General features: G+C 34.7%; 82 protein-coding genes and 7 pseudogenes (1 of these 89 cut by a window edge). 51 read left to right on the top strand and 38 right to left on the bottom strand.

What is annotated here, in order from left to right; translation table 11 throughout:
• Positions 1-450: 450 nt before the first annotated feature.
• Positions 451-642, bottom strand: coding sequence for a hypothetical protein (locus ACN6NE_RS02475; RefSeq protein ID WP_129703496.1), 192 nt, complete (start codon positions 640-642; stop codon positions 451-453).
• A gap of 533 nt (positions 643-1175) precedes the next feature.
• On the opposite strand from ACN6NE_RS02475, the gene ACN6NE_RS02470 reads away from it, so the two are divergent.
• Together ACN6NE_RS02470 and ACN6NE_RS02465 are read left to right on the top strand one after the other, a co-directional pair.
• The gene (locus ACN6NE_RS02470; RefSeq protein ID WP_129703494.1) at positions 1176-2066 is read left to right on the top strand and encodes a LysR family transcriptional regulator; all 891 of its coding nucleotides are present in this window, start codon (positions 1176-1178) and stop codon (positions 2064-2066) included.
• A 344-nt stretch (positions 2067-2410) separates the two neighbouring features.
• Positions 2411-3580, top strand: coding sequence for an iron-containing alcohol dehydrogenase (locus ACN6NE_RS02465; RefSeq protein WP_474324315.1), 1170 nt, complete (start codon positions 2411-2413; stop codon positions 3578-3580).
• Between the two features lie 445 nt (positions 3581-4025).
• Here ACN6NE_RS02465 and ACN6NE_RS02460 read toward each other — a convergent pair whose 3' ends face one another.
• The 4 genes from ACN6NE_RS02460 to bioF form a co-directional block, all read right to left on the bottom strand.
• Positions 4026-4286: a YnfE family protein gene (locus tag ACN6NE_RS02460; protein WP_240702307.1), complete on the bottom strand. Its 261-nt coding sequence runs from the start codon at positions 4284-4286 to the stop codon at positions 4026-4028.
• 671 nt (positions 4287-4957) lie between these two features.
• Positions 4958-5527: a methyltransferase domain-containing protein gene (locus ACN6NE_RS02455; RefSeq protein WP_474324313.1), complete on the bottom strand. Its 570-nt coding sequence runs from the start codon at positions 5525-5527 to the stop codon at positions 4958-4960.
• Positions 5520-6272, bottom strand: coding sequence for an alpha/beta fold hydrolase (locus tag ACN6NE_RS02450; protein ID WP_129703486.1), 753 nt, complete (start codon positions 6270-6272; stop codon positions 5520-5522). Before ACN6NE_RS02450 ends, ACN6NE_RS02455 begins: the two co-directional genes overlap by 8 nt.
• A complete protein-coding gene (gene bioF / locus ACN6NE_RS02445; RefSeq protein WP_129703485.1) occupies positions 6272-7447 on the bottom strand; it encodes an 8-amino-7-oxononanoate synthase in 1176 nt (391 codons plus the stop codon). Before bioF ends, ACN6NE_RS02450 begins: the two co-directional genes overlap by 1 nt.
• 307 nt (positions 7448-7754) lie before the next feature.
• Here bioF and ACN6NE_RS02440 point away from each other — a divergent pair, with 307 nt between their 5' ends.
• Positions 7755-8273 carry a DinB family protein gene (locus ACN6NE_RS02440; protein ID WP_129703483.1) on the top strand — a complete coding sequence of 173 codons (519 nt, stop codon included), beginning with the start codon at positions 7755-7757 and terminating at the stop codon, positions 8271-8273.
• 37 nt (positions 8274-8310) lie between these two features.
• A complete protein-coding gene (locus ACN6NE_RS02435; protein WP_474324331.1) occupies positions 8311-8409 on the top strand; it encodes a DUF8096 family protein in 99 nt (32 codons plus the stop codon).
• Between the two features lie 185 nt (positions 8410-8594).
• On the opposite strand, the gene ACN6NE_RS02430 is transcribed toward ACN6NE_RS02435, so the two are convergent.
• Positions 8595-8732 carry a hypothetical protein gene (locus ACN6NE_RS02430; RefSeq protein ID WP_165351633.1) on the bottom strand — a complete coding sequence of 46 codons (138 nt, stop codon included), beginning with the start codon at positions 8730-8732 and terminating at the stop codon, positions 8595-8597.
• Between the two features lie 298 nt (positions 8733-9030).
• On the opposite strand from ACN6NE_RS02430, the gene ACN6NE_RS02425 reads away from it, so the two are divergent.
• The gene (locus ACN6NE_RS02425) at positions 9031-9264 is read left to right on the top strand and encodes a hypothetical protein (RefSeq protein ID WP_013058399.1); all 234 of its coding nucleotides are present in this window, start codon (positions 9031-9033) and stop codon (positions 9262-9264) included.
• A 266-nt stretch (positions 9265-9530) separates the two neighbouring features.
• Here ACN6NE_RS02425 and ACN6NE_RS02420 read toward each other — a convergent pair whose 3' ends face one another.
• Positions 9531-10010, bottom strand: a complete 480-nt coding sequence (locus ACN6NE_RS02420; RefSeq protein ID WP_129703481.1) for a hypothetical protein — start codon at positions 10008-10010, stop codon at positions 9531-9533.
• 164 nt (positions 10011-10174) lie between these two features.
• On the opposite strand from ACN6NE_RS02420, the gene ACN6NE_RS02415 reads away from it, so the two are divergent.
• The 3 genes from ACN6NE_RS02415 (at position 10175) to ACN6NE_RS02405 (ending at position 14144) form a co-directional block, all read left to right on the top strand.
• Complete coding sequence (locus ACN6NE_RS02415) at positions 10175-10990, top strand: DUF2935 domain-containing protein (RefSeq protein ID WP_474324310.1); 816 nt, start codon at positions 10175-10177, stop codon at positions 10988-10990.
• 688 nt (positions 10991-11678) lie between these two features.
• Positions 11679-12311, top strand: a complete 633-nt coding sequence (locus tag ACN6NE_RS02410; protein WP_474324308.1) for a TetR/AcrR family transcriptional regulator — start codon at positions 11679-11681, stop codon at positions 12309-12311.
• Between the two features lie 135 nt (positions 12312-12446).
• Entirely contained in the window at positions 12447-14144 is a 1698-nt protein-coding gene (locus ACN6NE_RS02405; protein WP_129703475.1) for an MFS transporter, read from the top strand.
• Positions 14145-14548: 404 nt separating this feature from the next.
• Here ACN6NE_RS02405 and ACN6NE_RS02400 read toward each other — a convergent pair whose 3' ends face one another.
• Positions 14549-14743 (bottom strand): hypothetical protein, encoded by a 195-nt coding sequence (locus ACN6NE_RS02400; protein WP_013058394.1) that lies wholly within the window; start codon positions 14741-14743, stop codon positions 14549-14551.
• A 563-nt stretch (positions 14744-15306) separates the two neighbouring features.
• Here ACN6NE_RS02400 and ACN6NE_RS02395 point away from each other — a divergent pair.
• Both ACN6NE_RS02395 and ACN6NE_RS02390 read left to right on the top strand, forming a co-directional pair.
• A complete protein-coding gene (locus ACN6NE_RS02395; protein ID WP_474324306.1) occupies positions 15307-16752 on the top strand; it encodes a DHA2 family efflux MFS transporter permease subunit in 1446 nt (481 codons plus the stop codon).
• A gap of 98 nt (positions 16753-16850) precedes the next feature.
• Positions 16851-17318, top strand: coding sequence for a hypothetical protein (locus ACN6NE_RS02390; protein ID WP_129703471.1), 468 nt, complete (start codon positions 16851-16853; stop codon positions 17316-17318).
• A 2-nt stretch (positions 17319-17320) separates the two neighbouring features.
• On the opposite strand, the gene ACN6NE_RS02385 is transcribed toward ACN6NE_RS02390, so the two are convergent.
• The 4 genes from ACN6NE_RS02385 to ACN6NE_RS02370 all read right to left on the bottom strand — a co-directional run bounded on the left by ACN6NE_RS02385 (position 17321) and on the right by ACN6NE_RS02370 (position 18982).
• Positions 17321-17563, bottom strand: coding sequence for a hypothetical protein (locus tag ACN6NE_RS02385; RefSeq protein ID WP_474324304.1), 243 nt, complete (start codon positions 17561-17563; stop codon positions 17321-17323).
• A 69-nt stretch (positions 17564-17632) separates the two neighbouring features.
• A complete protein-coding gene (locus ACN6NE_RS02380) occupies positions 17633-18043 on the bottom strand; it encodes a YvaD family protein (RefSeq protein ID WP_129703467.1) in 411 nt (136 codons plus the stop codon).
• 4 nt (positions 18044-18047) lie between these two features.
• Complete coding sequence (locus ACN6NE_RS02375) at positions 18048-18410, bottom strand: DMT family transporter (RefSeq protein ID WP_129703465.1); 363 nt, start codon at positions 18408-18410, stop codon at positions 18048-18050.
• A 14-nt stretch (positions 18411-18424) separates the two neighbouring features.
• Positions 18425-18982 (bottom strand): TetR/AcrR family transcriptional regulator, encoded by a 558-nt coding sequence (locus ACN6NE_RS02370; RefSeq protein ID WP_129703463.1) that lies wholly within the window; start codon positions 18980-18982, stop codon positions 18425-18427.
• Between the two features lie 555 nt (positions 18983-19537).
• On the opposite strand from ACN6NE_RS02370, the gene ACN6NE_RS02365 reads away from it, so the two are divergent.
• Genes ACN6NE_RS02365 through ACN6NE_RS02355 form a run of 3 tightly spaced genes read left to right on the top strand, consistent with a single transcriptional unit; the run spans position 19538 to position 20596 of the window.
• Positions 19538-19903 carry a DUF2089 domain-containing protein gene (locus ACN6NE_RS02365; protein WP_129703461.1) on the top strand — a complete coding sequence of 122 codons (366 nt, stop codon included), beginning with the start codon at positions 19538-19540 and terminating at the stop codon, positions 19901-19903.
• A gap of 11 nt (positions 19904-19914) precedes the next feature.
• The gene (locus ACN6NE_RS02360) at positions 19915-20304 is read left to right on the top strand and encodes an SHOCT-like domain-containing protein (RefSeq protein ID WP_129703459.1); all 390 of its coding nucleotides are present in this window, start codon (positions 19915-19917) and stop codon (positions 20302-20304) included.
• A 10-nt stretch (positions 20305-20314) separates the two neighbouring features.
• On the top strand, positions 20315-20596 hold the full coding sequence (locus ACN6NE_RS02355; protein WP_474324300.1) for a hypothetical protein: 282 nt from the start codon (positions 20315-20317) through the stop codon (positions 20594-20596).
• Positions 20597-21127: 531 nt separating this feature from the next.
• Here the strand turns inward: ACN6NE_RS02355 and ACN6NE_RS02350 are convergent.
• The 3 genes and pseudogenes from ACN6NE_RS02350 to ACN6NE_RS02340 all read right to left on the bottom strand — a co-directional run.
• The gene (locus tag ACN6NE_RS02350) at positions 21128-21337 is read right to left on the bottom strand and encodes a hypothetical protein (RefSeq protein WP_474324299.1); all 210 of its coding nucleotides are present in this window, start codon (positions 21335-21337) and stop codon (positions 21128-21130) included.
• A 138-nt stretch (positions 21338-21475) separates the two neighbouring features.
• Positions 21476-22657, bottom strand: a complete 1182-nt coding sequence (locus ACN6NE_RS02345; protein WP_129703457.1) for a cation:proton antiporter — start codon at positions 22655-22657, stop codon at positions 21476-21478.
• Positions 22658-23101: 444 nt separating this feature from the next.
• Positions 23102-24544 (bottom strand): annotated as a pseudogene (locus tag ACN6NE_RS02340) (BCCT family transporter); the annotation flags it as partial.
• Between the two features lie 701 nt (positions 24545-25245).
• Between ACN6NE_RS02340 and ACN6NE_RS02335 the strand changes: the two are divergent.
• The 8 genes from ACN6NE_RS02335 to ACN6NE_RS02300 all read left to right on the top strand — a co-directional run bounded on the left by ACN6NE_RS02335 (position 25246) and on the right by ACN6NE_RS02300 (position 32231).
• Entirely contained in the window at positions 25246-26514 is a 1269-nt protein-coding gene (locus ACN6NE_RS02335) for a glycosyltransferase (RefSeq protein WP_474324298.1), read from the top strand.
• Positions 26515-26517: 3 nt separating this feature from the next.
• Positions 26518-26778 carry a TetR/AcrR family transcriptional regulator gene (locus tag ACN6NE_RS02330; protein WP_129703582.1) on the top strand — a complete coding sequence of 87 codons (261 nt, stop codon included), beginning with the start codon at positions 26518-26520 and terminating at the stop codon, positions 26776-26778.
• Positions 26779-26979: 201 nt separating this feature from the next.
• Positions 26980-27378, top strand: coding sequence for a DoxX family protein (locus ACN6NE_RS02325; RefSeq protein ID WP_129703453.1), 399 nt, complete (start codon positions 26980-26982; stop codon positions 27376-27378).
• Between the two features lie 142 nt (positions 27379-27520).
• Complete coding sequence (locus ACN6NE_RS02320) at positions 27521-28459, top strand: ring-cleaving dioxygenase (RefSeq protein WP_474324296.1); 939 nt, start codon at positions 27521-27523, stop codon at positions 28457-28459.
• Between the two features lie 155 nt (positions 28460-28614).
• On the top strand, positions 28615-29181 hold the full coding sequence (locus ACN6NE_RS02315) for an NADPH-dependent FMN reductase (RefSeq protein WP_129703449.1): 567 nt from the start codon (positions 28615-28617) through the stop codon (positions 29179-29181).
• Positions 29182-29365: 184 nt separating this feature from the next.
• The gene (ycaC, locus tag ACN6NE_RS02310) at positions 29366-30010 is read left to right on the top strand and encodes an isochorismate family cysteine hydrolase YcaC (RefSeq protein WP_057234398.1); all 645 of its coding nucleotides are present in this window, start codon (positions 29366-29368) and stop codon (positions 30008-30010) included.
• Between the two features lie 257 nt (positions 30011-30267).
• Positions 30268-31359 (top strand): low temperature requirement protein A, encoded by a 1092-nt coding sequence (locus ACN6NE_RS02305; protein ID WP_129703447.1) that lies wholly within the window; start codon positions 30268-30270, stop codon positions 31357-31359.
• Positions 31360-31394: 35 nt separating this feature from the next.
• A complete protein-coding gene (locus ACN6NE_RS02300; protein ID WP_474324294.1) occupies positions 31395-32231 on the top strand; it encodes an alpha/beta fold hydrolase in 837 nt (278 codons plus the stop codon).
• Between the two features lie 354 nt (positions 32232-32585).
• Here the strand turns inward: ACN6NE_RS02300 and ACN6NE_RS02295 are convergent, their stop codons facing one another.
• Both ACN6NE_RS02295 and ACN6NE_RS02290 read right to left on the bottom strand, forming a co-directional pair.
• The gene (locus ACN6NE_RS02295; RefSeq protein ID WP_474324292.1) at positions 32586-33203 is read right to left on the bottom strand and encodes a methanogen output domain 1-containing protein; all 618 of its coding nucleotides are present in this window, start codon (positions 33201-33203) and stop codon (positions 32586-32588) included.
• Between the two features lie 405 nt (positions 33204-33608).
• Positions 33609-34508 (bottom strand): alpha/beta hydrolase family protein, encoded by a 900-nt coding sequence (locus ACN6NE_RS02290; protein WP_474324291.1) that lies wholly within the window; start codon positions 34506-34508, stop codon positions 33609-33611.
• A 208-nt stretch (positions 34509-34716) separates the two neighbouring features.
• Here ACN6NE_RS02290 and ACN6NE_RS02285 point away from each other — a divergent pair, with 208 nt between their 5' ends.
• Positions 34717-35499, top strand: coding sequence for a GNAT family N-acetyltransferase (locus ACN6NE_RS02285; protein WP_474324289.1), 783 nt, complete (start codon positions 34717-34719; stop codon positions 35497-35499).
• Between the two features lie 193 nt (positions 35500-35692).
• Here the strand turns inward: ACN6NE_RS02285 and ACN6NE_RS02280 are convergent, their stop codons facing one another.
• Positions 35693-36274: a type 1 glutamine amidotransferase family protein gene (locus tag ACN6NE_RS02280; protein WP_474324288.1), complete on the bottom strand. Its 582-nt coding sequence runs from the start codon at positions 36272-36274 to the stop codon at positions 35693-35695.
• Between the two features lie 466 nt (positions 36275-36740).
• Between ACN6NE_RS02280 and ACN6NE_RS02275 the strand changes: the two genes are divergently transcribed.
• Positions 36741-37277 (top strand): SF0329 family protein, encoded by a 537-nt coding sequence (locus tag ACN6NE_RS02275; protein WP_474324286.1) that lies wholly within the window; start codon positions 36741-36743, stop codon positions 37275-37277.
• A 20-nt stretch (positions 37278-37297) separates the two neighbouring features.
• Positions 37298-37924 carry a hypothetical protein gene (locus ACN6NE_RS02270; protein ID WP_129703435.1) on the top strand — a complete coding sequence of 209 codons (627 nt, stop codon included), beginning with the start codon at positions 37298-37300 and terminating at the stop codon, positions 37922-37924.
• A 112-nt stretch (positions 37925-38036) separates the two neighbouring features.
• On the opposite strand, the gene ACN6NE_RS02265 is transcribed toward ACN6NE_RS02270, so the two are convergent.
• Complete coding sequence (locus ACN6NE_RS02265) at positions 38037-38912, bottom strand: LysR family transcriptional regulator (protein WP_474324285.1); 876 nt, start codon at positions 38910-38912, stop codon at positions 38037-38039.
• A 106-nt stretch (positions 38913-39018) separates the two neighbouring features.
• Between ACN6NE_RS02265 and ACN6NE_RS02260 the strand changes: the two genes are divergently transcribed.
• Positions 39019-39435 carry a tautomerase family protein gene (locus ACN6NE_RS02260; RefSeq protein WP_474324283.1) on the top strand — a complete coding sequence of 139 codons (417 nt, stop codon included), beginning with the start codon at positions 39019-39021 and terminating at the stop codon, positions 39433-39435.
• Positions 39432-39743 (top strand): carboxymuconolactone decarboxylase family protein, encoded by a 312-nt coding sequence (locus ACN6NE_RS02255; protein ID WP_129703429.1) that lies wholly within the window; start codon positions 39432-39434, stop codon positions 39741-39743. Before ACN6NE_RS02260 ends, ACN6NE_RS02255 begins: the two co-directional genes overlap by 4 nt.
• Positions 39744-40722: 979 nt before the next feature.
• Here the strand turns inward: ACN6NE_RS02255 and ACN6NE_RS02250 are convergent.
• A complete protein-coding gene (locus tag ACN6NE_RS02250; RefSeq protein ID WP_474324281.1) occupies positions 40723-41127 on the bottom strand; it encodes a hypothetical protein in 405 nt (134 codons plus the stop codon).
• Positions 41128-41384: 257 nt separating this feature from the next.
• Between ACN6NE_RS02250 and dgoD the strand changes: the two are divergent.
• The 4 genes and pseudogenes from dgoD (at position 41385) to ACN6NE_RS02230 (ending at position 46168) form a co-directional block, all read left to right on the top strand.
• Positions 41385-42520, top strand: a pseudogene (dgoD, locus tag ACN6NE_RS02245) (galactonate dehydratase).
• A gap of 93 nt (positions 42521-42613) precedes the next feature.
• Positions 42614-44512 carry an MFS transporter gene (locus ACN6NE_RS02240; protein WP_474324279.1) on the top strand — a complete coding sequence of 633 codons (1899 nt, stop codon included), beginning with the start codon at positions 42614-42616 and terminating at the stop codon, positions 44510-44512.
• 46 nt (positions 44513-44558) lie between these two features.
• Positions 44559-45518, top strand: coding sequence for a magnesium/cobalt transporter CorA (corA, locus tag ACN6NE_RS02235; RefSeq protein ID WP_129703425.1), 960 nt, complete (start codon positions 44559-44561; stop codon positions 45516-45518).
• A 260-nt stretch (positions 45519-45778) separates the two neighbouring features.
• Positions 45779-46168, top strand: a complete 390-nt coding sequence (locus tag ACN6NE_RS02230; protein WP_240702283.1) for a GtrA family protein — start codon at positions 45779-45781, stop codon at positions 46166-46168.
• Between the two features lie 361 nt (positions 46169-46529).
• Here ACN6NE_RS02230 and ACN6NE_RS02225 read toward each other — a convergent pair whose 3' ends face one another.
• The 5 genes from ACN6NE_RS02225 to ACN6NE_RS02205 all read right to left on the bottom strand — a co-directional run bounded on the left by ACN6NE_RS02225 (position 46530) and on the right by ACN6NE_RS02205 (position 51437).
• Positions 46530-47546, bottom strand: a complete 1017-nt coding sequence (locus ACN6NE_RS02225) for a glycosyltransferase family 2 protein (RefSeq protein ID WP_474324278.1) — start codon at positions 47544-47546, stop codon at positions 46530-46532.
• A gap of 12 nt (positions 47547-47558) precedes the next feature.
• Positions 47559-49250 carry a DUF6044 family protein gene (locus tag ACN6NE_RS02220; protein ID WP_129703420.1) on the bottom strand — a complete coding sequence of 564 codons (1692 nt, stop codon included), beginning with the start codon at positions 49248-49250 and terminating at the stop codon, positions 47559-47561.
• A 186-nt stretch (positions 49251-49436) separates the two neighbouring features.
• Positions 49437-50009 carry a DUF2238 domain-containing protein gene (locus ACN6NE_RS02215; RefSeq protein WP_129703418.1) on the bottom strand — a complete coding sequence of 191 codons (573 nt, stop codon included), beginning with the start codon at positions 50007-50009 and terminating at the stop codon, positions 49437-49439.
• Between the two features lie 20 nt (positions 50010-50029).
• On the bottom strand, positions 50030-50596 hold the full coding sequence (locus ACN6NE_RS02210) for a DUF2238 domain-containing protein (RefSeq protein WP_474324276.1): 567 nt from the start codon (positions 50594-50596) through the stop codon (positions 50030-50032).
• A 478-nt stretch (positions 50597-51074) separates the two neighbouring features.
• Positions 51075-51437 carry a hypothetical protein gene (locus ACN6NE_RS02205; protein ID WP_474324274.1) on the bottom strand — a complete coding sequence of 121 codons (363 nt, stop codon included), beginning with the start codon at positions 51435-51437 and terminating at the stop codon, positions 51075-51077.
• Positions 51438-53051: 1614 nt separating this feature from the next.
• Here ACN6NE_RS02205 and ACN6NE_RS02200 point away from each other — a divergent pair.
• From ACN6NE_RS02200 to ACN6NE_RS02190, 3 genes are all read left to right on the top strand, one after another.
• A complete protein-coding gene (locus ACN6NE_RS02200; protein ID WP_129703413.1) occupies positions 53052-54119 on the top strand; it encodes a sulfite oxidase in 1068 nt (355 codons plus the stop codon).
• A gap of 237 nt (positions 54120-54356) precedes the next feature.
• A complete protein-coding gene (locus tag ACN6NE_RS02195) occupies positions 54357-54521 on the top strand; it encodes a hypothetical protein (RefSeq protein WP_165351632.1) in 165 nt (54 codons plus the stop codon).
• A gap of 64 nt (positions 54522-54585) precedes the next feature.
• Entirely contained in the window at positions 54586-55089 is a 504-nt protein-coding gene (locus tag ACN6NE_RS02190) for a DUF6241 domain-containing protein (protein ID WP_129703411.1), read from the top strand.
• 163 nt (positions 55090-55252) lie between these two features.
• Here the strand turns inward: ACN6NE_RS02190 and ACN6NE_RS02185 are convergent, their stop codons facing one another.
• Positions 55253-56197 (bottom strand): NAD-dependent epimerase/dehydratase family protein, encoded by a 945-nt coding sequence (locus ACN6NE_RS02185; RefSeq protein ID WP_474324330.1) that lies wholly within the window; start codon positions 56195-56197, stop codon positions 55253-55255.
• Between the two features lie 135 nt (positions 56198-56332).
• Here ACN6NE_RS02185 and ACN6NE_RS02180 point away from each other — a divergent pair, with 135 nt between their 5' ends.
• On the top strand, positions 56333-56683 hold the full coding sequence (locus ACN6NE_RS02180; protein ID WP_438616498.1) for a winged helix-turn-helix transcriptional regulator: 351 nt from the start codon (positions 56333-56335) through the stop codon (positions 56681-56683).
• 641 nt (positions 56684-57324) lie between these two features.
• On the opposite strand, the gene ACN6NE_RS02175 is transcribed toward ACN6NE_RS02180, so the two are convergent.
• On the bottom strand, positions 57325-58665 hold the full coding sequence (locus ACN6NE_RS02175; protein WP_129703409.1) for an aminotransferase-like domain-containing protein: 1341 nt from the start codon (positions 58663-58665) through the stop codon (positions 57325-57327).
• Between the two features lie 120 nt (positions 58666-58785).
• Here ACN6NE_RS02175 and ACN6NE_RS02170 point away from each other — a divergent pair, with 120 nt between their 5' ends.
• The 3 genes from ACN6NE_RS02170 to ACN6NE_RS02160 all read left to right on the top strand — a co-directional run bounded on the left by ACN6NE_RS02170 (position 58786) and on the right by ACN6NE_RS02160 (position 61522).
• Complete coding sequence (locus tag ACN6NE_RS02170) at positions 58786-59706, top strand: DMT family transporter (RefSeq protein ID WP_129703407.1); 921 nt, start codon at positions 58786-58788, stop codon at positions 59704-59706.
• 216 nt (positions 59707-59922) lie between these two features.
• Entirely contained in the window at positions 59923-60939 is a 1017-nt protein-coding gene (locus ACN6NE_RS02165) for a DUF3231 family protein (RefSeq protein ID WP_129703405.1), read from the top strand.
• A 289-nt stretch (positions 60940-61228) separates the two neighbouring features.
• Positions 61229-61522 (top strand): hypothetical protein, encoded by a 294-nt coding sequence (locus ACN6NE_RS02160; RefSeq protein WP_129703403.1) that lies wholly within the window; start codon positions 61229-61231, stop codon positions 61520-61522.
• Between the two features lie 392 nt (positions 61523-61914).
• Here ACN6NE_RS02160 and ACN6NE_RS02155 read toward each other — a convergent pair whose 3' ends face one another.
• Entirely contained in the window at positions 61915-62184 is a 270-nt protein-coding gene (locus ACN6NE_RS02155) for a hypothetical protein (RefSeq protein WP_129703401.1), read from the bottom strand.
• A 402-nt stretch (positions 62185-62586) separates the two neighbouring features.
• Between ACN6NE_RS02155 and ACN6NE_RS02150 the strand changes: the two genes are divergently transcribed.
• Positions 62587-62979: a UPF0715 family protein gene (locus tag ACN6NE_RS02150; RefSeq protein ID WP_129703397.1), complete on the top strand. Its 393-nt coding sequence runs from the start codon at positions 62587-62589 to the stop codon at positions 62977-62979.
• A gap of 71 nt (positions 62980-63050) precedes the next feature.
• Here ACN6NE_RS02150 and ACN6NE_RS02145 read toward each other — a convergent pair whose 3' ends face one another.
• A complete protein-coding gene (locus ACN6NE_RS02145) occupies positions 63051-63374 on the bottom strand; it encodes a hypothetical protein (protein WP_474324271.1) in 324 nt (107 codons plus the stop codon).
• A 329-nt stretch (positions 63375-63703) separates the two neighbouring features.
• Between ACN6NE_RS02145 and ACN6NE_RS02140 the strand changes: the two genes are divergently transcribed.
• A complete protein-coding gene (locus ACN6NE_RS02140; RefSeq protein WP_129703395.1) occupies positions 63704-64135 on the top strand; it encodes a terpene synthase in 432 nt (143 codons plus the stop codon).
• An 818-nt stretch (positions 64136-64953) separates the two neighbouring features.
• On the opposite strand, the gene ACN6NE_RS02135 is transcribed toward ACN6NE_RS02140, so the two are convergent.
• From ACN6NE_RS02135 to ACN6NE_RS02120, 4 genes and pseudogenes are all read right to left on the bottom strand, one after another.
• The gene (locus ACN6NE_RS02135; RefSeq protein WP_474324270.1) at positions 64954-66054 is read right to left on the bottom strand and encodes a GerAB/ArcD/ProY family transporter; all 1101 of its coding nucleotides are present in this window, start codon (positions 66052-66054) and stop codon (positions 64954-64956) included.
• A gap of 212 nt (positions 66055-66266) precedes the next feature.
• A complete protein-coding gene (locus tag ACN6NE_RS02130) occupies positions 66267-67379 on the bottom strand; it encodes a GerAB/ArcD/ProY family transporter (protein WP_474324268.1) in 1113 nt (370 codons plus the stop codon).
• Positions 67380-67400: 21 nt separating this feature from the next.
• Complete coding sequence (locus ACN6NE_RS02125; RefSeq protein ID WP_474324265.1) at positions 67401-68633, bottom strand: Ger(x)C family spore germination protein; 1233 nt, start codon at positions 68631-68633, stop codon at positions 67401-67403.
• A pseudogene (locus ACN6NE_RS02120) lies at positions 68623-70244 on the bottom strand (spore germination protein). Before ACN6NE_RS02120 ends, ACN6NE_RS02125 begins: the two are co-directional and overlap by 11 nt.
• A gap of 132 nt (positions 70245-70376) precedes the next feature.
• Here ACN6NE_RS02120 and ACN6NE_RS02115 point away from each other — a divergent pair.
• Complete coding sequence (locus ACN6NE_RS02115; protein WP_474324264.1) at positions 70377-70601, top strand: YczF family membrane protein; 225 nt, start codon at positions 70377-70379, stop codon at positions 70599-70601.
• A gap of 89 nt (positions 70602-70690) precedes the next feature.
• Here the strand turns inward: ACN6NE_RS02115 and ACN6NE_RS02110 are convergent, their stop codons facing one another.
• Together ACN6NE_RS02110 and ACN6NE_RS02105 are read right to left on the bottom strand one after the other, a co-directional pair.
• Positions 70691-71467: a DUF4046 domain-containing protein gene (locus ACN6NE_RS02110; protein WP_129703386.1), complete on the bottom strand. Its 777-nt coding sequence runs from the start codon at positions 71465-71467 to the stop codon at positions 70691-70693.
• A 603-nt stretch (positions 71468-72070) separates the two neighbouring features.
• Positions 72071-72904, bottom strand: a complete 834-nt coding sequence (locus ACN6NE_RS02105; RefSeq protein ID WP_129703384.1) for a helix-turn-helix transcriptional regulator — start codon at positions 72902-72904, stop codon at positions 72071-72073.
• Positions 72905-73008: 104 nt separating this feature from the next.
• On the opposite strand from ACN6NE_RS02105, the gene ACN6NE_RS02100 reads away from it, so the two are divergent.
• The 3 genes from ACN6NE_RS02100 to ACN6NE_RS02090 are packed head-to-tail and all read left to right on the top strand — an operon-like array spanning position 73009 to position 75423.
• Complete coding sequence (locus ACN6NE_RS02100) at positions 73009-74235, top strand: MFS transporter (protein WP_474324262.1); 1227 nt, start codon at positions 73009-73011, stop codon at positions 74233-74235.
• Positions 74235-74642: a carboxymuconolactone decarboxylase family protein gene (locus ACN6NE_RS02095; protein ID WP_129703380.1), complete on the top strand. Its 408-nt coding sequence runs from the start codon at positions 74235-74237 to the stop codon at positions 74640-74642. The genes ACN6NE_RS02100 and ACN6NE_RS02095 overlap by 1 nt, the downstream gene beginning before the upstream one ends.
• Entirely contained in the window at positions 74632-75423 is a 792-nt protein-coding gene (locus tag ACN6NE_RS02090) for an amidohydrolase family protein (protein WP_474324261.1), read from the top strand. Before ACN6NE_RS02095 ends, ACN6NE_RS02090 begins: the two co-directional genes overlap by 11 nt.
• A gap of 248 nt (positions 75424-75671) precedes the next feature.
• Here the strand turns inward: ACN6NE_RS02090 and ACN6NE_RS02085 are convergent, their stop codons facing one another.
• Entirely contained in the window at positions 75672-76580 is a 909-nt protein-coding gene (locus ACN6NE_RS02085; protein WP_474324259.1) for a DMT family transporter, read from the bottom strand.
• Positions 76581-77054: 474 nt separating this feature from the next.
• Here ACN6NE_RS02085 and ACN6NE_RS02080 point away from each other — a divergent pair.
• The 6 genes and pseudogenes from ACN6NE_RS02080 to ACN6NE_RS02055 all read left to right on the top strand — a co-directional run.
• Positions 77055-77174, top strand: a pseudogene (locus ACN6NE_RS02080) (hypothetical protein); the annotation flags it as partial.
• Positions 77175-77184: 10 nt separating this feature from the next.
• Positions 77185-77298: pseudogene (locus tag ACN6NE_RS02075) on the top strand (transposase); the annotation flags it as partial.
• Positions 77299-77309: 11 nt separating this feature from the next.
• Positions 77310-77801, top strand: a pseudogene (locus tag ACN6NE_RS02070) (transposase); the annotation flags it as partial.
• A 164-nt stretch (positions 77802-77965) separates the two neighbouring features.
• A complete protein-coding gene (locus ACN6NE_RS02065) occupies positions 77966-78337 on the top strand; it encodes an iron chaperone (protein WP_129703374.1) in 372 nt (123 codons plus the stop codon).
• Positions 78338-78461: 124 nt separating this feature from the next.
• A complete protein-coding gene (locus ACN6NE_RS02060; RefSeq protein ID WP_474324258.1) occupies positions 78462-79169 on the top strand; it encodes a DNA alkylation repair protein in 708 nt (235 codons plus the stop codon).
• A gap of 96 nt (positions 79170-79265) precedes the next feature.
• A pseudogene (locus ACN6NE_RS02055) lies at positions 79266-79747 on the top strand (tetratricopeptide repeat protein).
• Between the two features lie 264 nt (positions 79748-80011).
• Here the strand turns inward: ACN6NE_RS02055 and ACN6NE_RS02050 are convergent.
• Positions 80012-80200, bottom strand: coding sequence for a hypothetical protein (locus tag ACN6NE_RS02050; protein WP_129703368.1), 189 nt, complete (start codon positions 80198-80200; stop codon positions 80012-80014).
• Between the two features lie 511 nt (positions 80201-80711).
• On the opposite strand from ACN6NE_RS02050, the gene ACN6NE_RS02045 reads away from it, so the two are divergent.
• Entirely contained in the window at positions 80712-80939 is a 228-nt protein-coding gene (locus ACN6NE_RS02045; protein WP_129703366.1) for a hypothetical protein, read from the top strand.
• A 282-nt stretch (positions 80940-81221) separates the two neighbouring features.
• On the opposite strand, the gene ACN6NE_RS02040 is transcribed toward ACN6NE_RS02045, so the two are convergent.
• Positions 81222-83756, bottom strand: a complete 2535-nt coding sequence (locus ACN6NE_RS02040; RefSeq protein ID WP_474324257.1) for an NACHT domain-containing protein — start codon at positions 83754-83756, stop codon at positions 81222-81224.
• A gap of 300 nt (positions 83757-84056) precedes the next feature.
• Between ACN6NE_RS02040 and ACN6NE_RS02035 the strand changes: the two genes are divergently transcribed.
• A protein-coding gene (locus ACN6NE_RS02035) for an NAD(P)-dependent alcohol dehydrogenase (protein ID WP_474324256.1) crosses the window boundary here: on the top strand, positions 84057-84092 show its 5' end (the start). The gene runs 1026 nt beyond the window's last position; the window shows 36 of its 1062 coding nt (coding positions 1-36); it begins with the start codon at positions 84057-84059; its stop codon lies off the right edge, out of view.

Here is an 84092-nt window from a genome sequence, read left to right as displayed (position 1 = left end):
TCCCTATATGAGTTGCGCTTATTTAGGTACAAATCAATAGCCTTCAACTTATCTTCAAATGTATGTCTAGACATACAAGCACCCCAATCATTAGAGTTTCTTTGTCTAACAATTGGGGTGCAGTTCATTTTGACTGGGAAGAGGTGGTCTTTTTCAATTTCCAGACTGGATAGGGTATACTAAGTAAAAAAAAGCGTTTGAAAGCATTTTATAACATTTCCTAGTTTCTAAGAAATGTTGCCCAAACAAAAAAGGACATTTCTTCTATGTCCTGTTCCCTCGTATTAGCCCCGCCTACGCTAAATACTATGACAGCCACTCATGCCATCCAACCTATACTTAGTATAAACGAAAGCGTTTACAAAGTAAAGGTATTGATGAAATATTCTGTCTATTTTTTATATGAAACTTATCTATTTCGAATAATATCAAACATGATAGGCGACATTTTTAATGTCTGGAGATTAACTCACTCATTAATCTGTTTAAAGCAATGTGTAATATATCATGATCTGTATACTTTTGTTCAAAGGCTAGACTTCTTTTTTCTTTTTTCTTCAACAACTTTCTAATTTCATCACATAAATAAATTTGAGAATCCAAAAGCTTTATTTCTTTTCTATCTTTTATTTGTTTAGACATGAAATCAACTCCTTTATGATTCTTTAAGGAACTATTCTATCTTAAAAAGTAAAAATCCTTCTTCTATTACATCGGAGTAATGTAATGGGGTTTATCAGAAGTAAGAACCTTAGATTAGAGAAAAATGGATCCTGTTTTTTGCTTTTCAGAATTGAATATGTTTTTATAATTTGAGCAAACTATTCAAGCTGTCATAAGGTATCATTAGATAAAGTCGTGAAGCAGAAAAACCTACCTTTTTTGACTGGAAAGAGGTGGGTCTTTTCTGTTTTCACTCTGTATATCGTGTCCAATCCTAGTTACTATAATAACTTTTAAAGGAACCAATCAAGTAGAAGAACCCTTGGATCAGTCCTGTTCACTGTCCAAAGTTCTTTTTCCAGAATAAGCAGCTTTGCATCATACATTCTTGATATGCAAACGTTCCTCTGAGAAGCGATTAATGAAAGACATTACGCTTACAAGCAGCATGAGTGAAATGATATATTTAGAATAATATTATTATTGGTGAAAATGATTTAGGAGAGAAAACTATGGAACTCAAACAGTTGAAAATTTTTCAAATTGCTGCTCGAGAACTAAACTTTACTCGAACAGCTGAAATCCTTCACTATGCTCAATCAAGTGTAACAGCTCAGATTAAATCTCTTGAGGAAGAACTTGCTGTACAACTTTTTGACCGGTTAGGGAAACGGGTTATCTTAACTGACTCTGGAAAGCGCTTTAAGCTATATACGGACAAGGTGCTTGATTTAACCGAAGAGGCAAAAGAGACTGTAGGTGGGAGTGAAGAGCCAAGCGGGACGTTAACAATATGTGCTTCAGAAACCCAATGCACCTATCGCTTACCAGCTTTGCTGAAACTATTTCAAGCTCGTTTTCCAAAGGTAAAACTGATTTTTCGACCTGGAATTTCTGAAAATGATTTTGAGGATTTACTTGCTCAAGGTCTTATAGATGCTGTTTTAATATCTATGACTCGCATTAACTCGGACAAACTAATTGCCGAGCAGCTTGTCGCGGAACCTATTGTTATAGTAAGTCCGCCGAATCATCCTTTAGCTGATAAATCTGAAGTAAGACCCGCGGACCTAGATGGTCAGTCGCTGCTTTTTACTGAGAAATGCGATTATCGAAATATATTTGAAGCATCACTTGTTGATGCAGCCGTTCAACCGTTATGTGATCTTGAACTTGGTGATATAGAAGCCATCAAAAAATGTGTAATGGCTGGAATTGGAATAGCAGCATTGCCTAAGCTAGCAGTGGAGAAGGAAATAGAGGAAGGGAGTATGAGTGTATTAAGATGGAAAGGTCCAGAGTTTCCAATCGTAACTCAGCTGGTCTGGCATAAAGACAAATGGGTATCTCCAGCTTTGAGTGCTTTTTTAGATGTAACTAGAGAAGTAATACTGGATCATTAAGGGGATTAGTATTTAAATCTATTGTTATTGAACACCAAGGTTGGTTTGCATAAATAAATTGATTACATATTATAGAGATTACTAATCGGTTTTTTAGATAATAACGATCTAAATATTCATCTGTAATGATCGGGGCCGGGCTTGTATTATATATGGTAAGAAGTTTGTTGGATATACATATAGTTTATTTATGTTCTCTACTACATTACTATTCTGTATGTGTATTGTCTAAACTACCATAAATATAAGTTACCTGTAGCCTAACAGTTGAATCTGCTAATTGTAGAGAAGGTTAAAATTTAATTAAGATATGTATTTGATTTTAGACAATGGGAGGGGTATAAATGAAATCCTATAACTATTTTTGTTCTACTCAAATTGAGGTAGGGATGGGAAAAGCTAAAGAATTACCAGAAATGCTAAAATCCTTAAATATTGGTTCATCCATTTTAATTGTGAGTGATCCAGGTGTGGTCCGTACAGGACTAGTTTCACCAATTATAACGGCCCTGGAGGCTTCTGGATATCGAGTATTGTTATTCGACTCCATTGAACAAAATCCTCGAGATAAGAATTGTTTGGCAGGTGCAAAATTATTTCGTGAATTTGGTGCAGATGCAGTTGTTGCCATTGGTGGTGGAAGTGCAATGGATACTGGAAAAGCTATTGCACTGTGCGGTCCAAACGGCGGGGAACCATCTGACTATGCAGACGGCCGACTCCTGTATTCAAACATTGCACCAGTTATTTGTATTCCAACTACTTCAGGTACGGGATCAGAAGTTACTCGTTCTGCTGTTATTACGGAAGCATCTACACACCGAAAGATGACACTCAAACATAGTTTGTTAAGACCTGTCTTGGCGATTCTTGATCCTGAACTAACATTCAGTCTTCCGCCTTCTGTTACTGCCGCTACTGGCATTGATGCACTCGTTCATGCGATTGAAGGTTATACATGTAAAGTAACAAATCCTATTTCACAAGCGCTCGGAGCTCAAGCAATGAGAAACATTGTTTCAGCATTGCCTATCGTTTTCCACGATGGTAAAAATGAAGCGGCTCGTCAAGATATGCTGGAAGGAAGTCTCTTAGCAGGCCTTTGTTTTGGATCTGCAGATGTTGCCTCAGTACACTGTTTAGCAGAAGCGCTTGGAGGACTTTATGATACCCCGCATGGAGTTGCCAACGCAGTATTTTTACCATATGTATTAAGGTTCAATTCTATGGAGAACAAGCAACTACATGCGACATTAGCAAGGTATATGAACTTTGCCAAGGATTCAGATTCAGATGAAATAGCTGTTGAAAAATTAATTCAAGGGATTATAGAATTAACAGAATCATTAAACATTCCTAAATTGAAAGATTTAGAGGGTGTAAAGAAAGAAGACTTTCCGAGCATTGTAAGGTTGGCCATGCAAAACAACTCAACATCAAGTAACGTTCGTTTAATTAAGGAGACTAATTATATGCAAATTCTTGAACAAGCTTACTCTAACCGTGTAGATTGAAATTGGGATTCTGGAGTAGAGAGCTTGAAGTAATGGAAGGAGAGGGACCGAGAAGGGGCTTCTACTTATTATGAAAAAGAAAATAAGAAAATTGATTTAATAGCTTAAACCAATGAATTAACCTTAATTAAGGGTAAAGATTAAATATACGTAAAATAAAAGGAAACAAAAAAGATAATAAAAACAGATATAAAATGAACTGGACCCTAATTGTTAGTCTGTGTCTAATGATGGGGGGGAGTTTAGGAACAAAGGCTTTATCTATTTTTAAGTAGTGTATGATATGCGCCTTTAGTTAATGTAAAACATACCCAGAACAAACTCCAAAAAGAAGCCTTGTCACATAAAGACTAAGGCTTCTTTTTATTTTAAATTTTAATATATCTTTTTATATTCGTAATTATACGTATTTCACGTAATTCAACAGGCATCCATTATCAAAATACTATTTAGTTAATTGATTATACACTTTTTCTAGTTCTGAAAAAGAGATATCTTTAGATGCATAACCTACAGCAGCATCCACAATTCCATCAAAACCTTCAGGTGAGATACTTTCTGCTTTGAGGTATCGCTCATACTGCTCTAGTTCCTCTTGCTGGTTTTCTAAATCCTTCTCTTTCCCTTCGTAATCAGGAGCTTTCATAGTTTCGATATTTTTCTTAACAACATCAACATACCGTCTTAATTCTTCCACGCTTATCATTCTCCTTACATTTTTGAAGTAATACATAGGGCAAAAATATGAAACATTGGGAAGGTAAAGGGACACTTTCCCTTTATAAATATTGTGTTAAATTTTCAAATTTATACATTAAAAAACTAAAACACCCATAAAGGGTGCTTTTAGAAAAACTTCTTTATTGAAAGGAGAGACCATTCACCCGCAAAGGGAAGGGCGGATTGCTTATAGTATGTGTTGTTTTCTTAAATTTATATGTGAAATAGAAGAGGTGATTGAGCAACAAACTATTAAACAAATTAACAGTATGAAGAAGCGTGCTCTTTCACATAGAAATTGATGTGAGATGATGCGAGATTTTATATAAAATACTTTCTTGTACTACGCTTTTTAATTTAGCTGCAATCCATCACTTCTAGAGAGTAGCCAGGGCAGGATTAACTATTGGTTCGTTTTTGTAACATGGAATATTAAACAATGATAGGTTACTTTTATTCCATTTTCGTCACGATGATTATTTTCATATAGGTTGATTAATTCACGAAAAAACGAAGGGCGTTGACAATAGCTTTCCTCGTTACTGTTACTTGCTCCAATTTTTTTTATTGATGTAAAAAATGCCTGAACCGTTGGAAAGTATTGAACCTCTAGCTGCTCCATTTTTGATAGTTTAAATGGATGCTCTCTCAATGGAACTAAGCTTGTTCACAAATTTGAGACAACTCTTCAAGAGAAAAAAACGATTGGCCAGGTGAACTGTTACTGGAAAGACCAAGCTTTTGTTTCGCATGGCTGTAGCATGAATGAAGCTCTTGAAATGTACGATTACCAAAGGTTGAAAATAGCAGGCTGCCTGTAGGTTTAAGTTGTTTATACAATTTTTTTATTGTCGTATGAAGACTATTAAACCACTGAAATGTTGCATTCGAAATGATAAGGTCATAATGTCTTTCTATACTTAGTTCCTCGATATCTCCACATATGAAAGAAATTCGATCTTCCATTACTTTTTTCTTTGCTAACTCAATCATTCCTGATGACAAATCAACTGCTGTAATAGTAGCCTTAGGAAATTTTTTGCATAATAATTGTGTTAAATAACCCGTACCGCAGCCAATTTCAAGAATAGTTATTTCCTGGTTAAAGAAATTGGTGGAAAGCTGATCTATTAATTGGTTTGCCATATTTTTTTGCACATCGGCATAAGCATCATAAGTTTTAGCATGATTATTGAATCTTTTCTTTAAAAGTTGCTTATTAATCATAAATGAGCTCCTTTCCGAGAAATTTCTCTATAAGTTGCGTACATTGCTGAGGCTTCGTAAAAAAAGGAATATGGCCAGCTTTTTCTAGGATACACAGCTGTGCTTTTCCATCAATCCTTTCAGCTATGAAAGAAGAAGACTCAGGTAAACATATTTGATCATCTCTTCCATGGATCAACAAACAAGGAGTTTGAATTTGATTGAGTTGCATTCTAACATCTTTTTGAAGTAAATAGTCCAGCCCTTTAAGGAGGGAGTACGTACTGTCTCCTTGATAATCACGCTGAACAACTTCAATAAATTGGTGATGAAATTCTTCTTCTTTTTCAGATTTAGTGAACATGGCGTTATAAAATGCAGTAAGGGTTTTTTCTTTATTACGCTGTAGTTGTTTTTTCATACGTTCAACGATACGTTGCTCCCATCCAACTGTATTTGTATTATGCACGTCGTTTGTAAAGCGACTAGTTCCGCCAATTAATATGAGTCCTTCTATCTTTCTAGGATACAAACTTGCAAGTTCAAGCGTTATAAGGGAACCTAATGACCAACCAATTAAATAAACAGTACCTTGAGTAGAAGTAAGCAATTGGATTGCTCGTTCTCTAAAGTCACTTAGTTCTTTTACACCTCTCCAGTCTGTACACAAAACGTTACATATAGTAGACAAGGATTTTATTATTGGATGAAACGCTGCCTTTTCCATTCCCCATCCGGGAAATATTATAATAGTGGATTGTTTCATTAAATCACACTCATTTCTTTTCCAATTAGAGAAATTCTCTTTATGGCCCAACCTAAATCTTCTCGAGTATGATCTGCTGTTACAGTAAAACGAATTCTTGCTTTTTTTTCAGGAACAGTAGGGGGCCTAACTGCAATAGCAGCAATTCCTTCTTTCTGTAAACGCTCTGCAAACTGCATTGTTATTTTGTTTTCTCCCGTCAAAATTGGAATGATTTGAGATTGACTTTTGCATGTGTTAAATCCTTCGTATGTAAGGGCCTTCCTAAAAAATAGTGCATTTTGTTGAAGAAGTGCGCGACGCTCTGTGTCTTGTTGCACCTTTTCAATCGCAGCCGTTATTGCACCGAGTATAGCAGGGGGAAGTGCAGTTGAATAAATGAGCCCTCGCATTCTATTTTTTAAATAATCTATGAGCCACTGTTTTCCGGTAACATAAGCTCCAAATGACCCTAGCGCTTTACTAAACGTTCCCATTTGAATATCAATTTTATCTTGCAGATCAAGAAAGTGCGCATATCCTTCACCATTTTTTCCGTATACACCGCTTGCGTGAGCTTCATCAACCATTAGTAGGGCGTTATATTGCTCTTTTAATTTAACAAGCTCCTCCAGTTTGGCAAAATCCCCATCCATGCTGAAAACAGTATCTGTTACAATTAACTTCCGTGACTCAAAGGGAACTTTTTTTAATATATTTTCTAGGTGGTTCACATCGTTATGGCGATAGCGCTGCAGTTTTGCACGGCTCAGCAGGGCTCCATCTATAATACTTGCATGATTTAACTTATCGCTGAAGATGAAGCCATTACGCGGAACCAAGGCTGAGATGATTCCCAGGTTTGCATTATAACCACTATTGATAATAAGTCCTGCCTCAGCTTTCTTCCAATTAACAAGTGCTCTTTCTGCTTTCTCATAAAGAGAGTGATTTCCTACTATTAAGCGTGAAGCTGTTGCTCCTACGCCATACGTCATCACAGCATCACTCATTGTTTTCTTCAGCCCTTCATCTCCTGCGTAGCCTAAATAATTATTAGAAGCAAGGTTTAACATCTTACATCCATTGACTGTAAGCCAGGGGTGTTCAGCAAATTCTGTAGTAACAAGGTGCCGTTTTTGAAAAATTTCATCTAAATAAGCAAGTTCTCTCTTAATATCTTCTTCCCAATACAATACACTTTCACCACCGAAAATAATATATGTTAACTTAATTTTATTTAAAGTTAACAATTATATCTAATCACGCGTTTAGAACAGTGTCAAGATAAAATAATTTAAAGAAGAGATACTAGATAATTCTCTCCACATAGCCTCCTACAGTTCATTTTTTGAATCTCATGAGTACACATGCAGCCTTACTTCGGACCTAAATAAAACGTAAAAAATCAATACTTTTTTCAATAATCATTTGAAGGTGTTTTGAAAACAATGAGGAATACCTAATATTGGTCGTGGATTTTAGAATAGGGAGGAATCTCAAGTGAAGGGTCAAGAATTACAGTTTTATAACTACCATGTATGGGCAAATCAAAGGATTTTTAGTCACTTAAAAGGCTTGCCTCAGGATATTTACCACAAGGAGGTTAAGAATGTTTTTTCTTCTGTATCGGAGGTGTTAGGACATATTTATACTACTGATACTATATGGTTAAGTGTCATGTCAGGTTATAGTTTTGATGAAATTATCAAATCAGGAAAACAACTAAGAGAGAATATAAAAGGCAAAAGCATCGAGGAAATGGAGATGATGTTTCTTAACTTATCTGAGCAATTTAAAGCATTTTTTGACCACCAGGATAACCTTGATCAACTCGTTTTCTGCGCACATCCTAATTTTGGCCAGCTAGAAACTAATCTATCTGAATTAATCCAACATATAGTTAATCATGGAACATATCATCGTGGAAATATAACAGCTATGTTGCGCCAAATGGGATATCCTGGAGTTATGACTGACTATGTTGCTTATTTATATGCAATGAAGGTAAGTAACAGTTAGATACCTTAAAGCGTTCTAAGTTAAAAACTCTCTAAAAATTAATCTTAATAATAAGTTAAGAGGACGATTTGACAACTGTAATTCATCTTACTTCAAAAGTTCTGTAAAGGGTCGCGTAGTCCTACAGAAATGTTGAGAATGCGGGCTGAAGAAGAGTATTTAAGTAGAAATGAGAGAGGATTTTACATCATCTAAGTCCCAACATTTGTACTAAAAATCGTATAAAAAACGTAAAAGTCTGAGCATATTCGTATTTATTAAGTTCTTTTCTTAAGAAGAAGCTGCCAAACAGGCAGCTAATAATACAACTCTAATTTTCTTTTAAGGTTTTGCGTTGCCAGGAGGCTTATTAGTTGGAAAAATTGCTTTTTCCACGTCTTCTGCTGCAATTACCGGATCTACCGTATTGCTATTTGGTTTGCCTTTCTGACTATTGCCTTTATCGCGTTTCTGACTCATTTTTAAATCTCCCTTCAAATTTAGTTACATTGTTAAGATGAGTTAATAGAGCGGAGCTTATTCAACCCATTGTCTTTTTAATTATATTTATTTTATTGGTGTAAACAGGTGTCTAAGGTTTTAAAGAATCTCCTTTACCAAAGTATTATTCCTTTTTTAATACCGATCTAGAACTTAAAAGTCCTTTTATCGGGACTTATCAGACAATAAGCTTCATTAGATAGTTGTTGGATAGGGCATTTGTTTTCTTAAACCGAATATATATTAGATGATTAAAACAAGTTAAGGTGGATTAGACATGGATAAAAGAGTAATTTTTGACTTTGAAGTCGATTTTACTAATGGCGGTGGAATACAAGGACAGGAATTTCGTCTTGATATTGATAGTGATGATATCTCTGATGAAGAATTGGCTAAATATATTGTAAAAGATATGAGACTACTAATGGTGGGTGAGGTAAGGATACTGAACAAGAGAATTATTAGTGAGAAACATAAACGAAAACCTAGCGATGAAGATATTGAAAAATAAAAAACTTATATGTTTTTTGTTTTAACCACACATGCATAGTAGAAAAAAAGAAGTTACCAAAAGGCGACTTCTTTTTTATTTAACCTTGTTTTCACTCTTTTTAAGCCTTAAGGCATAGGCGTCATTAGCTTCCTGAGGTAACTGCATAGTATCTAAAAAATCATAATTCCACTTAGCAATCAGTATCTATTTCATTAATGTTTTTCTTTAATATACTCCCATTTATAGACATTTTGTTTTGTTTTTGGTATCTTAGACTGCAAAATTTATAAGGACGAATTCTTTGATAGATGGCAACACTTTTCATAAACAATCTGAAACCCATACAGCACAAACGTTTTTATTAAAAAAACAATGGATAATTGAAATCTAGTCAACCGGACTAAAGAGACGTATCCTATTTTTTTTAACCATTTTAGTCCGAAGTAAGTAAAAAAAGAATCAATAAGTATATTTACTAAAAGATATAAGTTGAACTTTCCGTAAGTATATTTTAATATCCACAAAGCTCCAACTAAAAAGGGGCCAAATATTAACGGTAATTCTGCTAGAACATTGGGCTTGATTGAGTACGGAAACCACCACCATTTTTTCTTCTCTGCAAACCTGCCTTCGGCAATAAGATATAAACTCATAAAAAGACTTCCTGGAAGGAATCTTTTTAGCGTTCTTTTACCAATAAACGGAATACTAAGCCAAGGTAAAATGGTCATTAAAATGATTAGCAATTTATCTTTTTTCTTCAAATGATATACTCCCTTTTTAAAAATATGGATATGTATATATATTCCCTTTTTCGTGAGTGTTTATGTGATGAAATAAGAGATCCTGTTTTTTATTACTTTGGTTCATTTCTTCTAAAGCTTCTAATAAACATGTAGTAATAAGAAAACCGAAGGGAGAGCTAGTAATGATTTCATTATGGGAGGAACATTTATTTTGGTTAGAAATAATTCAGGACCATGCTTATTTTGTTCGAGATCACTTATCGGTGAAGGAAGTCGAATACGTCCGAACAGCTAAGCAATATATTCATTTGTTTGATGACTTGCTAAAACAACTGAACTATTTATCCCCTGATGTTATGCATAACGATCCTGCATTAATGGAATTTTCGAGGAAGGCTTGGCCAATTGCCAAAGGATATTTTGATTTTGAAGGGTCTCTTCAGGCTCTTCGAATTGAAAACGCAGTGAACCTAAACTTATCTCCTACTTATCTTAATGGTACGTTAAGTGAAAATCAGGAATATTTAAGATTTCTATCTTATTTAGTACAAGGAAAGGAGCCTGTTCCTCTTAGCTTAGTCAAATTAATGGATTTATGGCTGGAAGATCAGCTCGGACATGCTGTTTTGTTTAAAAACCTGCTTGACCCGATTGAGATTATGATATCTAAACAAGCGGATTCATATATCGGAAAGTTTCAAACATTCATTGTGCAAAACCATCATTTAAAAGGTTATTTACGATTTAAGCAGCCAGGTTTTGCAAGACAAACAGAGTTTGCCTTAGAAGTAGGGAAAACAACTATTGAAATGAGCCGGTTTGTTTATGCTATGACCGAAAAATACAAGGAGAACAAGCTTTTAAATAAGGAAACGTTAAGGTTTCTGATACATCATTTCCCTGAGACTTGTTATTTCATTAAAAAATTGAGTTATTATGCTCCCGAATTGCAGCACGAAGCCAACCAATGCTCATTAAGAAGAATTTCTTATCTTTAAGATAAGCTAAAACATTTCATAGGACCTAAATCCATTCCTATTTTATATTTCTGTAAGCTTTATTTATAGGCATATAAAAGAAGAGATTGAGACATAACTATATCCATTCAATCTAAAGATGAACAAATGGGATAAATGAGCTAGTAGAGATCACTTGTTACACGGAAAACAACAGCTAGAAGAAACAGCATATATGAAACCTACGTTTACCCTACCAATGAAAAAATCCGAACGCGTTTGATTCTTAATCAAGAATCAAACGCGTTCGGATCTTCCTTGAACGAAAATACTTTTGCCCCAGTCTCTGCTTTTTGAGTAGTTTGCTATGTAAAAGCTATCTCAATAGTCCAATCTCCAGCATATAAAAAACCAGCACTTCTTACATCGCCAGTTATATCTTTCAGTTCTTTTTCTTTCATTACGAAAGATTTCGCTCTTACGATCACGCCATCCATATCTAACAACAAACTGATTCGTTCTTAATCAGTTTTTGATATTGACAGATTGGTTATATTTTGTGAGACTTAATATACATAATGTTCATTAGTTTACATCATGTGCAGAATGTACGTTGAGCATACAGGGTAGTTTAAATAGTTAATCACCAGAAAAGGTCTAAATGGCTGCACCTATACAAGTCACAATCATATGTCTAATACTTAATAAAAGTTATACAAGGAGACGAACGATGTCTAAAAAAGAAAAAGTAGATCCTAGGATAAAAAGAACAAATAAATACTTAAGAGACGCTTTAGTCGAACTTCTTAAAGAGAAAGACGTCACGTCCATTACGATTCAAGAAATTACGGAAAAAGCGGAATTAACGCGAGGAACGTTTTATTTGCATTATCAAGATAAGCAAGACTTTCTCATGCAGAGTATGAATGAAGTTTTAGAAGAGCTAATAGAGAAAGTAAAACCAAAACAAAATAATGAGGATTCCTCAGAAGTAGAAGAAAACGATGAATCCGTTTCTTTCCTAAAGCTTTTTGAATTCATCTATGACCATGCCGATTATTTTAAAGTTATGCTAAGTGACCGAGGATTACCTCAATTTAGAAGTCATATGACGGAAATTGTAAAGAAAAGAGTGTACGGAGAGCTAATCTCTTCGATTGGAGAAGCAGAGGATGGACTTGATATCCCTAAAGACATTCTGATTAGTTATATTACATCAGCTCATATAGGTGTCATTTGTTCTTGGTTAGAAAGTGATATGAAATTTAGCCCTGCATTTATGGCTGAAAAATTAACCAAGCTAACACTTTTAGGGCCAATTCGAGTGGCAGGCTTAGAAAATAAAATAAAGCTTCCTTACTGAAGCTTTATTTTTTAGTTTGTTCAAATGAGGATCAATATCTTTCTTCTTTATCATAGCTACTGTGATGGGTTGAAGAAACATGAACTTCGCATTTTTAGTTTTTTACAATCATGAAAGGCAGAAAGGAATTGTAGTATGAAAATAGAAAAACACTGGGGGATTTCCTTACTGGCAGTTTTAGCTATTGGTCCTGGTTTAATGTTAAACACGTCATTAAATTCTATACGTGAAATTCTCCAACAAACGTTTAATGATCAATCTTATATTTCGATAACACCGGTTTTAATAGGGGTTATAAGCTTTGCATTTTGTATTCCGTTTGGACCTATCCTTCGACATAGAATAGGGGAGAGAAGGACGTATGTTCTTTCGATGTGTTTGTTTCTTATAGGAGCTATCGTAAGTATTGCTTCTAACAGCTTCTTAGGAATGGGCATGGGTCGTTTTTTACAAGGAACAGGAACGGGCTTAGCACTTATGATGATGATTCCAATGCTGGTTCTTTCTTTTCCGATTCAGAAACGGAACTTGGCATTACTGATTCTTATTGGCGGATTTTATGGATCTAGCGTTGTGGGCATTTTTCTCGGAATGTTAGTGAACAGCTACGGACATTGGAGAGGGTTATTCTATATAGCGGCGGTACTCTCCTTACTGGGAATATGTTTCAGCTACAAATTTTTAACAAATGATCATGCCAAGCAACAGCACAAACATCATGAACCATTTGACATCATCGGTGTAGCATTAATGCTTATGGTTACTGCATTTATTACGTTTACATTACTTAATCTCCAAAAATCAGGATGGGCATCTACTTATGTATGGATAGGCATAGTAGGAAGCATCATTTTTTTATGTTTTTTATTCGTAGCAGAATGGCATATTAAAAATCCGTTAATTCCTTTTAGATTAGTGGCTTTTAGAAAACCAGCTCTTGCTATTCTGATAGCTGTTATAGGTAATATTAGTATGAGTTTAACTCTTTTATCCCTCCAAGGATTGCTTAAAAGCGGATCTAGTTTTGATAAAGGGGACATTTCACTGATCTATATCGGGCTTTTTGGGGGAATAGCGACTGCGGCCATATTAAGTGCCGTATTATATGATAAAGTTGGACCAGGCGTATTAGGTATTATAGGAGCGGTCATTATTATGGGAGTGAACATACAGTGGATGTATTTAGACGGTCATGTTTCTGCATTCCTCTTTGTTAGCAGCTTTGCCGCTTTAATCGCAGGAGTAGGGTTCACAGTTGCTGCAGGTCTTATGGGTGCAGCTTTAGGCGGACCACTACCAAGTTTAGTCCCTCGGATGGTCACGGTTCAATTTATAAGAGTTACAGTATCTGCAGTCATCCCTGTAATCAGCAGTATCGTCTTTGCAAAGGTGTATAAAGATCACCTTGCAACAGTAAGCGAAGAGAGCCAGGTGGCTAGTAAAGAAAATTTCACGCAATCTCTACATGTAAAATCTGAAATCATTACTTATCATACATTTTCTACGTTTTCGTGTGCATTGAGCATTGTAGTATTAATTCTCTCGTTTTTGATGTTCCTAACAGGTAAAGGCCACAAGCTGGCTCATAAGCCTCATGATAAAGAAACACATAAAGAAAAGCTGAGTACCGAAGAGGTTCACATTAAAAAAGCTACTCCCGTTTTTGAGCGTTCGCCTAAAGAGGCTGTTTCGAATCAAGTCATTGGTGACAGCGAGTATAGAGAAGCTTTAAAAAAGTTTGGTCAGCCTAAACCTTCTGCTGATAAAGTGCTGCATATGAGAGATCAAGAATATAGAAAAGCTCTTAAAAGGATGAAGGATATAGGACAATAAGTTAAAAGTTGAACTCAAGGAATTTGAGTAAAGAATAGAAAGAGCAAACTCACATGTCAGGGAGTTTGCTCTTTTCATTTCTACATGTACTCTTTACAGATATGTTTTATGTAAATTAATAGCTAATACAAAAATACAGAGGAGAACCTAGATGAATTCCTTCATTTATTAAAATGAAGGAATTCAATAATTCTGTTCAGAACTACCCATTATCCACATAAATTTTTAACTATAATATTTTTCTGCTTAGAAGAATATCTTTTTATTTAGATAAATTAGTATGTGAATTCGATTTGGAGAAAAATTTTAGTGACCAGAATGGGAAAAAAGAGACTATCCTATAAGATATTGTATGGATATAAAAGGACATTACTTTTGTAGATAACGTCCTTTTATATAGCTAATTATTCTTTTTCAACTACCGTAAAATATTGGACGTTCCTTTTAACAATGACCAAATCATTTGCTAGATCCAATATTTTACTTTTATCTTCAAACCTATACTGTATGTAGTTCTTTGCACGAATAAGTGATTTAGCTTCAACTAAATGACTTATTTCACCATTAATTAGATGAAACGTTACTTCATACTTTTTCATAATAAAACACCTCCATAGTATCAATTTTTACTATTACTTAATTTCTGATACTATTTCTTTTGACTGATAATTAAAAAGTTAGCTGTGTTCTATTAGGGCAAACAGAACAAAAAGCATACAACAGAAACAAAGTTTAATTGTCACAGGGCACTAAGTTAGGTATATAGCTGTTGTTATTTAGTATATTTTAGATAGAAACAGTACTTATAGATGTGTTACAATATTCCTGTTATATAGAGTGAAATTCATTTTATAGTTCTATTTCGTTTTAACTTATTTATTGAAAATTCCATATTATGAATGGAAATTAGTTTACATAGGAAGGTTTCTAAAGTTGATTTAGAAATGAAATGGAGAGGTATCTGTGGAAAGAAACGAATTTAGAAGACAAAAAGCACTTCGGTCAAAAGAGAAGAGAAAGAAAAAGCTTAGTCAACATAATGCCTTAAACCTATCCCTAATCTTTATATCAATATGCATTGTTTGTCTGCTAATCAACTTATCATTGAGATAGAAAAACGTTCACCAAAAAGAGTATGTAAAAGAGAGGAAGACAATTTAATATGAGTAATCAACAAACAGTAGCCGAAAGCTCTAACATCAAAGTGCTGCCCATTATAACGTCGTTTCTTATTGCTGGATTTATTGGTTTATTTAGTGAAACAGCTTTAAACATGGCATTAAAAGAGCTGATTTCTGGCTTTGGCATTCACGAAACAACCGCACAGTGGCTGACAACAGGGTATCTGTTAACATTAGGAATTTTGGTGCCTATTTCAGGTTTTATTCTTCAGCGCTTTACGACCAGACAGCTTTTTATAGCATCTCTAATCTGCTCCATCATTGGAACATTTATTGCCGCTATTGCACCAACGTTTGGGGTACTGATGATTGCCCGTGTCGTGCAAGCCGTTGGAACTGCTTTACTTTTACCGCTGATGTTTAACACGATTCTTGTTATTATCCCGCCGCATAAACGTGGAAAGTCAATGGGGATTATCGGCCTTGTTATTATGTTTGCGCCAGCTGTTGGACCAACCGTATCAGGCTTAATTTTAAAAACATTAACGTGGCACTGGATTTTTTGGATTTCACTTCCGCTGTTATTTGTTGCCTTAGTGTTTGGAGCTTTCTTTATGCAGAACGTTACCACACCAACGAAGCCAAAAATCGACATGATTTCTGTTGTTCTTTCAACAATCGGTTTTGGAGGAATTGTATTTGGATTTAGCAGCGCCGGAGAAGGCGGAGGCTGGGGAAGTCTACAGGTTGTTCTAACTCTTGTGATTGGAGCTATTGCATTAGTGGCATTTTCTATTCGTCAAACGGAGATGAAAGAGCCAATGTTAGACCTTAAAGCCTTTAAGTATCCGATGTTTACAATTGGTCTTTTATTAATTCTAGTCTGCATGATGGTACTGCTGTCTGCGATGATGATTTTACCTTTGTACTTACAAACATCATTAGCTTTATCAACCTTTGCCGCTGGCCTAATGCTTCTTCCTGGAGGAGTTATTAACGGAATTCTTTCACCGGTTATGGGCGGATTATTTGACCGCTTTGGCCCTAAATGGCTAGTTATCCCTGGACTTGTGATTGTAGCCGGCACCATGTATGGTTTCTCAACCGTAACGCTGGAAACGTCAACTGGGTTTATCGTTGGATTGCACATTGCGCTTATGATAGCCATTTCGATGATTATGATGCCAGCTCAAACAAATGGATTAAACCAGCTTCCACCGGAGCTGTATCCGCATGGAACAGCGATTATGAACACTTTACAGCAAGTTTCCGGCGCAATTGGAACAGCTGTTGGAATCTCGATTCTGTCATCGGGTTCAAGAAGCTTCCTTGAGACGGTATCAGATAAAATGGATCCATTAAATCAAATTCTTGCCTTTACCAACGGTGTTCAACATGCGTTCATCTTTGCGATTATTGTTTCCATTGTTGGATTGGTTATCTCGTTCTTTATCAAGAGAGTCAATATTGAACAAAAAGCACATTAATAAAAAACACAGACCATTATAGATGGTTTGTGTTTTTTTTTGTAATAGGCGGACATTATAAGAAGAACTAGACAAAGTACATTGAGGTGAGTTCACTTATGGTATCAAGAAAACACTTAGGATTTAACCTATCTATAATAGTAATTCCGTGGTTATCATTGTTGTTTATAGGAAAACGCAGCATAAGACGTTATTCATTAGCAGGGATTTTTATCATTATCTTTGAAATTATTAATCATTTGTATGGACATCAGAGGAAGTGGTGGAAGTTTTATGATAAAAAAGATTCGTTTATAAAAGATGAACTTCCTTTTAGTATTGGGCCTTATATGCCTCTTTCAATGTGGCTGCTTAAATCTTCGTATGGAAATTTTAAGAAGTTTTTATTTCTGAATATTATAGTTGATGGAATCTTTGCTTTTTACTTTATTGATGTTCTTAAAAGGTTGAAAATTGTAAGTCTCAACCGGTTAAATCATTTTCAATTTTTTATTTACCTTCATTACAAAGCATATTTGTTATATGGAGTGCAGTATTTATTTGAAAAGGTGAAAAGATGGAGTTAATCTTATCCTTTTCTTTTAAATCTAAAACTTGCGATATAAGCTATTACTAACGAAATAACAGCAGCAATACTAATCTTTATGTAAGAAAGCTCTAAAGCCCATGGGCCGTATTTATTCGAATTCAAATGGTTCATAGACCACCATTGTCCATTTTGACCTTTAGAAAAAGAGATGATGATCCATAGAAGGAACAAGAACAGAAACCACACAAAAAAGATGATGTTATTAATGATTTTCTTATCCATTGGTCAACCCTCCTCAAGAGGTTTTAATAATTCTTTAGTTATTGCTTTAAAATGATTTTAAAACTTTCATTAAATGGAAAGGTTGCTTTTTTGATTGTCACTATTCTTTATAAATAATTTTATAAAGAATAGAGGGTAAATCATTAAGTACAAATTAAAAGCCCACCATGTTAAATCGAAGTCTTTAATAAATGCCCAATACGCAATAGCTTGTAATCCTGAGCAAAATGTTAATACCAGAGAAATTAAAGCGTAACCTTTCCATGATTCTCTATGTAGCTTGTATAAATATAGGCTAAACAATCCAGTGAATGAAATAAGAATATCTAGAGGGAAGAACGACCAATTCCAAGCTACGACTATGGGGTTATCATAATCTTTGAAGGCTGCACTTTTGGGTATCAATTCAAAGTAAGTAACAATCCAATAGATAATAAATCCTATATCTGTGACAAGAAAAAAAGGTTTTAAATATTTCATCTTTTTACCTCATGTGTTTTTCCAAAGTGGATTTACTAGTATCAGCTTCTTTTTCACCGGTCATATTTAATGTCACTACGCCGATAATAATTAGAGCTATAGCAACAATCTTTAGCAGGCTTACACTTTCATTAAAGTACATAAATCCAATTAGCGTAATAATTATAATCCCCATACCTGACCAAATAGCGTAAGCGATTGAAACCTCTAAACTTTTTAAAGTTAACGTCAAAAAGCACAAACTACAAATATAAAAAAGCATGAGCAACACACTTGGTATAACTTTAGTAAAACCGTCTGATAATTTCATGGCCGTAGTACCAGCCACTTCAAAAAGAATAGCTAAACTTAGGTAAATCCAATGCAATTTTTTTCGCCACCTTATTTTTTTATAGAAATGCCATTCAAAAGAATATCGATAACAGATTTTAATATTTCACTCAGTGTGAGTTTAGTTTTTAGCGAGAAGCTTGGCTGATAAATTTGATTGATTGCGCCTAGGTATAGTTCTATAAATAGTTGTAAATTAACTTCACGTAGAACTCCTGTTTCTATCCCTTCTTCCATAAGTTTTACTACTAGACCCCACTCTTGCTTTAAAAATTCATCTATCTTAACCCATTGATTATAGTGAAGACGTTTTAAATCTACTAATAGGCGAATGTCCATTGTATTAAACTCTTCAGGAACACATATAAGGACTTGAGTAATCTTTTCAAGTAAATTGAGACTTTCATCATGAAAGATTTCTTCTTCTTTGTTCTTAATCTGTAGGATGAGATTTTCAATTATCGAGTCAATGATTGCGTCTTTAGAATCAAAATGTTGGTAAATGGTTCGTTTGCTAGTCCCCAAATTCTTAGCTAAATCGCTAATAGTAAAAGAAAATCCTTTTTGTTGAATTAAAAAAATTGTTTCATTTGTAATTCGCTCTTTCATAAAAAACCTCCATTTGGTACCAGGAGTAATGTTAGAGTACCAAATGTATTATATAATATAATTTTCCAAAAATAAACATTTAACAGCCGAACTCTTATACTTTATAGGTTAGATATGTTAAAAAACTGCCGCTCTATATATCATCCTAAAGTGCAGCTATAAACCAAGGGAATAAGATTGAATTTAGTCGTATTTCATATGTGTATATTCTGGGCTCAAGCCAAATTCTGTTTCGAGATTACCTGACACACAGATTAAAGAAGAGCAATTGGAACAGATTAATTTCACCTTGATTGAAGCCTTACATACGAATTGAAAACTTTATCTTACATACTCTTTTTTATTTAATTCTGTGTTCACTTTTTTTGATTTGAAGCATTTGATTTACCAAATATCAATTAGTTATCATTGTGTGTGATTTAAAATGGATTATTAACACTTTTAAAAAATAAATTGATATTTTTAATTTTTTTATTAAAATAATTAAATTTTATTGTTTTTTGTTTTTAATTATTTGTTATATAATCAAATTAACTAAAAGAAGGAGATTTGATTATGGCTTATAAAGTAATTACAAATTGTCCTGTCTGCAGTGAAACATTAAAAATTACAAAGCTGCAGTGCACCCATTGTCACACGACGATTGAAAATGAATTTGAATTATCTAAGCTGGCATCCTTATCAAGTGATCAGCTTCATTTTGTAGAAGTGTTTTTAACATGTAGAGGAAATATCAAAGAAGTGGAGAAAGAACTGGGCGTTTCATATCCAACTGTTCGAGGCAAGCTGACTGACATCATTTCATCTCTTGGATATGTAGAGAAGAAGAAAAACGAAATAGATGAGAAAAAAGTTGTTTCCATGTTAGAAAATGGTGAAATTACAGCAGAAGAAGCCATCAAGCTCTTAAAAGAAGAATAGGGGGATTGTCTATGAAAGAGGAAATTACAAAAGTGTTAACAATGGTTCAAGAAGGAAAAATTGGTGCAGAAAAGGGATCAGAACTAATTCAAGTATTAAAAGAAAAAGAAGAAACAGGCAATAAGCTTTTGAAAAAACCGACTGCTTATTTAGATAAAACGTTAAAAATTCGAGTTGTGTCAACTGAAAACGATAATGTGAAGGTTAATTTGCCTATAAAACTAGTCAAGCTGGTATTAATGGCTGGACACAGCATCGCAGCGAGTATCCCTCAATCAGAAAAATATGTAAAAGATATAGACATAAACCTTATTGTTGAAGCAATTGAAAATGAGTTAGATGGTCAAATTGTTGATATTAAATCGGCAAACGGCGATACCGTTTCAGTCATTATTGAGTAATGGTTCGCTTATGATTCATGTAAAAGTGAAAACCAAAGAAGCTCGGTTTAACATCCCTATTCCATATGCTCTTTTAAACGTTGTTATCAGCGTTGTTTTTTCGAAATTTATCCAGAAGCATGCAGATAAATGGACAAAAGAACATTTTAAAAGAAAAGAGCTGAATTTTACTTTTCCGCTAATAGATAAAAGCATGCTAAAGCCTATCGTTAAGGAACTGAAGAAACATAAGGGACTGGTACTAGTAGATGTCAAAGCTACAGATGGTACAGAGGTAAGAGTTAAACTATGATGTAGCTTTGTAAAGTGAAAATCGCTTCAGATGTCTACCCGCGTGTAAAAATAAAACCTTATTCGTCTATATAGCTGCAAAAAGGCTAAAAAAAGAGATCATACAGTTTGCTATCGTACTGTATGATCTCTTTTCTTCTCTGCTTCTTTCCTTTTTTTGTTTAATCTATACCCGGAGTATGTGCCCCCAAATATGGCAACAAACATAGCAATTCAAATTCCTATCCAAATCGACATTGTACCGAAACGCTCCTTTGCTACGTAATTTTATTAAGTATTTCTTTTTATCAGTCCTACCACAGTTTGATACCACAAATAATAATTAATTCCTTTTTATATAAAGAAGAAAAATAAAAAACGTAATAGAAATTTGGAAAGAACGTAGTTTTTTTACATTCTTTTCTTCTATTCGTAAATAGCGCCTAACAACTTATACCATACTTTTATAAGCTTTATTTCCATGTGTATAAAAAGGGTGGTATATAGATTGGAGAGTAATATTTTCACCACCAAAAAGCACTTAGTTATCTAACTAAGTGCTTTTTGGTGAATGATGAGCAAGTTTCTGTTTCACCGTTAGAACAATCATAAAAACGCCTATGATACTTAATATGCTCTCTAGAACGTAGAATTGATGTTCTTTTATATACCTCATAACGCATTGGCTACCAAAGATCAGAAATAAAACAGCTCCTAAATAAAACGAAGGATTTTTAATACACCAACTCATTCTTGATTCCATCTAATTCCTCCTTGTACGCTTTCTATCGCGTATTTATTGTATTCTACTAAGAAAGGAGTAAGGTTGCTTCTTATGGATCTACGAGTGGGTGTAAGAAAAGTTTCGAAAATAACATCAACTCTCTTTTAGTATAGGCGTTTATTTTACATTCAAAAATGAAACTAATTTTTTTAGTGTTGTTCCTTGAACAAGAAGAGAAAAGACTACATTACTAAATGTCATTGCTAATAACAGATTTTTCCCTTCAAATTCGGGTGTAATGCCTAAAACAAGCGCAATTGAAAGAGATCCCTTTAATCCTCCCCATGAAATAATAGGTTTCCATGAAGTGGGAATGGATTTATCAAAAGCTAAGCTTATATAGACAGCGAGAAAACGTGCTAAAAGAACAATAAGAATACTTCCAACAATAAGCCATCCTTTATCTAAAAAATCAATACGACTCACTTCTAATCCTACTAGTAAGAAAATAAGCGCATTGGAGAGGAATGCAATCGTTTCCCAAAAGGAATTCACTTTTTCATGTGTTAGATCTGACATACCTACGTTTCGTCCATAAGTTCCTAAGATTACGCCACCTACTACTACAGATATTACCCCAGAAACATTAAAGTGTTCAGCAAGCTGAAACGTACCATAAAATAGAACCATTGATAATCCAGTCTCCACTAAATAATGATCAATCTTAGATGTAATACGAGAAGCTAATAAACCAAACACTCCACCAATCAATATGCCTCCACTTACAACTTTCAGAAATTCAAGCAGCGCATTCAATGTACCTGTTAAGCTCAAGGCAGTAGTTACCACAGCAATTTGAAATAGTACAACAGCAACTCCGTCATTTGCCAAACTTTCTCCTTCGACCACAATGGAGAGGCGCTTGTTTAGGCCCATTGACTTAAAAATACTTAGAACGGATACAGGGTCAGTAGCTGCCATAAGTGCACCGAAAATTAAGGATTCTTGTAAAGAAAGGTGCAAGAAAAAATAAGTAGAAGCAGCAACTAATAAGAAGGTAAGAAATGTACCTAAAAAAGCTAATAAAGAAATAGATTGCTTATTACGTTTTAGTTCATCAAAGGGCAGTTTAAGTGTTGCATCCCCTAACAAAGCTGATAAAAAGATAAAAATAACGGTCGTTTGAAACACGGTATCATTGGCTGCATAACTTTTTATTTCTCCCAATGCAGGAATTGGTATCAAACCAATGATTAATCCCATTACTACAAGGAAAGTGGGATAAGGTTGTTTCATTTTTTCTGCGATAAACACTACACCTACAGCGATAGCTAATAAAATAATCCAATATGTAACCATTCTTATGCTCCTTTGTCTCTTTAAAACTAAAATTATGCTTCATGTGCCAAGTATTGTTAAGGGTACATTCTCTTTATGGATAGGTTTCTGTTCACCTGGAGAGATGTACTGCTTTACTAATTCTCATTTCAATAACGCGCAATCCTTATAACTTTGTTTATTATATACAATATTTTCCTGAGGTATCATTAATAAGTAACAAATTACTTATATAATGCTAAATAATATAAATTTGAATTTGAATACAACTTCAATCATAGAAAAGTAAGTTTGTGCTTACAAACATGCAAGAAGAGAAAGGTTGTTTCTTCACTAAGGGGAAACAACCTTTAACATAGCTTACAAACATTATGTTTAATATAAAGTTTCCCTCAAACAAAAGATATAAATACCGATTTGAAAATAAATCATAAACCTTTTAAAGCTGCTTCATATTGAAATAAGTTAAGCAGTTTTTTTATTTTGCTTTTTATCTTCATAAATTTCTTGTCGGAAGGACTTAATTAATGCATAGGACATAAATAGAAGAACAATCCCTAAGGGTAATGCACTGACAATAATAGCTGCTTGCATGCCTTGCAGGCCACCTGTACCTAATATAATTGCTGAAATAGCAGCTAAAATGATTCCCCAAATAAATGTAACAAAGAAAGGTGGATTTAAATTCCCATTTTTAGTTTGCATCCCCAGAACAAAAGTGGCTGAGTCTGCAGAGGTCACAAAGAACGTCAAAATAAGGACTACAGAGATGGTAGAAAGAAAACCTCCAAACGGCATTTGATCATACACAAAGAATAGAGAAGTTTCTAAGCTTTGTTTTGCCACATCTAATCCTTTCACAAAATTAAAATAAATACCGGTACCTCCAAATACGCCAAACCATATTGAGCATACAAGTGTAGGAACGATTAATACAGCCATAATAAATTCACGAACCGTTCTTCCTTTAGATACGCGTGCAATGAAAGTTCCCACAAATGGGGTCCATGATATCCACCAAGCCCAGTAAAAAATGGTTCAATCTTTTACCCACTGGTTATTGTCAGAATTAAAGGGAGCAAATCGCAGCCCCATGCTTGGTAATTGTTGAATGTAGGAACCAAAGGTTGTAGAGAAAAGCTCTATTAAGTATTGTGTAGGCCCAAGAAAAAGAAAAGAAACAAATAGAATGACAGCTAAAACCATGTTAGCATTGCTCAAGTATTTGATACCTTTTGAAACACCAGTTCCTGCAGATGTAATAAATAAAACAGTTGTAATTCCAATAATAACGAGTTGAACTTTATAGCTAATAGGCATGCCTGTTAGGTAATGGAACCCACTATTTATTTGTGAAGCTCCTAATCCTAAAGATGCCGCCACCCCAAATATAGTAGCAAATACAGCTATGATATTTACTGCGTAGCCAATTGGTCCTTTGCTCTTATTTCCAATAAGAGGAGTTAGCGTTGCGCTCATTAGTCCAGGCATGTTTTTCCGGAATTTATAATAGGCTAAGGCAAGTGCTACTACAGCATAAATCGCCCAAGCATGAAATCCCCAGTGTAAATATGTATATTCTAGACTCAGTTTTGCAGATTCAGTAGTTTGAGGTTTCCCAAAAGGGGGAGTGGCATAGTGGGAGATTGGCTCAGAAATCCCGTAAAAAAGTAAACCAATTCCCATCCCAGCGCTAAATAACATCGCGAACCAAGTAGGGGTACTAAACTCAGGTTTTTCATGGGGTTTGCCCAGTTTTATTTTTCCAAATCGACTAAAAGCTAATACTAAGGCAAATATTAAAAAGAATGTGGCAGAAAATTGATAAAACCAACCAAAACGATTAAGCAAATAACTTTCGGCAGTGGTCATGACGTGAAGTAGATTATTTGGGGTTACTATACCCCAGCCTACAAATAGCTAATGATTAAAGAAATTTAAAAAATAGGTGTTGTTTTCTTCACGATCTTCCTCCTTTATGTTTAAAATTGCTATTCGCATTTACCTATTTCAATTTCTCCATAGTTTTCTTTTTTAATCATTTTTCCCCATCTTGACTCCTTCTTTTTCCTGAATTCTTATTTTAATTCTCTTAATAAGGAGTAAAAAAACGTCTTTTATACCAGCTATTCGGTAAGGAGAGAGCTTTTACAACCTTATAATCTTTTCAGTAGATTAAGCCCGGAAAAAACGTCTTTTAAAACAGAAATAAGTTTTTCTTTTTTTGCGATCTATATTCCCTTTTTCATAACGCCCTAATTTTAATTGATATATAAATTATGATGAAAAGGAGACATGAGAATATAAAGACTCTGTTTCAAAATTTTATCCAGTATAAGTTGGCTATAGCAATCAAACTAAAAACTATAAATCTTGCAATTTTTAAAGGGTGAGTAATTTTATATTCAACAAAGGGATTAATCTGCCTTATTACCTCTGCAAAGAGTAAATTATCTGTGAATGCAAGAACTATCGCAAACCGTAAGACATTATCATTTAACTTAACGAAATCAAAAATTAAATAAATAAGAAAAATTCATACATAAGCTAAAATATAGTTGCAGCAAAACAAAAAAATTAAGTTATTATTTATTGTGGGGGTGAAAAGTATGAAAGTAGCAATTTTAACGTTAGGCAGTAGAGGAGATGTACAGCCTTATATTGCACTTGCTCGAGAAATGATTAAGAATGGACATGAAGTAGTCATTTGTACAGGTGCGACGTTTCAACGTTTTATTGAAGAAAATAAGGTTTCCTTTCATCCCGCTGCTACTGATTTGATGGCGATAATGGAGAGCGAGGAAGGAAAAGATATACTTAATGGTAAAAGGTTTTCACCTTTTAAAATAATGAAATTTTTAAAAGAAAAAATTGCTCCATCCTACAGAAAAAGTATGGATGATTTTTATCAGGCTTCCCAAGGAGCAGATCTAATCATTTATCATCCTAAAGCTCTTGGTGCGGTTGATATTGCGCTGTACTATCATATTCCTTGCATTTGCTTACCGCCCGTTCCAATTATGTATCCAATTACAGAATTCCCAAATCTCTCTTTATCGTCAAAAAAAAGCTTTGGTCCTACATTAAATAAATTATCCTACAAGATAGTAAAGTTCAGTGAGCTACCTTTTATGAAAGAAATTAACGATTTTAGAGAAAAAACGTTAAAATTTCCAAAGAGAAAAGCCGGACTTTACACATATGACGTAAACGGTGCACCTATTCCTATAATTTATCCGATTAGTCCTTTTCTTTTCAAAGAAGTAGAGAGTTGGAAAGGTTCTGTATTTCTACCAGGGTTTTTCTTTTTAGATGTAGAGGAAGAGGTGCTACCCAATGAAATAGAAAACTTTCTAGAAAAAGGAAAGAAGCCTATTGTAGTATCATTTAGTTCTATGCCTTTAAAGAGTCCATCAATTTTTAAACAAAAGTTAGTTCAGGCATTAAAGGAGACGGACAATCGCGCAATAGTGTTAACAGGAACAAGCGGTATGAAGTTTAATCAACAAGAGAATATACTCGCCGTTAAAGATGCATCCCATAGACTTTTATTTAAACGCGCTAAAGGCATTATTCATCATGGAGGTGTTGGAACAATGTCTGAAGCTTTACTGAGTGGCGTACCACAAATTATCATTCCGTTTACAGTGGATCAGCCGTTTTGGGCAAATCTTCTCTATAAAAAAGGGTATTCACTAAAACCGTTACAAGAAAAAAATCTCCAAGTATTTGAATTGGTTCAGGCGTTAGAACAAGTAGAAAATAAAGAGTATATTGAAAATGCTCACCAAATAAAAAGCATCATTCAATCGGAAAATGGTTTATACCAAGCGGTGAAACATATAGAAAGCGTAGTAGATAACGCAAAAAAGAAGTAAAATATCAAAATTATAAAGCAGGCAAACATTTCAAGGAGTAGTTTTTACGACTACTTTAACGATAAAGAAGATTTACTCATGCATCTTTTATCTATGTTCACCTACAAGAAAATAAGTTGGTTCTCCATGAACGCCGTAATCTTCATAAGGATCATCATCCCTATAAATGCTTTTAGGGCGTTCAATTCCTCATCCATAGTAGAAGAGGAAAAGAAGTTACCAAGGGGTAACTTCTTTTTTTATTCAATAAATAATACAATTTAGCTTTTATATTTTCTGTTCTCATGCTCATATCCATATAAAATCATGAATATGTTTTTAATACGTCGTTAAGCGTTTCAACTAGCTACAAAAAAATATAAAAATTTATGTTGACAGTGGAACCATATGATTTTATAATTATCCTTAATTCAAGATATTTTAATTCGAGATTTTAAAATGATGAAAAAATAGGAGGAATAAAAAATGGTGAGCATTGGTTTATTGTTAATACGTTTAGTCATTGGATTATCTTTTATGGCACATGGAACTCAGAAATTATTTGGATGGTTTGGCGGCCACGGCTTAAAAGGAACGGGAGGCTGGTTTGAATCCATTGGAATGAAGCCAGGTGTTAGAATGGCGTTAATGGCTGGATTATCCGAGCTAGTAGGAGGAGCTTTATTTGCTGCAGGACTTCTTACACCGCTAGGAGCGTTTTTGATTGCAGGAACAATGGTCATGGCGATTGTGAAAGTACACGGTCCGAATGGATACTGGGCAACACAAAATGGGTATGAATATAACCTTACGCTTTTAGTTGTAGCAATCGGTGTAGCCATTGCAGGACCAGGTTATTATGCACTAGATACTTTTATTTTCTAAAAGAGAAAATGGGTTGGAATAAGAAAGACGCTTTTATTTTTTGATTAATATCTCGAATTCGAGATATTTACGATAAATAGTTGTAATTGCAAGAGGGATAACGAAACATATGACGAAAAATGTATCGAAGGAGATGGTAGTAATGAGTAAAAAAACAGCGGGTATTCATCATATCACGGCGATTGTAGGTCATCCTCAAGAAAATGTTGATTTCTATGCGGGTGTGTTAGGATTACGCTTGGTCAAACAAACGGTAAACTTTGATGATCCAGGAACGTATCACCTTTACTTTGGGAATGAAGGCGGAAAACCTGGAACGATTATTACATTCTTCCCGTGGGCAAATGCACGACAAGGAAAGATTGGTGACGGGCAAGTTGGCGTAACTTCCTATGTGGTTCCAAAAGGTGCGATGGGCTTTTGGGAACAGCGATTAGCTAAGTTTGGGGTTCCAGCTACAAAGATGGAGCGATTCGGAGAACAGTATTTAGAGTTTGACGATCCTCATGGTTTGCACCTAGAGATTGTGGAAAGAGAACAAGGAGAAAAGAATACGTGGCAAGCTGGTGGAATTAAACCTGATGTTGCTATTAAAGGATTCGGAGGCGCTACGTTATTATCTGTTAAGCCACATGAAACAGCTCAGTTATTAGAAAATGTAATGGGGCTAAAAAAAGTAGGGCAAGAAGGAGATTTTATACGTTTTCAATCATCAGCTGACATTGGAAATATGATTGATTTAAAATTAACAACGATTGGACGCGGGCAAATGGGCGTTGGAACGGTTCACCATATTGCATGGCGAGCAAAAGATGATGAAGATCAGTTAGAATGGCAGAAATACGTAGCAGACAGCGGATACGGAGTAACGACTGTTCGAGATCGAAATTACTTTAATGCGATTTACTTTAAAGAACACGGAGAAATTCTATTTGAAATTGCAACAGATCCTCCAGGTTTTGCCCATGATGAATCACTTGAAACCATGGGAGAAAAGCTTATGTTGCCTGAACAATACGAAACCCATCGAGGTCAAATTGAAAGAGCTTTGATTCCTTTTGAAGTGCGAGAGTTAGACTAAATTTCGCTAAAAGAATTCTTTTAGTAATAGTAAAACGCTAATTCAATCCTAAATTAGGTACAAAGAAGGAATTAATTTATCTATATATAAAACTAATATCTATATTTGAAACACCGTGGTAATATGAAATTAATTCCAAGTGAGGAGGTGAATAGATGACAAAAACCATTGGTCTTATTTGTGGAAGTTTACGAAAGAATTCGTATAACCGAATGATTGCTGAGTCATTGACTACATTAGATGACTCAGCTCAATATCGCTGGATTGAAATAAGCAGCCTGCCTTTTTTTAATGAAGACCTAGAAGCTGACGGATCACCAGAATCTGTCACATCTTTTAGAGCTGCAATTCAAGACGTGGACGGCGTTATTATTGTAAGTCCAGAGTACAATTCCGGAATTCCAGGGGTATTAAAAAATGCCTTGGACTGGGCATCAAGACCTCGCACTTCTTCTGTTTTAAACAGAAAACCAGTTGGCCTAATTGGCGCAACCCCTGGAGGCTTAGGTACGGCTTTTGCTCAAATGCAAACGAGAGAAGTACTGGAAGCCATGCAAGTTAATGTTTTACCATTTCAAAAAATGCTGATTTCGCAAGTTCATGAAAAAATTGATTCGCAACAAAAGGTACTAACCGATGAATCAACGAAACGTTATCTTCAACGCTACCTACAGCAGTTCATTCATTGGATTGATCAAGCGCCTGTTCCTGTTCTAGATTAAGAAAGAGAACACACCTCACGAATATTCACCTCAGAAATAGCTTTTCTTTTTATACATGTTATACATGCTTTTACCTAACAGATCACAAATGAAATCCAAAAAACCGTTCAAATTATAGACCGCTTGTAAGGAATGGAAGAGGTATATGTATCCTTACTTGCCTTAATTTAAGGAGGATTATAAAATGTCTGATCTTTACTCTCGCCTTTCAAAAGATGATGCTGCCGTGCTTTTAGTTGACCATCAAACGGGGCTTATTTCTGGCCTTGTACGTGACTATGGTGTTGATGAATTTAAAAATAACGTCTTGGCTCTTGGTGATACGGCTAAATTCTTTGATTTACCCGTTATTTTAACAACTAGCTTTGAAAATGGACCCAACGGCCCGCTTATGCAAGAACTCGTTGATTTGTTTCCTGATGCGCCAAAAATAGCTCGTCCTGGACAAATTAATGCATGGGACAACGAAGACTTTGTTAAAGCCATTAAAGCAACTGGTAAAAAACAGCTGATTATCGCGGGTGTAGTTACAGACGTCTGCGTTGCTTTTCCTGCGCTTTCTGCCATTAAAGCAGGCTACGAAGTGTTTGTTGTGACGGATGCTTCAGGGACGTTTAATAAGCAAGTAGCCGATGCAGCATTAACGCGTATGGCTCACGGGGGCGCTCAGCTTATGAACTGGTTTAGCGTAGCGTGCGAGCTGCAGCGTGACTGGCGCAACGACGTTGAAGGTTTTGGCAATTTAATTTCTAGTCATCTTCCTGGTTATCAAAACTTAATGGGCAGCTATAGAGGAGCTCAGCGCGATTTCAGCAAGCAGAGTGTCTAACATAGCAGAAACTAAGTTTTGGTATAGGTCGTTCTCTTTACATATAAGACATGAAAGTAGAATGGCATCTGTGGATCATTTATGTGACGGAGAAAACGTAACGACATAAAAATAATTGTTAGATAGGTGAGCCGACTGATGAACAGCTGGCTCACCTATCTTTTACTACGCTACCTGTCATGAAGTATGCGTCTCTTGTATATAAAATAAAGTACATTAACGACAGCCTGATAAATGATAGGAAGGGATGCGGAGTAGTGGAAGAAAAAAAAGTTACGTGGCTGGAGCTTTTTTATGATTTGCTATTTGTGGCAGCCGTAGCGACTGCTACGCATGTTTTGCTTCACGTTGAACAAGGGTATATTCATCGAGAGTATTTGTTAAAGTTTGTATTGATCTTTATTCCGATATGGTGGGCGTGGACGGGACAAACGATGTTTATCAATCGATTTGGACAAGATTTTTTGCATCAGCGCATCTTCATGATTCTTCAAATGCTGTTTGTTCTTATCATGATCTCAAGCCTGTCTGTAGATTTTGATCAATATTACGTCTCTTTTCTGATTGGTTATATCGGACTAAGAGCGTTAACCTCGATTCAATATCTTATTGTTCAAAAATTTGAACAGAGTGAGAGAAAAAAAGTTGCTGTGTTTTTAGGAACATGCTTTGGAAGTGGGATTGTTATCTCGCTTCTGTCGCTCTTTTTTGATTCCTGGATCCGCTACGCCGTGTTGTATACAGGAATTGCAGTGGATATGATTTTACCTATTTTAGGACATAAACGGTTAGCGAAATTACCGACCAACACGGCTCATTTATTAGAACGCTTTGCGTTACTAACATTAATCCTGTTTGGAGAATCCGTTGTCAGTATTCTTGCTGTGATACAGCCACAAAAAGGGGACTGGAATACCATTTTATTTGCGGTTATTTCATTTGTCTTGATCATCGCCATGTGGTGGCAGTACTTTGAGAACGTAGAAAAGAAAGTGAACAAGTCTATCCAAAGAGCCGGACAAACGATTATTTACGGACACTTACTTATCCTCATGTCTCTAAGCATGATTGCAGCATCGATCAAACTCATGTTTTTACATGAAGTTCAGTACACATTCAGCTTATATTTTGTATTCGGCTCCGTGCTGCTTTACTTCATGGCAACCACTCTTGTTTTTCACCAGTATAGATTCGAAGAACACCGTTTAAAAGTGTATCATTTAGGCTTGTTTTTAGGAATTTTAGCTGTGTTTTTTATTATTAACTTACTTTTAATCGTCCCCGGCACTCTCATCATAGGAGAGTTAGCCATCTTTTTTATTATCTATGCTAGGTTTACGACCACTTAACAAATACAGAATGACTATATAATGGAGGTAGCAAAATGGCAAAAATTAATGTAGGAACAGAAAATGAAGCACCTATCGAACTATACTATGAGGACCACGGGACAGGAAAGCCGGTTGTCTTAATTCACGGCTGGCCACTAAGCGGGCGGTCTTGGGAATATCAAGTTCCGGCTCTTGTTGAGGCTGGACACAGAGTCATAACGTATGACCGCCGAGGATTCGGAAAGTCTTCTCAGCCATGGGACGGCTACGATTATGAAACATTCGCTGCTGATTTACATCAGTTGCTAGAACATTTGGATCTAACAAATGTGACACTAGTCGGGTTTTCAATGGGCGGCGGAGAAGTAGCTCGTTATGTAGGAACTTACGGAACAGATAGAGTAGAAAAAGCTGTATTTGCAGGAGCTGTACCACCATTTCTTTATAAGTCAGAAAGTCATCCTGAAGGAGCATTGGATGATGCGGGAATCCAAGAATTTGAAAACGGCGTAAAAAATGATCGCTTAGCTTTTCTTGATAATTTTACAAAGACATTTTTTGGGGTTGAAGACGGAAATGACTTAGTCAGCGAACCGTTTCGACTTTACAACCGGGATATTGCAGCAGCCGCATCGCCTAAAGGGACACTAGATTGTATAGCTGCTTTCAGCAAAACGGATTTCAGAGATGATTTAGCCAAGTTTACGATACCTACTCTTATTATTCATGGTGATTCAGATGAGATTGTTCCATTTGAATATAGCGGAAAGCGAACGCATGAAGCTATTTCTGGTTCTAAATTAGCCTTGATAAAAGGCGGTCCGCACGGCTTAAATGCAACGCATGCACATGAATTTAACGAAGCGCTGCTGTCATTTTTAAAAGACTAAGTATAAATAATTGTTTTGTAGGTGAACATCTGACGTATGAATAGGAAAAGAGGGAAGAAGTTGCCGGAGGGGCGCTTCTTTTTTATCAGTTCATGCAATTAACAAAGGCACTCTGACTGCTCCAAGGATTCTTTAGGGTGACGCATCTGATTCGTAAACATAAGGTTACAAGTAAAATCCCTAAATAGCTATAATAACTTTTACTATATTTTTTCTGCTTACCATAATAACTAAAATGAGTGATGAAAACAAAGAGCAAACCTTTAATTAAAGGCTGCTCTTTGTTTTATATATCTTGTTTTGCATCTCTAACTAGAACAAAATGTCTTAATAGTTAAGTGCGGTAATAAAATACTATTTGCGTAATTCTTCTAATTCTGCAAGAAGGGTTTCAATCATTTCATCGCTTCTTCGAAGTTCTTGATTAAGCATATGAATTGTTTCCTCTTCCCAATTGAAAGGGTTACCATAAGAAGGGGTAATAGGAAGATCTTCATATACATCTCCATTTTCTTCACTGTGTTTTGTAAAATATATAGCAACTTCACACATTGGATGACCAAGAGCAATACGCTGGCGCAAGCTCACTTTTCCATAGCCGAATTTCCGAGCTGCAATTCCTCCAAACACACTAGACGTCATCTTACATAAATGAGGAGCATCCTGTACGACGTCACCAAATGGACATGGGGTAGCGCTTACAACCACATGGTCTGGATAAACGGAAACAATTTCAAAGTGACCTCCAATTGAATTTTTAAGGTCAATTATAACTGCTGCATATTCCTCTACCGTCCACTTTTCATGCTTATCGCTATAAAAGTCTTCCATCCATTCTCCAGTACGAATACCAATTTGTTTAATATATTCTTCAGCTACGGGGCCTACCGTTTTTTCATGAATCATTGCGTACTGTGTAATAAGTTTAGACAAAAATACATGTCCGGTTAGCTGACCTTTTTTTAAAACCATATTGTAAATCCCCCTTTTGTTTTGTAAAAGAGTAAAAATATCAATTTAATAAACAGCACTTTTTCTGTATATCTCTATTTCTTAATTATTACAGATTAACAAGATCGCGTGTTATGTTTTTTGAATTTAAAAATATTTATTTGTAAATACTGGCTGCTTTTTTAAAAAGAAAGAAGGAGACTAGCATAATGGGCCTTATGGGAAATAAAAATCCCTTAGAAGCTCATCAGTTTCTAAGGGATTTTAACTGCTCTTTCTAAATATAATTGCTTCTAAAAGAATTAAGGCTACAGCTGTAATATATAAAGTGGAACTAGGATAGGTTCAAAAGGAGAACCTTCCGCTCCAAAGAAAAAACACCGTCCCTATTCTTCAAAAGAAAAGGTGGTACAACTGACTAATCTGTTAAAAAGAATGTAATAAAAAGTTCAATATAGTGTTTTGCAGATACTCATGAAACTCCTTGCGATTAAAGCCTTCCGGATCCTGAGAGGGAAGGAAGGTAGGAGATTTCATAAAGTCGGGAAATGGGCTGAGAAATGAAAAGTGCCCTCCATTTTTTACAGCTATATGCTGAACTTTTTTCGCATCAGAAACCCCATTTAACACAAATTCCCCGTGAAAAGAAGGAGTAATCGTATCCTTTTCGCCTGTAATCATTAAAATAGGTATATTCACGTCTTCAAGAGCTCCTCTTTCTCTGAACCATCCGGTGGCTGGCGCTAAAAGAATAAGTGATTGAACCCGCTTATCATGATCAACAGATAAACAATAAGGCTTTTGATCAGGAGATTCAGAAGGAAAAGAAGTGGGAACTCCACCTGCTATAGCAAGAGCCGTATATCCTCCCATTGAATGGCCAATAAGAGAAATATTATTTGATTTAATGGATGGAGAAAAGGAACTTTCTTTTAAAAACCAATCGATTACAGTACGTATATGGGTAGGCCGGTTTTTTAGATTATCTATTGTTCCAGATAGCGTATTATTCTCTCGATTATTAAACGGATGTTGAGGTATTCCTACAATAAAACCATTACGTGCTAAAAACTGAGCAATTGTTCGATAAGCAAGAGGCGTGCTTCCATCGCCATGAGAAATAATGACTAAAGGAAATGATCCATTTGAAAGTGGAGCATTTTGCGCAGCACTTATCGTGTAAGGTCCCATCTTTTCAACTTTTTCTTCTTTATATGTAGGATACATAATAAGGAGAGGTAAGACGTGTTCATTTGTTTGATCTTCTATATCTACGAATTGACATCCGGCATAAAATGACTGGCTTTCATGTTTTCTTATGTGCACTTATACTCCTCCTTGCTTTTAACAATCTTTATTATAACAAACTTATACATGAAATTTTTTTGATTTAGCTCTCTTGAAAAAGATTAATTAACCTTTATTTTAATTATTCGTCGGGCTGTTTTTGTATCGATAAAGCACATTATGATAACTAAATTTGTGCATGCACTTATATAATTAAGACAGTGATATTTATTAAGGGGGAAATAAAATGCATTGTTTAGAACCAAAAGATTATTACAAGATAAATAACATGTTAAAAGCGTCATTTAAGACTCCTACATTTGCTTTTTCTGTCGTTAATCATGTTATTGAAGGATCTGTGTACGTAAATGATATGATGAGGCCTTCATCAGGATTTCTTAGAATACGTGCAGGTGACTATTATGTATTTGGACAAGGCAATGACGTGATATTTAATAACTTTCTCTATCGTTATTTTGTTGAGAACGTGTATGGTAAGGAGAAACGGTTTACGGTTTTTACTCCATCCACTGACTGGGAAACTGTTTTTGACGAAACTTTCAAAACGTATGTAAAGAAAATGAAACGCTCTAAGTACAGGTTTCTTCCTTCAAAAGTTCATTCTACGTACAGCCTGTCCAATCTCTATGAGTTAAAAGACTTTAACGCTGATTCTTTAAGGAAAAGTGAGGATTTTAATGAATCATATATAGTGGAGTACTGGGGATCAGAGAATAATTTTCTGGAAAATGGATTAGGTGTTAGTCTTACCCATAAAGAAAATATTATCGCTGAATGTGTGTCTATTTTTCATAGTGGAAGCATAGCTGAAATCGATATTGTGACTAATCCTAACTATAGAGGACAAGGATTAGGAAAGATAGTGGGCCAGGCGTTTATAAATAAATGTTTGGAAAAGAACGTTATGCCTGCTTGGGATTGCGATAATAACAATAAAGCCTCGAAAGCATTAGCCAATAAACTTGGGTTTTCTAATGAAGAGGGTTATGCTTTATATGTATTAAAATGAAAAGAGAATGAGACATAAATAAATCAATACAATCTACAGACGAACGAATGGAATGCATGAGCAAATCGCTTGTTACACTGCGGTTGATTTCCGTGGGCGGGCGGTTACACTTCCGCTTCCGCTACTGCAGGTTCTCATCCATTCCATTCCTTTAGAGCGACCAATTCATTAATGATCTCACCCATCTATGTAACTACCTTTTAATAAAGCCATTTTTAAATAAATCGTACCATTCTTCTAGTTCTTTACCTTTTAAAACTTCTAATTTATTTAATATGTCTTTCGAAAATTCCAGTACACCACTTCCATTAGCTGTGATTAGACAGTCATCACTAACAGATTGTTCCTCTATATAGTTTTCATCGCCTCGATAATTAGGTGCTCCTTCTTTTAGATAAGGTAACGAATTTCCTGTATGTTTATGCTGATCCAGAAATCCGTAATTCCCTAAAAAGGTAGTTGCATCACAAATCGCTGCAACGGGAATGGTATTCTCAAGGCAAAAACTCACAAGTTTCTTTACCTGATGATTCTTTTCTTCTCTCCATCCAGTTCCCCCAGGAAGAAGTAACATTATAAATTCCAAGCTAAAAGAAAATTCTTGTAAGCTGTAATCCGGAATCACAGTTAATCCTCCCATTGAAACTTTAGGATTTTTATCAATTGCAATTGTCTGAACTTGAAATCCTGTTTCTGGTTTATTTAACTCGGCGGTTACATAACTGGCTTCCCAATCAGCAAAACCATCTGTAATAAAGACCAATACTTTTTTCATTTATATGTCCTCCCTAAACCCTCATTAGAAATATAACCAAGTACATTATTAATATCCTAACTTAATTTATCATATTTTATATATTATATAAAATATAACATTATATGGATTTTTCAAATATACGTTTAAGGACATTTCTGGTGACAGATAACATTTAATAAAATGTAATTATAAGGGAATAAGGGGCTTTTAAATGGAAAAAATTTAAGAGAAAACATTTTCTATCTTTTTTACTTAACATTTGGAATTTTAGGCTTACTGATGATTGTAAGTCTATTAGTAAAAAAGAAAAACAAAGTGAATAAAAAGAGCATCTAAAAGAATAATTAGATGCTCTTTTTATTGTCTAGAACGATGAAGTATATTCTATATATGAAGAAAAAAAACTTGAACTAGGCATATTTTGTATAATATGTTTCTAGAAGCGAAATCGTATAATTTTAGGGAAGAGGAGTACAAGGATAGCATGAAGTGGACGGAAGTAAAGAAAAATATGGAGAATTTAATCTGTGAGAAGTTGAAGCATAGATTGAGTATTCATTTGACTAAATATAACGTTTCTCTTGGAGAACAGACACGTATTTGGATTACTCTAGATAAGAAGGAGATTTTTAATGCTTCTTCAGCAGAATATTTAATGGAACATGATAAACTTTGGGAGGAAGTGAAGAGAAAAACAAGAAAATCCTTCCCAGGTTGTTTATTTGAGTGTTTCCCAGAGTTCATTGGGAAGGTAAGTGATATGGACTATACTGCAAGTATTCTAGAATATAGAGGTGTTTTTAACGTTGATCATGTTTATAACGCCTTCATCCAGTATCCTCAGCTATCCATTAATCGAGCATTAAATTCTGAGAACGTTATTTCTCAAGCTCTTACTTTAGTAGATAGAAGGTTAGAGAAAAGGACGCTAGAAGCTTTAAGATATAATTCTAATGTGCACCCCTTAGTTATGCAATTTTATGAACTAAGATGTGAGGTTGAAAATATTAAGCCCAGTTAATAAAAGAAGGAGGCTACATTGTGAAGCCCACAAATTTCTTTATTAAAGATATCAAAGAATTTCAATCCGCTAATAAAAATCTAAAAAATATCTTCAACACTAATAAGGAATTGCCCCATCAAGTATTTAACCAAAGATGTGATTATTACTTATTTGAAGAGTTTTATTGGGTTATGTGTGAGGATTTTTGGCCTACCGTACAATATTTAACAAAGATCTTTAATGAAAAAGAAGTTACAGTTGCTGTCTTAGATCCACATCCCACAGATTATTTTTATAAAGAGTTTGGCTATTTTAATTATTTGCAGCTTCCTACTTCTTTATCAAGTGAAGAGTATAGGAATGTCCTAGAAATTGGACCAGAGGACAGCCCTGCCGATGCTCCATATTATCATTCAGAGAAAGTTGTATGGTTTTCTTCTTCTAAGAAGTGGGCGATATGGGGGGAGCGGAGCTTAGATATATGTGTCATAGGTTTTAATGAAGCTGTTTTGTTAGACCATTTAATGAAATCACCATCTAAATGGTCGTATTTAAATGAAGATGTTGAAGATTTAATTGGCTTAAATTTTAGAAATATGAAGCTTCCTCAAGATTTTAAAGACAGCTTATCAAAAAACTATGCTCATGATAGAGATAGTGGATGAGTACTATATTAATCTGTAAAGGGGATCAAACTCTCTATAACTATAAAAAATCCTTTGCTTCCAGAGCGGAGGATTTTTTTAGGTGAATACGTTATCTTACGTGAGTGTTGATCTACGATAACGAAGATTTAATTACCTCTATAACATTCTTTTTTGTCTGACTCAAGTAACTTCTTTTTTCAGAAGAAATTAACAGCCCTATAGGCATCTCAGGGTCAAACCCTTGTATTTTAAACGGGATATTAGTTGGTTTTAAACTAGTGCCTCTAGGGATAATTCCAACTGCATCTCCAAACATCATTTCTGGAATGAGGTGGAGAGCACTACAGTTATAGACTTGTTTAAAGGCTATATTATTCTCGGATAAAAAGTGGTTGACGGATTGATAGTAATAACAGCTATTTTCTCCTATTAAAATGGGATAGTGAATAATATCGGCTATTTCAAGTGATTTCTGCTGTAGCAGCGGATGGTTAGGCGTATTCACAATAAATTCGATTTGTTCTTTACCAAGCGGAGTAAAAGTAAAGCCGGAAAGGTTCGTATTCTGTCCGCAAACAGCCAAGTCCAGTTTATCTTGACGTAATAGCTCGGATAAAAGAGCGGTGTTTCCAATGGTAAAATCGCAGTGTATGTACGGTTTTTTGGCATTTAAATAGCTTAATACAGCAGGCATTAAACTTTGAGCAATCGATTCTGATAATCCGATTTTGATTGTTCCTTTTTCCTCTTTGCTTATACGCTGTGCTTGAGATATGGAATACTCCCAGTGCTTTAACAAGCTATCTATTTCCCCTACAAATAGTGTACCTTCCTTTGTTAATGTTGCTTCCCAGCCTCGTTCAAATAAAAGAAACCCAAGATCTTTTTCTAGCTTTTTAATATGAGCGGTGACGGTAGATTGAGCGTAATTCAATTTTTTTGCTGCAAGTGAAAACGTTCCTTCTGCCACAATTGTTTTAAACGTCGTTAACTCTTTAATTTCCATTTTCTAACCTCATCTCTATCGGTTTTTTCGATAATTATTAGACCTATTTTCAATTATACAAATGAAGAGTATGGAAGTACACTGGATATAGAAAGGAAGATGATAGATGCCATTTGTTAACGTTTATTATCCAGAATGTCAATTAAACGATAAGGAACTAAAAGAAGTAAGCAATTGTATTCATCAGTCTTTAATCCAACATTTTTACATCCCAAAAGACGACTATTTTCAACTATTTTTACCGTATCCATCTCAGCATTTTTTCTATGATTCACAGTATCTCTTAGAAAATGGTGGAAGAAGAACAGCTCAAATGATTTATATCTCCATTACATGTGGCCAGGGCAGAACTGTCGAGCAGAAAAAGAAGCTATACCAATCCATTGCAGAGGGACTTTACACTGACTTGGCTATTTCTACAAACAATATTTTCATTACATTAAACGAGACGCCGCTTGATAACTGGTCATTTGGGCAAGGAATCACACAAATGGTGAATCCAAAGGAGGAACAAGAAAAATGAATAACCGTATTGAGTCCAAGCTACTAAACGATATGAGAGACTTGGCTCCTGACTTTGTGAAATATGGAGAAAATATCTTATTTGGAGAAGTGTGGAGAGACCCAACTTTAACATCAAAAGAAAGAAGCTTGAGTACGCTTTCTGCTTTAATCAGTATTGGCAACACTGAGCAAATGCCTTTTCATCTGCAGCTGGCAAAAAAGAATGGAATGACTGAAAAAGAAATGATTGCACTAATAACCCATATGGCTTTTTACGTGGGGTGGCCAAAGGCATCTGCGGCACTGAGTATAGTAGCGGAGCAATAATAAAAAGGGGCAAAAGTCATGCTGAAAATAAGGTAGGCTGTTAATCAGTGGGGGTAGAGGCGGCGAAAGGATACCCCCTATGATTTTTAGATTTTTGTATTATTTAGATTTTTGTATTATTTAGGTTTTTATATTAAGTTATGGACATCTTTCTGTTAGTTTAGAAAGGAGTGAATTCATATCTTAATAATAGCAATCGCTTCAATCATTGCAGGTGTTTTATTCAGCTTTTGTGCAAAATTAGCAATGTATACAAGATGGTCAAAACGGCTTGTAAAGACTAATGAAGATACTCATAGGCCAATTAACTTTGTTCTTCAGGGGGCTTTATTTGCACTTATTATGTTCATTATGTTTTTAATTGTAACACCTTTTACATAAGAATTAGGTGGCAGATTTGTTATATTAAAAGAACTAAACGTATTAGTAGAATAATAGAAATTGATGTAGCAGTAGCAGGGAATATCGGAATTGTAGTTCTGTTGATTTCGGTTATCGTATTTAGTTTCATTTATTATTTGCTGAATCGTCAATACTTAGAAGATAGTAAACTAAATTATTTTGGGACTGTATTATGGATTCCATACTTTGTAATTATGCTTATTTTATTTAACAAGCTTTTTCCAATTAGTAATCATAGAGATCAACTCAATCCTTTAACATAAGGCAGATGTTATAATGCTGCTATCGTTCATACTTGGATACGCATGAAAGAACCTTTATAAAAAGCAACCTCGTTATTGGTAAACGAGGTTGCACTTTTATTTTTTTGATACTTGTCATACAAATTTCACTTTTCATCTTCACACGCAGAAAAGTTTGTGATATAATTCACATGTGAGGATATCCATAAGGATCTAACACACTCTTGAATGTAAAGTAGAAAAAGCTATTTCACTCCGATGCCAATACGATTGAAATAGCTTTTTTTGCGTTCAAATTATAGATGCGAAAAAATTGTTAGCATAATAAGGGAAGTTTATTTCTCGATTCTAACTAATGTTTTTTCAGGCATTTCAATAGCATCTATATCAAAATAATGGATGTTTAAAGTTAGTGCTCCTTCTCGCTGTTCAGCTTCTTCTCCTATCCAACAACTATACAATTCAAAAAAATCTCCTGATTTAAGATAGTGATCCATCAATCGACACAGTGCAAGTAGTTTCTCTTTTGATTCTTTTAGTCTGCTTTTATTCATATATTTCGTAATTTCAATTCCCCAGTCACTTGATACTTCATAAACGTAAGGAGTAGTAAAATGATGTTTCTTTATGTTTAATCGATGCATTTCATCTGAAAAGCAGTTTCCAATAGTAACTACATCATCCAGTTCATCGTTAATAGGTAATTCTACATTCGAACCTATATAGGTGGCTAAACTCATTTGTATTCACTCATTTTTCCATCTGAATAATCTATTACATTTCATAGAATTAACCTAATAAAAACCTACATAGTATGATCAAAAAGGTTTTTCCCTAGATTTTATTATAGATGATCAGGTTTTATTCGAGCTTGACTATTATTCTATTTAATATAAAGGGTGAAATTCTAATTTTTATAAAAAGAAAATATTGAAATACCAGAAGGATTACTGTTTGTTAGAGGAGATGAAAGTGCAACTGAAAGGGGAAAAAGTACATGAAAATTACTAATTATGAATTGTTTCAAGTGCCGCCACGCTGGTTATTTTTAAAGATAGAAACAGACGAAGGAATTGTTGGATGGGGAGAACCTGTTATTGAAGGAAGAGCTTCTACCGTTAAAGCTGCAGTAGATGAGCTGATGGAGTATCTTATTGGCAAAGATCCATTAAATATTGAAGATCATTGGAACGTTATGTACCGAGGCGGTTTCTATCGAGGCGGACCTATTTTAATGAGTGCCATATCGGGGATTGATCAAGCTCTGTGGGACATAAAAGGAAAATATTACGATGCCCCTGTACATCAACTATTAGGCGGAAAAGCAAGAGAATCCATTAAAGTGTATTCTTGGATTGGAGGAGACCGGCCTTCAGATGTAGGTGAAGCAGCAAGAGAAGTTGTTTCAAAAGGATTTACAGCAGTAAAAATGAATGGAACAGTGTGGATTCATATGAAAAACTTGATCAAGTAGTAGAACGTATTGCTGCTGTCAGAGAAGCAGTGGGACCTTATGTAGGAATAGGTATTGATTTTCACGGACGAGTACATAAGCCAATGGCAAAAATTTTAGCTAAAGAACTAGAGGTCTATCGTCCAATGTTTATAGAGGAGCCGGTTTTGCCGGAAAATAATGAAGCGTTAAGAGAAATTGCCAATCACGTATCCATTCCTATTGCGACAGGGGAAAGAATGTTTTCAAAATGGGAGTTTAAAAAGCTCTTAACGGACGGATACGTCGATATTATTCAGCCGGATTTATCACATGCAGGGGGAATTACAGAATGTAAGAAAATTATTTCAATGGCTGAAGCCTTTGATGTAGCAGCTGCGCCTCATTGCCCGTTAGGACCAATTGCATTAGCTGCGTGTCTTCAAGTAGATGCAACGTGTCACAACGCATTTATTCAAGAGCAAAGCTTAGGTATTCACTATAACCAAGGCAGTGATTTACTAGACTATATTGTTGATAACCACGTATTTAAATACGAAGAAGGCTTTGTGAAAATTCCTGATGGCCCTGGTTTAGGTATTGAGATTAATGAAGACCATGTTAGAAAAATGACTGATATCGGTCATAATTGGCGTAATCCAGTATGGCGTCATAAAGATGGTTCTGTAGCGGAATGGTAAAGGGGAAAGCATTTTAGTACAAAAGATCTGATTGATAAATGACCGTCAGTCAGATCTTCTTTTTAAACTAGTCATATACAGGGGGATAAGGGAATGAAGGGGTATAGCGAAAAGCCAACTCGCGTTAGATTTCGTGTTTTAGCATTTATTTTCATAAGCGTTGTCATCAACTATATGGATCGAAGTAATATTTCTGTAGCTGCCACAGCTATGTCCAAAGACTTAAAGCTATCATCCGTAGAACTGGGCCTTATATTTTCAGCCTTTGGATGGGCTTATGCTGCTTTGCAAATACCGGGAGGGGTAATGGTTGACCGTTTTGGTGCTCGTGCTACGTATGCCTTTAGTTTAATTACCTGGTCTATTGTTACGCTGTTGCAAGGGTTTACTAAGGGATTTGTGAGTCTTTTTGGTCTGCGTTTAGCGACAGGTGCATTCGAAGCACCGGCTTTTCCTACCAATAATAAAGTAGTCACCAGCTGGTTTCCAAATCAAGAAAGAGCATCAGCTATTGCTTTTTATACTTCAGGACAGTTTGCAGGGCTAGCATTTTTAACTCCTACATTGGTGACCATTCAGCACTTTTTAGGGTGGAGAGGTCTGTTTATTACTACTGGGATTATCGGTATAGCGTGGGGCATTATATGGTATATCTTTTATCGTGATCCTTCTCAGCATAGTAAAGTAAATAAAGCAGAATTACAGCATATCGAAGAAGGTGGAGGCTTAGTTAAAGCTGCTGATAAGAAAGGAGAAAGAGCAAAATTCGAATGGGGAAATCTTAAAGAAGTCTTTTCTCACCGGAAGCTATGGGGCATCTACTTAGGTCAGTTTGCCGTAAACTCTACTTTATGGTTCTTCCTTACCTGGTTTCCCACGTACCTTGTGGAATACAGAGGGCTAGATTTCTTAAAATCAGGCTTCTTAGCATCTGCTCCGTTTTTAGCAGCATTTGTAGGGGTATTACTATCTGGCTTTGTATCGGACGCTTTAGTGAAAAAAGGAGTATCACTAGGTATTGCAAGAAAAACACCGATTATCGTAGGTCTGCTTTTATCAACTTCAATTATCGGAGCCAATTATGTAAATAGCACATCTCTCATTATCATGTTTATGGCTATTGCGTTTTTTGGAAATGGCTTAGCTTCTATTACATGGGTGTTTGTCTCAACGCTAGCACCTAAACACTTAGACGGCTATACGGTTCTAAAACCAAATGAACGTATCACACTATATCAACAACTGCTAAAATGTAATGTCTTTCAGCATCGTCCAAAGCCAGCGAAACGAACGTTTATCGCTAAGAAAAATGGGAAGCTAAGACCTCTCGGTATTCCGACGATACGAGATCGAGTGTATCAAAACGTAGTAAAGAATGCACTGGAACCGCAATGGGAAGTTAGATTCGAAGCCACTTCCTACGGTTTTCGTCCTAAAAGAAGCACACATGATGCTATAAGTAACCTCTTTAACAAGCTGAACACAAATAGTAAGAAAAAGTGGGTATTTGAAGGAGACTTCTTAGGATGTTTCGACCATCTTAATCATAATTGGATAGTAGAACAAACATCTTCGTTCTCAGGAAATACTATCATTAAAAGATGGCTCAAAATGGGATACATAGAGCAGGATATGCTTCATAAAACAACAGAGGGAACTCCTCAGGGAAGTATTGTGTCCCCTCTTTTGGCCAATATTGCGTTATGTGGGATGGAAGAAGAGATTGGTATCTTCTATAGAAAGACACACAAATCAAATGGAAGATATAAAATCGATTCCAAATGTAAAATAGGACGTATTCTTTACGCAGATGACTTCGTCATCGTAACGGAAACAAAGGAACAAGCTGAAAGTATGTATCAGAAACTCAATCCTTACTTACAAAAGCGAGGAATTACATTGAGTGAAGATAAAACCAGAGTTACACATATCGAGAGTGGGTTTGATTTCCTTGCCTTGTTAGCAGTGGGATTAATCGTTTATTTTATGTAACATACTATACAATAGAGAATCATTAATCACATGGAGGAGCAGCATTATGATCCGAACAATCGCTATCACACAAGACTTACACGTCAAAGAAGATATACCCCTTGATCACTTATCTGACCCTTCAATTAAGTGGTTCTGGGTAGATCTTGCCTCTCCATCTGAAGAGGAAGGAAAAGTATTAGAGACGTTTTTTCACTTTCATCCTTTAGCTATCGAAGATTGTCTTCACTTATTACAACGTCCTAAACTTGATTATTATGAGGGTTACAGCTTTTTAGTTCTTCATTATTTAAATAGCAACACGTTAGATGTTGAAGAAGTAGACTTATTTATTGGAGAAAATTATTTAGTGACCTTTCACTTTAAACCGGTACTCAGTATTGAAACAGTACGACAACGCCTTTTACAACATCCTAGTGGATTTAGTAAAGGAGTGTCCTATATTGCTTATGCGGTTCTAGACCAATTAGTGGATGATTACTTCCCAATTGTGTATGAAATTGAGGATAAATTAAATGAAATTGAAAGCAGAGATGCCAAAAAATCAATTGCTTTACTGATGAATGATGTTTTTGATATCCGAAGTGATTTATTAAAGCTTAGAAAAACCATTCTTCCTATGCGTGATCTGCTATATCGAATTATTAATTCTGAACGTTTACATATACCTGCGGAGCAGAAAGCCTATTTCAATGACATCTATGACCACTTAATAAAATTAACAAGCATGGTGGAAGCTAATCGAGATATGACATCAGATATGAGAGATAATTACCTTTCACTTAACGCCAATCGGATGAACTCCATTATGATGACATTAACAATTATCTCATCTATTTTCATTCCTCTTACATTTGTCGTAGGGTTATACGGGATGAACTTTGATCATATGCCTGAACTTCACTGGCATTACGGATATTATATTGTTCTAGGAATTATGGCTTTAATGACAATTGGTATGATTCTCTGGTTCAAACGAAAAGGCTGGTTTAAAGTCAATAAGTAGTAGGCTTTTCTCCTTTTTATACATAAGTTTTTCGTACGTTGAGTAAACTACTCAAGATGCCTTAATGGCGTCTTCCATTGCAACCTTGTATTAAGAAAGAAGGCTGTCCTCCCTGGCAGCTTTTTTTCTTATTTCCTTGACGTATACAATATACTTAATTATTTGTTCTATATTGTTTACGTGCCAATAACTTCTTTTACTATTTATTATGAGGTTATTATAGTAGCACTATAGAATTCAAAAAAGGAGAATTATTTAATTTGAAAGTTGCTAATAAAGAAAGCATTCACTACTTGAAATTTTGTATCGTGGGGGGATTAAATACAGCTATTGATTTTCTTGTTTTTTCTCTGTTATCTTATTTAGGCGTATATTACATAATAGCTCAATGCGTATCTTATGGGTGTGGTGTACTAAACAGTTATCTTTTAAATAGAACATGGACGTTTCAACAACAGGGTAAAAGGGGGAAGTATGAATTTCTCAAGTTTATTGCCCTAAATGTTTTTACTTTAATTGTTACATCTTTCTTATTAACTTTGTTTCATTATAAATTTAGCATACCACTTCCTTACAGTAAGGTTTTAGTAACGATTGTTAGCGTTGGATTAAACTATATAGGTACTAAGTTTTGGGTTTTTGAACCATAAAAAATAAATGATTAACGTGCTCAGAAGGAAAAGTGTAAGAAACAGTAAAATAGCTATACTTTAATTTTTTTATAAACAGATAAGAACCTCATTACATAACTAAACAAGCATATCATTGTAGATATGCTTGTTTGTCTTAGATGGATGGACATTATTCATTTGAATAATTTTTAAAAGCGTGTAATAAGTGCTAAAACAAAGCTTAGAACGAAACTAAATATCGATGATATCGGACTGTCATGTAAAAATAAAAAATATCGTACCAGAGAGAAGATTAGAACAGAAAATAGTTATAAAAAATGAAAGCAAGAAGTAGGTTTGGTATATATAATCTATACACTTTATTATAAGAAACGATGATTTAATTGAACTCTTTTTTATTTAATAAACTTTCTTCCCCTAACGGTGATATCCCTAATCTTTCTGTATATAAGTCAATATCCACCGCATAAGGAGGCCTCTTTTTTACTTCTAAAAATATCTTTCCAATATATTCTCCTACTACTCCAATACTTATTAACTGTATGGCACCTAACAGCCAAATAGAGATAATTAGAGAGGTCCAGCCTATACTCGTGTTACCTAATAATTTCTGAATAAACGCATAACCACCTGTAATCACACTTATAGAAAATAACACGCAACCTAAAAGGGTAAAGGCTCGAATTGGAACCACACTAAATGAGGTGAGGCCATTAAATGCAAAAGAAATCATCTTTTTCAAAGGATATTTAGTTTCCCCGGCTAGACGCTCTTTTCGATTATATGTCACTTTTGAGGATTTAAATCCAATCAAAGGAACAATTCCTCTTAAAAACAAATCTGCTTCTTTATAACGCGAAAGTTCTTCAATCGCTCGCTTGCTCATTAAACGATAATCTGCATGGTTATAAATAAGGTTGATATTCAACCTTTGCATAAGACGATAAAAACATAAAGCAGTATTTCGTTTGAAAAAAGTATCTGTTTCTCTGCTATCTCGCACACCATATACAATTTCATCTCCCTCATGATACTTTAAGAGGAAACTTCGAATAACACAAACATCATCCTGCAGATCAGCATCAATGGAAATTACACAGTCCGATTTAGATTTAGCTTTTTCCAGTCCAGCAAGAAGCGCCTTCTGATGCCCTACATTGCATGATAGCTTTAGTCCCGTTACATAGTTATTAATTGTGCTCTCCATCGCAATTAATGACCATGTACGATCTTTACTACCGTCATCTACAAATAATATCTTGCTGTTAGCTGAAATTAACTCTTCTTTTCTTAAATCATCTAAAACAGAGGAGAGTTGCGTAATGGTGTCTTTTAATACTTCTTGTTCGTTATAACATGGAACCACTATTGTTACTAAAGGTAGCGTTGGCTTCAATTTTTATACCTCCTATATTACTTGATACAAGTAAATCTTCCACGCAGATTCTTTATGATTGAATTCCTTCAAGAGCGAAAGGTTATTATCTCTCGCATTCAAAATAGGGACCGATGAAAAAATATAACGACCGCCCATTTCTTTAAATTGGTTCGTGTTTAGCTCCAAATGACGTACTTCTGTTTTTTGATCTTTCCTGAACTCGTATGTTTTACCAAGTTCATCGACAAAAATGTAACAGCGACTTCCCCATTCATCATAATATTTTCTTAATTGCTTATTTTTGTCTAACTCTTTTGCTATTATCTTTCGAAATTTATACTTATATTCAAGGGGATATACATTGTTATACGTATCGAGAGTGTAAAACCCGTTGTATTGTGAAATAGCTGGGTGGATTCCAATACTTGCTACGCGATACGAATCCTGAGGGTCCCCTATATATTCTTTTATATCCTTGAATTGTTCTGTAGCATAAAATTCTTTAAAAGAAGGAGAGTGAAAGTAATAGCCATAAAGAAGTTCTTCGTTAAACAGGAGAAGTGTTATAATCTGACTTATAATCGCTATAGTAGCTAGTTGCCTCCAAAGCTTTCCTAGCGACCATAGAATATAACAGGCTAAGCCGAAACTAAGGTAAATAACAATAATTCGTAAGAAGTGAAACCTCGCAAAGTTAAATGTATTTAGAAAGCTGATCTTTTCTTTGAGAGGAATCCATAAATTATTAAACCAAAAAGCGTACCATATTGATAAAGCAACATTTAAAAGAAATAGAAAAATGAATATTTTTTTATGTTTTATCTCCCTCTTAGAAGCTAATAAAGCAAGTGTTAAAAATAATATTGGGAGAATAACATGCGTATGAACAGTCATAACGTGTGTATGCCCTATGAGAAAGTTTTTAAGGGAAAGGCGCATAGAATGCCAAAAATCATGGCGTGAGGATATAAATTCCATCCTATGATTTGGCTGTTCTGAAAGAACCATTGAATAGACAAGGCGATACTCAATTAAAAGATAAAGGGAAGTCATAAAAATAAGGCTGAATAGAAATGGCCAATTCCATCTTTTCTTTCTAATCAAGTCATAAATCCATAAAAAAGAAATCGCCACCAAAAAGAAGAAAAAACCAAGTACAAAGCTTGAATAAAAAGGCAAAAGGAAAAGAGCTACCCATTCTTTCCATGAAAAATCTCCAGAACGGATATTCAAAAATGCCCATAAAGCAAGAGGGTAGCCTAATGTACTTAACATGCCTGAAGGCCAAAATGGAGTAAGTGCAAATGCAAGTGATACACCAACACGAACAAAGTGGGCATCTTCGTGTTTGATAAAGTGCTTTTTCAATAGTAAATACATTCCACCAAAAGCAGCTAACCGAGTAATCGTTTGGCTTAAAGCATAAGCAGTCATAGAAGGAAAGAGAGCGTGAAGCCAAATAATCCCACTGAATGCTGTACCGAATGCATCACGAGGCAATCCATTGATCACTTGAGGAATTGTAGAGTGAAGGCCCCCAAATATTTGACCACTTTCAGCCAGCACCTTATACCAGGCAATATTAGAATCTAAATTATCATGAACACGTATGTGAGCATTTTCTCCTAATACATACATAGGGAGAAAATAAAGAAAAAGCAATACAAGTGCACTGATGATATAAATTTTTTCTTTTCTCTTTCCTATTGTAGCCACTGACATCTATTACACATCCATTAAATTATTTTTAAAGTGTTACGAAATATCTGTTTGTTACTATTCCCATCATTATAATCAAAATGTATGTTAGAGAAAGATTTTGAAATTATCATGAGATCATACGAATAAAACTCCTTAATCATTAAGGAGTTTTACCATATGCACAGAATATTTTACGATTAGTAAACTTTAATTAGACCTTTTTATCTTTGTGCGCCATCCTGACCACGCTCCTATAAAAAGGCCTCCCAAAGTATCGGCAATTAAATCAATCATCGTATCTTTATTTCCACCGCCCTGTAAAGTCATTCCGAAAAGTTGATCTGAGCTAAATTCGTAAATTTCCCATATGACGCCTCCAAGTGCAGCAAAAGAAAAGGTAAATAAAAAAACAAACCATGCTGATATATACTCTCCTGCCCTTCGGTGTATTAACCGTTCATATAAAGCGATTCCTGTAAAAGCAAGGATCGCTCCACTTATTAAGTGTAAAAATGTATCCCACCATCCTAATCCATACCAACCTACAATTGAACCCAGGTACTGTGAGCAAAATAAAAAAACTAAGTAGGAAATGATGAGAGGCAAGTTAAATTTAAGCTTAGTAAAAAAAGCTAATAAAAGGGGGACTAATCCACAAGCAAAACCACCTATTGAAACCATGGTCTTAAAGGATTCATTGCTAACATAATAAAATACTGCCAAGCACCCCATAAAAATGACGTAAATCAAACTAAACAATATAACCAGTTTATGTTTCATTCCAACACCTCCTATATTATTTATAGTTTTTCTCGTTGTTTCATAGAATAAATAGCAGTTAAAAGAGCTGATGTCATACCTAAGATCATGTCATACATGGTATCTGTATTTCCTCCTGATTGCATAGTATGAGTAAAAGTCAAATCACCTAAAAACTCATACATTTCCCACAAAACTGTAGCATTGACTGAGATTGAAAGTACAAATAAGAAAATGGCCCATCTAGAAATTTCAGTTTGTATACGGGTAGCTATAAGTAGCTTATAAAGAGAAATTCCTACAAACCCCATGAAGATTCCTTTGTAAAAGTGTAGAACAGCATCCCACCATTTAAAGCGATTATAAAAATCTTCAATTGACCCTAAAAATAGAGTGCAAAAAAGAAAAACATAATATCCCACTATAAGAGAAATTGGGAAGGGGTTAACCTTCATAAACAATAACAAGATCGGTAATGCGCTTACCATCACACCTCCCAATGCTACTTGCCAACGAGAGGAATCTCCTTTGATTAGATAAAAAAAGAGTAAAAAAAGCATAAATATAATAGAAGATATACTAAGAATTAAGATTACTTTTAATTTCAAATTTTCACCCCATTTGTCAAAAAGATCCTGCCTCGAATAAGCACTATATAGCCAGTTCTTAAGCTCCAAGGAATCCAGTTTTCTCTATATTTTTTGATAAATAATAAAGGTATATACTCTTATTGACAAAATTTTAAAAGTTGTACGTAATGTATAGAGAACAAAAGAGCTTTCTTTACGTCAAAAGAGAAAATAACAGCTTAAATGCCTTTTAACTATACAAAGATAGATGCCAATAAGAATAATTATGTTAACTAAAGATGTATATAATATACATCTTAAAAAATAGAAAAAAACTACTGGCCATGTGTTTCAGTAGTTTTTTCTGCCTACATTTATTTTATTGAAGGATCGAAAGTTTACTGCTTCTTCGGTAGTTTGCTCAGAACAGAAAAATCCATGTAAAAAAAAACAAAAATTTAGTGTTTTCTTGTATTAAATACCTTAGTAACATTGTTTAAACAATTTTCTGATTCTTCTAACCGTTTTGAGTGTTTACCAAAGATTTTTGAATAGATAAAACAGATGGAACTTCAATATTTTTGGCTTCTGTACATACTAGATAACCTATATTGTCTTGCCATTGGATCGTACATTTAAAATTAATAAATAGTTTGTTACTTGTTTGCAAAATGAGATATTGGGTGACAGGATGAGAATTAGTATTCTGTGACAGCATGACTATTGCTTTATTTCGGTCTTCTTCATAAATGATATTCCATATGTTAGAGCCAGGCTGAAAATATGAATGAGTTATATTCGAAGAATTTAGAATTGTACCATCTTTCGTAATTTGAAAATAAGGAATAGGAATCCATTTAGCTATACTACTAATATCCATGTTCTAGCTCCTTCTAAGTTAATAAATTTTTCACTCACAACAATAGGTCTCTAGAGCAGTAACTATGGTGAATTAAGATGTATATGATATACATCTTAAAAGTTTAAAAAATAACCTATCTAAAGATGTTCTGATAATCGGTTTTATTAAACGTGCATATACAGTCTAAAAAAACGAAAAATCACTGTTTTCGTCAGTGATTTTTCTATTTACCAGTTTACTATTTATTATTCTTACTATAATTATCAAGAAAAGAAACAAGCTTAAAAAGAAGGCTTCTTTGAAATTCAACCCAGTTTAATACTATACCCTTATTATAAGAACCCAAACATATTTTTTATAAAATATGTTTGGGTTCTTATAATTCATATTATGGTGCGACAAGAAGTCGCTTTTATATAGTGTGGCTTACGCCACTGGTTTAGACGCAAAAACTATCCCCGTCCAAAACTGCGGGTCTGGTAACGGGCTCGTGGGTTGCATGCGGAAATGCGGAAACAGAGAGTCAGTGCACGACTCGGAACACTGCTAGGGGAAGATGAGTATGGTGAACATTAGTGAAGGTTTGTAAGCTTCGTAAGTGTTAGCTCAGGATAGTGCACAGCTTTGCCTGGGTATTGGCAAGAGGAAAAGCAGATTCATAATGCTGCTGTGACGCGTCCCGTATCTTGCCCGGAGTAAAGAACCCACCTAACCTCGTCGTATCTATAAGATGCGGAACTTGGTAAGCCCTTTGTCATCTGTGTAAACAGTAGGATGACTGCAAAGTCAAACAATGTGGCAGAGGGTAAAGGATATGAGAGAAAGCAAATGCCATTATCTCGAAAGAGAACAGGAAAGCAGGAAACTGTATAACTGGATGGATACTATCGTCCTTACGAACAAGCCCATGATAGGCCCGAAAGGGAGCTGACTTCTCATTGGTCTCTCGTAGGAACATAAGGTTGTGGCTATCTTCTGACGAAAGAAACGTACTGTTATGTATACCTCCAGTTGGAGCGTCGGCGTACGTTTTACTTACCGATGTGGTGTGTGATGAGGATACGACAGCAAATGGACCTGCAATGGGAGGCTTGAGCCGTATGAGTTGAAAGGCTCACGTACGGTTCTTAGGGGAGTCAGGGGCAGTGATGCCCCTCGCTTACCCGACTAAATTACAGCTGTATTCTTCATAGACCTGATATTCCAAACGCAATAGCAATAAATAAAAATAGTACAATTGCTATTGTAATAACGGTTAGTACGATCTTTTTCCATATATTTTTTGAACTTAAAAAAGCAAAAATTAATGTCAAAGCTAACCCAATCAATAACCATGTATTAATAGTTGTTGATGAGTAATTATTATTTATAGGAACCATGAAATAAAAGCCAAAAGTCAAAATTAAAAAAGCAAATGAAATTTTACCAAAATGTTTTCTCAATGTGTTATGCCTCGCTTGCTTAATAGTTTATATGAGTTTTAAGTAACTATTCTTAACGATCCTTATATTACCAGAAAATATATATTTGAACAATTAGTTTTAAAAAGGTTTATATAAAATGGAAATGAATAGTATATATATATTACTTATTTAAGTAACCTATTAAAATGGATGGGAAATGAGGTGTAGGATGAAAAATGTAGAGAGCTTTACAGTAAGAGCCAATCTAATTACGCGAAGTTTAATTCCAGAAAATAAAGAGACACCTATTCAATTTTTAAAAGATGATAATGTAAGTCACAAACTGTTTTATAGACGTAATCATTTTTCTTATCCAAATTTTTTAACTTCCTTTTATTATCTACCAATTGAAGGGTTCGTTTATTCTTCTAAAACCTTTTCGATGCAAGAAATTCTAACATTTCCGCCTAAAACATTAAAAGTTGTACTAGAATGTGCAGGGGATAAAAGAGACTTATTTAACCCTAAAGTATTTGGTGAGCAATGGGGAAAAGGCGCTATCAGCCAAGGGATTTGGAAAGGTATTCCCTTGAGAACTTTACTGCAGTTTACTGGATTACATGCAGATGCAAAAGAAATTGTAGTGGAAGGTTATGATATTGGAGAAAGAACAGATTCCAATGAAATTGTTCATTTTTCTAGGAGTTTGCCTCTAGAAAAAGCTCTTGATCCCAATACCATTATAGCCTATGAGTACAATGGGTATCCTATCCCTTTTAAGCATGGCTATCCTTTACGATTAATTGTTCCGGGTTGGTATGCCATGGCTTCTGTGAAATGGATTAAACGAATTAAGGTAATTGATAAACAATTCAAAGGCCCTTTCCAATCTGTTGATTATGTTTATTATCCTCATGAAGATAATGATAATGAAAGTTTTCCGGTTACAACTATAAATGTAAATTCAACTATCCAAAAACCTTTAGATATGCAAACATTAAATACAGGCATTCATGAAATAAAAGGTATTGCATGGACAGGAGTTGGGAAAATCACTAAAATCGATATTAGTTTAGATAATGGTGCAACATGGAACGCATGCCAATTTACCTCATCTACTGAAAACCATGCATGGACTCATTGGTCATATATATGGGAAATAAAAGAACAAGGAGAATACACTATATTGATAAAAGCTACAGATTCTGAAGGGAATGTACAACCAGAGAAGCCTATGTGGAATAGGAAAGGATATGGTTATAATGCCATTGAATGTATCAAAGTGAAAATTGAATAAATAGTAGCCTCGGCTATTAAACCCCTCAAGCAATTGAGGATCAAATGAGAAAATCAACTTAAGACTTAACTTTTTTTGTGTCCAAATTATTGACTCAAATCCATAGTGCGAATAAGATCGTTCTGAATATTATAACGGGACTACTTTACAGGTAATGTTCCGTATATACTTGTGTACGATTTCTTAGATTGGAGTTATAATACACCTAATAAGGAAAAACATAAGGAGGAAATAACTATGAATAAAGTCTTGTATTATACGGGCTGGATTGTTGTTTGTTCGTCACTGATTACTTTAGCTGCTGCTGTATACTCAAGTTCATCACCAGTGAATCAGGTACCAGCAGTTCAAAAGGGGGTTTCAGAATTCGATGAAGAAAATGAGTTCATATTGAACTATTAAGCTCTTGTGGAAGTTGCGGGGGCTTTTTTTGTTTGAGTTATACATAAGTGAGGGGAAATAAAGAATGTTGAAATTTTTATATTGGACATTTATAGCAGGTTGTATAGCAGTACTTATTGGATTAGCAATTTTTATAATAGTTGATTTCGGCTCTAAACCAGTTGGGGAAGAAATATCTGAAACTCAAGAAGAAACTAGTATAGAGGAACAAACCGGCTATATTGGAGGAACAACAGAAGAAGTGACGTTGGATGAAAATTCTACAGCAATGGATGCAATTATAACGATGCATCAAATGACACATCAAAAAGTTTACTCAGCAGATAAATGGGGGGCGGTTAAAATGAACCCTGAAAATATCACAAAAGTAAAAGACTTTGTACGATCTATTGAGTTTGAACAAAAAATCGATATGTTAAAGATTTTAGGAAGATGGGAAAGAGGTGATTTCAGTACAATTGTAGAAGATCATAACTACTTTTGGAATATTCAAGGTGGTAACATTGGAGAAGCCACACGAGCTCTTACAGAGGACGAAGAGAAGGAATTCATTGCGAACAACTTCTAAATAAAAGAATAGCTTAACAAGATTATTAGGATAATACATAATGAGGTAGGTCTTATGAAGATCTACCTTTTTTAATTGTAGATGGCCAACCTAGTTTACATAATCACCATCATAGGTACTAAAAAGTCTAATAAACCAAAAATGAGTTTATTAGACTTTATCTTTAAATAACATTTCTTTTAATTAAATCTCTAACTGCATATTGTACGCTTTCAGTTTGGGAATATGTAGTCTTGAAGCCTAAACTTCTTATTTTTTTATCATCCCAGATTCGATTTGTGCTGAAAGTACTTAAAGCGTAAGACATGGGTGTATGTTTCTCTACTATTTTAGATAAGTCGTGTACATTTGCTATTGTCCCTCTCGCCTCGTCTATAGCAGCCTTTAGACTTCCCCAGGTTGTGTCAAATCCTTTAAGTAAAAAGACGTTCTGTTTTTTTGTAAACACCTCATAGGTACCTAGCCATTCCATTGCTCTTCCTATATCGCGTGTATCAGCTAAAGAAACTATCGTTTGACCATTTTTCAAAATCGGAAATTTATTATCTACATGATTTTTTAATAACCTTGAGAAAAAAGAAGCCTTATCTCGAGATCCTATTGCACTTGCTGGACGTAGGATAATTGTTACCATATCTGTTTCTTTTCCTATTTCTTGAACAATCTCTTCTCTTTTTAGAAGCAACTCCTGAATAGGGTACTCTGGACGTATATCATAGGATTCAGTTATAGGTTTATTTGTACGAAAATCATATACTACAATTGAGCTTAATTGTATAAAACGCTCAACGCCATTTAAAGCAGCCTGTTTAAGGAGTTTTCTTGTCAATCCAATCTCCACAGGTGCTTCTAAATTAACTTCAGTGCTTAGATTAGCATCTGCGGTACAGTTATAAACTGTTTGATGTCCTTTAATGACTTCTCCAAAAGATTCAGTTCTGGAGAAGTCTACTCTAACTACTCGCACACCTAAGCTATCCAAAAAGGAAGTGTCGCTAGTTTGGCGAACCACGGCTGTAACCTCGTGTCCTTTTAACCGCAATTGTTCTACCGTATGACTTCCTATAAAACCTGTACCTCCAAAAACAATGGCTTTCACCTTTATCATTCCTTTTATAAATGTATTATAAATAACCATTTACTGGGCAATTTATAATAATTATACTAAATGAAGTACTTTCATTTTTATAGTACTGATATTTTTTATAGTAAGTATCCTTATGAATAGTAATGGAGGAATATAATGAATAATCAACTTGAAATGAAATCTAATTCTTCTAAATGTCCTATAGAAAAGACAATGAATGTTATTGGAGGAAAGTGGACCTTCTTAATCTTAAGAGACCTTTTTACTGGGCCAAAACGTTTTGGGGAAATGCAAAAATCTTTAAAAGGAGTAAGCCCTCGAACTCTTTCTTTACGTTTAAAGGAACTACACGATGAGGAAATTATTACGCGTAAAATATATTCAGAGATACCCCCTCATGTAGAATACTCTCTTACTGATAAAGGAAAAACAATGCGTCCAATATTCGAAGCAATGAAAGAATGGGGAAATACCTGGGATGTGTTAGGCATTAAAGAAAGGGAATAAATTCTTTTTAGTTACAAAACCTTATATATAGCATATTAATTCATAGTTAACGTAATCACCATTTTAGGAAACAAAAAAAGCTTTTAAGAGTTATACTTCTTAAAAGCCTTTTTGTATGAAATATCATCTAGTAAAGAGCATATTTAAAATCTTTTTCAAAAATTGTTCGTAGGATTTAAACACAATGCTAAATTTTGAACTCATTATACTCCTACTCCCTGCATAGATCTTTTTCTATAATTATATCACCCTTCTTTTACTAAATAAGAAACATTCAGGTATGTATACGATATACAGGGCTAGTTTACATAAAACACGTTTTCGGAACCTCTATTAAAAGTAATTTATACTCGACTTTTATACAGAAGGATAATTAATAGTATTTTGAACAAACTACCCAAGAAGCCGTAAGGCTTCAATCCTTTCAACAAATAAATGTAGTAGAAAAACTCCCTTAATGCTTTGAGGAAGTTTTTCTGTTTTTACGCTGTATATGCTATACATGTTTAGTTAACATAATGTTAATTACCGGTAGGAATAAATATAAAAGGCACGTGAGAAAAATATATATCATTACAAGAATAATACTTTTAAGTCTCTTCTTCTTAAACAGTGTTAAAGGCCTTAATTACATTAAGTAATTAAAAGAAATAGTTATCTCTTTTCTTTAAAGCACTTGCAATTTTTTTGACTCCCTCTTCAATTAGATGATTTTCAACATTTGACACATTTAACTTTAAAACCCGTTCTTTGTGAAAGCTGGCTAGATAATTACTTTTAACTGAATCCAGATATACATGCTGTTTATGTAAATAATGAATAAATGACTTCATATTTACTTGTTTAGGTAGCAAAATATGACCATGCATAACTATTTCTGACGATGATTCGTAATTAGCCAGATGATTTTGCAGCGATTGATGAAGAATTTGTGCACGTTTATGGTAAATACTACTTACTTTTAATTTATTATGTTCAAACATACCACTTTTTATATAAAGATATAGTGCAGCTTGTGAAATCATAGAGCTATCTATATCTATGGTCGTTCTAAATTTTTGAAAGGTGCTAAGAATAGAGGGAGGAAGAACGGCTAGACCAATTCTTAAACCTGGAAACATGATTTTTGAAAAGCTCTTTAAGTAGATAACCTGTTCTTTAATATCCTCTGCAAAAAGAGGATCATTCTTTGTGTTATATTCAAAATCTGCTAAATAGTCATCTTCTATAATATACACATTGTATTTATAAGCTAACTGTAAAATAGCTTCTTTGTCTTTTTTGCTATATGACGTTCCTAAAGGATTATGGAAGCGTGGCATTGTATAAAAAAATTTAATCTCTTCTTCATTGAATATTTTTTCTAGTTGCTTTAGATCAATACCTTGCGCTGTACGTTGAATTCCTATTGCACGAATTCCATATGTTTTCAGCATATCCATATACAAATGGTAACTAGGTTGTTCAACTAAAATAGTAGATCCGTTATTTGGAAATGGCATCATGCTCAGTAAAGCGAGTGCCTGTTGAACCCCTGAAGTGATGAAAATCTGTTCAGATTTCGTAAATACTTGATAAGATTCTAAGAGCTTCTTAGCTTCTGTAATTAATAAGGATAAACCTTTTGGTGTTCCATAACGAAACAATTCTTCTTGATATGTATCAATCGCTTTATTAATACAATGTTGAAAGTCTTTATAAGGAAATGCATGCCACGTTGGAGATGATGTTGCAAAATCAATGCCTTCAGTAAATGTAGGTTCTTCGAAAACCTGATGTTCCACAACGTAATAACCACTCTTTGGAATGGAATAAATAATATGTTGCTCTTCCAAACGTTTTAAGGCAGATATTATTGTACTTTTACTACAAATATATTGGTGCGATAAGCCTCTAATTGAGGGTAATTTTGCCCCTGCTTGAAAGTCACCAGACTGTATCTTTTGAAGTAGAGAATGATAAATTGTTTCATATTTAAGCATAGTACTCCTCCAAATACACATCTGTACCGATACAGATGTGTATTTTTCATATCGTAGATATTGTTAGTTTCTCTTACTATAGTGATAACCGGCCGGATAAATCTAATGGAGGTCACTCACATGATTGAAAAGAAAAAAGCATATATAGCTGCACTTACTTATGCCATTATTATCGGATTGTCATTTATGTTTGTCAAAGTTGCATTAACTATTGCTACACCTTTTGATGCATTAGCACATCGATTTACTATTGCTTTTGTAGGGGTTACAATCTTAAAAGTATTAACGAAAAAATCATTAAAAGTAACTAAAAAGGATATAGGGATTATTGCTTTGTTAGCTATTTTATACCCCACTCTCTTTTTTGCTTTTCAGGTATTTGGACTAGTAAATGTATCATCATCTGAAGCCGGAATTATTCAAGCAACAATCCCGATTTTTACCTTAATCTTTGCGAGCATATTTTTAAAAGAAACATCTACATCTGGTCAAAAGATAGCTATTATTTTCTCGGTAGTAGGTGTGATATATATTATGTATATGAACGATATAGAAAATAAAAATAATAGTCTACTAGGAAGTGGTTTAATTTTAATTTCCGCACTTGTATCGTCCCTATACAATGTATGTGCTAGAAATTTAACTCAACGATATTCCTTATTCACTATCACATATATAATGACTTTATTTGGGTTTATTACATTTAATGGTTTGGCATTGACAAATCATCTAATAAATAACACTATTCATCAATTTATGGAGCCTTTTGTTTATCTAGATTTTGTGATTGCAATTGCCTATCTAGGTTTATTATCATCTTTAGTTACGTCCTATCTTTCTAATTACGCCTTATCAAAAATAGAAGCATCTAAAATGAGTGTCTTCAGTAATTTTGCTACACTCATTACAATCTTGGCAGGAATAATTTTTTTGAAAGAACAATTTCACTTTTATCATCTAGTCGGGGCCATTATCATTATTGCAGGAGTTATTGGGACAAATTACTTTGGTACAAAAGGTAAACACAGTGAAAAAGCCTAGTTTCTTTTTAGAAGATATACAAGTCTAATTACCATAATCAATATTATAGGTAATCAAAAACTGCGTCTTTGGTTTTAAAAGAAAAAATACATCTTTGCGAATATACTAGCTAATTAACAGCGAAAAAGTCAGGGGTGAAGCCCCTGACTCATAATATACTGGTTTCCGTAAAGAATATATTTATGTCTAAAATTATTCTTTTGGAGGAAACCATGTATGACTAAGCATCACACACAACTTACCTCATCCGAAATAGCTTCTATTTGGACTGGTTACATGAATGATAGTATGTCCAAATGTATATTAAGTTATTTTCTAAAACGAATAGAAGATGAGGATATTCGTCCAGTTATCCAACTTGCATATGACATTTCGTCTAAACATTTGAAAAAACTTACGAATATTTTTCAGCAAGAGAAATTACCCATTCCAACAGCTTTCACTATGGGACATGATGTTAATTTAAATGCACCGCATCTTTTTACAGATTCTTTTATGCTCATATATATTAATCACATGGCGAAAGCAGGCATGTTAGCTTACAGTGGGTTTGTTTCAATGAGTGCTCGAGAAGATATCCGAACGTACTTTATAGCAGGACTTCAAGAGGTATCAGCTTTGTTCAATCAGAGTTCAATTGTTGCACTTTCAAAAGGAATATTCATTCGATCTCCCTACATAGCCTATCCCACAACAACCGATTATGTAGATAGTAAACAATATTTAAGTGGTTTCTCTTTTTTTAGTAAACAACGGCCATTAAATTCGATGGAAATTTCCCATCTATTTATGAATATTCAAACAAACCTCATAGGTGCTAAGCTTTCACTAGCATTTGCCCAAACATCCCCTCGAAAGGATGTTCAAGATTGGATGATAAGAGGTAGTAAAATTGCAGAAAAACATATTCAAATTTTCACTAAAGCTCTTCTTAATAATGATATACAATCACCTATATCATCAGATATTGCTATTAGTGATTCAACAATACCAGCATTTTCGGATAAGCTTGCCATGTTTCATATGAGCATTTTAACTGCAGCAGGATCAGGAAACTATGCAACAGCAGCTGCAGCAAGTCAAAGAAGCGACCTTTTTTTGAATTATGAAAGATTATCGTTTGAAATTGCCCAATATGCTAAAGATGGCGTTGGTATCATGATCCGTCATAAATGGCTTGAACAACCACCTGGAACAAAAGACAAGGAACAATTAGCTAAGAAAAAAGAATAAAGCTATATATTTAGAGTAGACTATGCAAGATGCTATAAAGGATCCTCTCATAGAACCCAATTGCATAAAGTCCAAAAAATAGAAAAACCAATCTTTAGGACTCAGAGGTTGGTTTTCTGTTTTTTAAGATGACTAAGGTATACAGCCTTAGTTAACATGATAGAACTTTCCGGCACACATGATAAAGGAAAACCTTTGGCGTAGAAGGATTTTACCTTTATAAGTCCAAGTAAGATAGTAATAGTGACTTATAAAGCAATTGAGGGATGCAGAAATGGAGGGAAGTAAATTGCCTAACAGAGAGTATCCATACTATTTTATAAAGTTAGGTAAATTATATTACGTATATCATTCGTATAAGGACGTAAAAAAGAAAGAGGTATCCAGTTACGAATTTACTAATGATGAATCGTTAGCATTTCCCATTGATAAAGAGTCTGCTAAACAATTAGCAGATAAATGTGGAGGTCATATTGTAATGAAGAATACTACGTTTAATGATTATATTAGCCAAGGAGAAAGGTGGAGTCATTTTATAGATAGCAAAAAGAAGAACATATGGAGAATCTATATCATTAATTGAATGATAAAACCTTTTAACTAATATTTATTTTGAAGAACAAGTTCATATTTGTCGTCACTAAGTGTAAATAATAAAATTTTAATAATATATAAAATACTTTAGTGTTTACTTAACGAATCATAAAACATAGGTAAAAGAAAAAGGGTGTTTTTTTCTAAGTAGAGTCGATTACAATATTTATTTTTAAAGTTATATGTATATGAATCTACAAATCTGGCCAGACTAATAACGTATTCCCCCTATTCCAATAAATTTGAAAATCCTTTGCTTATATGGGCAAAGGATTCTTTTTTATGTGAATATTTCTTAAGGTGCAAATTCTTGAAAACTAACAGTAAGATATATACCTAATGAAATAGCACATAAAGAAGCAAGTTCTATGGTTGCTTCTTTTAATTTTCACCAAAATTCATTGCAAAAAATAGCATACCTAACATGATAAGTAATGGAATTACCACGAAAGAGGTCAAACTAAAATATTTCATTAGTCCTTTTTCATGTTTTCCAAAAGCTATTACTCCACATGAAAAGCCCGCAAGATAAATGCCGACTCCTATATAAAGAATATTTGAGCTATATATGGATGTGAAATATTGTCCCACCCCAATAACAATCCCAAGCATCGATAACCACAATGAATATTGACTAAAACGTTTTTTCAATTTGGTCCTCCAAGAATTAAATATATGGTTAAGGATAACATTTATTTATCTATTAGTTAATATAAAACCAAATGTAGAAAAAAATGGACTTGTAGGATAATATATCTGTTATGATAAAACAATATAGTTTTTAATCTTTTCTAAGGGATGAAGTCTGTGAAAGAGTTTTTATCTAGCTTTTTACTTATAACAAGTTGGCTTATATTTGCTATAAATGCATATTTGTTCATTATGGTTATAGTGGCACCATATTATGCATTTATTCCTTTTTGTAAAGTACTAGGTACTGGACTAGTCTGCTTTTATTTGTCAAAAAAGCTCAATGAAAAATCTAAAGTTAGTTGGTTTTAATCTTTATATGATATACATCCATAGGATAGACAAGAAGGACGTGCTCAATCAGTGACATTTAAAGATTTTTTACCATATCATGCGTTCACAGTTATTTGCTCTAGCGTCTCTTATGCCATATTTCTTATCATCATTGAGCCTAGTTATAGAGCTATTATTGCATTTTTCATGATTTCACTTATTACACTAATTCCTTATTCTGTTGTAGCAGTACCACTGCAAATATTTTTAAATAAATGGCCTAAGAAATTTAATATGCTCTACTTATTTATCTATTGTGTCGTAGCAATCCTATTCCTTTATATCTCTTATAAGCTTCAAGGAAATTGGTCTGATCCAATATGGGATTATCGTAAAATGTTTATATTTGCATTAGGTGCAGCAGTTATATACTGGTTTTGGGATTCCATTATCATGAACAAGAATGAATATCCTTATTACTAAAAATCAAACCTAAATTAGTTGATTAGCTAATTTACATAAAACGGATCTCGGCAGCAAAGGTTTAGTTAAAACTACAATCTTACAGTTTTTAACGAAAAATGTGGTTTGAAACTAATTTCTACTTCCGTGTTACCATCATTTCCGAGAATTGTTAAGCGATTATTCTCACCTTTAATTTGGCTAATATCTTCTAATTCAAAATTAAAGATTAACCCTTTAAAGTGTTTATAACTTAAGCTTACACTACATTGACTTTCATGTACCGACATCGTCAATAGTAAATGAAAGCCATGATCGTCATCTTTGGTATACATAAACATACCTGTCTGATAATCAACCATTACTGAAGGTTCAGCTTCAAATAACTCAAGCAGCTCGTATTCATCGTACTTCATTAATGTTTAAAGCCTCCTATCTTAGTATTACTGTAATAACATGGCTATTATTATTTACAACAACCTTAAATGTATCAGATATGCTCTGTATGTACCTAGGTTTTGAACCCAATTTTTATTACATCTATATATACTCTTAGTTACCATAATCACCATTCTAGGAAACAGAAAAGGAATCTACAGTTGTAGATTCCTTCTTTATGTTTATGTATTTGTTAATTAACAGCACACAAAATTATTTTATTGTAAACTGAAGACTATGCCCTTTAGGCTTAACAGTATCTATTTTATTAAAATATCCTGAATTCTTATTTGGGTAGGAGGAACTTATGATATCGCTTAATAGAATTATAAAATTGCGGGATTTAGAAATTTTTCGAGTGTCAAAAAACGGAAGGATTTTTTCTTATGTAGTAATTGAAGACACTAGAAAACCATTCACAGAAGAAGATAAAAAATTAGATCCATTATGTTATATGGATGAAGAAGATATTAACGCGATTTTAAATGTTTTTAGGATTTCATTGATCAATGATGAAAAATTAAATGAAGAAGATTCAATGTTCCTAAAATCGTTGTTTTCAGATTTTGTTAACAATACAAATTTAACAAACTTTATTATTAAGGAATATGTTCAAGAAGATTTGTATGATTACGAAGTTAACATAACGTTTTTCAATAAAATTTTAGAGAATATAGGTTCAAGTTACATTATTGAAGAATTTGATGAAAAAAATTGGATTTATTTATCACAAGATTAAAATATAAACTATGTATGTGATATACAAAGCTAGTTTACATAAAGTCTCTTCAAGGAACCAAGCAAGCAAAAGAACCCTTGCGGCAGTAGGGTTCAGCTAAGGATTCTTTTGCTTGAGTATGCAGCTTTTTATACATCGTTGATATGACTACGTTCTGTGGGTAGTTGAAAGAAACGAGAATGTATAAAAAGCGCTCCTTTTATACATATGCTCAAGGTTGTCCTATATTGCCTTATTTATAAATTTGTTGTACAATTTTTCAGACTTTTTTATGAATTGAAGCATACAAATTCCCTAAAAGCTATCCGTCCTGCAACGATGGGGTAGCTTTCTTTTTTTGTTAATGATAATAATCAACTTAATATCTTGTCCGTAAAAGTATAAGTTCACAAATTAAAAAACTTTACAATAGAAGAAATGGATCATTTTACCATGTTGTTGCCGATAAAATTCATTATGGTGACGGACTTTTTTAGATAGCGAGCTTTTTTTAAACCAGTAATATAAGTGATAACTATATTTTGTATAAATAATCAAGTTTCAAAGGAGAAAGGTCCATATTAGAAATCAACAAGCTCTAGAGACTATTAATTATTTGTTTTTTTAAATTTAAAGTACGCATATGTACTTAATGCGACGGCTACCATCACTATACAAGTAAGAGGAAATAGAATTGTATTGATGAAATGATCATAAAACCAAGTATACAGAAAAATCACCTCGCATAGTTTAAATTCACATTGATAAGCACTAGTGTAGAAGGATTCAGGGATTGTAAGAGTTATTTTATCATCAGAAAAATCAGGCAAATGAACCTGTTATCCTCTCTGTTTCTTTCTATTTTTCAAGAACGCAACAAGAAGCAGGAGAGGAGGAATAATCGCAGAGAGGGGAATATACAAAACAAACATCTCTATCACCAATCCTTCATGGAGGTGTTCTTGAAAATTGCTAGAAATCGTCATTGACATAAATAGAATCATAAGTCCTATAGGGTATGAAAGTCGTGAAGATGATTTAATCTTAAATAAGTTGGCCGTTCCTATGACAGCCGCATAAAGCAACACGCTTATCTTAAAGAAACCACCGGTAACTAAAGCAATCATAAAAAACACATCAAGACGTTCTAAAAAGTCAGCTACCTGGATGCTTTGTATGGTACTAAGAAGGGGGAATTGTGAACGTGCAGTCAAATCAACCCCAAGTACACTAATGTTAATAAGCATGGCAATAGTCAAGTTGATGCCAGCTAATCCTGATGCACATAACATGGTCACTTTTGCCTTCTTTTGGTTTTTTAAATACGGTAAAATCATGGTAAACACAATCGCTTCACTAAAAGGAAAATACAAGATTTGAGTAAAAACAACTTTCAAGGGTGGGAATATCCCTTCTTCAAGTACTGGTTGTAAGTTCGTAATATCGATTAACCCCGAACATACAATCAGAATAAAGCCAGTGATGGCTAGGATATACATGATTATAAAAAAGATTTCTCCTGATCGGGCTATTACTTCGATACCTTTGCGAACCGTATAAATAACGACAAGGATTAATAAAGCATTCGCAATAAACAAAGGGGTATCGGGATAGGCAAAGGTTAACAACATCTCGCCGATATCACGTAGAACCCTTGCCACATTATAGATAAAATAAAAGATATAAAGAAAGGCTAGTACGCTTCCTATGGCTTTACCTAAGATTTTTTGCATGTACTCTGTAGGTAAAATATCTGGATAGTACGAGTAAAGTTTATTATAGACTAGAAACAGAACAAAACTGAATACTGTTCCAAGCAGAATCGCAAGCCAAGAGTCCTGTTTTGCGTCCATGGCAATAGGTAACAATAAAGTAGTACCCAGCTCAAACAAAACCATTAAGATAAAAAGCTGACTGGCACTAATTTTGGCTTTTTCCATTCAATTGGCGCCTCCTTTTCCATTTTATTAAAGCGACCTTCTGCTTTTTTTGAATGGTTCTTTAACTTTTTCGTCACTTGAGATTCTTTGAATATTATGTAGTAGACATTAGATTGACTTTAAGGTTAGTTCTAGACTAAAAGTATCTTTGCATGGATAAGGATTTTACTAGGAAATTTAATAAAATTAACTATACTCCATATAAAAATTAGTTAATCAAATCTGTTCCTTCCATGCTTCTTCCTGTTTTTAAAGAAAGCTACAAGAAGAAGAAAAGGAGGAACAATTCCAAGAAGAGGGATATGTATAACAAGCATTGCTACCTTTAGTCCTTCATGGTTATGTTCTTGAACATTACTCGCAATGGTGATAGACAAAAAGAGAATGATCAGCCCCAAAGGATACGATAACCGCGAAGGTGATTTAACCTTGAATAAATTGGCCGTTCCTACGACAGCTGCATAAAATAGTAAGCAAATTTTAAAGAAGATAGTGATAATTGAAGCAAGCATAAAAAATACATCAAGACGTTCTAAAAAATTAGCTACTTGGATGCTCTCAATTGTGCTAAGAAGTGGGTATTGTGAACGTTCAGTTAAATCAACACCCAGTACACAGACATTAATAAGCATGGTAATAATTAAATTGATTCCACTTAATCCTGTTGCGCATAACATAGTTACCTTTGCTTTTTGGGGATTGTCTAAATAGGGCAAAATCATCGTAAATACAATGACTTCCGTAAATGGGAAATACAACGTTTGAGTAAATACCACTTTTAGGACAGGGAATAAGCCTTCTTCCAAAATAGGTTGTAAATTTTTAATCTCAATTAAACCAGAAGAAACAATTAAGATAAAGCCAGCAACCGCAAGAACATACATGAAAATAAAAAGCAGTTCTCCCGATCGGGCTATGACCTCAATTCCATTTCTAATGGTATAAATAATGACAAGCATTAATAATGCATTCGCGATGAATAAAGGTGTGTCCGGATAGGCAAAAGTTAACAGCATCTCACCAAAATCACGTAGAACCCTTGAGGCATCGTACATAAAGTAAAGAATGTAAACAAAAGCTAGTACGGTTCCAAGTACTTTCCCTAGAATTTTTTGCATATATTCTGTAGGCAAGAGGTTGGGATAATAGGTATAAAGCCTATGATAGACTAATAATAGAATGAAACTGAATACCATTCCAAGCAGAATCGCAAGCCATGCATCTTGTTTTGCATCTATCGCAAGAGGTACCAGTAAAGCACTCCCCAGCTCAAATAGAACCATTAAAATAAAGAGCTGACTGGCACTGATTTTTGCTTTCTCCATTCAACTGGCACCTCCTTTTCCTTACTTTTGATTCTCTTTTACCCCTGAAAGAAACGATTTATTTCGTAAGCCAGCTCGACGTACGTAGGCTTCCACTGTAATATCTACATCTAACTTTGGAAAGTAGACATCATTCCATTCCGTTTTTAATTTCTTAAATTGATTTGGTCTAGTACGGTGAACCACTTCACCAAATCCCAAAATATCCGTTTTGTTTTTTTGCGCACGTTCAATAGCTGTTTTGAGCTCTTTTTTTATTTCTTTCCTTATGGATTGTTCAATTTTTGTAATGACCTTTGGATTGGTAATATCAACAGGTACCTCCATGTCACCGATATCTCCTTCAACACGTGTATGAACAGAAATATGAGGCTGATCATTCTTCATTTGAGCAGACACACTTGTTTTTTGGCGTATAGTTTGGTAGGCAATCGCTTCTTTTTTCCCTTCCCAATCAATATTAATATCGGTTCCTTGGATTTTGTCTAGAATCCATACCGTTCCTCTGGCTGGTTCTTTATACAGCCAATCCACTAATTTTCCTTGCTTTAAAACAGCAATTCCCGAAGCTCGAAGCGTTGCTTCGGGTGCACTTTCCTGAAGGTTATCCAGCTTTTGTGCTTGCTGGGGATTCCCAACTAGACGAAAGCCTGATACGACGGTTCCTCTTCCAGGAGACTCAATGCTCTTCATCACTTCTTGGAGCGATGTTTTTACATTCTCTCCCCATTTTCTTTCCGTAAACTCTAAGGTTTTTAGCACCTTATTCGCTGGAATCTTATCAACTGGTGTTAACGTTTTCACAAGATCAGCTGCGGACGAACGATTGGCAATCACGAGAGTGGAAGTATTTCGAAATTCTGGATCTCGATCAAACGCATCGATTAATGTATTAATTCCTTCTTCTTTGGCCAATTTTTCCCCAACCACGACCAAGTTTGTATGAGCATAATACAATCGTCGAGAAATTCTGCCCGAAGCCCGTCTACTTGCTTCGACTAGATTATCTCCTGAAGCTGAATAAATGGTAATAGGAGGGCTCTGGGTACCTCCTCCTCCTCCTCCTTGCATACCTCCTGCCACATTCCCTGGATTAATAATTTGGAGCGTTATGTGATATCTTCCATCTTTCGTTTTATCGACGCCCATAGCTGATACAATGGCAAGGTCAGTTAACTCTTTTTTACTCCAACAACTGGTGAGCAACATGGTTATCGTCATTATCAACAACAGAAAAAGTCCTTTACGCTTCATTGTTGTCACCTTCTTCAAGGTCCCGATTCACCATGCCACGAGACGCAGGAGGTTGCGGGTGTTGATTTGTTCCTTCTCGAACCGTGTTAGCAGTAATTAATCGCGGTCTTTGTCTCAGCGTCCACCATGGTAATCTTACGATAGTATCCCCATTATTTACGGGAATGAAAGGAGCACATGGAGCCATATAAGGTACCCCAAATGAACGTAAACTGCATAGATGGACAACCATCATCAAAAGGCACAAAATGATGCCGTAGAAACCAAATGTTGCTGCACCAATCATAAACAAAAAACGAATTAAGCGAGCTGAAATTGCCATGTCAAAGGAAGGTGTAGCAAAACTGGCAATGGCTGTGATTGATACAATGATAACCATTGCTGGTGACACAATACTTGCTTGAACGGCTGCTTGGCCAATTACAAGGGCCCCAACAATGGAGACGGCTGAACCAATGGCTTTAGGTAAGTGTATCCCTGCTTCTCGTAAGATCTCAAAGGTTAGCTCCATAAGAAGGGCTTCTACAAATGCTGGAAAGGGAACAGCTCCCCTCTGTGCCGCAATAGCTACAATGAGCGTGGTTGGCACCATTTCCTGGTGAAAGGTTGTAACAGCGACATAGGTAGCAGGCGCAATTAGCGAAATCATAAACATAAAAATACGTAAAAGACGAATGGAGGTTGCAATATCAAAACGCGCATAATAATCTTCAGCCGATTGGAAGAATTGCATGAACACAGCTGGCGCAATGAGTACAAAGGGGGTTCCATCCACAAAATAGCAATCCGCCCCTCTAACAGGTTCCCGGCTACAACATCAGGTCTTTCCGTGTTGTACATAGTTGGAAAAGGGGTCGCTGTTTGATCCTCTATTAGTTGTTCAATATAACCTGATTCCAAAATGCTATCGATATCAATTCGATGCAATCGCTGACGAATTTCTTTAACGACTTTATCATTGGCAATGCCATGTATGTACATAAGCGTTACATCTGTTTTTGTTACACGTCCAACTTTAAAAGACTCCATCCATAAATCGGGGGTTTTAATGATACGGCGTACCATAGCAGTATTGGTCCCAAGAGACTCGGTAAACGCTCCTTTTGGCCCTCGCACCACCATTTGGGTAGTGGATTCCGCAATGGAACGCTTTTCTCCACCTTTGGTGCTAGCACTCAATGCCCGGTCTACTCCATTCACTAAAATAAGAGTATCGCCTGCCATTAAAGATGCAAACAGGTCATCAAAGTTAGTGACGGAGGATAGGTTTCCAATTGTCATCATATCTTCAGAAAGCAGGTCTATCGCATTGTACTGATTTATTTCTTCTTTGTAATCATCCTTCATCATAGATAGCATTAAATACTCTTGAATAGACTGATTATCTACAATTCCATCTACATAGACAATGGCTGTTTTAATATCGGAATTTCTCCCCATTTTTATCTCACGAATAACAACATCTGAACTATTGCCGGTTTTCTGCTTAATCATGTTAAGGTTGCCTGATAATGAAACTTGTATCAGTTCTATTAGGTGATCGGTAGTTTGATTCTCTTCATCCTGTGGTCGTTTCTTTTTTTGTTTGCGATCTTTAAAAAACGAAGGCATAGATTTAAGCACCCTTCTTTAAGTTTTTATTACTTTAACCATATAAGAGTTTTTTATGTAAAAATTAACAATAAATATTTATGTATCATCATAGAAGAAAGGGAAGAACCTATTAAATGGAGCGTGATAAATATGAAAATTATAGGTATTAGCCTTTTAATGATGGGATGCTTAATGGGCTTTTCTTTAGGCATCGATATTTTTCAAGGATTTGATGTTTCTCAGGCGTTGTCCAACGCCTTGAGTCCTTTTCGAGTAATGGAGATTGCTGAATTATTTGTGCTCTTTCTTCTTCTTTTTCTTTTTTTTGCTGAATCTGCGTATCTTTTTATAAAGAAGAAAAATCAAAGCAAGTAACCATATACTCATCAATCCTTATTTTTAAAAATAGGAAATGGACATAATGGTAATTTAGTTCAGGTTATTCGTTTCAATTGCTTCTTTCTTTAGTCAAGGTCCACATAAAATAATTCATTGTTTCTATTCGTTAGTTGGTTTTTTATCCATTCCTTCACGTTGTTCATTCTGGAATCAAACGCCATTTGAAAGAGACCAGTCAACTGAAAATCGGCGAAATCGCTTCCTTTTAATTTAAGAAATGACTCCTCATAAGAAGAGAAATGAAGCTGTTTGAATAAAAAATTGTCCATAGCCTCTCGAATATATTCTTCATTTTTCCAACAATTCATAGGAACATGAGCAAATTGCCAAGGTCTAAAGACCCCAGGATAAATAGCTTCTACCACTTGAAAAGGGGATTGGCCGAAAAGGGAAAAGACACCTCCTAGGCTATGTTGATTAAAAAAGTGAATATTAACCTGAATAGGAATTTCTTTAAGAGGGATTTTTAGTTTTTCCTCTATTACATACTTTACTGCCTCAATAGCTCGTCGTTTTCCTTCTTCTCCGTGCCAATATTTATCGGGAGCTTGTTGAAACTGCCAAGGTTTAAATTTTCCTGGGTAGGCATTATCAATGACTTCATAATAATTCCATCCATATAGCATAGCAGGGGGTCTGAGACGATGAGACCACAATGTATTTGCGCTTACTTGAAAAGGGATTTCATCGATAGGGATCGATAAGCGTTGCTCAAGTAAATAGCATGTCATATATCGCATATATTTTTTTCCTTCATTACCTACAAAGAAATAATTCGGAAATCGTTTTCTTCTCTTGTCTAGAACATCTTGATAAACTTCAATGACTTGTTCCTTATTCACTATCGAAAGCCCCTTTTGATAAAGTAATTTTTTTATTATGTAAATAGGGATGAGGGAATTGATAAAGGAAAAATAATATACTCGTGCATATTGGTTCTTGAAACCAAACTCCAACGAGTCCGCCATCCTTTCTAGGCTGCGAATTTTTTGTGTTTAAAACAAAAATGTGATCGCTTTCTACTTTGATTTGTTGTAAAATAAAAAAGGCATGTTAATTGGAGATTTTTCGAAATGTCACCTTAACTCATTGAACCTATTCCCACATCACAGCACCAGGGAATAGGTTTTTTTATGTAATTATGGATATAGTATTTAAACCCAAATTTAAAGTGGTATTATTCGTATAAATTTAACAATAACACAAAATATATAGTTCATAAAAGTATACGTTTACGAACTTTTCTTTTATATAAGAAATCTATTATTTTTACCGTTCGTTTAAGTTCGGAAATTAATTACAAACGTATTCTGAAATACACATACTTTTACGAACGTTTTTGATGAAATAAGTTAGAAGGAAAAACGCAAAGAAGCCTATGTCCTTATGGGGATTATATAGGCTTCTAGTGATTAACATTAATGATATGTATAGTACTAATATTATTATCTCAGTAAACGCTTCATCTTTTCTTCTGTTTCGTTCTCTTGACGAGGCTGATAAACGGTTACTTTTAATTGGGGTGCATCATACACTTGGAGCGTAATATGATCCATGATCATTTTTCCTGCCACAGGGTGAATAATGGTCTTTTTTCCACACGGCGTACCTAAAACTTCATGGTTAGACCACCACTCATAAAACTGAGGACTTTTCTCGCTAAGTTCACTAATAATGGTTTTAAACCACTCATCTCCAACGAAGCGTGTGTAAGCTAGGCGAAATTGGGCAATTAGTCGTTGAGCATGATCTTCCCAATTTTGAAAAAGGTTTTGATATTCTTTGGAAGTGAAGCAGCGCCACACTGCATTGCAGTTTCGCTCATCCATCTCGTTAAAGTCCCCAAATACCATCACAGCAGCTTTATTCCAGTCTACGATGTTAAGTTTTTCGTCTGTTACATAGGCAGGGCAATGACCTAATTGGCTTAATAAATTTTTGACAACGCGATCTATATTTTCTTTTTCATTCTGCACGGTTGCAGATGGAATCGGCTGATTGCCTAATAAAAATAAATGCTCCATTTCTTCTTTGTTTAATTTAAAAATACGGGATATGGCTTCTAATACTTCAGAAGACACTTGTATATCTCGTCCTTGTTCCAGCCACGTATACCAAGTTATGCCGACTCCTGCTAGTTGAGACACTTCTTCTCTACGCAATCCTTTGGCTCTTCTCCTCGGTCCAATAGGCAAGTTAAAATCTTGTGGAGACAATCGTTCTCGTCTTATCTTTAGAAAATCCCCTAATTCTTTTCTTCTTTCTTTATCGCTTACCATGAGTTTACTCCTTCGTGTAGGTAGTACTTTTACTACTAGTATAACTAGACTCCTATTACCATTATAATCCTTATTTTATGATCTAGGTAAGGGAGGTGAAACAGATGATAGTAAAAGATAGCGAAAAAAAGTCTCATATATCAAGAGGCTTAGTTCTTTTAATGGCTACGGTTTGCGGGTTTACAGTGGCTAACGTCTACTTGAACCAAACTCTTTTAGTCAGCATGTCTGCCAGTTTTCATGTTTCAGCAGCCAGCATAGGTATCATAGCTACCTTAGCTCAAATTGGATATGCACTAGGAAATCTTTTTTTAGTACCGTTAGGAGACATTTTCGAACGAAAAAAATTAATTTTGTTTTTATTATTCGCTATATGTATCGTTCTTGCTTTAAACGCTTTATCTATCAACAAAATGTGGATGATGGTTACAAGCTTAGCTTTAGGAATCGTAACGGTTGTTCCTCAAATTATTGTTCCGCTGACTGCGAATATAGCTTCAGATCATAATAGAGGAAAAGTTTTAGGAAATGTGGCGATTGGATTAGTTTGTGGTATTTTAGGCGCTCGGCTTGCTAGTGGTTTTATTGATGTTCATTTCGGATGGCGAATGGTGTATTGGACGTCCGCTGTGGCTACACTTTTTATGATTTTGTTAGTTTACATCTATTTTCCAAGAAGTATAGGAGGAAATGCGACCAGTTATAAACACTTACTTATGTCTTTAGGTCCGTTATTTATAAAAGAAAGAGCCCTGCAAAAAGCATGTGTAAGTCAGGGAATGATGTTTGCTTCTTTTAGCGCATTTTGGACCACGCTTGTCTTTTTATTACATACACATCCCTATTCGTATGGCAGTGACATGGTGGGGGTAATAGGGTTAGTCGGGATAGCGGGAGCGTTTGCTACGCCCGTTATCGGACGTTTAATCGATACAAAAGGGGCGAAGTTTGCAAGTCTTTTGTGTATGTCCGTATCTTTACTTGCCTTTATAGGTCTTATAAGGGGAGGGTACTGGTTGCCTGGGTTAATTTTAGGAGCTCTTCTCATAACGATAGGCACTCAAGCAAACCAAGTTGCCTGTCAGTTTACTATTTTCCAATTAGGAGGCGGAAAAAGAAGTCGATTAAATGGATTATATATGGTTTCCACATTTTTAGGAGGGTCTCTAGGATCTTATGTGGGTTTACTTGCATGGAGTAAATGGCAGTGGAATGGGGTGTGTGCAATAGCCATACTGATGATAGCCATTAGTTGTTGTTCTTTAATTCCAATGAGCATTCCTAAAAAAATGATAGGGAATTTAATGAATAAGAAAGGAAGTAATATGTAATGGGAACACATACAGATAACTTTCAACGAGGATTAGATATATTAGCTAAGATTGATCCAGAGAACTACAAGGACATAATGGCAGGCTTTGAACAGTCAGCTCTCCCTGATTTAGGAACGTTAGCTGTAGAGTTTAATTACGGACAAATTTTCTCGAGACCAGGCTTAGACTTAAAGTCACGCCTTCTTGCTACAGTGGCTGGCCTAACTGCATTAGGCAATACGGAACAGCTAAAATTTTATATAAACGGGGCTTTGAATGTTGGCTGGACACAGGAAGAAATTTTAGAAGCAATGTTACAGATGGTCATTTATGCTGGATTTCCTGTAGCTTTAAATACAATTTTGACAGTTGCCAATGAAGTCTTTTACGAAAGAAATGAAAAGGAGAAACAAAATGATTATTGATAGTCATGCACATGTGGTTTTGCCTATAGAGAAACATATTAAAATGATGGATGACAGTGGAATAGATAAGACCGTATTGTTTTCTACTCTTGTTCATCCAGAAAAAAGCAGCAATGTTAAAGAATTTACCACGGAAATGAACAGGTTAAATCAAATTCTAAATAACGAGATGAATCCTGTACAAGCACGTTTAAATGCGCTAGAAGAAGTAAGCGTTACGATTAAGCAGCACCCGAATCGGTTTGTAGGGTTTGGTTCGGTTCCGCTTTGTTATTCTCCTGGTGATATCACCTTAAACGAATGGGTAGAGAAACTTGTCAAAGAGCAAAAGATGAAAGGTCTCGGAGAATTTACTCTTGGTCCAGGTCAAATTCCATTGTTAGAACCTATATTTAAAGCAGCAGGTTACTATACGTCTTTGCCTATCTGGGTACATACTTTTCATCCTTTGAACTTAAAGGATATTCAGGAGTTATTTCTTCTCACTCAAAAATATGAAAATGTGCCGGTGATATACGGGCATATGGGCGGAATTCATTGGCTACAAACGATAGAAATGATAAAAGACACTAAAAATGCTTACTTAGATATATCTGCATTTTATACAACATACGCCTTGTCTTTGGCTATAAAAGAGATACCTGAAAGAACGTTATTTAGTTCAGATTTCCCCTATGGAGATCCATGTTTAAATCTACAGGCTGTCAAGCGTTATACATCTAGCGGAGAAGTTGTAGACAGAGTGTTAGGTGGGAATATCTCGAATCTGCTTCATATATAAATTCAGCGTTTTTTGTTTGATGTTGTGTTGTATGGGATAACTAGCAGTGAATTTTAAAATTATTTTCTGCCTTGAAATAAAAAAGGCAGCCAAATAGAGGGCTGCCTTTTAAACGAAATTCTAGAATTTCGTTTTATCATCATATATGATGAATTCCATTTGAAATATATCATATTCTGTAGTCCTTCAGTTTCTTAATTCCTCTCTCGGAGATACCTTTAAAGACTCACATTATAAAATCTACTTACTTAATTTTGTTTATTGCTAACAAGAGTGACATGGGGAGTTTTACCTTTTGATTTCCTAGATGAAAGATAAACGCCAGTAAAGATAATAAATAGTCCAACGACTACGTTTGGAGTAATTGTCTCTCCCAGTAGTAAATAACCCCATACCATGGCCGAGGCAGGGATCAGGTAAGTAACCGTCGCTGCTAATTCAGGGCCACCATTTTTATTGATATAAAAATAGATTAACTGACCCAATCCTGAGCCAAAACAGCCGAGACCCACAATTGCCAGAATCGGAAGTGGATGAATCAACAAATCTGATTTAAATGGTTCGGTAATCAACATCCCAACTAAACCGATGATAGCACCTGTTAGTAGGGTGAAGGTTGTTATAGTTAGTACGCTCACCTCAGACAGAAACCGTTTTGTTAACTGCCCAGCAAACCCATAGCAGATACAAGCAACAAGCATTGTTCCAATCCCAACAAACCCTTTCCCGAAAATCTGACCAAATTGAAAATTCATGAGAACGAGTATCCCGAAAAAACCGATAAGAATACCGATCCACTGACGTCCGGTAAGTCGATAAGAAAAAAGAATAAATCCGATAAGACCTGTCCAGATTGGAGTGGTCGCATTCAGAATGGAGGCAGTCGTACTGTTTATCTCAGTTTCGCTTAAGGAAATTAATCCCCACGCTAAACCACAGTTAAATATACCAACAACAATCAACGCCTTCCAGGGTAGTTTCTCTTTAACTTCTCTGCGCTTCCACCATAGAAACGGGAGCAAGATGATAGCACCTGCTAGACAACGAAAAAATACAATTCCCCATATACCAGCTGAGGGAAGCAACCACTTCATAAATACAAAAGATAAACCCCAAATGAAACTAAGCCCAATTAAGGCTCCATACAATCGAAACATAATACACCTCCTTACTTCACTTATTATGGCAAATTTTGTTGATTATTTCATTCTGAAATTTTGCTTTTCAGAACATTTTCTCATGTTTTTTATTTTCGTTATCTCCATATCTTTCTCTAGGTATATAAGGTATTTCTTTTTAATAAAATAATAAATTCGACGTTATTCATAGGAATAATTCGGAAAAATTTAGAGTTTTTATCGAAAAGAGAACGTTTGTTCTTGTGTAATATAGAGAACGGATGTTCTTTTTTTGAAAGATTCTTTCGATCGATTATGAGTAGCTACCAAACAGATTCATTATATGTATCGACATGCAGGCATTCCTTGCTTTGTTTTTTTCTATATTAAATGCAAACGTTGAAGAAGGGCATTTCCTACATTTGAAGAATAGTAACACCATTAAATGAATTGAAGGTTGACTGTATGATTGCTAGAGCGACAGATTAAAAAATTGAATAGGAGTGTTCCTTGATGACAAATAGTAAAATGAATCCTAAGGTTGATGAATTTTTAAGTAAAGCTAAAAAGTGGAAAGAAGAATATGAGACGCTGAGAAAGATTGTTCTTGACTGTGAGTTGACCGAAGATTTTAACATACTTCCGAAAGAAGTTATGGAAAGAAATGTTCTGGTCGAGAAGTTTTTGTTTGTTGACTACCGGCGGATCTCCTATCACAGTTGTGAAAGAATATATTGAAAATCAAGGAATGAAATGAGGTGAGTTGATATGGCTACACAAAATAAAGCGTACAAGTTCAGAATATATCCAACAGAAGAACAGAGAATAGTACTCCACAAAACCTTCGGTTTGTCTACAATAAGATGCTGGCGGAACGTATTGATACGTTCGAAAGGCTAAAAGATGATAAAGAGAAGCTTAAAAAAATAAAGCATCCTACTCCTGCTAAATACAAAAAAGAGTTTGAGTGGTTAAAAGAAGTGGACTCTCTAGCGCTGGCTAACGCGCAACTGAACAACGTAAACTTTCTCGTAAGAAGAAAGGTTCTTCAAATTGGAAAAAACAGCGAGTAAAGGTGGCTAAACTACACGAAAAAGTTGCCAATCAACGCAAAAATTTTCTTCATCAAAAATCAAAAGAACGGGTGTCTACTTTGACGCAATCGCGATTGAAGACTTAAATATGAAGGCGATGTCTAAAGTGCTTAAATTTGGAAAAGGTGTAGCTGATAACGCGTGGGGAATGTTCATTACATTCTTAATGGAAAAGGATTAAATGATTAGTACATTTTATTCAAAACATGGCTAATATAAATTGTTAATGTATTTGAGTTAAAAATGGAATAAGGTTAAGTGAACTAATTGATGTTTCATTTGTGTAAAAGTAGAGTAGATTAAAAAAATTTTATTTGAGGAGAAAATGCTATGGAAGTTTTTGCAGAATATTTAGCGAGTATAGATAGCCCTGACCACCGTGACCGAATAGAGGAGGTATTGGCTTGGATTGCTAATACTTTCCCAAATTTGGAACCACAAATCAAATGGAATACGCCAATGTTTACTGATCATGACACATTCATCGTCGGCTTTGCCTCAGCGAAACATCATTTGAGCGTTTCACCTGAAGAAACAGGCATTGCGCACTTTAATCATGACATTGCTCAGGCTGGATATAGCGCTACCAAAGGCCTGTTTCGAATTCTATGGACTGAGCCAGTAAACTATGAATTACTTAAGAATATAATCGAGTTTAATATTTTAGATAAGAAAGACTGTTCAACTTTTTGGCGAAAATAAAAAGCAGATTATGAAAGGTGAACTGATCCCCAAGTAGCTTAAAAATTACAGGATAAATTGGAAGCTGAATTAAAAAGAAAAGATGATTCAGCTTATGAATGGAGAAGAAGGAGGGTACAGAACGGTGGACTTTGAAATGGTTATGAAAGAACTTGAAGCGCTTGGTACGGAACGAATTAAAAAGACTTACATAAACAATGGTGCACACGATCCACTTTTTGGAGTAGCAACAGGAAAAATGAAGCCGATTGCAAAGGAAATCAAGAAAAATCAGGCTTTGGCTGAGCAGCTTTATGCGTCTGGCAATTACGACGCTATGTATTTTGCTGGTATCATTGCAGACCCAACAGAGATGACTGCGGAGGATTTTGAGCGTTGGATCGATAAAGCGTATTTTTACATGCTATCCGATTATGTAGTTGCGGTAACTTTGTCAGAAACCGATTTTGCGCAAGTTGTTGCTGATAGATGGGTGGCAAGCGATGAAGAACTTAAAATGTCGGCAGGTTGGAGTTGTTACTGCTGGCTTTTGGGTAATCGTCCTGACAATGAATTTAGCACAAGCAAGATTGCCGATATGCTTAATCAAGTGGAAGATACGATTCACGATTCTCCAGATCGAACGAAATCGGCTATGAATAATTTTATCTATACAGTCGGTGTTTCATATTTGCCACTTCATGAGAAGGCGCTTGAAACTGCAAAGGCAGTAGGTCCAGTCGAAGTTAAGAAGGATAAGAAAAAAAGTAGTATTCTTCTTGCTTCCGAAAACATTCAAAAGGATATAGATAGAGGACGGCTTGGTTTCAAACGCAAACATGTAAGGTGTTAGCATAGTTCTGTAACTACACTACCTGAAACGAGACTAGATGGAAGGATGTTAAGAGATAAATAAGTAGTGGAAAAAAAAGGATTGGAGATTTAAGTAATGAATAATAAACTAGATAAAGCATTAGCGTTACGAAAGAATGGAAATCACAAAGAATCTAACGAATTGCTAAGTAAATTAGTTAAGGAATTTCCAGACGATGCTTTATATAACTATCAATGTGCTTGGAGCTTTGACATATTAGGAGAAGAAGAAAAGGCAGTGCCCTTTTACGAAAATGCCAGATAGGATTACCTTCTAAGGATATGGAAGGTGCGGTATTGGGATTGGGCAGCACATATAGAGCCTTGGGGGAATATGAAAAATCAAAAGATATATTTTTAAAAGGAATGGAATTATTCCCAGATAATCATGTAATTAAAGTGTTTTATTCCATGACCTTATACAATTTAAAAGAACATTGTAAAGCGATGGAACTGTTACTGAAATGCTTAATAAATACGACAAATGACAATGAAATACTAAGTTATAAAAAAGCCTTAAATTTCTATTCAGATAAACTGGATCAGACTTGGAAGTAGCTTATAAAATTCACTGAATATAAGTTCTTTTCCTGAAACGAGGAGAGGACTTTTTTTGTAACAATACTGGCAGACTTCCTGTGATAAAATGACTTTTAAAATGATAGATTGTGAAGAAATGCATTTAAACTATAGGGGGCGTTTGTTGAATAAGAGAGTCCTTACATATTATATATGTCTAATATGTAAGGAGCCTTATTAGAATTACATTTAACATATGAGATCTTTTCTTTTAATCTTGCGGTTTTTGTTTTGTTGAAGCACTTATGTTTGTGCCACTCTATCCTTACTAAACTCCTGTTCAATTAGCTTATCCATTAGAAAATGATAAAACACTTGATAATTTGTTTTAGTTAGTTTGTCCAGTTCCTGGTGAGTGATGATATTATGTTGGATCAGTAAACCTATAGCAGCTGATATACAATTTACTTTTAAATCTTCTTCCCCTAACATATGAATCACCTTCCCTTATTTACTAAGTAACCCATTCTATATAATAGGCATACTTAAGACACGGACTTATATAAGCTCTTTTCTCAAATTATTGCTCTCATGCTGATAGAAAATGATAATAAAATGTTCTCAACACTTTTTAATGTATACTGTTATCTTTATATACTGCGCTTTCTTTTCCTGCAAAAAAACTAAACGATTTAAAATTTCCCTTATTATGGAATGTTGTATTTGTTTTTAAGAGTTAGGGAAGCTTCTGAACGCTCAGTATGTATCTGAATGCCAACGCCAAGAACTTCTGAACGCCATCCAAGGAAAGTGAATAATGGAATTTATTTTAATTGGTTCTTATTATTTAGCTTATGTAAATGCGAAATAAATTTGGTTTTCCTTTAAGTGAAAAAGGAAATTTTAACTATGTCATAAACCTCCCTGTAGGTAATTATTAAATTATATAGGGAAATTTACATCTCAATAAAATACTGTTATTACAAGTTAGTGAGGTAGAAGTATGAAAGAAACCAATATTAAGAATTTAAAATCTGAAATTATAAAAAAGCACGAGATATTATTTGCAAAGAGACTAGAACTTGAGAGTGAAGCAAGCCGTTTGATGTTAGAAATTAATTTATTAGATGCACAGAATACTCTTGATAAAGTAAGTCAATTAAACCAAAAGATAGATGATATAACCTCTGAAATGGATTATTTGAAACAAGCCCTTGAAGCCATTAATTAAGCTATATATATATCAAAAAAGTGTAACTAATTCTATAAGTATAACCACGAGCAAATTTAAGAGGTATTCAAGCAACTCAAATTTTTCAGATGCAACTAGTGGAGAAACCAGAGTAATTTTAACATAATCCTTTTATATAGATGTAATTGCGTTAGTCTAATAAAAGCCAAATAGAAAAGAGTGATCAACTTGGAAGAAATAAGCGGCCAGATAAATTTCAACCTAATTGAAGCACTACATTCAAACAAACAGCCACTTGTTTCATACAAGTGGCTGTTTTACTTAATTCTCTCTAATATTATGTTTAATAACTTCATTGAATTCTTCTACTTCTTTTCGAATACTAATGGTTGGTCCCCAAGAATCGATAAGATTTATAGCTTCTTGGATAGATTGTAAAGCCTCTATATTCTCTCCTTTTCGTAATAGCAATTGGGCCATCCCGTAGTGATAGTATATTAATTCAATTTGGTTGGCTTTGTCTTTCTGATAAAGAAGGCTATTAAAGCATTTTTCTGCTTCCTCAAGCATATCACAAATGACATAAGCTACACCTAAATTAAAGTAAGCTTCAATGGTCTTTTCTCCTCCATATATTAAACTGATTTCATTAGCTTCTTCATATAATCGGATTGCTGCTCCATAATTTTTATAGACCATACATAGATCACCTCGCACTAATGAAATTCTATGTTGAATCACCGGTGTAGTGAAGATCTCCCTAACTTCTTCAAGAATACATTCTGCTTTGTTAGGATTATTTTTCTTCAACAAGAGCCTTGCTTTTAAGGCAAGTCCCCAAGCTTTCAAATCGTAAACATCAGACCTGTCTGAGCTTAACTGATCTAGTGTCTTTAGACCGGAATCTATTTGTAGTAAGGAATCCTCTAGGTTATTGACTTCCATCAGTGCCCACCCCAATGTGTCGATTCGCAAGAATGCTTCATGGGTATGTTTTCTGAGTTGTTTTGCATAGTCAGCAGCTATTTTCCCATATTTAATCCTTAAAGGTAAATTAATTCGACTCAGAAAATGGCTTATGCGAAATACCAGTTCAATCAAAAGCTCTTTTTGATCGGATTCGTTTGCCCATTTTATAACCTTGAGTATATTTGGCCATTCTTTCTTAATTTCCTCTAAATCACGACCAAGCAAATAACTCCAATAAATCGAATCCGGAAGATCCCGTTTTAAATAGTTGTCTAAATATTGGATATAGTATTGGCTCCAACGCTTACGTGCTACATTTTCAAATTGTTTATCTTCTACCAATCGTTGTTTACCATATGTTACTACGGTTTGATGACCTAGATAATGGATTTTTCCTTCTATACGTTCTCCTTGGATAAGCGCAAATAATTTCATTTGATCAACAGCAAAATGGAATTTTCGAGCGTCTAGTCCAGCCGCTGTTGCCCAACTTTTCTCGTCAGGAGGTTTGCTGAAAAAGCATAACACTTTCCAAAGATGTAAAGTATCTTCATTACATTTCTCCCATGTGCGTCCGAAAAGAAAATCAAATAATTCCAACAGTGAGTAACCGGCTTTTCCTAGTTCCTGAATAAGTTGCTGAGCAGGAATGTCATCATCTGCAATGTAAGCTATACTAAGAGCGATAGCTTTAGGATTTCCAGCAGTAGCTGAAATGAGTTGTTCACGAGTTTCAAGAGGGCTATTTAATAACTGTTTCATTTGTTCTTGTTTGTTCGATGAATTAGACATTTTCATATGTTGTTTTACTTCGTAAGAAAGATAGTTAAGAGCATCGTCCTTTTCCAGTCCCTTTAGTTGAATGGTTATTATATCTCTAAAGTTGTTTCTATATTTTTGCTGTAGATTCTCGCGAGATGTGAGTAATACTTTAACGCCTTGTGGAAGATTAGTAATAAATTCATAAATTTCACTTTCAGCTGTATCGATGCTATCAATCACAAGTAATACAGGTTTTTCTTTTGCATAATTAGCTAATGCATTGCGAACCACAAAACGTTTCTCGTCAATGGATCGGTTGATTTGCTCTATCCGTCCAAGTTGGTAAGCAATTGTATTTAGAAAATCACTAAAGGTTAGTCCCTTCCAGTCAGCACTAAACCATATTATAGAATTGAGGTTTGGCCAATCCATCTCAAGGCTTTCTGTTTCCCTATAATTCTTCTGAATACATGCATATGCTACTTCAAGAGCAAGAGTTGTTTTTCCAATACCAGCCCATCCGGAAATTAAACATAATGGAGAAGGGGAAATTACCCACTGACGAATTGCCTCCAAGTCAAAGTGTCTTCCAATAAAAACTCCTGACCAGCGTGCTGGTAAGTTATGTATTGTAAAATGTTCCTTTGGAGTAGCAGCTTCAGTCTGAAGTTTATTAAGAAATATTTTTTTTACTACTTCCTCAATATCTTTATTAAGGGGTGCACCAAATGAGTTGTCTGCCCCTAATATTTTTGCCTTTTCCAGACACGAAGACATCCAAGCTGGTAAAGCAGGTTTAAGAGTGGGTATAGAAGTTGTTTCCATCAGCTTTGAGAACCAACTGATATCTATATCCGTTTTTTTTAGTATTATCCATATGATGCCGAAGAGCTTTCCATCGTCAATACGACCAGGAATATATTTTAATCCCATCTGACCTATCCAACTTTTAATTGTATTAGGAGATACGCCTAGTTCATTTGCGATATTAGCTATATAAGATTGTCCTAGTGAGCTATCTTCGCCTTTTTTCCTTTTAATCTTATAATCAGGGTGAAGTTTTAGTTCTTTAACACCCGAAGATAACAGTTCTGCAAATGTTTTCCGATCTTCAATTTCAGCCATAAGAATCTTACACCTCCTATTAGCTTTATTTTAACGCTATATCTTTGTTTGTATATAAAAAGAAAAGTACAGTGTTACTGTACTTTTAGACAGTATAAAAGGCTATTAATGGTGTGATGTTAGCAGGTAAAATTAGCTCATGTAATAAAAAACTCTAAAATGTATGCACTTACATAATAATAAAAATATGTTTAAGGAACAGTCAAGTGCATTAGAAATTTATGAGTTAAAAGTAAATTCATATTTATTTTTACGTTATGGATTTATATAGAATTTCTATTAAAGAAAGGAAAATTATTGATGAATAACAACTTACCTAAAACTATGAAAGCAGCT

It is taken from the genome of Priestia sp. 53B2 (assembly GCF_056099005.1).
Note: the sequence above shows the minus strand (reverse complement) of the source record. Positions and strands in the feature narration are given on the sequence as shown.

Coding starts and splice junctions, on each gene's coding strand:
- ACN6NE_RS02185 (WP_474324330.1), bottom strand. CDS start 56,197: ATGATAAAGGTGAAAGCCATTGTTTTTGGAGGTACAGGTTTTATAGGA.
- ACN6NE_RS02165 (WP_129703405.1), top strand. CDS start 59,923: ATGACTAAGCATCACACACAACTTACCTCATCCGAAATAGCTTCTATT.
- ACN6NE_RS02430 (WP_165351633.1), bottom strand. CDS start 8,732: ATGAGTCAGAAACGCGATAAAGGCAATAGTCAGAAAGGCAAACCAAAT.
- ACN6NE_RS02405 (WP_129703475.1), top strand. CDS start 12,447: ATGAAAATAGAAAAACACTGGGGGATTTCCTTACTGGCAGTTTTAGCT.
- ACN6NE_RS02145 (WP_474324271.1), bottom strand. CDS start 63,374: ATGAAGTACGATGAATACGAGCTGCTTGAGTTATTTGAAGCTGAACCT.
- ACN6NE_RS02130 (WP_474324268.1), bottom strand. CDS start 67,379: ATGGAGAAAGCAAAAATCAGTGCCAGTCAGCTCTTTATTTTAATGGTT.
- ACN6NE_RS02065 (WP_129703374.1), top strand. CDS start 77,966: ATGGAAGTTTTTGCAGAATATTTAGCGAGTATAGATAGCCCTGACCAC.
- ACN6NE_RS02100 (WP_474324262.1), top strand. CDS start 73,009: ATGATAGTAAAAGATAGCGAAAAAAAGTCTCATATATCAAGAGGCTTA.
- ACN6NE_RS02220 (WP_129703420.1), bottom strand. CDS start 49,250: ATGTCAGTGGCTACAATAGGAAAGAGAAAAGAAAAAATTTATATCATC.
- ACN6NE_RS02450 (WP_129703486.1), bottom strand. CDS start 6,272: ATGAAACAATCCACTATTATAATATTTCCCGGATGGGGAATGGAAAAG.
- ACN6NE_RS02465 (WP_474324315.1), top strand. CDS start 2,411: ATGAAATCCTATAACTATTTTTGTTCTACTCAAATTGAGGTAGGGATG.
- ACN6NE_RS02180 (WP_438616498.1), top strand. CDS start 56,333: ATGAATAATCAACTTGAAATGAAATCTAATTCTTCTAAATGTCCTATA.
- ACN6NE_RS02215 (WP_129703418.1), bottom strand. CDS start 50,009: ATGAAACATAAACTGGTTATATTGTTTAGTTTGATTTACGTCATTTTT.
- ACN6NE_RS02285 (WP_474324289.1), top strand. CDS start 34,717: ATGCATTGTTTAGAACCAAAAGATTATTACAAGATAAATAACATGTTA.
- ACN6NE_RS02085 (WP_474324259.1), bottom strand. CDS start 76,580: ATGTTTCGATTGTATGGAGCCTTAATTGGGCTTAGTTTCATTTGGGGT.
- ACN6NE_RS02335 (WP_474324298.1), top strand. CDS start 25,246: ATGAAAGTAGCAATTTTAACGTTAGGCAGTAGAGGAGATGTACAGCCT.
- ACN6NE_RS02400 (WP_013058394.1), bottom strand. CDS start 14,743: ATGAAAAAGTATGAAGTAACGTTTCATCTAATTAATGGTGAAATAAGT.
- ACN6NE_RS02365 (WP_129703461.1), top strand. CDS start 19,538: ATGGCTTATAAAGTAATTACAAATTGTCCTGTCTGCAGTGAAACATTA.
- ACN6NE_RS02255 (WP_129703429.1), top strand. CDS start 39,432: ATGAATAACCGTATTGAGTCCAAGCTACTAAACGATATGAGAGACTTG.
- ACN6NE_RS02040 (WP_474324257.1), bottom strand. CDS start 83,756: ATGGCTGAAATTGAAGATCGGAAAACATTTGCAGAACTGTTATCTTCG.
- ACN6NE_RS02260 (WP_474324283.1), top strand. CDS start 39,019: ATGCCATTTGTTAACGTTTATTATCCAGAATGTCAATTAAACGATAAG.
- ACN6NE_RS02195 (WP_165351632.1), top strand. CDS start 54,357: ATGAATAAAGTCTTGTATTATACGGGCTGGATTGTTGTTTGTTCGTCA.
- ACN6NE_RS02050 (WP_129703368.1), bottom strand. CDS start 80,200: ATGTTAGGGGAAGAAGATTTAAAAGTAAATTGTATATCAGCTGCTATA.
- ACN6NE_RS02105 (WP_129703384.1), bottom strand. CDS start 72,904: ATGGTAAGCGATAAAGAAAGAAGAAAAGAATTAGGGGATTTTCTAAAG.
- ACN6NE_RS02200 (WP_129703413.1), top strand. CDS start 53,052: ATGAAAAATGTAGAGAGCTTTACAGTAAGAGCCAATCTAATTACGCGA.
- ACN6NE_RS02275 (WP_474324286.1), top strand. CDS start 36,741: ATGAAGTGGACGGAAGTAAAGAAAAATATGGAGAATTTAATCTGTGAG.
- ACN6NE_RS02300 (WP_474324294.1), top strand. CDS start 31,395: ATGGCAAAAATTAATGTAGGAACAGAAAATGAAGCACCTATCGAACTA.
- ACN6NE_RS02125 (WP_474324265.1), bottom strand. CDS start 68,633: ATGAAGCGTAAAGGACTTTTTCTGTTGTTGATAATGACGATAACCATG.
- ACN6NE_RS02415 (WP_474324310.1), top strand. CDS start 10,175: ATGATTTCATTATGGGAGGAACATTTATTTTGGTTAGAAATAATTCAG.
- ACN6NE_RS02425 (WP_013058399.1), top strand. CDS start 9,031: ATGGATAAAAGAGTAATTTTTGACTTTGAAGTCGATTTTACTAATGGC.
- ACN6NE_RS02360 (WP_129703459.1), top strand. CDS start 19,915: ATGAAAGAGGAAATTACAAAAGTGTTAACAATGGTTCAAGAAGGAAAA.
- ACN6NE_RS02240 (WP_474324279.1), top strand. CDS start 42,614: ATGAAGGGGTATAGCGAAAAGCCAACTCGCGTTAGATTTCGTGTTTTA.
- ACN6NE_RS02355 (WP_474324300.1), top strand. CDS start 20,315: ATGATTCATGTAAAAGTGAAAACCAAAGAAGCTCGGTTTAACATCCCT.
- corA (WP_129703425.1), top strand. CDS start 44,559: ATGATCCGAACAATCGCTATCACACAAGACTTACACGTCAAAGAAGAT.
- ycaC (WP_057234398.1), top strand. CDS start 29,366: ATGTCTGATCTTTACTCTCGCCTTTCAAAAGATGATGCTGCCGTGCTT.
- ACN6NE_RS02475 (WP_129703496.1), bottom strand. CDS start 642: ATGTCTAAACAAATAAAAGATAGAAAAGAAATAAAGCTTTTGGATTCT.
- ACN6NE_RS02470 (WP_129703494.1), top strand. CDS start 1,176: ATGGAACTCAAACAGTTGAAAATTTTTCAAATTGCTGCTCGAGAACTA.
- ACN6NE_RS02280 (WP_474324288.1), bottom strand. CDS start 36,274: ATGAAAAAAGTATTGGTCTTTATTACAGATGGTTTTGCTGATTGGGAA.
- ACN6NE_RS02395 (WP_474324306.1), top strand. CDS start 15,307: ATGAGTAATCAACAAACAGTAGCCGAAAGCTCTAACATCAAAGTGCTG.
- ACN6NE_RS02190 (WP_129703411.1), top strand. CDS start 54,586: ATGTTGAAATTTTTATATTGGACATTTATAGCAGGTTGTATAGCAGTA.
- ACN6NE_RS02135 (WP_474324270.1), bottom strand. CDS start 66,054: ATGGAAAAAGCCAAAATTAGTGCCAGTCAGCTTTTTATCTTAATGGTT.
- ACN6NE_RS02175 (WP_129703409.1), bottom strand. CDS start 58,665: ATGCTTAAATATGAAACAATTTATCATTCTCTACTTCAAAAGATACAG.
- ACN6NE_RS02170 (WP_129703407.1), top strand. CDS start 58,786: ATGATTGAAAAGAAAAAAGCATATATAGCTGCACTTACTTATGCCATT.
- ACN6NE_RS02455 (WP_474324313.1), bottom strand. CDS start 5,527: ATGATTAATAAGCAACTTTTAAAGAAAAGATTCAATAATCATGCTAAA.
- ACN6NE_RS02045 (WP_129703366.1), top strand. CDS start 80,712: ATGAAAGAAACCAATATTAAGAATTTAAAATCTGAAATTATAAAAAAG.
- ACN6NE_RS02390 (WP_129703471.1), top strand. CDS start 16,851: ATGGTATCAAGAAAACACTTAGGATTTAACCTATCTATAATAGTAATT.
- ACN6NE_RS02205 (WP_474324274.1), bottom strand. CDS start 51,437: ATGGATATTAGTAGTATAGCTAAATGGATTCCTATTCCTTATTTTCAA.
- ACN6NE_RS02385 (WP_474324304.1), bottom strand. CDS start 17,563: ATGGATAAGAAAATCATTAATAACATCATCTTTTTTGTGTGGTTTCTG.
- ACN6NE_RS02265 (WP_474324285.1), bottom strand. CDS start 38,912: ATGGAAATTAAAGAGTTAACGACGTTTAAAACAATTGTGGCAGAAGGA.
- ACN6NE_RS02095 (WP_129703380.1), top strand. CDS start 74,235: ATGGGAACACATACAGATAACTTTCAACGAGGATTAGATATATTAGCT.
- ACN6NE_RS02460 (WP_240702307.1), bottom strand. CDS start 4,286: ATGATAAGCGTGGAAGAATTAAGACGGTATGTTGATGTTGTTAAGAAA.
- ACN6NE_RS02250 (WP_474324281.1), bottom strand. CDS start 41,127: ATGAGTTTAGCCACCTATATAGGTTCGAATGTAGAATTACCTATTAAC.
- ACN6NE_RS02090 (WP_474324261.1), top strand. CDS start 74,632: ATGATTATTGATAGTCATGCACATGTGGTTTTGCCTATAGAGAAACAT.
- ACN6NE_RS02410 (WP_474324308.1), top strand. CDS start 11,679: ATGTCTAAAAAAGAAAAAGTAGATCCTAGGATAAAAAGAACAAATAAA.
- ACN6NE_RS02320 (WP_474324296.1), top strand. CDS start 27,521: ATGAGTAAAAAAACAGCGGGTATTCATCATATCACGGCGATTGTAGGT.
- ACN6NE_RS02345 (WP_129703457.1), bottom strand. CDS start 22,657: ATGGTTACATATTGGATTATTTTATTAGCTATCGCTGTAGGTGTAGTG.
- ACN6NE_RS02370 (WP_129703463.1), bottom strand. CDS start 18,982: ATGAAAGAGCGAATTACAAATGAAACAATTTTTTTAATTCAACAAAAA.
- ACN6NE_RS02295 (WP_474324292.1), bottom strand. CDS start 33,203: ATGGTTTTAAAAAAAGGTCAGCTAACCGGACATGTATTTTTGTCTAAA.
- ACN6NE_RS02350 (WP_474324299.1), bottom strand. CDS start 21,337: ATGGAATCAAGAATGAGTTGGTGTATTAAAAATCCTTCGTTTTATTTA.
- ACN6NE_RS02315 (WP_129703449.1), top strand. CDS start 28,615: ATGACAAAAACCATTGGTCTTATTTGTGGAAGTTTACGAAAGAATTCG.
- ACN6NE_RS02115 (WP_474324264.1), top strand. CDS start 70,377: ATGAAAATTATAGGTATTAGCCTTTTAATGATGGGATGCTTAATGGGC.
- ACN6NE_RS02380 (WP_129703467.1), bottom strand. CDS start 18,043: ATGAAATATTTAAAACCTTTTTTTCTTGTCACAGATATAGGATTTATT.
- ACN6NE_RS02325 (WP_129703453.1), top strand. CDS start 26,980: ATGGTGAGCATTGGTTTATTGTTAATACGTTTAGTCATTGGATTATCT.
- ACN6NE_RS02140 (WP_129703395.1), top strand. CDS start 63,704: ATGATATCGCTTAATAGAATTATAAAATTGCGGGATTTAGAAATTTTT.